This window comes from Mesorhizobium australafricanum (assembly GCF_033977265.1).
Classification (GTDB): domain Bacteria; phylum Pseudomonadota; class Alphaproteobacteria; order Rhizobiales; family Rhizobiaceae; genus Mesorhizobium; species Mesorhizobium australafricanum.
Genome location: NZ_JAVIIT010000002.1, coordinates 170992 through 285039, shown reverse-complemented (window position 1 = coordinate 285039; position 114048 = coordinate 170992). Strand labels below are relative to the sequence as shown.

At 63.1% G+C, this 114048-nt stretch carries 106 protein-coding genes, 1 tRNA gene, 1 pseudogene and 1 riboswitch (2 of these 109 cut by a window edge); of the genes and pseudogenes, 69 read left to right on the top strand and 39 right to left on the bottom strand.

Annotated elements, in window-relative coordinates; genetic code table 11:
• Positions 1-524, top strand: partial view of a phytanoyl-CoA dioxygenase family protein gene (locus RFM98_RS04825; protein ID WP_320307766.1) — the 3' portion only. 271 nt of this gene lie to the left of the window's left edge; 524 of the gene's 795 nt are visible here — the last part of the coding sequence; the start codon falls outside the window, past its left edge; the stop codon is at positions 522-524.
• Positions 525-1189: 665 nt separating this feature from the next.
• Positions 1190-2470, top strand: coding sequence for a phosphoribosylamine--glycine ligase (purD, locus tag RFM98_RS04820; protein ID WP_320307765.1), 1281 nt, complete (start codon positions 1190-1192; stop codon positions 2468-2470).
• On the opposite strand, the gene RFM98_RS04815 is transcribed toward purD, so the two are convergent.
• The 6 genes from RFM98_RS04815 to RFM98_RS04790 form a co-directional block, all read right to left on the bottom strand.
• Positions 2471-3838: an alpha-glucosidase/alpha-galactosidase gene (locus RFM98_RS04815; protein WP_320307764.1), complete on the bottom strand. Its 1368-nt coding sequence runs from the start codon at positions 3836-3838 to the stop codon at positions 2471-2473.
• A gap of 21 nt (positions 3839-3859) precedes the next feature.
• The gene (locus RFM98_RS04810; protein ID WP_320307763.1) at positions 3860-5530 is read right to left on the bottom strand and encodes an ABC transporter ATP-binding protein; all 1671 of its coding nucleotides are present in this window, start codon (positions 5528-5530) and stop codon (positions 3860-3862) included.
• Between the two features lie 10 nt (positions 5531-5540).
• Positions 5541-6695 carry an ABC transporter permease gene (locus RFM98_RS04805; protein ID WP_320307762.1) on the bottom strand — a complete coding sequence of 385 codons (1155 nt, stop codon included), beginning with the start codon at positions 6693-6695 and terminating at the stop codon, positions 5541-5543.
• Position 6696: 1 nt separating this feature from the next.
• Positions 6697-7704, bottom strand: coding sequence for an ABC transporter permease (locus RFM98_RS04800; protein WP_320307761.1), 1008 nt, complete (start codon positions 7702-7704; stop codon positions 6697-6699).
• Between the two features lie 112 nt (positions 7705-7816).
• Positions 7817-9895 carry an ABC transporter substrate-binding protein gene (locus RFM98_RS04795; RefSeq protein WP_320307760.1) on the bottom strand — a complete coding sequence of 693 codons (2079 nt, stop codon included), beginning with the start codon at positions 9893-9895 and terminating at the stop codon, positions 7817-7819.
• A 105-nt stretch (positions 9896-10000) separates the two neighbouring features.
• Complete coding sequence (locus RFM98_RS04790; protein ID WP_320307759.1) at positions 10001-11467, bottom strand: alpha-glucosidase/alpha-galactosidase; 1467 nt, start codon at positions 11465-11467, stop codon at positions 10001-10003.
• A gap of 213 nt (positions 11468-11680) precedes the next feature.
• Here RFM98_RS04790 and RFM98_RS04785 point away from each other — a divergent pair, with 213 nt between their 5' ends.
• Positions 11681-12556, top strand: a complete 876-nt coding sequence (locus RFM98_RS04785; protein ID WP_430682255.1) for an AraC family transcriptional regulator — start codon at positions 11681-11683, stop codon at positions 12554-12556.
• Between the two features lie 9 nt (positions 12557-12565).
• Here the strand turns inward: RFM98_RS04785 and RFM98_RS04780 are convergent, their stop codons facing one another.
• Positions 12566-13681, bottom strand: a complete 1116-nt coding sequence (locus tag RFM98_RS04780) for a glycoside hydrolase family 25 protein (protein ID WP_320307758.1) — start codon at positions 13679-13681, stop codon at positions 12566-12568.
• 314 nt (positions 13682-13995) lie between these two features.
• Here RFM98_RS04780 and RFM98_RS04775 point away from each other — a divergent pair, with 314 nt between their 5' ends.
• From RFM98_RS04775 to RFM98_RS04740, 8 genes are all read left to right on the top strand, one after another.
• Positions 13996-14880, top strand: a complete 885-nt coding sequence (locus RFM98_RS04775; RefSeq protein WP_320307757.1) for an AraC family transcriptional regulator — start codon at positions 13996-13998, stop codon at positions 14878-14880.
• Between the two features lie 301 nt (positions 14881-15181).
• A complete protein-coding gene (locus RFM98_RS04770) occupies positions 15182-16264 on the top strand; it encodes an ABC transporter substrate-binding protein (RefSeq protein ID WP_320307756.1) in 1083 nt (360 codons plus the stop codon).
• A gap of 74 nt (positions 16265-16338) precedes the next feature.
• Positions 16339-17175 (top strand): ATP-binding cassette domain-containing protein, encoded by an 837-nt coding sequence (locus RFM98_RS04765; protein WP_320307755.1) that lies wholly within the window; start codon positions 16339-16341, stop codon positions 17173-17175.
• Complete coding sequence (locus RFM98_RS04760) at positions 17172-18425, top strand: sugar ABC transporter permease (RefSeq protein ID WP_320307754.1); 1254 nt, start codon at positions 17172-17174, stop codon at positions 18423-18425. Before RFM98_RS04765 ends, RFM98_RS04760 begins: the two co-directional genes overlap by 4 nt.
• A gap of 24 nt (positions 18426-18449) precedes the next feature.
• Positions 18450-19178, top strand: coding sequence for an SDR family oxidoreductase (locus RFM98_RS04755; RefSeq protein ID WP_320307753.1), 729 nt, complete (start codon positions 18450-18452; stop codon positions 19176-19178).
• Positions 19179-19324: 146 nt separating this feature from the next.
• Positions 19325-20932, top strand: coding sequence for an FGGY-family carbohydrate kinase (locus RFM98_RS04750; protein ID WP_320307752.1), 1608 nt, complete (start codon positions 19325-19327; stop codon positions 20930-20932).
• 523 nt (positions 20933-21455) lie between these two features.
• Positions 21456-23225, top strand: coding sequence for an acyl-CoA dehydrogenase family protein (locus RFM98_RS04745; protein ID WP_320307751.1), 1770 nt, complete (start codon positions 21456-21458; stop codon positions 23223-23225).
• 26 nt (positions 23226-23251) lie between these two features.
• Positions 23252-24004: a crotonase/enoyl-CoA hydratase family protein gene (locus RFM98_RS04740; RefSeq protein ID WP_320307750.1), complete on the top strand. Its 753-nt coding sequence runs from the start codon at positions 23252-23254 to the stop codon at positions 24002-24004.
• A 24-nt stretch (positions 24005-24028) separates the two neighbouring features.
• On the opposite strand, the gene pdxH is transcribed toward RFM98_RS04740, so the two are convergent.
• A complete protein-coding gene (gene pdxH / locus RFM98_RS04735) occupies positions 24029-24751 on the bottom strand; it encodes a pyridoxamine 5'-phosphate oxidase (RefSeq protein WP_430682254.1) in 723 nt (240 codons plus the stop codon).
• Between pdxH and RFM98_RS04730 the strand changes: the two genes are divergently transcribed.
• From RFM98_RS04730 to RFM98_RS04715, 4 genes are all read left to right on the top strand, one after another.
• Positions 24687-25151: an RT0821/Lpp0805 family surface protein gene (locus RFM98_RS04730; RefSeq protein ID WP_320307749.1), complete on the top strand. Its 465-nt coding sequence runs from the start codon at positions 24687-24689 to the stop codon at positions 25149-25151. The genes pdxH and RFM98_RS04730 overlap by 65 nt on opposite strands.
• A gap of 116 nt (positions 25152-25267) precedes the next feature.
• Entirely contained in the window at positions 25268-26197 is a 930-nt protein-coding gene (locus RFM98_RS04725) for a DnaJ C-terminal domain-containing protein (protein ID WP_320307748.1), read from the top strand.
• 108 nt (positions 26198-26305) lie between these two features.
• Complete coding sequence (gene fabI / locus RFM98_RS04720; RefSeq protein WP_320307747.1) at positions 26306-27124, top strand: enoyl-ACP reductase FabI; 819 nt, start codon at positions 26306-26308, stop codon at positions 27122-27124.
• 155 nt (positions 27125-27279) lie between these two features.
• A complete protein-coding gene (locus RFM98_RS04715) occupies positions 27280-27867 on the top strand; it encodes a histidine phosphatase family protein (protein ID WP_320307746.1) in 588 nt (195 codons plus the stop codon).
• Between the two features lie 251 nt (positions 27868-28118).
• Here the strand turns inward: RFM98_RS04715 and RFM98_RS04710 are convergent, their stop codons facing one another.
• Positions 28119-28382, bottom strand: coding sequence for a DUF1344 domain-containing protein (locus RFM98_RS04710; RefSeq protein ID WP_320211908.1), 264 nt, complete (start codon positions 28380-28382; stop codon positions 28119-28121).
• Between the two features lie 247 nt (positions 28383-28629).
• Between RFM98_RS04710 and aroC the strand changes: the two genes are divergently transcribed.
• Positions 28630-29730 (top strand): chorismate synthase, encoded by a 1101-nt coding sequence (gene aroC, locus RFM98_RS04705; protein WP_320307745.1) that lies wholly within the window; start codon positions 28630-28632, stop codon positions 29728-29730.
• Positions 29731-29889: 159 nt separating this feature from the next.
• Positions 29890-30990: a 3,4-dihydroxy-2-butanone-4-phosphate synthase gene (ribB, locus tag RFM98_RS04700; protein WP_320307744.1), complete on the top strand. Its 1101-nt coding sequence runs from the start codon at positions 29890-29892 to the stop codon at positions 30988-30990.
• Positions 30991-31324: 334 nt separating this feature from the next.
• Here ribB and RFM98_RS04695 read toward each other — a convergent pair.
• Positions 31325-31606, bottom strand: a pseudogene (locus RFM98_RS04695) (MFS transporter); the annotation flags it as partial.
• Positions 31607-31870: 264 nt separating this feature from the next.
• Here RFM98_RS04695 and RFM98_RS04690 point away from each other — a divergent pair.
• Positions 31871-32854 (top strand): hypothetical protein, encoded by a 984-nt coding sequence (locus RFM98_RS04690; RefSeq protein ID WP_320307743.1) that lies wholly within the window; start codon positions 31871-31873, stop codon positions 32852-32854.
• A 145-nt stretch (positions 32855-32999) separates the two neighbouring features.
• Here RFM98_RS04690 and bluB read toward each other — a convergent pair whose 3' ends face one another.
• Positions 33000-33725, bottom strand: coding sequence for a 5,6-dimethylbenzimidazole synthase (gene bluB / locus RFM98_RS04685; protein WP_320307742.1), 726 nt, complete (start codon positions 33723-33725; stop codon positions 33000-33002).
• 43 nt (positions 33726-33768) lie between these two features.
• Positions 33769-33945: riboswitch (cobalamin riboswitch) on the bottom strand.
• A 116-nt stretch (positions 33946-34061) separates the two neighbouring features.
• On the opposite strand from bluB, the gene RFM98_RS04680 reads away from it, so the two are divergent.
• The 6 genes from RFM98_RS04680 (at position 34062) to RFM98_RS04655 (ending at position 38950) form a co-directional block, all read left to right on the top strand.
• Entirely contained in the window at positions 34062-34988 is a 927-nt protein-coding gene (locus RFM98_RS04680; RefSeq protein ID WP_320307741.1) for a histone deacetylase family protein, read from the top strand.
• 3 nt (positions 34989-34991) lie between these two features.
• Positions 34992-35243 (top strand): exodeoxyribonuclease VII small subunit, encoded by a 252-nt coding sequence (locus RFM98_RS04675; protein ID WP_140681802.1) that lies wholly within the window; start codon positions 34992-34994, stop codon positions 35241-35243.
• Between the two features lie 37 nt (positions 35244-35280).
• Positions 35281-35547 (top strand): DUF2277 domain-containing protein, encoded by a 267-nt coding sequence (locus tag RFM98_RS04670; RefSeq protein WP_320232170.1) that lies wholly within the window; start codon positions 35281-35283, stop codon positions 35545-35547.
• A gap of 10 nt (positions 35548-35557) precedes the next feature.
• Positions 35558-36478, top strand: coding sequence for a pirin family protein (locus tag RFM98_RS04665; protein WP_320307740.1), 921 nt, complete (start codon positions 35558-35560; stop codon positions 36476-36478).
• A gap of 126 nt (positions 36479-36604) precedes the next feature.
• Positions 36605-38512, top strand: coding sequence for a 1-deoxy-D-xylulose-5-phosphate synthase (dxs, locus tag RFM98_RS04660; RefSeq protein ID WP_320307739.1), 1908 nt, complete (start codon positions 36605-36607; stop codon positions 38510-38512).
• Between the two features lie 150 nt (positions 38513-38662).
• Positions 38663-38950, top strand: a complete 288-nt coding sequence (locus RFM98_RS04655) for a hypothetical protein (protein WP_320307738.1) — start codon at positions 38663-38665, stop codon at positions 38948-38950.
• A 98-nt stretch (positions 38951-39048) separates the two neighbouring features.
• On the opposite strand, the gene RFM98_RS04650 is transcribed toward RFM98_RS04655, so the two are convergent.
• The gene (locus tag RFM98_RS04650; RefSeq protein ID WP_320307737.1) at positions 39049-39450 is read right to left on the bottom strand and encodes a GFA family protein; all 402 of its coding nucleotides are present in this window, start codon (positions 39448-39450) and stop codon (positions 39049-39051) included.
• A 107-nt stretch (positions 39451-39557) separates the two neighbouring features.
• Between RFM98_RS04650 and RFM98_RS04645 the strand changes: the two genes are divergently transcribed.
• From RFM98_RS04645 to RFM98_RS31335, 4 genes are all read left to right on the top strand, one after another.
• Positions 39558-40331 carry a TlyA family RNA methyltransferase gene (locus RFM98_RS04645; protein ID WP_320307736.1) on the top strand — a complete coding sequence of 258 codons (774 nt, stop codon included), beginning with the start codon at positions 39558-39560 and terminating at the stop codon, positions 40329-40331.
• Complete coding sequence (locus RFM98_RS04640; protein WP_320307735.1) at positions 40328-41569, top strand: class I SAM-dependent RNA methyltransferase; 1242 nt, start codon at positions 40328-40330, stop codon at positions 41567-41569. Before RFM98_RS04645 ends, RFM98_RS04640 begins: the two co-directional genes overlap by 4 nt.
• A 185-nt stretch (positions 41570-41754) precedes the next feature.
• Positions 41755-42885, top strand: coding sequence for a caspase family protein (locus RFM98_RS31340; protein ID WP_430682253.1), 1131 nt, complete (start codon positions 41755-41757; stop codon positions 42883-42885).
• A complete protein-coding gene (locus tag RFM98_RS31335) occupies positions 42827-44410 on the top strand; it encodes a hypothetical protein (RefSeq protein WP_430682252.1) in 1584 nt (527 codons plus the stop codon). The genes RFM98_RS31340 and RFM98_RS31335 overlap by 59 nt, the downstream gene beginning before the upstream one ends.
• 233 nt (positions 44411-44643) lie before the next feature.
• Here RFM98_RS31335 and RFM98_RS04630 read toward each other — a convergent pair whose 3' ends face one another.
• The 5 genes from RFM98_RS04630 to RFM98_RS04610 form a co-directional block, all read right to left on the bottom strand.
• Positions 44644-45387 (bottom strand): transglutaminase-like cysteine peptidase, encoded by a 744-nt coding sequence (locus tag RFM98_RS04630; protein ID WP_320307734.1) that lies wholly within the window; start codon positions 45385-45387, stop codon positions 44644-44646.
• A gap of 66 nt (positions 45388-45453) precedes the next feature.
• Entirely contained in the window at positions 45454-45630 is a 177-nt protein-coding gene (locus RFM98_RS04625; protein ID WP_430682251.1) for a hypothetical protein, read from the bottom strand.
• 64 nt (positions 45631-45694) lie between these two features.
• Positions 45695-47107: a metalloprotease TldD gene (tldD, locus tag RFM98_RS04620; protein WP_320307733.1), complete on the bottom strand. Its 1413-nt coding sequence runs from the start codon at positions 47105-47107 to the stop codon at positions 45695-45697.
• Positions 47108-47212: 105 nt separating this feature from the next.
• Complete coding sequence (locus tag RFM98_RS04615) at positions 47213-47680, bottom strand: YbjN domain-containing protein (protein WP_320307732.1); 468 nt, start codon at positions 47678-47680, stop codon at positions 47213-47215.
• Between the two features lie 72 nt (positions 47681-47752).
• On the bottom strand, positions 47753-48292 hold the full coding sequence (locus RFM98_RS04610; protein WP_320307731.1) for an invasion associated locus B family protein: 540 nt from the start codon (positions 48290-48292) through the stop codon (positions 47753-47755).
• A 327-nt stretch (positions 48293-48619) separates the two neighbouring features.
• Between RFM98_RS04610 and coxB the strand changes: the two genes are divergently transcribed.
• The 13 genes from coxB (at position 48620) to RFM98_RS04545 (ending at position 58491) form a co-directional block, all read left to right on the top strand.
• On the top strand, positions 48620-49504 hold the full coding sequence (gene coxB / locus RFM98_RS04605; protein WP_320307730.1) for a cytochrome c oxidase subunit II: 885 nt from the start codon (positions 48620-48622) through the stop codon (positions 49502-49504).
• A gap of 38 nt (positions 49505-49542) precedes the next feature.
• Entirely contained in the window at positions 49543-51192 is a 1650-nt protein-coding gene (gene ctaD, locus RFM98_RS04600) for a cytochrome c oxidase subunit I (RefSeq protein WP_320307729.1), read from the top strand.
• Positions 51193-51268: 76 nt separating this feature from the next.
• Entirely contained in the window at positions 51269-52213 is a 945-nt protein-coding gene (locus tag RFM98_RS04595) for a heme o synthase (protein WP_320307728.1), read from the top strand.
• Positions 52210-52401, top strand: a complete 192-nt coding sequence (locus RFM98_RS04590) for a cytochrome c oxidase system small membrane protein (RefSeq protein ID WP_320307727.1) — start codon at positions 52210-52212, stop codon at positions 52399-52401. The genes RFM98_RS04595 and RFM98_RS04590 overlap by 4 nt, the downstream gene beginning before the upstream one ends.
• A complete protein-coding gene (locus tag RFM98_RS04585) occupies positions 52401-53051 on the top strand; it encodes a cytochrome c oxidase assembly protein (RefSeq protein ID WP_320307726.1) in 651 nt (216 codons plus the stop codon). Before RFM98_RS04590 ends, RFM98_RS04585 begins: the two co-directional genes overlap by 1 nt.
• Position 53052: 1 nt before the next feature.
• Complete coding sequence (locus RFM98_RS04580; protein ID WP_320211884.1) at positions 53053-53934, top strand: cytochrome c oxidase subunit 3; 882 nt, start codon at positions 53053-53055, stop codon at positions 53932-53934.
• 81 nt (positions 53935-54015) lie between these two features.
• Positions 54016-54402, top strand: a complete 387-nt coding sequence (locus tag RFM98_RS04575) for a DUF983 domain-containing protein (protein ID WP_320307725.1) — start codon at positions 54016-54018, stop codon at positions 54400-54402.
• Positions 54399-55154 carry an SURF1 family protein gene (locus tag RFM98_RS04570; protein ID WP_320307724.1) on the top strand — a complete coding sequence of 252 codons (756 nt, stop codon included), beginning with the start codon at positions 54399-54401 and terminating at the stop codon, positions 55152-55154. Before RFM98_RS04575 ends, RFM98_RS04570 begins: the two co-directional genes overlap by 4 nt.
• A 144-nt stretch (positions 55155-55298) precedes the next feature.
• Positions 55299-56303, top strand: coding sequence for a 4-hydroxy-3-methylbut-2-enyl diphosphate reductase (ispH, locus tag RFM98_RS04565; protein WP_320307723.1), 1005 nt, complete (start codon positions 55299-55301; stop codon positions 56301-56303).
• A 6-nt stretch (positions 56304-56309) separates the two neighbouring features.
• Entirely contained in the window at positions 56310-57272 is a 963-nt protein-coding gene (locus RFM98_RS04560) for a homoserine kinase (RefSeq protein ID WP_320307722.1), read from the top strand.
• A complete protein-coding gene (rnhA, locus tag RFM98_RS04555; RefSeq protein WP_320307721.1) occupies positions 57269-57796 on the top strand; it encodes a ribonuclease HI in 528 nt (175 codons plus the stop codon). Before RFM98_RS04560 ends, rnhA begins: the two co-directional genes overlap by 4 nt.
• Positions 57797-57908: 112 nt before the next feature.
• On the top strand, positions 57909-58190 hold the full coding sequence (locus RFM98_RS04550) for a ribbon-helix-helix domain-containing protein (protein ID WP_320307720.1): 282 nt from the start codon (positions 57909-57911) through the stop codon (positions 58188-58190).
• Positions 58180-58491, top strand: coding sequence for a type II toxin-antitoxin system RelE/ParE family toxin (locus RFM98_RS04545; RefSeq protein WP_320307719.1), 312 nt, complete (start codon positions 58180-58182; stop codon positions 58489-58491). The genes RFM98_RS04550 and RFM98_RS04545 overlap by 11 nt, the downstream gene beginning before the upstream one ends.
• A 33-nt stretch (positions 58492-58524) precedes the next feature.
• Here RFM98_RS04545 and RFM98_RS04540 read toward each other — a convergent pair whose 3' ends face one another.
• The 3 genes from RFM98_RS04540 to RFM98_RS04530 all read right to left on the bottom strand — a co-directional run bounded on the left by RFM98_RS04540 (position 58525) and on the right by RFM98_RS04530 (position 60429).
• On the bottom strand, positions 58525-59001 hold the full coding sequence (locus tag RFM98_RS04540; protein ID WP_320307718.1) for a DUF2938 domain-containing protein: 477 nt from the start codon (positions 58999-59001) through the stop codon (positions 58525-58527).
• On the bottom strand, positions 59001-59483 hold the full coding sequence (locus RFM98_RS04535) for a peroxiredoxin (RefSeq protein WP_320307717.1): 483 nt from the start codon (positions 59481-59483) through the stop codon (positions 59001-59003). Before RFM98_RS04535 ends, RFM98_RS04540 begins: the two co-directional genes overlap by 1 nt.
• 139 nt (positions 59484-59622) lie before the next feature.
• A complete protein-coding gene (locus RFM98_RS04530) occupies positions 59623-60429 on the bottom strand; it encodes a protein-disulfide reductase DsbD domain-containing protein (protein ID WP_320308132.1) in 807 nt (268 codons plus the stop codon).
• 126 nt (positions 60430-60555) lie between these two features.
• Here RFM98_RS04530 and RFM98_RS04525 point away from each other — a divergent pair, with 126 nt between their 5' ends.
• Positions 60556-61164, top strand: a complete 609-nt coding sequence (locus RFM98_RS04525) for a YqgE/AlgH family protein (RefSeq protein ID WP_320211873.1) — start codon at positions 60556-60558, stop codon at positions 61162-61164.
• A gap of 307 nt (positions 61165-61471) precedes the next feature.
• On the opposite strand, the gene RFM98_RS04520 is transcribed toward RFM98_RS04525, so the two are convergent.
• The 4 genes from RFM98_RS04520 to thrC form a co-directional block, all read right to left on the bottom strand.
• Positions 61472-64360, bottom strand: coding sequence for an EAL domain-containing protein (locus tag RFM98_RS04520; protein WP_320307716.1), 2889 nt, complete (start codon positions 64358-64360; stop codon positions 61472-61474).
• A gap of 2 nt (positions 64361-64362) precedes the next feature.
• The gene (locus RFM98_RS04515; protein WP_320307715.1) at positions 64363-64959 is read right to left on the bottom strand and encodes a GNAT family N-acetyltransferase; all 597 of its coding nucleotides are present in this window, start codon (positions 64957-64959) and stop codon (positions 64363-64365) included.
• Between the two features lie 118 nt (positions 64960-65077).
• Positions 65078-66370, bottom strand: a complete 1293-nt coding sequence (locus tag RFM98_RS04510; protein WP_320307714.1) for a M16 family metallopeptidase — start codon at positions 66368-66370, stop codon at positions 65078-65080.
• Between the two features lie 14 nt (positions 66371-66384).
• On the bottom strand, positions 66385-67782 hold the full coding sequence (thrC, locus tag RFM98_RS04505; protein WP_320308131.1) for a threonine synthase: 1398 nt from the start codon (positions 67780-67782) through the stop codon (positions 66385-66387).
• A 128-nt stretch (positions 67783-67910) separates the two neighbouring features.
• Here thrC and RFM98_RS04500 point away from each other — a divergent pair, with 128 nt between their 5' ends.
• The 3 genes from RFM98_RS04500 (at position 67911) to RFM98_RS31330 (ending at position 69408) form a co-directional block, all read left to right on the top strand.
• Positions 67911-68648 (top strand): hypothetical protein, encoded by a 738-nt coding sequence (locus RFM98_RS04500; RefSeq protein WP_320307713.1) that lies wholly within the window; start codon positions 67911-67913, stop codon positions 68646-68648.
• A 177-nt stretch (positions 68649-68825) separates the two neighbouring features.
• Positions 68826-69095, top strand: coding sequence for a BrnT family toxin (locus RFM98_RS04495; protein ID WP_320307712.1), 270 nt, complete (start codon positions 68826-68828; stop codon positions 69093-69095).
• Positions 69067-69408: a BrnA antitoxin family protein gene (locus RFM98_RS31330; protein WP_430682250.1), complete on the top strand. Its 342-nt coding sequence runs from the start codon at positions 69067-69069 to the stop codon at positions 69406-69408. Before RFM98_RS04495 ends, RFM98_RS31330 begins: the two co-directional genes overlap by 29 nt.
• Before the next feature lie 54 nt (positions 69409-69462).
• Here the strand turns inward: RFM98_RS31330 and RFM98_RS04485 are convergent, their stop codons facing one another.
• On the bottom strand, positions 69463-70152 hold the full coding sequence (locus RFM98_RS04485; RefSeq protein WP_320307711.1) for an HAD family hydrolase: 690 nt from the start codon (positions 70150-70152) through the stop codon (positions 69463-69465).
• 175 nt (positions 70153-70327) lie between these two features.
• Between RFM98_RS04485 and RFM98_RS04480 the strand changes: the two genes are divergently transcribed.
• The gene (locus RFM98_RS04480; protein ID WP_320307710.1) at positions 70328-71461 is read left to right on the top strand and encodes a site-specific DNA-methyltransferase; all 1134 of its coding nucleotides are present in this window, start codon (positions 70328-70330) and stop codon (positions 71459-71461) included.
• 125 nt (positions 71462-71586) lie between these two features.
• Here the strand turns inward: RFM98_RS04480 and RFM98_RS04475 are convergent, their stop codons facing one another.
• Positions 71587-72198: an HAD family hydrolase gene (locus RFM98_RS04475; RefSeq protein ID WP_320307709.1), complete on the bottom strand. Its 612-nt coding sequence runs from the start codon at positions 72196-72198 to the stop codon at positions 71587-71589.
• Between the two features lie 11 nt (positions 72199-72209).
• Positions 72210-73334 (bottom strand): A/G-specific adenine glycosylase, encoded by a 1125-nt coding sequence (mutY, locus tag RFM98_RS04470; RefSeq protein WP_320307708.1) that lies wholly within the window; start codon positions 73332-73334, stop codon positions 72210-72212.
• A 32-nt stretch (positions 73335-73366) separates the two neighbouring features.
• Here mutY and RFM98_RS04465 point away from each other — a divergent pair, with 32 nt between their 5' ends.
• The 3 genes from RFM98_RS04465 (at position 73367) to smc (ending at position 78299) form a co-directional block, all read left to right on the top strand.
• Positions 73367-73876: a DUF721 domain-containing protein gene (locus RFM98_RS04465; protein WP_320307707.1), complete on the top strand. Its 510-nt coding sequence runs from the start codon at positions 73367-73369 to the stop codon at positions 73874-73876.
• Between the two features lie 154 nt (positions 73877-74030).
• Positions 74031-74777 carry a DsbA family protein gene (locus tag RFM98_RS04460; RefSeq protein ID WP_320307706.1) on the top strand — a complete coding sequence of 249 codons (747 nt, stop codon included), beginning with the start codon at positions 74031-74033 and terminating at the stop codon, positions 74775-74777.
• A gap of 63 nt (positions 74778-74840) precedes the next feature.
• Positions 74841-78299 carry a chromosome segregation protein SMC gene (smc, locus tag RFM98_RS04455; RefSeq protein WP_320307705.1) on the top strand — a complete coding sequence of 1153 codons (3459 nt, stop codon included), beginning with the start codon at positions 74841-74843 and terminating at the stop codon, positions 78297-78299.
• 131 nt (positions 78300-78430) lie between these two features.
• On the opposite strand, the gene RFM98_RS04450 is transcribed toward smc, so the two are convergent.
• The 6 genes from RFM98_RS04450 to RFM98_RS04425 all read right to left on the bottom strand — a co-directional run bounded on the left by RFM98_RS04450 (position 78431) and on the right by RFM98_RS04425 (position 84952).
• Positions 78431-80143, bottom strand: a complete 1713-nt coding sequence (locus RFM98_RS04450; protein WP_320307704.1) for an HAD family hydrolase — start codon at positions 80141-80143, stop codon at positions 78431-78433.
• Positions 80144-80681: 538 nt separating this feature from the next.
• Positions 80682-80756, bottom strand: a tRNA-Gln gene (locus RFM98_RS04445).
• Positions 80757-80918: 162 nt separating this feature from the next.
• Positions 80919-81902, bottom strand: a complete 984-nt coding sequence (locus tag RFM98_RS04440) for a GDP-mannose 4,6-dehydratase (RefSeq protein ID WP_320307703.1) — start codon at positions 81900-81902, stop codon at positions 80919-80921.
• 47 nt (positions 81903-81949) lie between these two features.
• A complete protein-coding gene (gene gmd, locus RFM98_RS04435) occupies positions 81950-82927 on the bottom strand; it encodes a GDP-mannose 4,6-dehydratase (protein WP_320307702.1) in 978 nt (325 codons plus the stop codon).
• Positions 82928-83103: 176 nt separating this feature from the next.
• Positions 83104-84516 carry a phosphomannomutase gene (locus RFM98_RS04430; RefSeq protein WP_320307701.1) on the bottom strand — a complete coding sequence of 471 codons (1413 nt, stop codon included), beginning with the start codon at positions 84514-84516 and terminating at the stop codon, positions 83104-83106.
• A gap of 91 nt (positions 84517-84607) precedes the next feature.
• The gene (locus RFM98_RS04425) at positions 84608-84952 is read right to left on the bottom strand and encodes a VOC family protein (protein WP_320307700.1); all 345 of its coding nucleotides are present in this window, start codon (positions 84950-84952) and stop codon (positions 84608-84610) included.
• A 257-nt stretch (positions 84953-85209) separates the two neighbouring features.
• Between RFM98_RS04425 and ppdK the strand changes: the two genes are divergently transcribed.
• The 4 genes from ppdK to RFM98_RS04405 all read left to right on the top strand — a co-directional run bounded on the left by ppdK (position 85210) and on the right by RFM98_RS04405 (position 91288).
• Positions 85210-87894, top strand: coding sequence for a pyruvate, phosphate dikinase (ppdK, locus tag RFM98_RS04420; RefSeq protein WP_320307699.1), 2685 nt, complete (start codon positions 85210-85212; stop codon positions 87892-87894).
• Positions 87895-88027: 133 nt separating this feature from the next.
• Positions 88028-89131 carry a glycosyltransferase family 9 protein gene (locus RFM98_RS04415; protein ID WP_320307698.1) on the top strand — a complete coding sequence of 368 codons (1104 nt, stop codon included), beginning with the start codon at positions 88028-88030 and terminating at the stop codon, positions 89129-89131.
• A gap of 166 nt (positions 89132-89297) precedes the next feature.
• Positions 89298-90401 (top strand): glycosyltransferase family 9 protein, encoded by a 1104-nt coding sequence (locus RFM98_RS04410; protein ID WP_320307697.1) that lies wholly within the window; start codon positions 89298-89300, stop codon positions 90399-90401.
• A 143-nt stretch (positions 90402-90544) separates the two neighbouring features.
• Positions 90545-91288, top strand: coding sequence for a polysaccharide deacetylase family protein (locus tag RFM98_RS04405; RefSeq protein ID WP_320307696.1), 744 nt, complete (start codon positions 90545-90547; stop codon positions 91286-91288).
• Between the two features lie 189 nt (positions 91289-91477).
• Here the strand turns inward: RFM98_RS04405 and RFM98_RS04400 are convergent, their stop codons facing one another.
• Together RFM98_RS04400 and RFM98_RS04395 are read right to left on the bottom strand one after the other, a co-directional pair.
• A complete protein-coding gene (locus RFM98_RS04400) occupies positions 91478-91867 on the bottom strand; it encodes a DUF427 domain-containing protein (RefSeq protein WP_320307695.1) in 390 nt (129 codons plus the stop codon).
• 203 nt (positions 91868-92070) lie between these two features.
• Positions 92071-92427 carry a hypothetical protein gene (locus RFM98_RS04395; protein WP_320307694.1) on the bottom strand — a complete coding sequence of 119 codons (357 nt, stop codon included), beginning with the start codon at positions 92425-92427 and terminating at the stop codon, positions 92071-92073.
• 190 nt (positions 92428-92617) lie between these two features.
• On the opposite strand from RFM98_RS04395, the gene RFM98_RS04390 reads away from it, so the two are divergent.
• Both RFM98_RS04390 and RFM98_RS04385 read left to right on the top strand, forming a co-directional pair.
• Positions 92618-94246: a fatty-acid--CoA ligase gene (locus tag RFM98_RS04390; protein ID WP_320307693.1), complete on the top strand. Its 1629-nt coding sequence runs from the start codon at positions 92618-92620 to the stop codon at positions 94244-94246.
• An 81-nt stretch (positions 94247-94327) separates the two neighbouring features.
• Complete coding sequence (locus RFM98_RS04385) at positions 94328-95113, top strand: DUF1499 domain-containing protein (protein ID WP_320307692.1); 786 nt, start codon at positions 94328-94330, stop codon at positions 95111-95113.
• A gap of 2 nt (positions 95114-95115) precedes the next feature.
• On the opposite strand, the gene RFM98_RS04380 is transcribed toward RFM98_RS04385, so the two are convergent.
• Positions 95116-96024, bottom strand: coding sequence for an MBL fold metallo-hydrolase (locus RFM98_RS04380; protein ID WP_320307691.1), 909 nt, complete (start codon positions 96022-96024; stop codon positions 95116-95118).
• A gap of 187 nt (positions 96025-96211) precedes the next feature.
• Between RFM98_RS04380 and RFM98_RS04375 the strand changes: the two genes are divergently transcribed.
• The 11 genes from RFM98_RS04375 (at position 96212) to RFM98_RS04325 (ending at position 107632) form a co-directional block, all read left to right on the top strand.
• A complete protein-coding gene (locus RFM98_RS04375; RefSeq protein WP_320307690.1) occupies positions 96212-96802 on the top strand; it encodes a biotin transporter BioY in 591 nt (196 codons plus the stop codon).
• Positions 96803-97022: 220 nt separating this feature from the next.
• Positions 97023-97913, top strand: a complete 891-nt coding sequence (gene rfbA, locus RFM98_RS04370; RefSeq protein ID WP_320307689.1) for a glucose-1-phosphate thymidylyltransferase RfbA — start codon at positions 97023-97025, stop codon at positions 97911-97913.
• The gene (rfbC, locus tag RFM98_RS04365) at positions 97906-98460 is read left to right on the top strand and encodes a dTDP-4-dehydrorhamnose 3,5-epimerase (RefSeq protein ID WP_320307688.1); all 555 of its coding nucleotides are present in this window, start codon (positions 97906-97908) and stop codon (positions 98458-98460) included. Before rfbA ends, rfbC begins: the two co-directional genes overlap by 8 nt.
• 14 nt (positions 98461-98474) lie before the next feature.
• Positions 98475-99629, top strand: coding sequence for a dTDP-glucose 4,6-dehydratase (rfbB, locus tag RFM98_RS04360; protein ID WP_320307687.1), 1155 nt, complete (start codon positions 98475-98477; stop codon positions 99627-99629).
• The gene (rfbD, locus tag RFM98_RS04355; protein WP_320307686.1) at positions 99626-100543 is read left to right on the top strand and encodes a dTDP-4-dehydrorhamnose reductase; all 918 of its coding nucleotides are present in this window, start codon (positions 99626-99628) and stop codon (positions 100541-100543) included. Before rfbB ends, rfbD begins: the two co-directional genes overlap by 4 nt.
• A 17-nt stretch (positions 100544-100560) precedes the next feature.
• Positions 100561-101688, top strand: coding sequence for a DegT/DnrJ/EryC1/StrS family aminotransferase (locus tag RFM98_RS04350; RefSeq protein ID WP_320307685.1), 1128 nt, complete (start codon positions 100561-100563; stop codon positions 101686-101688).
• Positions 101685-102182 carry a GNAT family N-acetyltransferase gene (locus RFM98_RS04345; RefSeq protein WP_320307684.1) on the top strand — a complete coding sequence of 166 codons (498 nt, stop codon included), beginning with the start codon at positions 101685-101687 and terminating at the stop codon, positions 102180-102182. Before RFM98_RS04350 ends, RFM98_RS04345 begins: the two co-directional genes overlap by 4 nt.
• 32 nt (positions 102183-102214) lie before the next feature.
• On the top strand, positions 102215-102976 hold the full coding sequence (locus RFM98_RS04340; RefSeq protein WP_320307683.1) for an ABC transporter permease: 762 nt from the start codon (positions 102215-102217) through the stop codon (positions 102974-102976).
• Complete coding sequence (locus RFM98_RS04335; protein ID WP_320307682.1) at positions 102973-103725, top strand: ABC transporter ATP-binding protein; 753 nt, start codon at positions 102973-102975, stop codon at positions 103723-103725. Before RFM98_RS04340 ends, RFM98_RS04335 begins: the two co-directional genes overlap by 4 nt.
• 14 nt (positions 103726-103739) lie before the next feature.
• Positions 103740-106409: a glycosyltransferase family 2 protein gene (locus tag RFM98_RS04330; protein ID WP_320307681.1), complete on the top strand. Its 2670-nt coding sequence runs from the start codon at positions 103740-103742 to the stop codon at positions 106407-106409.
• Between the two features lie 98 nt (positions 106410-106507).
• Positions 106508-107632: a glycosyltransferase family protein gene (locus RFM98_RS04325; RefSeq protein WP_320307680.1), complete on the top strand. Its 1125-nt coding sequence runs from the start codon at positions 106508-106510 to the stop codon at positions 107630-107632.
• Between the two features lie 11 nt (positions 107633-107643).
• Here RFM98_RS04325 and RFM98_RS04320 read toward each other — a convergent pair whose 3' ends face one another.
• Positions 107644-108267, bottom strand: coding sequence for a class I SAM-dependent methyltransferase (locus tag RFM98_RS04320; RefSeq protein WP_320307679.1), 624 nt, complete (start codon positions 108265-108267; stop codon positions 107644-107646).
• Positions 108268-108637: 370 nt separating this feature from the next.
• On the opposite strand from RFM98_RS04320, the gene RFM98_RS04315 reads away from it, so the two are divergent.
• From RFM98_RS04315 to RFM98_RS04305, 3 genes are all read left to right on the top strand, one after another.
• Positions 108638-110644 carry a UDP-N-acetylglucosamine 4,6-dehydratase gene (locus RFM98_RS04315; RefSeq protein WP_320307678.1) on the top strand — a complete coding sequence of 669 codons (2007 nt, stop codon included), beginning with the start codon at positions 108638-108640 and terminating at the stop codon, positions 110642-110644.
• 65 nt (positions 110645-110709) lie between these two features.
• Entirely contained in the window at positions 110710-111642 is a 933-nt protein-coding gene (locus RFM98_RS04310; protein ID WP_320307677.1) for a glycosyltransferase family 2 protein, read from the top strand.
• Between the two features lie 3 nt (positions 111643-111645).
• Positions 111646-112182, top strand: coding sequence for a sugar transferase (locus RFM98_RS04305; RefSeq protein WP_320307676.1), 537 nt, complete (start codon positions 111646-111648; stop codon positions 112180-112182).
• Between the two features lie 72 nt (positions 112183-112254).
• On the opposite strand, the gene RFM98_RS04300 is transcribed toward RFM98_RS04305, so the two are convergent.
• Together RFM98_RS04300 and RFM98_RS04295 are read right to left on the bottom strand one after the other, a co-directional pair.
• Positions 112255-113223, bottom strand: coding sequence for an NAD-dependent epimerase/dehydratase family protein (locus RFM98_RS04300; protein ID WP_320307675.1), 969 nt, complete (start codon positions 113221-113223; stop codon positions 112255-112257).
• Positions 113220-114048, bottom strand: partial view of an O-antigen ligase family protein gene (locus tag RFM98_RS04295; protein WP_320307674.1) — the 3' portion only. The gene runs 464 nt beyond the window's last position; the window shows 829 of its 1293 coding nt (coding positions 465-1293); its start codon lies beyond the right edge, outside the window; the stop codon is at positions 113220-113222. The genes RFM98_RS04300 and RFM98_RS04295 overlap by 4 nt, the downstream gene beginning before the upstream one ends.

Below are 114048 nucleotides of genomic sequence, written 5' to 3'. Positions count from 1 at the left end.
GCAGCGCGCAGTTCTTCCATGATCACGTGCTGGTCAAGGAACCCGGCACGCAGAAGCCTACGCCCTGGCATCAGGACATTCCCTATTATTTCGTCGACGGCAGCCAGACGGTGAGCTTCTGGATCCCGATCGATCCGGTGAAGGAGGCCACGCTCAGGCTGATCGCCGGCTCGCACAAATGGGAAAAGATGGTGCTGCCGGTGCGCTGGTTGAACGACGACAAGTTCTATGCCGGCGAGGGCGACTACCGGCCGGTGCCCGATCCCGACAACGACCCGTCGATGAAGGTGCTGGAATGGGAGATGGAGCCGGGCGACGCCATCCTGTTCGACTTCCGCACCGCCCATGGCGCGCGCGGCAATCTCACCTCAGCACGCCGCCGGGCGCTGTCGCTGCGCTGGGTCGGCGACGACGCGCATTATGTCGAGCGGCCCGGCCGCACCTCGCCGCCCTATCCGGGCCACGACATGAAGCCCGGCCAGAAACTGCGCGAGGACTGGTTCCCCGTCGTTTTCCAAAGCTGAACGGCCGGCCTCGTCATCCACGGGCGAAGCAAGGAGCGTAGCGACGCAGTGCAGACCCGAGGATCCATTCCGTGACCTCGAAGCGTTGCAAGGGTGCAGAATTCGGCTCCGTAGCTGTGCCGGGGAATTGGTTACTCTGCACAGAGATTTTGACCGGTTGGCTCTGTTTGCGTTGGCAGGTGGCGTGCGTTGGAGATTGGCCGAAACGTCCATCGCGATCGTCATTCTAGGGCGGAGCAGGAGCGAAGCTCCGTCGCGAAGACCCTAGAATCCATGCCGTTACCTTCGCCAAGGAGTGCAACGGAGCAAAATTCTGCACCGTGGCGACGCTTCGAAGTCACGGCATGGATTCTATGGTCTGCGCCGCGTCGCTTCGCTCCTTGCTCCGCCATAGAATGACGACGTTGGGAGGCTTTAGCCAATTCCCAGCGTTTGCGCCGATTTCTTGGAAACGAACGGCCAACATCTTGCCCGCCGATAGACGGCAACCTTCCAAAATCCCTGTGCCGGGGAACTAGCCGAACGTAGGACTTATCCTGATCCCTCTCGATGAAGCCCATGTTCCCGTGCGCAATTGCCGCCAAAATGCCAAGACGCCTTGACCCGTCGCCCGCGGACCAATAGCGGGTTCTCTCGACGGGGACGATCGGCAACAAGAGGTGGCCATGAATGTTCTTCTTCTCGGCTCGGGTGGCCGCGAACATGCGCTCGCCTGGAAGATGTCCGCCTCGCCACTGCTGACCAGGCTCTATGCCTCGCCGGGCAATCCGGGCATTGGCCGCGTCGCCGAACTGATCAAGCTCGACGTCGCCGACCATTCCGCGGTCGCCGCCTTCTGCCAGGAGAAGAAGATCGACCTTGTCGTGGTCGGCCCGGAAGGTCCGCTGGTGGCCGGTATCGCCGACGATCTGCGCGCCTGGGGCGTCCGCGTCTTCGGCCCCTCCAAGGCGGCGGCCCGGCTCGAGGGCTCGAAGGGCTTCACCAAGGACCTGTGCGCCAAGTTTGACATCCCGACCGCCGCCTATGGCCGTTTCAGCGATCTGGCCTCGGCCAAAGCCTATGTCGAGAAGACGGGCGCGCCGATCGTCATCAAGGCCGACGGGCTTGCCGCCGGCAAGGGCGTCACCGTCGCCATGACGCACGACGAGGCGGTCGCCGCGCTCGAAGCCTGTTTCGACGGTTCCTTCGGCGCGGCCGGCGCCGAGGTCGTGGTCGAGGAATATCTGACCGGCGAGGAAGCGAGCTTCTTCTGCCTATGCGATGGCGCCACGGCGCTGCCCTTCGGCACCGCGCAGGACCACAAGCGCGTCGGCGACGGCGATACCGGGCCGAACACCGGCGGCATGGGCGCCTATTCGCCGGCGCCGGTGATGACGGCTGAAATGACCGAACGCACCATGCGCGAGATCATCGAGCCGACCATGCGCGGCATGGCCGAGCTCGGCGCGCCCTTCGCCGGCATCCTGTTCGCCGGCCTGATGATCACCGAGCAAGGGCCCAAGCTCATCGAATACAACACCCGCTTCGGCGATCCCGAATGCCAGGTGCTGATGATGCGGCTGAAGGACGACCTGCTCGTCCTGCTCAACGCCGCCGTCGACGGCCAGCTCGCGCATATGTCGGTCCGCTGGAGCGACGAGGCGGCATTGACCGTGGTGATGGCGGCGCGCGGCTATCCCGGCACTCCCGAAAAGGGCTCGGTCATCCGCGGCCTCGACAAGGCGGAAGGCGAGGGCGTCCAGGTCTTCCATGCCGGCACCGCCGTCAATGGCGGCGCGCTGGTCGCCAATGGCGGGCGCGTGCTCAACGTCACCGCGCTCGGCGCCACTGTCGGCGAGGCGCAGGCAAAGGCCTATGCGGCGGTCGACCGTATCGACTGGCCGCAGGGCTTCTGCCGACGCGACATCGGCTGGCAGGCCGTGGCGCGCGAGCAGGCCGAAAACTGATCAGGCAGCCTTGCTTCGGCCTGTCCGCGCCCATGCCGGCAGCCAGTCGCCGTGAGCGGCGAGAAGATCGTCGACCAGCGACCAGATCTGGTCGAGATCGAGCTCGGCCGCGGTGTGCGGGTCCATCATCGCCGCGTGATAGATGTGCTCGCGGTTTTCCGTCGTCAGCGCCCGCACCGTCAGCTCCTGCACGTTGATGTTGGTGCGGATCAGCGCCGTGAGCTGCGGCGGCAACTCGCCGATATAGGTCGGCTGGATGCCAGAGGCATCGACCAGGCATGGCACTTCCGCCGCGCAGTCGAAGGGTAGTGAGGTGATGCAGCCATTGTTGCGGACGTTGCCGTAGATCACCGACGGCTCGCCGGTCCAGACCGAGTTCATGATCGAGGAGGCATATTCCTTGGATTGCTCGACATCGATCCGGTCGGCCGAGCGATAGGCCTCCGCCTGGCCTTTCCAGCGTTCGATCTGCTCGATGCAGCGCTTCGGATATTCATCGAGCGGGATGCCGTATTTCTCGATCAGGTCGGGGCGGCCGTCCTTGATGAAATAGGGCGTGTATTCGGCGAAATGCTCGGAGCTTTCGGTGACGAAATAGCCGAGCCGGGTCAGCATCTCGTAGCGCACCTTGTTCGGGCAGCGCGGGTTCCAGCCGGGCTTCGGCGCGCGGCCTTCGCGATAGGCGCGCACGAGGTCGGGATAGAGGTCGCGGTAGGAGCCGTCCGGCTGGCGATGCTCGAATTTCAGGTAGAACGCCATGTGGTTGATGCCGGCCGAGCGGTAGCGGATCTCGTCATAGGGAAGGTCGAGATCGTGCGCCAATTCCATCGCCGTGCCCTGCACCGAATGACAGAGCCCGACCTGCTTGATTTGAGGGTATTTCTCGGCGATCGCCCAGGTGTTGATCGCCATCGGGTTGACATATTGCAGCATGATCGCCTCGGGGCAGACGGCGAGCATGTCCTCGCAGATCTTCCACAGATGCGGCACGGTCCGTAAGCCGCGCATGATGCCGCCGACGCCGAGCGTGTCGGCGATCGTCTGGCGCAGGCCGTATTTCTTCGGCACCTCGAAATCGGTGACGGTGCAGGGCTCGTAGCCGCCGATCTGGAAGGCGACGACGACGAAATCGGCGCCGGCAAGCGCCTTGCGCTGGTCGGAATAGGTTTCGGCCTTCGCCTTGACGCCGAGCGTCGCGATCAGCTTGTTGACGACGACGGCGCTTTCTTCCAGCCGCTGCGGATTGATGTCCATCAGCGCGATCGTCGCGCCAGACAGCGCCGGCCGCTGCAGCACGTCGCCGACGATGTTTTTCATGAACACCGTCGAGCCGGCACCGATGAACGTGATCCTGGGATTTCTTGCCACTGTAAGCCTCCGGCACTTTTTCTACGCCACGTCGAAAGCGGCCCTGACGAGCCGTTCGGTGTAGGCGGTCTTGGGATTGGAAAGGACCTCGTCGACGGGTCCCTGCTCGACGATCTTGCCATTCTGCATGACGATGACGCGGTGGCACAGCGCCCGCACCACCTTGAGGTCGTGCGAGATGAAGAGGTAGCTCAAGCCCCGCTCGTCCTGAAGCTTGCGCAGAAGGTCGATGATCTGCGCTTGCACCGAGAGGTCCAGCGCCGATGTCGGTTCGTCGAGCAGGATGAATTCCGGCTCCAGCGCGATGGCGCGTGCGATCGCTATGCGCTGCCGCTGGCCGCCGGAAAATTCATGCGGGAAGCGCGACAGGATGTTGCCGGGCATGCCGGCGCTGACCAGCGCCTCGCGCACCCGCTCGTTCCGCTCGCGCCGCGTCGCGCCCAGCCGGTTGACGACCAGTCCTTCCTCGATGATCTGGCCGATCGTCATGCGCGGATTGAGCGAGGAGAACGGGTCCTGGAAGACGACCTGCATGCGCGAGCGCAACGGCCGCATCTCGTTGCGCGACAGACCCTGGATCGGCTGGCCGTCGAAACGAATCTCGCCGCGCTTGGCGTCCAGCAGCCTGACCAGCGCCTGGCCGAAAGTGGTCTTGCCGGAACCGGACTCGCCCACCAGTCCGAGCGTTTCATGCCGGCAAAGTTTGAGGTCGAGATCGTCGACGGCGACCAGTTCGCGCCAGTCGGGTTTCAGGAACGTGCCGTGGCGCAGCGTGAAGCAGACGCGCACGCCGTCCGCCTCGAGGATGGTGCCGGACTTATCGGGCAGCGGTCTCGGCCGTCCGCGCGGCTCCGAGGCGAGCAGCCGCCGCGTGTAGGGATGCTGCGGATCGGCGAACAGCCGCTCGGTGACGTTGTGCTCGCGCATCTCGCCATGCTGCATGACATAGACGTAGTCGGAGAACTTGCGCACGACGGTGAGATCATGGGTTATCAGGATCACCGACATCCGCAATTCCTTCTGCAGATTGCGGATCAGATTGAGGATCTGCGCCTGGACGGTGACGTCGAGCGCGGTGGTCGGCTCGTCGGCGATCAGCACGTCGGGCTCGTTGGCCAACGCCATGGCGATCATCACTCGCTGGCGCTGGCCGCCGGAGAGCTGATGCGGATATTGCTTGAGCCGCGCCTCAGGTTCAGGGATTTGGACATGCTTGAGAAGCTCGAGCGCCCGTGCCCAGGCTTGCCTGCGGCTCACCTTGCGATGAACCCGGATCGCTTCCACGATCTGGCTGCCGACCGTGTAGATCGGGTTGAGCGAGCTCATCGGCTCCTGGAAGATCATCGAGATGCGGTTGCCGCGCAGCTTGCGCCGGGCGCGCTCGGCGAATTTCAGGATGTTCTGCCCGCAATAGTCCACGCTCGACCGCGGCGAAACCGTCGCCCGCCGCGATAAAAGACCCATCACGGTGCGCGCCGTCACCGACTTGCCGGAGCCGGATTCGCCGACGATCGCGATCGTCTCGCCGCGATAGAGCTGGAAGGAGACATCCTTGACCGCCTCGACGGTGCCGTGCTCGACCTTGAAGGCGACCTCGATGTTGCGGGCGTCGATGACCGGCTGGTCGTGGCGGCCGTCATGGTCAAGCCGGACGGCTGGTGCGAAGGATTCTGCAAGCGCGATCGTCGTCATCTCTGCCACCTCAATAGGGATCGACGGCATCGCGCAGGCCATCGCCCAGCGCGTTGAAGGCAAAGACGGTGATCAGCACGAAGCCGACCGGCGACAGGATCCACGGATAGGTGCCTATGACCGAATAGGTCGCCGTGTCCTGCAGCATCAGGCCCCACGAGATCAGCGGCGGTTTCACCGCGAAGCCAAGGAAGCCGAGGAACGATTCGAGCAGCACCACCGTCGGGATCGCCAGCGTCACGGCGACGATCACGTGGCTCATCACATTGGGGAAGATGTGCTGCATGATGATGCGCCGGTCGGTGGCGCCCACCGCCATGGCGGCGCGCACATAGTCGATGCGTGCCAGCGCCAGCGTCTTGCCGCGCACCTCGCGCGACATCTGCGCCCAGCCCAGCGCCGACATGACGATGATGACGAAGGCGAGGAAGACGTTGGTCGGCGCCGTGACCGGGATCAGCGTCGTCAGTGCCAGATAAAGCGGCAGTTGCGGGAAGGCGAGCACGAGCTCGACGAAGCGCTGCATCCAGACATCGAACCTGCCGCCGAAATAGCCGGAGACCATGCCGACGGTGGTGCCGACGACGGTGATGATGAAGACCACCGTCAATGCGATCATCAGGGAGACACGCGAGCCGTGGATGGCGCGCGACAGCACATCCCGGCCGAACTTGTCGGTGCCGAGGAAATGCACCGGCTGGCCGTCCATCGAGCCGAAGAAATGCCGGTTCGCCGGGATGAGGCCGAGGAGTTTGTAAGGCGCACCCTCGACGAAAAAGCCGAGCAGCCTCGGATGGTCGTAGTCGGGACCGACGATGGGCTGGAAGGTGACCGGATCGAGATCGGCGGAATCGGCCAGCGCATAGACCCGTGGTCGCGCGACGAAATTGCCGTCCCTGTCGTGGAAGACAGGCACCTGCGGCGGCGCGAAGGCGATGTCGGTGGCCTTCGGGTCCAAGGGTGCCAGGAATTCGGCGAACACCGCCATGAGAAGCAAAAGCACGACCAGGCAAAGCCCGGCCATGCCGGTCCAGGAACGCTTCAGCCGGCGCCAGACGAGCGCGATATAGCTCTCATTGCCGTGCGCCGGCTCGGCTATGGTCACGCCTTCTGCCGGCAAGGGCGTAAGGGATGGGGGCGTCGGGGAGGGATCGCGCGCCAGCATCTTAGTGCTCCCCGAACTGGCGCACGCGCGGATCGAGCAGGGCGAGCAGCATGTCGGCGATGATGTTGCCGACGATCAGCGTCGCCGACAGCACCATCATGAAGGTTGCCGTCACATAGACGTCGCCGACCGCCATCGAGCCGACGATCGCCGGGCCGACGGTGGGCAGCGCGAAAATGATCGCCGTCTCGATCTCGCCGGTCAGCATGTAGGGCAGCACCACGCCCTGATACATGACCAACGGGTGCAGCGCGTTGGGCACGGCATGGCGCATCACGACGGCGCCGCCGGTCAGCCCCTTGGCCTTGGCCGTCTCGACATATTGAGCGTTGAGCGTATCGAGCAGATTGCCGCGCATGACGCGCATGTTGTAGGCGAGCCCGCCGAAGGTCGCGATCGCCACCACCGGCCAGACGTGCTTGATGAGGTCGACGAACTTCGCCCACGACCATGGCGCGCCGCCATATTGCGGCGAGAAGAACGAGCCGATCTCCGACACGTTGAACTGGAAGACCAGCAGGTAGACGATGATAAGCGCCATCAGGAAGCGCGGCACCGTCATGCCCAGGAAGGAGATGGCCGAGAGCGTTGAGTCGATCCAGGAATATTGCCGGGTCGCCGCCCATATGCCGAACGTGATGCCGAGCACCGAGGCGAGCAGGTGGCAGACCAGCGCCAGAAGCAGCGTGCGCGGCAGCCGCTCGCCGACGACGTCGGCCACCGGCTTGTTGTAATAGAGGCTGTAGCCGAAGTCGCCGCGGGTGACGATGCCGCCGATCCAATTGAGATATTGGACGGGCAGCGGCTTATCGAGGCCATGTTCGACACGGTAGGCCTGGGCCTGCGCTTCGGCCTCGGCGTAGGAAGCGCCGCCCTGGTTGATCAACTGCGAGCGGATATAGTCGGCATAGTCGCCGGGCGGCGCCTGGATGATGGCGAAGGTGACGAGGCTCAAAATGGCGAGGACGGGAAGCGCCGACGCTATGCGCATAAGCAGGAATCGCAGCATGGACGGTCAGCTTCCTTTCTGGGCCGGTCGCTCCCTGAGGTGCGTTCGGAGTGACTGTTTGTCCGGCCGCGCCGCAGCGCGGCCGGACGTCTCTTCGTCAGGGAGGTAAACCTTACATCGGACCTTTGTCACCCGGTTTGCCGGGAAGCTCCTCCGGATACAATTCGTACTTCGCCTGCTTGCCGGCCGCGACGAAGACGCGTTCGCGGATGATTGAATCCTCGGCCCAGTTGAACATGTAGATCGGCGTGCCCTGCGGGATGTTGGAGAAGCGCTTGTTGATGATCAGCGCGCCCGGATATTCCGTCAGGCCGACATTGTAGACATGTTCGGTCGAGATCTTCTGGAAATCCCGCATCAGGCCGGCGCGTTGGTCGTTGTCCTGCGTCGAGACGAACTTGTTGACGATGTCGACGAGATCCTTCTCGAACGGCATCAGGTCTACCTCGCCGCTTTCCGGCGCGCGATGGTTCCAGCTGGTCTTGGGACCAACGGGAGCGAGTTGCTCGGTGTTCTGCACCACCGAGGTCAGCTCGGTCTCATTGCGGCGGATCAGCCAGTCGAAGCGGCCGGAATATTGGGTGGCATCGCGCTGGGTGCCGTTGACCCCGTTGAGCACGACCCTCAGCCCAAGCTTCTCCATCTGCGCGACCACGCCTTCGGCGAGGCTCTTGTCGGTCGTGTAGTCGTTGTTGACCAGCATCACGATCTCGACATTCTTGCCGCCGGCGGTGCCTGCCGGGAAGTTCACGAAGCCGTCGCCGTCGGTATCCTTGAGGCCGGCCTTGGCAAGCTTCGCCTTGGCGCCTTCGAGGTCGAAGGGATAATAGACGGTCGATTTGCGGTCGTAGAAGCTGGTGCCCGATGAGAAGCCGCCGGGATAGATGGCTGTGAACGGCCCCTTGACCAGCGACTCGCCGAGCGCTTTGCGGTTGAGCGCCATGGTGACTGCCTTGCGGAAGTCTTCGTTGCGGTTCAACTCGCGCAGCGCCTGGCCGCGCTCGTCCGGGTTGCCCCAGCCATTGGCGGAAAAGTTCAAGCGCAGATTGTAGCCGATCAGGCGCGGGCCGAAGGCAAGCCGCGCCGGCGCGTTCTTCTCGGCGGCCCGCTTCAGCGAGGCGACGAAGTTTTCCGGCTGCTCGAGGTTGGAGAAGTCGCCCGAGCCGGCGACTGCCTGGACGTCGCGGTCGGCCCAGGTCGAGAGCTTGTATTGCAGCTCGTTGAGATAGGGCAGCTGGTTGCCCTTCTCATCGACCTTCCAATAATAGGGGTTGCGGCGCATGACGATGATGTCGTCCGGCCGGTATTCGACCGGCACCCAGGCGCCCATCACCGGCATGTTCATGAATTCCGGCGGGAAGGCGTTCTTGAACTGGTCGTAGGTGTTCTTCGAATATTTCGGATGCTGCGGCTTCAATATATGCGACGGGCCGGGGCAGAAGGTGCCGTAAGCCATCGCATAGAGATACTGCCGCGGAAATGCCTCCTTGAACGTCCACTCGACGGTGTAGTCGTCGACCTTCTTCAGCGTCGTGCCGACGCCGAAGGTTTCGGGTGTCGCCCCGTTCAGCGGCGAGACGTTGGGATCGACGACCTCGTCGTCCCAGTAGAACATCACGTCGTCGGCGTTGAAGGGCGCGCCGTCGGACCATTTGGCGCCTTCGATGAGATGCATCGTCAGCTTGTGGCCGTCCGCGGACCAATCCCAGCTCTTGGCGAGGTTCGGCAGCGGCTCGGTGTCCTTGGCCTCGACCTGGAAAAGCGGCGCCGTGCGCGTCAGGCATTCGGAAAGCCCGATGTCGATGCCGCCCCAGCCTTGCGTCTGGCCCGCACCGTAGTTCCAGCCTTCCGGCCGCCCGCCGATGACGTGGCGCATCGTGTCGCCATAGACGCCGACGCCGTCCGGCATGTTGCCCGTCTTGAAGACCAGCGGCTCCTTCGGCAGCCGGTCCTTGACCGGCGGCAGCTTGCCGGCCTTGACGTATTTTTCCGTCACCCAATCCGGCTCGTGATATTCGGGCAGCGCCTTGAACTCCAGGATGGAGTCGCGGGCCACATAGTGAATCTTGCCCTCGGCCGGAAATGTCGCCGGCTCCGGCGGGATCGTCGGCTCGGATGCGAAGGCGTGTGCCGGAATGGCAACGCTCAGCGCCAATCCGGCGGCAAAGCCTGTTCTGCGTAAGGTCCTCATCGTCTCCTCCCAGTTGTTTGGACGTCTGCTGCTGCCCGCCTCTTATTCCGGGCGGCTGATTTCGGCGGACTTGCCTCCTGCAAATCCATCTGTTTGCGCGATGTCTCAGCCGGCCTGTTTCAATGCCGCCTTTTCGGCGCGCAATTCCTCGATCGAGCGCACGCTGCGCCGCGCCGCGCCCGCCCAATCGCGGGTCTTCACCTTGGATTTCGAAAGCCGCTCCTTCGCCGCTGGTACGGCGTGCGCGTATTGCGGCAGCCACGCCGCCTGGGCAACGACCATCTCGTCAACCATCTGCCAGACCTCCTCAGGCGTCGAAACGGCACCGACCAGCGGGTCATGCAGCACGGCGAGCTTCAAGAGCTCGATGTCGCCGGCGATCGCCGCATGCACCGACATCCTTTGCACGTTGATCGAGGCCATGCAGGTGGCCGCACACGCCTCGGGCAGCGTGATGCCGGCTGCCATGTTGATGCCGAAGCGATCGACGAAGCCGGGCGACTCGATGATGGCGTCCTGCGGCAGGTTGGTGATCACGCCATTGTTCTTGACGTTGAAATGGCCGCGATAGACGCGGTTGGTTTCCAGCGCTTCGAGAATGTGGCTGGCATGTTCGTTGGAGCGCCTGGCAGCGTCGATCGGCTTCGATGCCGCTTCGAGGAACTGCGGATATTCGGTCTCGAACCAGTTGCGGGTCTCGGTCGAATAGCGGAGATAGCCGCCGGTCTCGCCATGGATCCAGTCGGACATATCGATCCAGCGGGTGATCTCGTCCGGGCGCTTGCGATACCAGGGCAAATACTCGGACAGGTGTCCGTTGCTTTCGGTCGAATAGACGCCGAAGCGCTTCAGCACGTCGATGCGCAGCTTCTCTTGGCTGGAATAGACCGGATGCGCTTCGAAGGCGGCGACCAGTTCGTCCTTGCCGATCGGCCGGCCGTTCAGCCGCAATTCGATGAACCAGGTCTGGTGGTTGATGCCGGAACAGACATAGTCGAGCTCCTTGGGCGAGGTCGCGCCGAGCACCTCGGCGATCTGCTCGGCGCCATGCTGGACGCCGTGACAGAGGCCGACCGTGTCGACCTTGCCGTATTCGATCGCGGCCCAGGTGTTCATCGCCATCGGGTTGGCGTAGTTGAGGAACTTGGCGCCGGTCTCGGCAAGCTCGCGGATGTCCCGGCAGAAATCGAGGATCACCGGAATGTTGCGCTGGCCGTAGAGAATGCCGCCGGCGCAAATCGTGTCGCCGACGCACTGGTCGATGCCATATTTGAGCGGGATGCGGATGTCGTCGGCATAGGCCTCGAGGCCACCGACACGCACGCAGCTGATGATGTAGCGCGCCCCTTCCAGCGCCGCGCGGCGGTTCGTGGTCGCCGTCACTTTGGTCGGAAGTCCGTTCGCCTCGACGATCCGGTCCAGGATCGCCTTGATCATCCCGAGATTGTGCTCGCTGACGTCGGTCAGCGCGAATTCGATGTCCTTGAATTCAGGCACGCACAGAATGTCGGTGAACAGCTTCTTGGTGAATCCGACGCTGCCGGCGCCGATAATAGCGATTTTGAAGCTCATCACCTTCACCTCGATCCGATCGAATGCTAAGCAAGGAGCAACAAGGGAGGATACGGCTGCCCGACATGGCGCACGCACCGTTAAAAGCCGGAAATCCGGCTTTTCTCCTCCCGCCCGCTCCTCGACCGCGGGTCATTCCCGTTCTTGAGGAGCCGATTATGCGCTTATTCCTCGGCGCGACCAGAGAAGGATTATGCTTTCGAGGGTAATTTTGTGCTGCGGGACCTGATCGCCAACGGAAAGCTGATGCGCACGATCTCGCTGCCGCGCGGCCGGCAGCGTCTGCATGCCATGCCGACCAGCACGGGCTACGAGGTGCGCGAGGACGAGACCTATGATTGGGATGGACGTAGGCGCGGCCAGACTCCATTCACGGTGCTCCAGCATACGATCAGCGGCACCGGCCAATTGCGCTATGAGAGCCGCAACTATCGCCTGCAGGCGAACGACACGCTGCTGGTGCTGGTGCCGCACACCCATCGCTACTGGTTGGCCAAAGGCGACCGTTGGGAATATTTCTGGATCTCGATGAACGGCGAGGAGGCGCTGCGTATCCACAAATCGATCCTCAGCGTTTCAGGGCCGGTGTTCCGCCTGCAGCCGGCAACCATCGATCATCTTGCCGATTGCAGCCTGCGCCTCATCAAAGGGGCAGGGTCACCGGGCACGGCGTCGGCGGTCGCCTATGAGGCGGCGATGGCGCTCTACGACGATATCTTCGGTTCGCACGCCTTCGCCGAAAAGCAGAGCGCCATGCAGCCGGTCATCGACCACATCAACGCCAATCTCGACAAGCCGCTGCCGGTGGCGGAGCTGGTCGAGATCAGCGGCCTCAGCCGCGCCCATTTCTCGCGCTGCTTCGCCGAGAGCGAAGGGCTGCCGCCCGCCGAATTCGTCCTGCAGCAGCGGCTGCAGCGCGCGGCGAAGCTCTTGACCAAGGCGGACTTCCTGCCGGTCAAGGAGGTGGCGGTGCTGTGCGGTTTCGAGGACGCGAACTACTTCTCCAAGGTTTTCCGCCGCTGCTACGGCATCAATCCGACGCAGTTCCGCACCACCGGCATGTATGCCAGCCTGGGCAACCATCGCTGATCCTGGGCCTCAATGCCGCCTGTGGTCGAGAGCGGTCGAAGCAGTCTTCACCGGATCGGCCGCCGCGAAGGCCGCGTCGATCTGCTCGGGTGTGCGCTGCTCGGTCCGCTTCCAGGCGACATATTGCACGATGCCGAAGCTCGGGCGCTGCGGCACCGTCTTCACCACCGGCATGCGGAACCCATCGCGGAATTTCTCCCAGCGCGCGCCGAGCACCGCGACCATTTCCTCGACGGTCGGCGGCGTCGCCACATCGGCATAGGTGATGGTCACCTTGCCGGCGAGGGCTCTTTCGCGCGGTACCGGCACCGGAATCGAGGCGAGGTAGTCTGACGGCACGTCGAGCAGCCCGCCAAAGGCCCATTCCTGGCGCAACTGGTCAGCGCTCATCGGCGCGACGCTGACGTCGATGTCGTTGGGCGTGCCGGGCACGCGATAGGGGCAGCGGAAACAGCCGCAATTGGCCTGCGCCGAGAATTGCCACAGCGCGTAGCCCTGCCAGTTGCCCATCGGGAAATGCACGTCGATGTCTGGCTTGTAGCGCGCATACCAGAGCGGCAATCGTGACAAGAGGCGGTACTGGTAACGATTGTCGGCGATGTACTGCGCGGTCTTGCCGTTGGCGTAGAGCACCGGGAAGCGGCCGAGGCGGCGATGCACCTGGCGCACGAATTCCTCGGCGTCTTCCAGCGACATCCATTGCGTGGCATCGATGCCTTCTATGTCGAGGGCAAGCAGCTCATCCGGCGCCGGTTCCGCGAAATCGATAAAGTTGTTGGCCTGCTCGACTGGGTTGCCGGGTCGCGCGAGGTGATAGGCGCCCCATTTCAGGCCGAGCGCCTTGGCCACGACCTTACGCGTCTGGAACAGCTCGCGCGTCACCGCATAGCGCTTCCACTGCGCCTTGCAGAGTTTGACGTCGGTCTCGGCGCCGAAGCAGAAGTAAGGCGGCGGCAATCCGTCCGACGCCTTGTTGATGAAGCCTGCGATGCGCTTGTCGGTGACGAGCTGCTGCCAGTCGATCGAATTGTATTCGTAGGCGTCGATCACCAACGGGCGGTCGGCATTCTTCCACGGCTCGGAGAAATCCGAAGCCTTTGCCGCCGAGCCCAGCGCAACCGCCATCGCGAGAAGCGCCAGGCGGCGAAGAGGGCGCGCCGGCTTTTTCAATCAGGGTGTCCCCACTGACCAGGGAACGATCCTGAACCGCTATGGTTAAGGAATTGCTTTCGGGGCTAAACGATCGCTTGTGTCCATAGGCTGTTTTCGGTCAGCGCCGAAACGTCAAAAAAGTATCGGCCGGGTGGACAAGCCGTGGTGGTAAGCGCTTCAATTGCCGCCTAAGCTTTCAATCACGGCGGCCAGTGGCAATACACGGCCTGCCTGACGAAGCGCAGCAACCGGTCACAAGACCGGACCCGCGCGGGAGGAAAATGAAGATGAATCCGGACCTGGAAGTCGTCCAGATCAGACAGGGAGAGTCGTTCAAGGCCTGGGCCCACGGCTATCCTTTCCGCACCGTGCGCTGGCACTTCCACCCCGAATACGAGCTGCATCTGGTCGTCGCCACCACCGGCCGTTATTTCGTCGGCGACTTCATCGGCGAGTTCGAGCCGGGCAATCTGGTGCTCACCGGGCCAAATCTGCCGCACAACTGGGTCAGCGATGTGCCGCCGGGCGAGACCGTGCCGCTGCGCGGCCGCGTCGTCCAGTTCTCTGAAAAATTCATCGCCGACGCTTCCGCCGCCCTGCCCGAACTTGCCGCCTGCGCCGGGGTCCTCGAAACCAGCCGTCGCGGCGCGCTGTTCTCGGTGGCGACGGCCGAGCTCGCAGCGCCCTTGCTGGCGGAACTGGTCGAGGCGCAAGGCGTGCGCCGCCTGTCGCTGTTCATGGCCGTGCTCGATACATTGAACCGCGCCAGCGATGTCCGCACGCTCGCCAGCGCCGGCTATCTGCCCGACCCATCCGGTTTCATGTCGGCCGGCATCAACCAGGCGCTCGCCTACATCAACTGCCACCTGACCGAGCCCTTCAGCGAAGGGACGCTCGCCGAGATCGCCGGGCGCAGCCCGAGCGCTTTCTCGCGCAGCTTCCGCCGGCACACCGGAATGGCGCTGGTGCAGTATGTCAACCGGCTGCGCATCAACCTTGCCTGCCAGTTGCTGATGAGCGAGGCGCAGATGTCGATCACCGAAATCTGCTACGCCGCCGGCTACAACAACATCTCGAATTTCAACCGCCAGTTCCTGGCGCAGAAGGCCATGTCGCCTTCGCGCTTCAGGGCCTTGCTGGCTGAGAACATCAACGCGGAGATTGCCGCCTAACAGGGAGGAAGCGGGAGGAGCCTAAAGCAATTCCAGTCTGAAGAGATTTTCCGTCTGGCATTGCATCAAACAAAGAAACATTCAGGGAAGGAAAGACGCGGGGTGCAGGGCACCCGGTGCTAGGGTTCGTTTGCCCGAAATCCAGCACGCTCAGGAGGATGTCTGCGTGGTTTATCGGGATCGATAGATCCTGGGCCGCTGCGGCTCATACCCCTTGCAACAGTTCGACATGCAGTCAAGGCCTGACGCGTCGTCCCGCGCAGGTCTTCGTGAAACCATTTCTCGAAACGGAGACATTCGAATGATCAGAAATGCTTGGAAATCGCCGTTTGCCTTGAAATCGACCATCGCGGCCGTTTTCGCGGCCTCGCTGCTCGGCAGCACGGCGGCGTTCGCCGGCACCGTCACCGACGCTACGGTTGCCTTCCTGATGCCCGACCAGGCGTCGACCCGCTACGAGCAGCACGACTATCCCGGCTTCGTCGCCGAGATGAAGAAGCTCTGCCCTGGATGCAAGGTGATCTACCAGAACGCCGATGCCGATGCGGCGCGCCAGCAGCAGCAGTTCAATTCGGTGATCTCGCAGGGCGCCAAGGCCATCGTGCTCGACCCGGTCGATTCGACCGCCGCCGCCTCGCTTGTCAAGCTGGCCCAGAGCCAGGGCGTCAAGGTGATCGCCTATGACCGGCCCATCCCGACGGCGCCCGCCGATTTCTACGTGTCCTTCAACAATGAAGGCATCGGCAAGGCGATCGCCGATTCGCTGGTCGAGCACCTCAAGGCGCTGAAGGTGGACCCGGCCGGCGGCGGCCTGCTGCAGATCAACGGCTCTCCGACCGATGCGGCCGCGGGCCTGATCAAGAAGGGCATCCATGAGGGCCTCGACAACAGCGGCTACCCGATCCTGGCCGAGTTCGACACGCCGGAATGGGCGCCGCCGAAGGCCCAGCAATGGGCGAGCGGTCAAATCACCCGCTTCGGAACCAAGATCCTCGGCGTCGTCGCCGCCAATGACGGTACCGGTGGTGGCGCGATCGCCGCCTTCAAGGCGGCTGGCGTGGATCCGGTCCCGCCGGTGACCGGCAACGACGCGACGATCGCGGCCCTGCAGCTGATCATCGCCGGCGACCAGTACAACACCATCTCCAAGCCGAGCGAGATCGTCGCGGCCGCTGCGGCCAACGTCGCCGTCAAGCTCTTGTCGGGCGAGACGCCGAAGGCCGAGATGACGCTCTACGACACACCCTCGCAGCTCTTCACCCCGGCGGTGGTGACGCAGGAGAACCTCAAGGCCGAGATCATCGACAAGAAGATCAACACGGCGGCCGAGCTCTGCGTCGACCGCTATGTCGAAGGCTGCAAGAAACTCGGCATCACCAACTGATCATGTTCCATGCCATCCGGCCGCCTGTCGGCGGCCGGATGTCCAAGGACATGATCGTCACGAAAGGTCAGCGTATGAGTGAGAGTCCCGAAAGGACGGCTTCCGTCGGCGAGCTGGTGCTCAGCCTGCGCGGGATATCGAAGCATTTCGGCGCCGTTTCGGCGCTGACCGATATCGATTTCGATGTCCATGCCGGCGAGGTCGTCGCGCTGGTCGGCGACAACGGCGCCGGAAAGTCGACGCTGGTCAAGATCCTAGCCGGAGTACATCAGCCGAGCTCGGGAACGATCGATTTCCGCGGCAGGCCGGTCACGCTGCCCGATCCGCGAGCGGCGCTGACGCTCGGCATCGCCACGGTCTTCCAGGACCTCGCGCTCTGCGAAAACCTCGATGTGGTCGCCAACATTTTTCTGGGCAACGAGCTCAGCCCGCTTCGGCTGGACGAGGTGGCGATGGAGATGCGGGCCTGGACATTGCTCAACGAATTGTCGGCGCGCATCCCGAGCGTGCGCGAGGCGGTCGCCTCGCTGTCCGGCGGCCAGCGCCAGACGGTCGCGATCGCGCGCTCGCTGCTGCTCGAGCCGAAGCTTATCCTCCTCGATGAGCCGACCGCGGCGCTTGGCGTCGCCCAGACCGCGGAGGTGCTCAACCTCATCGACCGCGTCCGCGCGCGCGGCCTCGGCGTCGTGATGATCAGCCACAACATGGAGGATGTCCGCGCCGTCGCCGACCGCATCGTGGTGCTGCGGCTGGGGCGCAACAACGGCGTCTTCGAGCCCGACGCCTCGAACCAGGATCTGGTGAGCGCCATCACCGGCGCGTCCAACAACGCGGTATCGCGTCGCGCCGAGCGCCTGCGCATGGAGCGCGATGGCTCCGACGACCGACAGGCGAGGGAGCAGCGCCAATGACGCCAGAAAAAGGCATCTCCGCCCCACTGGCGCTCGACCGCGCCGACACGCGGGTGAAGCACCGGGCAGGCATCGGCGGCGCGCTCCGCTCATTTCTCGACCGTGTGCGCAGCGGCGATCTCGGCTCGCTGCCGGTCGTCGTCGGCCTGGTGGTCATCTGGACCGTGTTCACCAGCCTCAATCCGGTGTTCGTTTCCAGCAGCAATCTGGTCAATCTCCTGTTCGACTGCTCGACCGTCGGCGTCATCGCGCTCGGCATCGTCTGCGTGCTGATGGTCGGCGAGATCGACCTCTCCGTCGGCTCGATCAGCGGCTTCGCGTCGGCGATGGTCGGCACGCTGTGGGTCAACCAGGGATGGCCGGTCGCGCTCGCCATCGTCGCCGCGCTGGCCTTCGGTGCCCTGATCGGCTCGCTCTATGCCCTGCTGTTCAACCGGCTCGGCATGCCGAGCTTCGTGTCGACGCTCGCCGGCCTGCTCGCGGTGCTGGGCATGCAGCTCTACATTCTCGGCTCCACCGGCTCGATCAATCTGCCCTATGGCTCGGCCCTGGTGGATTTCGGCCAGCTGATGGTGATGCCGAAATGGGTCTCGCACACGCTGGCGGCGATCCCGGGCCTGGCGATGCTGGTCAGCGGGCTTCGCACCTTCGCGCGCCGCCGCGCAGCGAATTTGTCGACCCCATCCGTGGCCGGACTTGTCTTGCGGGTCGCCGCCATAACCATCGGCCTCGAGCTGATCGTCGCCTATCTCAACCAGTCGCGCGGCATCCCATGGATGTTCGGCCTCTTCGTCGGCCTCGTCGTGGCGATGAACTACGCGCTCACCCGGACCAAGTGGGGGCGTTCGATGACCGCAGTCGGCGGCAATCGGGAGGCGGCGCGGCGCGCCGGCATCAAGGTGCGCGCCATCTACCTCAGCGCCTTCGCGCTGTGCTCGCTCTTCGCCGCGCTCGGCGGCGTGCTCGCGGCGGCGCGGCTCGCTTCCGCCAGTCAGCAGGCCGGCACGGGCGACGTGAACCTGAACGCGATCGCGGCCGCGGTCATCGGCGGCACCAGCCTGTTCGGCGGCCGCGGCAGTGCCTACTCCGCGTTGCTCGGCATCATCGTCATTCAGTCGATTGCCAGCGGCCTGACGCTGCTCGATCTGTCCTCGTCGCTTCGTTACATGATCACCGGTGCCGTGCTGGCCATCGCCGTGATCGTCGACTCCCTGGCGCGCAGGTCCCGTGCTTCGCACGGCCGCGCCTGAACAGTTCAATCGAGAAGGGTACACATGGCTCAGAATCTTTCGGGAAAAGTCGCCGCGGTCACAGGCGCGGCATCGGGTATCGGCCTCGAATGCGCCAGGGCGATGCTGGCCGCCGGAGCCCGCGTCGTCCTGGTCGACCGCGCGGAGGACAGGCTGAAGGAGGTCCACGCGGAGCTCGGCGAAAGCGCGATCCCGCTGGTGGTCGACCTCACCAGCCCCGCCAGCGTGGCGACAATGATGCCTGGAATCCTCGAAAAGGCCGGCCAGCTCGACATCTTCCACGCCAATGCCGGCGCCTATGTAGGTGGCGAGATACTCAACGGCGATCCCGACGCATGGGACCGCATGCTGAACCTCAACATCAACTCGGTGTTCCGCTCGGTGCACGCGGTGCTGCCGCACATGGTCGAGCGCAAGACCGGCGATATCGTCGTCACCAGTTCGATTGCCGGTCTCGTGCCTGTCGTCTGGGAGCCGGTCTACACGGCCTCGAAACATGCCATACAGGCCTTCGTCCATACGCTGCGCCGGCAGGTGGCCAAGCACGGCCTGCGCGTCGGCGCCGTGGCACCCGGCCCGGTGGTGACTGCGCTGATCAGCGATTGGCCCAAGCAGAAGCTCGAGGACGAGCTGGCGGCCGGTGGGCTGATGCAGCCCACCGAGGTCGCGGACGCCGTCCTGTTCATGCTCACGCGTCCAAGAAACATCACCATTCGGGATTTGGTTATTCTGCCGCAGAGCAACGATCTGTAGGCAGAAGGAATTAGGCAGTAGGGAATAGGCAAAGAGGCTCTTGCAGCCAGCCATTCAAAACTGACCATCTCCTACTGCCTACTGCCTACTGCCTACTGCCTACTGCCTACTGCCTACTGCCTACTGCCCTACCGTTGAGGTCTCTCATGCCTTCCCATTTCCTCGGCATTGACGTCGGCACCGGCAGCGCGCGCGTCGGCGTCTTCGACGAGCACGGACAGTTCCTGGCTTCCGCCAAGCGCGACATCGCTCTCTTCACGGAGCCCGGCGAGATCGCCGAGCAGTCCAGCCGGGACATCTGGCAGGCGGTATGCGCCAGCATGCGCGAGGCGGTCGGGAAGTCGGGCGTCGACCCGCGGGAGATCGGCGGCATCGGCTTCGACGCGACCTGTTCCCTGGTGGTGGTCGGCGACGGTGGCGAGCCTTTGCCGGTGGGCCGTTCGGGCGACCGCGACAGAAACATCATCGTCTGGATGGACCATCGCGCCCTCGACCAGACCAGGCGCATCAATGCCGGCCGGCATCCGGTCCTCGACTATGTCGGGGGCGTCATCTCGCCGGAGATGGAGACGCCGAAGCTTTTGTGGCTGAAGGAGAACCTGCCCGAGACCTTCGCCGGGGCGAGGCATTTCTTCGATCTCGCCGATTACCTCACCTGGCGCGCCACCGGCAGCCTTGCCCGTTCGGTCTGCACGCTTTCCTGCAAATGGACCTATCTCAGCCACGAGCGGCGCTGGGACGACAGCTATTTCCATGCCGTGGGGCTTGGCGAGCTCGCCGACGAGGGTTTTGTCCGTATCGGCACGGACGTGGTCAATCCAGGGACGGCTGTCGGCGCCGGCCTCACGGAAGCGGCTGCGGCCGAGCTGGGATTGGTCGCTGGAACGATCGTCGCTGCCGGGCTGATCGATGCCCATGCCGGCGGCGTCGGCACGGTGGGTGCCGCGGGCGATGCCGGCACCATCTCGTCGCGCATGGCCTATGTGCTCGGCACGTCGGCCTGCACCATGGCAAGCAGCGAAGGTCCGGCCTTTGTGCCGGGAGTGTGGGGACCCTACTATTCCGCCATGGTGCCGGGGTTCTGGCTGAGCGAGGGCGGCCAGTCGGCGGCCGGGGCGGCCATCGATCTCCTGGTGCACTTCCACCCGGCGGAAGCCGAGGCTTCCGCGCGCGCTGCGGCTGAAGGTAAATCGCTGGTCGATTGGCTGGCCGCGGCCGCCACGGCGGGTTCGCAGGACCTCTCGGCCGCCGCCACGCTCGCGGGAAGCATCCATGTCGTGCCAGATTTTCTCGGCAATCGTTCGCCGCTGGCGGATCCGGATGCGCGGGGCCTGATCGCGGGGCTCGGCACCGACCGTTCTGTCGAAAGTCTCATTGGCCTCTACGTGGCCGGGCTTTGCGGCCTCGGCTACGGCGTGCGCCAGATCGTGGCGGCGATGGCGTCGTCCGGTGACGCCGTCGACACCATCGTTATCAGCGGCGGCGCCGGGCAGTCGCTGCTGGTGCGCCAGCTGCTTTCCGACGCCTCCGGCCTGCCGGTCGCCGCCTCGCAGTCGCCGGAACCGGTGCTGCTCGGCGCCGCGATGCTCGGAGCGGTCGCGGCCGGCCGTTACCCCGACCTCTCGATCGCCATGCCCGCGATGTCCCGGCTTGGCGAGGTCTTCAGCCCGGCTACCGGCACCATGCGGACGTGGCACGACCGGCGCTACGAAGCTTTCCTGGCGCTGCAGGCGGTGGGCCGCAGCATACGCTGAGGGATCGCTTTGTTTTTGCGCAATTCCGGACGGAACACCGCGACACACTTTTCCTGGAATTGCTGTAAGGCAATGATCCTTAGGTCTGCGCGTCCGCTTAGCTCCCGCTCCGCCCGTGGATGACGATATTCGGGGCGCTGCGACTAGTCTCCGAAGTTTGTGATTTGCTCGTTGGAGGCAAAGCGTCTCCCGATCTTCGTGATTAGCCGAAACGCCCCGTCAGGTCGTCATTCTATGGCGGAGCAAGGAGCGAAGCGACGCGCGCAGACCATAGAATCCATTCTGTGACGTTGAGGCGCTTTCCGCAGTCCAGAATTCTGCTCCGCTGCATCCTGTGCGCGAGGTCACGGAATGGATCCTCGGGTCTACGTGTCCGCTGCGCTCCCGCTCCGCCAGTGGATGACGAAGTTGCAAAATCCGCGTGACAAAAGTTGACGTTTACGTAAAAAGAAGATGCGAAATCGACGGATGGTTTCGCTTCAGCCATGTGACTACGATTGGCTGGAAAGCAGGAGGAGCAGACATGTATCGCGCACCGGTCGAGGACATTGCCTTCACGCTGAAGCAGGTGGCGGGGCTGAAGCCGGCGCTGGATGCCGGCACCTTCGGCGATCTCGGCGAGGACCTTGTCGACGCGATCCTGGCCGAAGCGGGACGTTTCGCCAGCGAGGAGATCGCACCCCTCTACAAGATCGGCGACGAGCAAGGGGCTGTGCTCAAGGATGCTTTCGTCACCACGCCGCCCGGCTGGAAGGAGCTTTACCGGCGCTGGATCGAAGGCGGCTGGAACGCGCTGTCCGGGCCGGAAGAGTTCGGCGGCCAGGGCCTGCCGACCATGCTCGGTGTCGCCGCGCTCGAAATGTGGAACTCCGCCGCCATGGCCTTCGGCATTGGCCCGACGCTCACCATGGGCGCCGTCGAGGCGCTCGACAAGCACGCTTCCGAGGCGCTGAAGCAAAAATATCTGGCCAAGCTCGTCTCGGGCGAGTGGATGGGCACGATGAACCTGACCGAGCCGCAGGCGGGCTCGGACCTTGCGGCCTTGCGCAGCCGCGCCGAGCCCGTCGGCGACGGCACCTACCGTATCTTCGGCCAGAAGATTTTCATCACCTATGGCGAGCACGATTTCACCGACAACATCGTGCATCTGGTGCTGGCGCGGCTGCCCAACGCGCCGGGCGGCACGCGCGGCATCTCGCTGTTCCTGGTGCCGAAGTTTTTCGTCAATGACGACGGTTCGCTTGGCGCCCGCAACGATGTCTTCTGTTCCGGCCTCGAGCATAAGCTCGGCATCCATGCGTCGCCGACCTGCACCATGATCTATGGCGACGGCTTTCAAGGGGCTGCGCCCGGCGCCATCGGCTGGCTGATCGACGAGGAGAACAAGGGGCTGGCCTGTATGTTCACCATGATGAACAACGCCCGGCTCGCCGTCGGCATGCAGGGCGTGGCCGTGGCCGAGACCGCCACCCAGAAGGCGATCGCCTATGCCAATGAGCGCCGCCAGGGCAAGGCCTCGGACTATTCAGGCGCCGGCATGGCGCCGATCGTCCATCACCCGGACGTGCAGCGCAATCTTCTGACCATGCAGGCGCTGACCCAGATCGCCCGCGCCATCAGCTATTCCTGTGCGCATGCCATCGACCGCGCCCGCGTCGGCGAGGGTGAGGCAGCGGCGAACTGGCGCGACCGCGCCAACCTGCTGACGCCTTTGGCAAAGGCCTTCTCAACCGATATCGGCGTCGAGGTCGCATCGCTTGGCGTCCAGGTGCATGGCGGCATGGGCTTCATCGAGGAAACGGGTGCTGCCGCGCTCTATCGCGACGCCCGCATCGCGCCGATCTATGAAGGCACCAACGGCATCCAGGCTATCGACCTCGTCTTTCGCAAACTGCCGCTTGGCGGCGTTGAGCATGTGCACCGCTACATCGGCGAATTGAAAGCGGTGGCCGATGGAGTGCGCACCTCGAACATCGAAGGCTTCGGTCGCACCGCAGACAATCTCGATCGGGCGCTTGCCGATCTCGACGAAGCGACGCGCTTCCTGCAGAAGCTGCTTGCCGACGGCAAGGCCGACACCGCGATGGCCGGCGCGACACCCTATTTGCGCCTGATCTCGCTCGCCGCCGGCGGCGCCTATCTGGCGCAGGGCGGCCTAGCCGACCGCGGCCGCATCCCGCTCTGCCGCTTCTTTGCCGAAAACCTGCTCGGCGAGACGCGCGCCTTGAAAGAGCGTGTCATCGACGGCGCAGAAAGCCTCGCCGCCGCCGGCAAGGCGCTGATCACCGCCTAAGCATCCCGACGTTCAAAGGACCAACCGTGACCGACCATATCCTCATCGAGCGCCACGGCGCCGTGCAGATCATCCGCATGAACCGCCCCGACAAGAAGAACGCGCTGACACGCGCCATGTACGCCAAAATGTCGGCGGCGCTTGTAGAGGGAGATGCCGATCCGGCGGTGCGGGTACATGTCTTCCTCGGCGTTCCAGGCGCCTTTTCTTCCGGCAACGACCTCGCCGATTTCCTGGTCATCGCCACCGGCGGCGAGGGCGGCAACGAGGTCTGGGATTTGCTGATGGCGCTGGCCCGGTCGGAAAAGCCGATGGTGTCGGGCGTCGACGGCATCGCCGTCGGCATCGGCACCACGCTCAATTTGCATTGCGACCTGACCTTCGCCACGCCGCGCACGCTTTTCCGCACGCCCTTCGTCGATCTCGGCCTTGTGCCGGAAGCCGGCTCCAGCCTGATCGCGCCGCAAATCCTCGGCCGGCAGGGCGCCTTCGCGCTGCTCGGCCTCGGCGAGGGCTTTTCGGCCGAGCGCGCCAAGGCTGTCGGCATGATCTACGACGTCGTCGCGCAAGACGCGCTGGAAGCCGCCGTGCTGGCCGCCGCCAACGATATCGCCGCCAAGCCGCCGCAGGCGCTGAAGATCGCGCGCGACCTCATGCGCGAGCCGCGCGAAGCGCTCATTGCCCGCATCAAGGTGGAAAGCGAGCATTTCCGCCGGCGCCTGACATCCGACGAGGCGCGCGCCGCGCTCACCGCTTTCATGACGCGCAAGAGGGGCTGAACTCTCCGCCCTGCGCGCACCCCGTCAGGGGTAAAGCCGTGTCTTGTCCCAGCCGCCGGTGGCGTTGCGCGAAAAGACGACGCGGTCATGCAAGCGGAACGGCCGGTCGTGCCAGAACTCGATCGTCCGCGGCAGGATGCGGAAGCCCGACCAGTGCTTCGGCCGCGGGATCTCGCTGATCGCGTAGCGCGCCGTATATTCGGCCACCGCCTTTTCCAGCGCGAAGCGGCTCTCAAGCGGCCGCGACTGTTTCGAGGCCCAGGCGCCGATGCGGCTGCCGCGCGGCCGTGTCGCATAGTAGGCGTCAGCCTCGGCGTCGCTGACGATCTCGACCGGCCCGCGTATGCGCACCTGGCGGCGCAGCGATTTCCAGTGGAAGCACATCGCCGCCTTCATGCTGCCAAGAATCTCGCGGCCCTTGGCGCTCTCCAAATTCGTGTAGAAGACAAACCCTTTTTCATCGAACCCCTTGAGCAGCACCATCCGCACATCCGGCATGCCGTCCGCGTCGACGGTCGCCAGAGCGACGCCGTTGGCGTCATTGATCTCGCTTTTGGTGGCGTCCTCCAGCCATGCGGCAAAGAGCCTGAACGGCTCCGCGGCCTCGGTGAAGTCACTGCTTGTTAACTCAGTTTCGTTCATAGTTTTCCGAATTTTTACCGTTGCGGGAGGAGTTGGCCGATTGTTGCGTATCGCGCAAGCTTTTGACAGCAGGCAATGGAGCGTTATCGCTTCGGCCAGCGTCAAGGCTGTGGTCGTGACGTTGGCGCTACCGCTTGCCGCCTGCGGCGCCGGCGGCTTCAGCCTGGAAAAGGCCGAGGTCGACCGCTCGATCGTCACCTCCAGTGCGGCGTCCTCGCCCGCCGCTCCGGCCGCCGCCGACAAGGACTCCGACCAGACCACCATCGGCAACGCCGTTTCTTCCGCCGACATCAAGGAGCTTGGCGGCCAGGCGGTGCCATGGGCCAACGCAGGCACCGGCTCGCGCGGCGCGATCACCGAACTGGTGGAGCTCAAGGATGGCGGCCTGACCTGCCGCCGTTTCAGCACCACGCGCGAGAGCTTCGACGGCGTTGCGCTCTACAAGGGTGAACTGTGCCTGGCCGAAGCCGGCGGCTGGCGCATGCAGGAATTCAAGCCGTTCTGATTTTCGGGGCGCTCTGACTTTCGGGTGTTAATCCCCCCCGCGGCACTGGAATTTCTTCCTATGCGAGCGCATATAGGAAGCAACCGTGGACTCAATCTCTCTTGCAGGCAGGAAGCATGCGCGACCCCTATGAGGTGCTGGGCGTTGCCAAGAACGCATCGGCCAAGGACATAAAATCGGCCTACCGCAAGCTCGCCAAGAAACATCATCCGGACCAGAATCCGAATGATCCCAAGGCGAAGGACCGTTTTGCCGCCGCCAACCAGGCCTACGAGATCGTCGGCGACGAGAAGACGCGCGGCGCTTACGATCGCGGCGAGATCGACGCCGAGGGCAAGCCCAAATTCCAGGGCTTTGAGGGTGCTGCCGGCGGCGATCCGTTCGCCGGGTTCCGCCGTCAGCAGGGGCCGGGCGGCGCGCATTTCGAATTTCGCAGCGGACGCCCCGGCGGCGACCCGTTCGACGGCAACAGCGACATCTTCAGCCAGATTTTCGGCGACGCCTTTTCCGGCGCCCGCGGCGGCGGCCGGGGTGGCGATCGTCGCCAGCCGGCCCAGGCTGCCGACTTGAACGTCACGCTGGATATCAGCGTCGAGGAAGCCGCCACCGCCGAGAAGGTGACGGCGATGTTCCCCGACGGCCGCAAGGTGGCGGTCAAGCTGCCGACCTATGTCGAGGACGGCCAGACGATCCGTCTCAAGGGCCAGGGCGAGCAGGGTCCGGGCCAGCCGGGCGATGCGCTGGTCAAGATCCACATCCGCCGCCATTCGCGCTACCGCATCGAGGGGCGCGACCTGCATGTCGATCTGCCTGTCGACCTGGCCGACGCCGTGCTCGGCGCCAAGGTGGCGGTAGAGACACCGACCGGCAAGCTCGCGGTCAACGTGCCCGCATGGTCGAGCTCGGACAAGGTGCTGCGCCTCAAGGGCAGGGGCCTGCCGGAAAAAGCCGGCGGCCATGGCGATCTCTATGCCCATGTGCGGCTGATGGTGCCGGAAGGCGGCGACGCCGAGCTTGAGGCCCTGATGCGCCGCCAAAAAGGCTGATCGGCGGAATTTTGTTCCTGTTGCAGTGTCTTTTGAGCGCTTGAAGGGGCTCTGTGCCTGTGCGATAGGGCTCTCCACAAAGCAGATATTCTTGCGGAGAGCTTGCACATGGCAGGTGGACAGGGCCTGATGGCCGGTAAGCGGGGCCTGATCCTCGGCGTCGCGAACAATCGGTCGATCGCTTACGGGATCGCCAAGGCTTGCGCCGATCACGGCGCCGAGATCGCGCTGACCTATCAGGGCGAGGCCTTCAAGAAGCGCGTCGAGCCGCTGGCGGCCGAACTCAACGCGCATGTCGCGGGCCATTGCGACGTGACCGACTCCGAAAGCCTCGACGCCGTCTTTGCCGATATCGCCAAGCACTGGGGCAAGCTCGACTTCCTGGTCCATGCCATCGCCTTCTCCGACAAGGACGAGCTCACCGGCCGTTACGTCGAGACGACGCGCGACAATTTCCTGCGCACCATGGATATCTCGGTGTTCTCTTTCACCACCATCGCCAAGCGCGCCGAGCCGCTCATGACCGATGGCGGCTCGCTTTTGACGCTGACCTATTACGGCGCCGAAAAGGTGATGCCGCACTACAATGTCATGGGCGTCGCCAAGGCGGCGCTGGAAGCCAGCGTGCGCTATCTCGCCGTCGACCTCGGCGCCAAGAAGATCCGCGTCAACGCGATTTCGGCTGGCCCGATCAAGACGCTTGCCGCCTCCGGCATCGGCGACTTCCGCTATATCCTGAAGTGGAACGAGTACAATTCGCCGCTGAAGCAGACGGTCACCCAGGAGGAGGTCGGCGATTCCGGCGTCTACTTCCTGTCGGACCTGTCGCGCGGCGTGACCGGCGAGGTCCATCATGTCGATTCCGGTTACCATGTCGTCGGCATGAAGGCAGTCGACGCGCCGGATATCTCGACCGTCAAGGACTGATCCTCTCCTTCGCCTATCCTTCGTCCTGAGCAATTCCAGGAAAAGTGTGAAACGGTTTTCCGTCCGGAATTGCGAAAAAACAAAAAACTGGAGCAGTTCGGCGTTTCTGCCAAACGCTGAATTGCTCTAGCCCTGGCCCGACCTCGGAAGACCTGATGTATCCGCTCGTCTACATCGCGCGCCACGGCCAGACGGAGTGGAATGCCGAGCGCCGCCTGCAAGGCCAGGCCGACACCGATATCAACGAACTTGGCCGCGACCAGGCGCGGCGCAACGGCCAGCGGCTGGCGGAGCTCATCGGAAATCCTGCGGATTTCGATTTTGTCGCCAGCCCTATGCGGCGCACGCGCGAGACGATGGAATTGATGCGCGCCGCGATGGGGCTCGATCCTTCCGCCTACCGCACCGATCCGCGTCTGGTGGAGCTAAGCTTCGGCGACTGGCAGGGTTTCACCTTTGCCGAACTCGAAAAGCGTGTCCCGGGTTCGACCAAAAATCGCCGCGCCGCCAAGTGGGATTTCCAGCCGCCGGGCGAGGGCGCGGAAAGCTACGAGATGCTGCTGGAACGAGTGAAGCCGTGGTTCGATGCACTCGACCGGCCGACCGTCTGCGTCACCCATGGCGGCGTCATCCGCTGCTTCTTCCGCTTCGTCGCCGGCATTTCCAAGCAGGAAGCCGCCGGCCTGGAAATCCCGCAAGACCGCCTGCTGCGGCTGGAAGGCCGCGGCCTGGAGTGGTTGTGAGGCAGCCTCAAAGCCCGCAAGAGGGCGGACGAAGCCCGTGAAGTCGTCATCCTTGGGCGTAGCGAAGCGAAGACCCGAGGATCCATGCCGTGACCTCAGCCGAATAGTAAAAACGGGGCAGAACAGAGGTCGTTTTGGACCGCAGCGGCGCTTCGACGTAACGGCATGGATCCTAGGGTCTGCGCGCGTCGCTACGCTCCTGCTTCGCCCTAGAATGACGAAACGCGGACGCTCAGCCCCTGACTCGAAAGCTAATTCTGGTCGCTGTCGGGCAACTGCATATCCGTCACGACATTCTCGCCATTGGTCACGTCGAAGGCGATGACGATGTCCATGCCCGGCTTCAGCGAGTCGAGATCGGTCTCGGCGTTGAGCTTGTAGGCCTTTCCGTCGTCAAGCGTCAGTGTCAGCGTGTCCTTGTCGACCTTCTTGATCAGACCTTCGGTCTGGCCGGCAAACGCAGCGGCGGTGGAAATCAGCAGCATGGCGCAGGCGGCACCAATCAGGGTACGCATCGTCGTCCTCTTTTAGGTCATTGCGCCGGCTGGTAGCGGCGGATCCTCAACGGCGGATGGAAGAGAGCAGAAATCAACCGAATGTGTCAAAACTAAATCCGCCAGATCACAGTTTGATGCACCCGTTTGACCACTGTTGAAAACGCCAATAGAAGGCTGCGTGCGGCAGCGCGCGTCCTTTTGGACGCGCAAAGGACGCTGCACCACTTTGGATTGCCGGCGCCTCCGCCGGGCAGGACACACCTTCATGTCTCACAACACATTCGGCCATTTGTTTCGCGTCACCACTTGGGGTGAAAGCCATGGCGCCGCGCTCGGCTGCGTTGTCGACGGCTGCCCGCCCGGTATCCGCTTCAAGCGCGAGGACATCCAGGCCGAGCTCGATCGCCGCCGCCCCGGACAGTCGCGTTTCGTCACCCAGCGCCGCGAGCCGGACGAGGTCAAGATCCTGTCGGGCTTCATCCTCGACGAGGACGGCGAGACGATGATCACCACCGGCACGCCGGTGTCGATGCTGATCGAGAATGTCGACCAGCGCTCCAAGGACTATGGCGAGATCGCCCGCCAGTACCGTCCCGGCCATGCCGACTACACCTACGACGTCAAATACGGCCTGCGCGACCACCGCGGTGGAGGCCGCTCCTCGGCGCGCGAAACGGCAGCCAGAGTGGCGGCCGGCGCGCTGGCACGCAGGATAGTGCCCGGCATGGTGGTGCGCGGCGCGCTGGTTTCGATGGGCGAGAAGTCGATCGATCGCGCCAACTGGAACTGGAATTTCGTCGGTGATGCCGAAAACCCCTTCTTCACGCCCGATCCGGCCTCGGTCCCGGTGTTCACGCAATATCTCGACGGCATCCGCAAGGCGGGCTCCTCGGTCGGCGCGGTGATCGAGATTGTCGCCGACGGCGTGCCGGCGGGCCTCGGTGCGCCGATCTACGCCAAGCTCGACCAGGACATCGCTTCCGGCCTGATGTCGATCAACGCCGTCAAGGGCGTCGAGATCGGCAACGGCTTCGAGGCCGCCCGCATCACCGGCGAACAGAACGCCGACGAGATGCGCATGGGCAATGACGGCAAGCCGGTGTTTTTGTCCAACAATGCCGGCGGCATCCTGGGTGGCATCTCGACCGGGCAGGCGATCGTCGCGCGCTTCGCCGTCAAGCCGACCTCGTCGATCCTGACCCCGCGCCGGTCGATCGACAAGGACGGCCACGACGTCGAGGTAATGACCAAGGGCCGCCACGATCCTTGCGTCGGCATCCGCGCCGTGCCGATCGGCGAAGCCATGGTTGCCTGCGCGATAGCCGATCATTATCTGCGGCACAGAGGACAGACAGGGAGGGAGTAGGGGAGTAAGGGAGTAAGGGAGTAGGGGAGTAGGGGAGTAGGGGAGTAGGGGAGTAGGGGAGTAGGTTACGCCCTTCAGCTGGTCAGGCAAATTTTTTCCTTTCCCCTACTCCCTTACTGCCCTATTCCCCTACTCCCCTGCGAGCGAAGCGAGCACTTCATGCCTTACGACCAGAAGAAGATCGTCGAAGCGATCCGCGCCTTCGAGCGCGGCGAGATCGTCGTCGTCATGGACGATGACGGGCGCGAAAATGAGGGCGACCTGATCGTCGCCGCCGTCCACTGCACGCCGGAGAAGATGGCCTTCATCGTGCGCAACACCTCCGGCATCGTCTGCACCCCGATGCTGCGCGAAGACGCCAGGCGGCTGAACCTCGCGCCGATGGTGGCGGACAACGACTCCGCCCACACCACCGCTTTCACGGTCAGCGTCGATTTCAAGCACGGCACGACGACCGGCATTTCCGCCGACGACCGCACGCTCACCGTGCGCAACCTTGCCAACGGCAATGTCGGCCCCTCCGATTTCGTGCGCCCCGGTCACATCTTCCCGCTGATCGCGCGCGAAGGCGGCGTGCTGATGCGCTCAGGCCATACCGAAGCCGCCGTCGATCTCTGCAAGCTTGCCGGCCTGCCGCCGGTCGGCGTCATTTCCGAGCTGGTCAATGACGACGGCACGGTCAAGCGCGGCCCGGAAGTGCAGGCCTTCGCCGAAGAACATGGCCTGAAGCAGGTCTCGGTCGCCGATCTCATTGCCTACCGCCAGCGCAAGGAAACGCTGGTCGAGCGCGTCGCCTGCTCCGACATCGAGACGCTTGGTGGAAAGGCGCAGGTCTTCACCTACACGCTGCCCTGGGATTCCATGCATCATGTCGCGGTCGTCTTCGGCGACATCCGCGACGGCGAGGACGTGCCGGTCCGCCTGCATTCGGAAGATGTCGTCACCGATGTCTTCGGTACCAGCCATCGTCTCGACGGCATCATGAAGGCGATGGGCGAGCGCAGGCGCGGCGTCATCGTCTATCTGCGCGAGGGCTCGGTCGGCGTCGCCCATCAGGAGCGCCAGCGGCCGCAGAGCGGCGAGCGCGAGGACCATGAGGAAGCCCGCCGGCGCGAGAATGAGTGGCGCGAGATCGGGCTCGGCGCGCAGATTTTGAAGGATCTCGGCATTTCCTCGATCAACCTGATCGCCTCGCGCGAGCGCCATTATGTCGGCCTCGAGGGCTTTGGCATTCATATCGCCAAGACGGAGATTCTGTAGAGGATTTGACGGGTAGGAAGGCGTGGTGGCGGCCCGCCGGCGTTGCTGATTGACCGAAGCCTCTGCGACGCTGGCGATTGGCCGAGGCCTACGCTACGTCGTCATCCACGGGCGGAGCGACGCGAAGCGGCGCGCAGACCCGAGGATCCATTCCGTGACCTTGATCGTAGAATGCTACGGAGCAGAAATCTGCACCGTCGCGGTGCGTCGAAGTCACGGAATGGATCCTCGGGTCTACGCGCGTCGCTTCGCTCCTTGCTTCGCCCGTGGATGACGAAGTCGTTGAGGCTCCGGCCAACTGCCAACGTTTGCGCTGATGGTAGCCGAATAACCGTCACTCAGCCGGAACCACCGCCTCGCCCCTGTCCACATCGCAATCGTCCGTCGCCAGCCGGCATTGGCCAGCGATCACGGTGGCCAGCGCGATTGCGCCAGATGCCACCGACACCCAGAACCCGCTCTGCGGACCGAAATTGTCGACCATCCACCCGGCGGCAAAGGACCCCAGCGCCATGCCGATGCCGATCCCGGGCGTCACCCAGGTGACGCCTTCGGTCAGCATTGTCGGCGGCACGTGGAAGCGATGTCGAAGAAGGCGATCACGGCGTTCAAGCAACTGCTCGAGGGCTTGCGCAAGAAGCCTTGACGGCACGCCGGGGTAACCAAGCCACCCGGGTTGTGCACCGGTTTCGAGCCGGCGCAACCCTGCCGTGATTGACAATTGTAGGGGCGAGCGCATCCTCCTGCGCCATTCTCTTGCAGCGCCGCGCGTTCTTTGGACGCGCAAAGGACGCTGTAAAACTATGATTCAGCGCATGACCCTTTTCCGAAAATCGATTCCGATTTTCGGGGTCATGCGCGAGGGTGGAGAGTCGGGGCTATGTGGGACTTCAGCATCGGCCGGTCGGTGTCAATCATGATGCGGACATGGCCGTTCATCGTCTTTCGCATGATCGTCTATTTCGGCATCACGGTCGCCTACATCATGGCGACCGGCACCGGCGCCAGCGTCGGCTATGGCGTCGGCCATATCTCGACCGATCCTGACGGGCCGATGTCCTTTGCCTTGTGGGGCGGCGTGGTCGGCTTCGGTGTCGTCTCGATCGCCGTTTACTGGATCCGCGAATACATCCTCTATGTGCTCAAGGCCGGCCATATCGCCGTCATGGTGCATCTGATCGACGGCCATGACGTGCCCGACGGCCAGGGCCAGATCGCCTATGCTAAGGAGGTGGTCACCCAGCGCTTTGCCGAGGCCAACATCCTTTTCGTCGTCGACCAGCTGGTCAAGGGCGCCATCCGCGCCATCACCGGCCTGATCGGCGGCATCGCCGCCTTCCTGCCTATTCCGGGCCTGAGCGGCATCGTCAGCTTCATCAACACCGTCATCCGCCTGTCGCTGACCTATGTCGACGAGATCATCCTCGGCTACAACATCCGCACTAATTCGAGCTCGCCCTTCGAGACGGCGCGGCAAGGCGTCGTGCTTTACGCCCAGAACGGCAAGCACATGGTCAAGAACGCCGTCTGGCTGGCGGTAATCATGTGGGGCGTGTCCTTCGTCATCTTCCTTCTGATGCTCGCCCCGGCGGCCGCCATTCTCTGGGTCATGCCGGGCCAGCTTGCCGGCTGGGCATTCGTGCTGGCCATCGTCTTTGCCTGGGCCTTCAAGGCCGCCTTCATCGAGCCCTTTGCCATCGCTTCGTTGATGCAGGTCTATTTCGATGCGATCGAGGGCCAGGTCCCCAATCCCGAATGGGACCACCGGCTGGCCGAGGCGTCCTCGAAATTCAGGGAACTGCGCGACAAGGCGCTGGGCTCGTTTGGCGGCGGCTCGCGCTGGGATACGCCCCGGGCCGCCTGATCGGCGGCAGCCTCGGTGCGAAGAGCCGCCTGATCACGGCTTCTAGAGCAAATTCCAGGAAAAGTGTGAAACGGTTTTCCGTTCGGAATTGCGTCAAAACAAGGAGACAGAGCGGTTCGCCGTTTCCGTGAAACGGTGAAACGCTCTAAGAACCGCCGCCAAGCCTTGCGATCGCCGATTTGAGCGGCGCTTCGCCGGCGCCGTTGAATGTCTCGCTCATCACCAGTTCGGGCAGCGGCAGGCGCTTGCCCCAGCCATGCGCCTCGAGGTCCGGCTTCGGCGCGAAGGATGAGACGCGTCCAACGCAGAGATAGGCGACCGGCGTGACATGCTCCGGGATCGACAAGAGCTGCTTCAGCGCTTCCTTCTCGATGATGCTGACCCAGCCGACGCCGACACCTTCGGCCCGTGCCGCCAGCCAGAAATTCTGCACCGCGCAGACGGTGCTGTAGAGGTCCATCTCCGGGTTGTGCCAGCGCCCGAGCGGCGAGTCCTTTGAGCGATGCCGGTCGCAGGTGATGCACAGATTAAGCGCGCTTTCGCAGATGCCTTCGAGCTTCAGCTTCCTGTAGAGCGCCTGCCGTTCCTCCTCGATCGCCGGCAGTTCCTGCTCGCGCGCGGCAAGGAACAGGTCGCGCACCTGTCGCCGTCGCTCCCCATCGCGGATGACGATGAAATTCCAGGGCTGCATGTAGCCGACCGACGGCGCATGGTGGGCGGCGGTGATGAGCCGCGCCAGCACGGCATCCTCGAGGTCGTCGGCCGTGAAATGGCTGCGCACGTCACGCCTGGTGAATATCGCCCGGTAGACCGCATCGCGCGCCAATTGGTCGAAGTCATCGCCGCTCGCGGCGATTGCTGTTGCCGTCATCGCTTTTCCCCTTGCGACAAGCAGTCATCCGCCTGACCAAGCGGAGGACCATGTCTGCCAGGCCGGTCTTCTGGCTCGGGATCGACCCGTTCCGGCGCCTTCCCGTCATCGACAGTGGCTTTTGCCGGCGCGGTCCCCCTCACAGCGTTGGGCACGCCACGGAGTTCAACCGTGTTCCCGATTCTCCCGCGTCGCGGGCACCAGGCAGCGAGGAGACCTTACCGCGAAGCTTGGGCCGCGCCAATGGCGCCAGCGACACGGGCTGACGCAATTTTCCCCAGCCATTCGGCTTCTCAAACATGGTCATCCGCGCCGCGGGTGCCTAGATTAGGCGCCATGGCCACCCGTCTCTACACGCATCCGATCTTCCTGGAACACATCACGCCGCCCGGCCACCCCGAGCGGCCCGACCGTCTGCGGGCTATCGAGCGCGTGCTGGATGACGAGGCTTTTTCGGCGCTCGATCGCGTCATCGCGCCGGAAGGCGACGAGGCGACGATCCTTTATGCGCATCCCGGAAATTTCGTCGAGCGTGTCCGCGCGGCTATCCCTCAGAGCGGCATCGTCTCGATCGATGCCGATACCAGCGCCAGCCCGAAAAGCTGGCAGGCCGTGGTCAGGGCGATCGGCGCGGCCAATGCCGCTGTCGATGATGTCTTCGAGGGCCGTGCCGCAAATGCCTTCGTCGCTGCCCGCCCGCCCGGCCACCATGCCGAAAAGACCACGGCAATGGGTTTCTGCTTTTTCAACACCGCGGCGATCGCCGCCCGCCACGCGCAAAAGAAGCATCAGGCCGAACGCGTCGCCATCGTCGACTGGGACGTCCATCACGGCAACGGCACGCAGGATATTTTCTGGGACGATCCCTCGGTGCTCTATTGCTCGACGCACCAGATGCCGCTTTATCCCGGCACCGGCGCGAAAAGCGAAACCGGCGCCGGCAACATCGTCAACGCGCCGCTCGCGCCGCAGACCGGCGGAGATCTGTTCCGCGACGCCTTCCTGTCGCGCGTGCTGCCGTCCATCGATGCGTTCGCGCCGGACCTGATCATCATTTCCGCCGGCTTCGACGCGCATCACCGCGATCCGCTGGCCGAGATCAACCTGACCGAGGACGATTTCGACTGGGCGACCGGCCAGCTGATGGAGTGCGCCGGGCGCCACAGCGGCAACAAGCTCGTCAGCCTGCTTGAAGGCGGCTACGATCTGCAGGGACTGGCATTTTCAGTCGCCGCCCATGTCGGGCGGCTGATGAAGGGATAGGGTATGGCAGTGGAAGGCAATGAGGACGTCAAGGCGATGAGCTTCGAACAGGCGCTCGACGCGCTGGAGAAGATCGTCGATGATCTGGAGCGCGGCGACGTCCCGCTCGACCAGTCGATCAAGATCTATGAGCGCGGCGAGGCGCTGAAGGCCCATTGCGACCGGTTGCTGAAGGCGGCCGAGGACAAGGTCGAGAAGATCAGGCTGTCGCGCGACGGCAAGCCGGTTGGAACGGAGCCGCTCGACGCCGACTAGCTGGTGGGCAGAGCAAGCAAGGTAAGGAGTTCAAGCCATGTGCCGCAACATCAAGACCCTGGCCAATTTCGAGCCGCCGGCGACCAATGACGAAGTACATGACGCCGCGCTTCAATTCGTGCGCAAGCTGAGCGGCTCGACCAAGCCTTCCAAGCGCAACGAGCATGCCTTCCACCACGCGGTCGAGGCGATCGCCGCGATCGCGCGCGAGCTCATCGATTCGCTCGAGACCGCGCAGGAACCGCGCAACCGCGAGGAAGAAGCCGCCAAGGCGAAGGCCAGGTCGGCGCTCCGCTTCGCCTGAGGAAACCGACATGAGCTTCTTTCCGGGAAATGATCCTGAACCTGGCGATGCCTTCGCCTGCGATCAGATCGAGCTGATGGTCGTTCCCAACGCCAAGGATATCGGCGGCTTCGAGGTACGTCGCGCCTTGCCGACGGCAAAGCGCCGGCTGGTCGGCCCGTTCATCTTCTTCGACCGCATGGGGCCCGCCATCCTGCGCGCCGGCCATGCGCTCGACGTTCGTCCGCATCCGCATATCGGGCTGTCCACCGTCACCTATCTCTTCGACGGCAAGATCAGGCACCGCGACTCGCTCGGCACTGAAATGGTGATCGCGCCCGGCGACGTGAACCTGATGACCGCGGGGCGCGGCATCGTTCATTCCGAGCGCACGCCGGAGGAATTGCGCGGCGCGCCGATGTCGGTCTCCGGCTTGCAGACCTGGCTGGCGCTGCCCGACGGCAAGGAGGAGATTGCCCCGGTTTTCGCGAACACGTCGGTGATCCGCCTGCCCGAAATCGATGCCGAGGGCGTCAGCGGCCGCGTCGTCATCGGCGAGTTCTCAGGATGGCGCTCGCCCGTGGCGACCGCTTCGGACACGCTTTATGCCGATCTCAGACTGGCAGCAGGTGCCAGCGTGAAAATACCGGCCGATGCCGAGGAGCGTGCCATCTACACATTGGAAGGCGACGTCTCGATCGCCGGCGACATCTTCCCGGCCGAGCGGCTTCTGGTGTTCAAGCCAGGCGAGGAGATCGTCGTTTCCTCCGAGCGCGGCGCGCATTTCATGCTGTTCGGCGGCGCCTCGCTCGGCTCCCAGCGCTATATCTGGTGGAATTTCGTCTCGTCCTCGAAGGAACGCATCGAGCAGGCCAAGCAGGAATGGAAGACAGGCCGCTTCGATATCGTTCCTGGCGATGAGGAAGAGTTCATCCCGCTGCCGGAAGGCTAAGGCGGCACGGCTGCGCGTCACTGACGCGCATTTACATTCGCCTGCCGGCGGCCTATTTCCACGCATGATTATGGCGCAATTTGCTGGTAGCGCCGTGTTCGATCAATTGAAGCAGGACGCGCCCGAGTGAAGCCAGACACGCCGCTGCTCGACAAGGTTCGCATCCCGGCGGACCTGCGGACGCTTGATGAGGGCGCGCTGCCGCAACTCGCCGCGGAACTGCGCGCCGAGCTCATCGACGCCGTGTCGCAGACGGGCGGCCATCTTGGCGCCGGCCTCGGCGTCGTCGAGCTGACGGTCGCGCTGCATTATGTCTTCAACACGCCGGCGGACCGGCTGATCTGGGATGTCGGCCACCAGGCCTATCCGCACAAGATCCTGACCGGCCGCCGCGACCGCATCCGCACGCTGCGCCAGGAGGGCGGCCTCTCCGGCTTTACCCGGCGGGCCGAGAGCGAATACGACCCGTTTGGCGCAGCACACTCCTCGACCTCGATTTCGGCCGGCCTCGGCATGGCCATGGGCCGCGACCTGTCAGGCGGCCGCAACAATGTCATTGCCGTCATCGGCGATGGCTCGATGTCGGCCGGCATGGCCTTCGAGGCGCTGAACAATGCCGGCGCGCTCGATGCCCGGCTCATCGTCATCCTCAACGACAACGACATGTCGATCGCGCCGCCGACCGGCGCCATGAGCGCCTATCTGGCCAGGCTCGCCTCCGGCAAGGCCTATCTCGGCCTGCGCGATTTCGGCAAGAAGCTGACATCCTATCTCGGCAAGCGCGCCGACCGCGCCATCACCCGTGCGGTCGAGCATGCGCGCGGCTACGTCACCGGCGGCACCTTGTTCGAGGAGCTCGGCTTCTACCACATCGGCCCAATCGACGGGCACAATCTCGAACATCTGATCCCGGTGCTGAAGAATGTGCGCGACAACGGCAAAGGCCCGGTGCTGATCCATGTCGTGACCCAGAAGGGCAAGGGCTACGCGCCGGCGGAGGCCGCGGCCGACAAATATCACGGCGTCAACAAATTCGATGTCATCACCGGCGCGCAGGCCAAGGCGCCGGCCAACGCGCCCGCCTACACCAAGGTCTTCGCCGAGAGCCTGATCCAGGAAGCGCGCGAGGACGACCGCATCGTCGCCATCACCGCCGCCATGCCGAGCGGCACCGGCCTCGACCTCTTCGGCGAGGTGTTTCCGCAGCGGACCTTCGACGTCGGCATTGCCGAGCAGCACGCGGTGACCTTCGCCGCGGGGCTCGCCACAGAAGGCTACAAGCCCTTCGCCGCGATCTATTCCACCTTCCTGCAGCGCGCCTACGACCAGGTCGTCCACGACGTGGCGATCCAGAAACTGCCGGTGCGTTTTCCCATCGACCGGGCCGGTTTCGTCGGCGCCGACGGCGCCACCCATTGCGGCGCATTCGACACCACCTTCCTGTCCACACTGCCGGGCTTCGTCGTCATGGCCGCGGCCGATGAGGCGGAGCTTCGCCATATGGTGCGAACCGCGGCGGCCTATGATGACGGCCCGATCGCCTTCCGCTATCCGCGCGGCAATGGCGTTGGCGTCGACATGCCGGAGCGCGGTGCGGTGCTTGAAATCGGCAAGGGCCGCATCCTGAAGGAGGGCACCAAGGTGGCGTTGCTCTCCTTCGGCACTCGGCTGCAGGATTGCCTTCTGGCCGCCGAGGAACTCGGCGCGGCGGGCCTCTCCACCACCGTCGCCGACGCCCGCTTCGCCAAGCCGCTGGACGAAGATCTCATCCGGCGGCTCGCCCGTTCGCACGAGGTGCTGGTGACCGTGGAGGAGGGCGCCATCGGCGGCTTCGCCAGCCAGGTGCTGCATTTCCTCGCCCATGAAGGCTTGCTTGAAAGTGGCCTCAAGGTACGCCCGCTGGTGCTGCCGGACGTGTTCAGCGATCATGCCAAGCCGGAGAAAATGTATGCCGATGCAGGGCTGGATTCGGCAGGCATCGTGCACACGGTCTTCGCCGCGCTCGGCCATGGCGTGCAGGCGCAGCGCGCCTGAATCAGGACTTCAACACGCTGAATCGGTTTGCCGGCTTTTTGCTGTAACTATTTGTTAACGCTTCCGTTTGGCGGTTCGCTTACCCTGTCTCTTGGCCGATTTTCAACGGCGCCCTGCTAGAAGTTCGAGCCAGGCAGGGAGATAACAAAAATGAAAACGCTTCTGTGCGTCATGGCCCTTTTGGTGGCCATGGCGGCGCCGGTGGCAGCCGAAACGCGCTACGACCGCAATCTCGAAAAGGCGGTGCTGGACATCGTTGCCGGCAAGATGGGCAACATCCGCGGCGGCTTCTCCTACAAGCAAAGGCCGCAACTCGTCGTGCTGCCGGATGCCACGTCCGTCGCGCCCGCTCCGGTTGAACCGCCGCGCAAGGAAGCCTCCGGCAATGATGGCCTGACGCCGGCGGTCGAGCGCCAGGTCTCGCGCACCGTTTTCTAGAGCGGTTCACCGATTCACGGAAACGCCAAACCGCTCTATCTCTTTGTCTTGACGCAATTCCGGGCGGAAAACCGTTTCACACTTTTCCTGGAATTGCTTTAGAACCACATATCGCGCACGCAGCGGCCGTCGCTTGGCAGGTCGTCAAAACTGTCGAGCCCATCGAAATGGTCGATCGGCAGGTCCGCAACTTCCTCTGGCGGCGCCAGCCTGACATTGACCGCGACGCGCGTGCGGCCGCTCTTGCCGGCTCGCAGGCCGCGCCAGGCGACCACGCAGGCGCAGGTCGGACAGAACAGGATTTCCAGCGCGGGTTCGGTCACCTCGGCACGCGTGTAGGACTTTACCGGCCCAGCGACGCGAATGCGCTCGTCGAGATAATCATAAGCCCAGAGCGTGCCGTAGCGGCGGCAAAGCGTGCAATTGCAGGCGGTGATTCCACCAGGATCGCCTTCCAGCGTCCAGTGGGTCGCGCCGCAATGACAGGTACCCTTCAGCATTGCCACCTCCGCAGGCTGATCAACGGCCCGTTGTGCCGGCATTCTGCAGCCTCTCGCCCCGTATTCAACCCATTGCGTTCGCGCCCGGCTTTCGCCAATGAAGGCCGATGAGTTCCGCTTTGCCAGCCAGCCAGCGCCAGCGGCTCGACGAATTGCTCGTCGGGCGCGGTCTGTTCGCCAGCCGCTCACGCGCCCGCGATGCGATCGAGCGCGGCACGGTGACGGTTGACGGCGTCGTTGCCCGCAAGCCGGGCCAGCCCGTCGCGCCGGACTGCCTGATTGCAGTCGACGATCCGGCGCGGGCCTATGTATCGCGCGCCGCGCTGAAGCTGATCGCCGGTCTCGACCATTTCGGCCTGGACCCTTCCGGCAGTGAGGCGCTCGATATCGGTGCCTCGACCGGCGGCTTCACCCAGGTGCTGCTTGAACGCCGCTCAGCACACGTCACCGCGATCGATGTCGGCCACCGCCAGATGCATCCCGACATAGCCGGTGATCCGCGCGTCACCGTGATCGAAGGGCTCAACGCGCGCGATTTGACGGCAGCCGATCTCGGCGGTCGTATCCCCGGTTTCCTGGTTTGCGACGTCAGCTTCATCTCGCTGAAGCTGGCGCTGCCGCCGGCGCTGGAATTGGCGGGCGAGGGCGCCAGGGCGATTCTTCTGGTCAAGCCGCAATTCGAGGCTGGGCGCGAGGCCATCGGCAAGGGCGGCCTGCTCAAGGATCCAGGCGATGTGGAGCGCATCGCCGGGAACTTGCGCGATTGGCTCGCCGCTGTTCCCGGCTGGCGGGTCCTGGGACTGCACCCGTCGCCGATCGAGGGCGGCGACGGCAACCGCGAGTTCCTGCTCGCAGCCATAAAGGACGCGGGGTCGCGATGAGCACACGCTTCACCATCGCCAGGCTGGGCTCGCAGGGCGACGGCATCGCCAACGCCGAGGGCGGGGAGGTCTTCATCCCGTTCACGCTGCCGGGCGAAACGGTCACCGCCGCACGCCAGAAGGAGCGTGCCACGCTGATGTCGGTGCTGGAAGCCTCGCCGCTCAGGATCGATCCGGCCTGCCGCCATTTCACCGAATGCGGCGGCTGCGCGCTGCAGCACTACGAGGCTGAAGCCTACCAGCAATGGAAGCGCGAGAAGGTCGTGCAGGCGCTGAAGGCCAAGGGCATCGCCGGCGAGGTCGCCGCGCTGGTGCCTTGCGCGCCGCACACCCGCCGCCGCGTCACCTTCAGCGCTAGGCGCACCGAGGCCGGCATGCTGCTCGGCTTCGTGCGCGCGCTCTCCTCCGAGATCATCCCGATCGAGGAGTGCCCGATCTCGCTGCCGGCGATCGTCTCGGCGCTCGATCGATTGCGAGCCTTGGCTGACCTCGTCTGCGCGACGCCGAAGGCGTTTCATATGACGGTGACCGTCACGGCGTCCGGCCTCGACATTGCCGTGCAGGATGCCGGCAAGCTTGGCGACAACCAGCGCCGAATTGCGTCGAATTTCGTCATGGCCGAGGGCCTGGCGAGGCTTTCCGTCGACGGCGAGATCATCGTCGAGCCGAAGAAGCCCGTGGTGCAGTTCGGACCGGTCGCCGTAGCCCTGCCGCCCGGCGCCTTCCTGCAGGCGACGGAAGCCGCCGAGCAGACGATGGCGGGCCTCGTCGGACAGCATCTGTCGCGTGCGAAGAAACTCGCGGACCTGTTTGCCGGCTGTGGCAGCTTCGCGCTGCGGCTGGCAGTGAAATCGGAGGTCCACGCCGTCGAGGGCGATGCTCCCGCGCTCGCCGCGCTCGACCGTGCCTTCCGCTTCGCCGGCGGCCTGAAGCGGGTGACCAGCGAACGCCGCGACCTGTTCCGCCGGCCGCTGACCTTCAAGGAGTTGAACGCCTTCGACGGCCTGGTCTTCGATCCGCCGCGCGCCGGCGCCGAGGACCAGTCGAAGCAGATCGCCCGTTCCGACGTGCCGCTGATCGCCGCCGTCTCCTGCAATCCGGTGACGTTCGCGCGGGATTTGCGCATCCTCATCGACGGCGGCTATCAGCTGAAGAGCGTGACGCCGATCGACCAGTTCCTGTGGTCGCCGCATGTCGAGGCCGTGGCATTGCTGGAGAAGCCGAGACGGCGCCGATAGTCCGGCGGTGCGCAAGGAATTTTGTGAAGCCTCTGTTCCTTCGAACGAAATTGCGCCCTAAAGCCGCCTTTTTGCGGGTCTTAATTTCGCGCTGTAGGGAAACATTCCTGCCTCTCCGGCGTTACTGCTCTGAACGGACGGCGGACAACTCTGAACGGACGGCGGACAACGGATAGCGGATTGCAATGCAAACGCTTCAGAAATTCATCGGCCTCATCGTCGTTCTCATCGTCGCTGTCGCGTCTGCTACGGGCGCGCTCGCGCAGGAGCAAAAACGCCTCGCTTTCGTCATTGGAAATGCCGCCTATTCGTCAGGCGAACTGGCGACCCCGGCGAACGACGCTGGGCTGATCGGACAGACCTTGCAGGCGGCCGGCTTCGATGTGGTCGGCGCGCGCGACGTCGACCAGGAATCGCTGCGCGGCGCCTTCCGCGATTTCCTTGCCAAGGTTTCGGCCGCCGGCCCTGATGCGGTCGTTTTCGTCTACCTCGCCGGTCATGGCGCGCAGTTCGAGGGTGAAAACTACTTCCTGCCGGTTGACGCCAACATCGCCAATCCCGCCGATGTGCCGCTCCAGGCCATTCGGGTCTCCGACCTCACCCGACCGCTTGCCGCCCTGCCGACGAAGGTCAACATCATTGTGCTTGACGCGGCGCGGCCGAATGCGTTCCCGCAGACGAAAGAGCCGCTGGCCGGCGGTCTCGCGCTGGTCGATCCCGACCCGAATATGCTGATCGCCTTCAACGCCGCTCCGGGAACCGCGGCACCCGAGGGCAAGGGACCGTATGGCCCCTATGCCCAGGCGCTCGCCGAGATGATGCGCGAGGGCGGCCTGCCGCTCGAAGACGTGTTCGACCGTACGCGCCTGCGCGTCAACGAGGTGACGCAAGGGGCCGAAGTGCCGTGGGACGCCTCGAAGATCAGCGCGCCTTTCGTCTTCTTCGACCGTGCGCCGGATGCGCCAGCGCCAAGGTTTCCGAGGCCGAAGACCAAGCCAACCGGACCCGGGAAATCCGCGATTTCGATGCCCGCGATGCCTATGTGGCGGCCCTCGACCGCGACACGATGCGCGGCTACCAGGATTTCCTCGCCGCCTATCCGCACGATCCGATGGCCAAGCGGGTGCGCGCCATTGTCGCCGCGCGGCGCGAGGCGATCACCTGGCGCCAGACCTGGATGCGGGATACGCCGGAAGCCTACTGGTCCTACCTGGACCGCTATCCGCACGGGCCGCATGCCTGGACGCGCGCCGCCGGTTGGAGCATTTCGACGCCGAGCTCGAGCCGCCGTCGAGTTTCACCGTCATCGTCTATGACGTGCCGCCGCCGCCGCCGGAGGAAATCATCTATGTCGACCGGCCGGTGCTCTATTTCGACGACCCAGATTTCGATTTCGAACCACCGCCGCCGGTCGCAATCATCTTCCTGCCGCCACCGCCGCCGGACTTCATCGTGCTGCCGCCGCCGCGGCCGCCGGAAGAGATTTTCGTTCTGCCGGTGCCGGTCTTCGTGCCCGTGCCGGTGTGGGTCAACCCGCCGCGCAACATCGTGCCGCCGCGGGACAACATCATCTTCAACAACATCCACAACACGACCGTCATCAACACCATCAACAACACGACGATCCGCAACGAGACCGCCAATCAGGCCGGACAGCCAAACGGCAGTGCTGAGGGCGGCCTCACCGCCGGCCAGAAGATGACCGGAGCTGCCGTCGGTACCGGCGCAGCGCTGGCGGCCAAGGTCGCGCTGCCGCCGCTGTTGAAGAAGAGGGCGGGCATATCCGGTCAGGCCCAGTCGTCCGGTCAGGCCCAGTTCAATCAGAATCAGGGCGGCTTGCCGCTGAAGCCCGGCCAGGGTCTAACGCAGGGCCAGCAGCCTGATGCTACGACTCCGCTGTCGAAGAACCTGTCCGCCCGCAAGCTCGGAACCGACCACGCCTTGCCGGGAGCCGATGGCAAAGCGCTGCCGCTCGTCAACGGCAAGCCGGTGCTCAACGGCCGGAACCCGCCCAACGACAGGTCCAGGAAGCTGCTTGGCAAACAGGATACCTTGGGCAGCGATCAGCAAGCGACAGGAAATGCCGGTGGCGCCGTCAACGGAGAGCAGGACACGGGTCAGCGGAAGGGCAAGAAATTCCGCAAGCTGCCGACCGTCAACGGCTTGCCGGCCGATAGCGGACTGAGCGCACAGGAAAAATTCAGGAAGAACAATCCGAATGCGTTGTCCGACCAAGGCAACGGCAAACCGAAAAGGCTGATGCGCAAGGATCTGTCAGCCGGCCAGTCCATAGTCGAACCGGGCGATCAGGGCTCGGCCAACAGAAACGACAAAGGCAAGAAATTCGGCAAGCTGCCGACCGTCAACGGTGAGCCGGCTGACAACCGGCCGAGCGTGCAGAAGCACCTGAGGAAGAACAATCCGGACGTGTTCTCCGACCAGTCCCAGGGCTCGGTCGACGGGAGCGTCAAGAACAAGTTCCGCAGACTGCCGACCGTCAATGGTGAGCCGACCGACAATGGGCCGAGCATGCAGAAGCGGCTCAGGAGGAACAATCCGGATGTCTTCTCCGGCGAGAATCAGGGCTCGGCCAGCGGGAACGACGGGGGCAGGAAGTTCCGCAGGCTGCAGAGCGAAGAAGGTTCCGCCGGCCCCGAAGTCAACGTCCAGCGCAACTTCAAGGTCAACAGGCCGAACGAGAATGCGCAGCGCCAGTTCAAGCTGCAGGAAAACCCCAACGCTCAGGAGCGACGTCTGCCGCAGCAGCCCAAGGAGCAGCCGCCGCAAGGAAACAAGAAGCCGGTCTGCGGCAATCCGGGCGAGCCGCCCTGCAAGCAGTAGACGTCGAGGTTCGGCAATAATAGGTCGCCGTTGCGCGGGTCGGACTTTCCGGCCCGCGAATTTGCGAGGCAGGGGCACCTGCCTTACCGCGTGCACAGATCCGTCAAGGTTGATCCGCTCAGGCCACTTAAAGCGCGCCGCGCTGAACCGGATTCAGGCGACGCGCTTGTCTTTATTTTGATGCATGTCGTTGTCCCAGAACCGCTGCACACTTCTGCGTGACTTGCATTTGTCTACGAGTTTGGCGACATGCGCGAGGCTTTCCCGCCGCGCTGGTTGAGCGAAACCCAGATGTTGGGGTTCTGTTGCGATTGGCGTTTCAGGAAATAATAGCCGGTAGCGTTCCAGGGGCGGATTTCGTCGACCATATTGTCCAGCACGAGATCGCCCTTGTCGGTCTTTACCGTCAGGACGGTGTGGCCCTCATTGTTCAGGTCGCGCACCACCGTCATCAGCAGCGCCTGACGGGGAAATCCCGCCTCCTGGAGAAGCTTGCGCTTGTAGAGGGCGTAGATCTTGCAATCGCCCTTGCCGTCCACCGGATAGTCCCAGTGATCCATCATCGTGCCCCAGTGATCGTAGTTGCTGACGGGCTTGATGGAGCGGTTCGCCTTTTGGTTTATCCGCCTGAGGATGCTCAGCTTCTGCGCGGTCAGCTTGACGCTCGTGGCAGGCAGGGCTGGCACCTTGCACTCTTTGGGCCGGCGATGGCAGAAATCGAGCCAGCCATAGGGAACGCTGGTGCTTCCGCCAACCGTGGCGGAACCGGAAGCTGGTTGCGTCGACGTTCGCTTGAACCACGTCGACTGCGCCGCCGCCGGAGCGGTTGATAGCGATGTCGCGCCAACCAACGAAACGAGGCCAAGCAGCAAAGAAGAGGTCAGGACGCCAGGGGAACGCAGCACGGCCAACTCCACCGCAACGAGAAAGACTGGCGACAGGCTAGTGCGCAAACGCCGGCGCAGCCAATTAAACAATTAATAATATCCTAACACGATTGTGTTTCGCGTAAGGCAGAGGCCGTCCCGCTGCACGGGTTGGCATCAATCGCGAGCGTCGCGCTGCTGCGCTTCGGCGAGTACGCCCGCATCCATATCCTCAAGTGTTTTCGGCCCGCCAGAATGCTGTAGGATTCCAAACACGTCCTGCGGCCGCGTCGGCGCAAAGGCCGGCATCGGTTTCAAATCAACGCCCTCTGGCGAGTTCTCGGGTTTGGACATGATGGCTACACGCTCGAGTGAAATGTCGTCTCGCAGACGATTCTACCGGAACGATGCCAACGCCTCAAACCCTGGTGCCGCCCACCGTCATCTGGTTCATCCTCAGATGCGGCTGGCCGACGCCGACGGGCACGCCTTGTCCGGCCTTGCCGCACATGCCGATGCCGGTGTCGAGCTTCATGTCGTTGCCGATCATGCTCACCCGGTGCATGGCATCCGGTCCGTTGCCGATCAGCATCGCGCCCTTGATCGGCTGCGTCACCTTGCCGTTCTCGATCATGTAGGCCTCGGTGCAGCCGAACACGAATTTGCCGGAGGTGATGTCGACCTGGCCGCCGCCGAAGGAAACGGCGTAGATGCCGTTCTTGACCGAGGCGATGATCTCGTCCGGGTCCATGTCGCCGGAGGTCATGTAGGTGTTGGTCATGCGCGGCATCGGCTGGTGCGCATAGCCTTCGCGCCGGCCGTTGCCGGTCGCTTTCATGCCCATCAGCCGGGCGTTCTGGCGGTCCTGCATATAGCCGACCAGTATGCCGTCCTCGATCAGCACGTTGCGCGCCGAAGGCGTTCCTTCGTCGTCGACGGTGAGCGAGCCGCGCCGCTCGGGGATCGTGCCGTCGTCGACCACGGTGACGCCCTTCGCCGCTACCTGGCTGCCCATCAAGCCGGCGAAGGCCGACGTCTTCTTGCGATTGAAATCGCCTTCCAGCCCATGGCCGACCGCTTCGTGCAGCATCACGCCTGGCCAGCCGCTGGAGAGCACTATGTCGAACGTGCCGGCCGGCGCGGGGACGGCCTCGAGGTTGACCAGCGCCTGCCGCAGCGCCTCGCCTGCCGCGTGCTTCCAGCTTTCCTCGCTGACGAACTCGCCAAAGCTCTTGCGGCCGCCCATGCCGTAGGAGCCGCTCTCCTGCCGGTCGCCGCTGCCGACCACGACCGAAACGTTGATCCGGACCAGCGGGCGGATGTCGCGCACGATCTGGCCGTCGCCGCGCACGATCTCGACATGCTGCCAAGAGGCGGCGAGCGAGGCCGTCACCTGCCGCACGCGCGGATCCTTTGCGCGCAGCCAGCCGTCGATCTCTTGCAGGAGCTTGGCCTTGGTCTCGAAGGAAGGCGAGGGGATCGGGTTCTCATCGCCATAAAGATGGGTATTGGTGCGGGCAGGGGCCGCGGCCAGTAGGCCGGAATAGCCGCCCTTGACCGCCGAGACGGCATCGGCCGCTCGCAGCAGCGAGGCTTCGGAGAGATCGCTGGAATGCGCATAGCCGCTGGCCTCGCCGGCCACGGCGCGCAAGCCAAACCCCTGGTCGGTGTTGAAATTGGCCGTCTTCAGCCGGCCATTGTCGAACATCAGCGCTTCGCTCTCGCTGTATTCAAGGAACAGCTCGCCGTCGTCGGCGCCCTTGATGGTCTCGGCGACGATCTCTTTGACGCGATCGTCGGAAATGTCGAATTGGCCGATCAGGCTGTTCATGGCAAATCCATTCATGGAAACAAATCGTTGCACGGATGTAGGCGCGAAGCCACCGTCAGACAATCGCCAACACGATCATGCCGGCGATTGCGTCGCTGCCAGCCGTCACTTCTCGTTGACGAAGTCCTTGATGTTGCTGGACATCGAGCCCCAGTTGGAGAACTGCTCCTCGAGATTGGCCCTTGTGATGCCGCCGGCGAAGCTGACATCCATCTTGAAATTCGAGCCGTCACCCGAATAGGCCTTCACCCAACGGTACTTCGTGTTCCACGCGTTGGCCTGTTCGGCGGAGAGCGGCTCGGTGTAACCCGTCGAGAATTGCAGCGACTTGCAGTTGACGTGGTCTTCGCAGCCATAGAAATAGATCACGTATTTGACGCCCTCGATCCGCCCCGAAATCATCGGATCGCCGTTGTCGTCCTTGCCCATCCTGGCCGAGCCGAAACCTTTGGCGATTTCTAGGACCGCCGTGGGGTCGGGCTGATGGAGGATTTCGGCATCCTCGGCCCGGGCGACCGAAATCGCGCCAGCCAACGCCAAGCCTGTAATGAAAATGGATAACGTCGCGCGCATCGAGCCTCCTTGCCGCCGAACGCGCATTCGCCACCGGACCTCAGCGTCAGGAGCGGCGCATGGGCAAGAAGATCAAGGTAGGGCGGCGAAGCCGTCCGCAAAGCCCTTGAGGTCGACAGGGATGCCGATGCCTTCTTCCGGCGTCTGGAAGACGATGAAAGTGGCCGACGTGCCGCTCTTCAGCGTGTCGAGCAGCGGCTTTTCGAGGATCACCTCGGCATAGCAGCCGTCCTGGAAGCAGCGCACGAAATAGGCGCGGCCTATATCCTTGCCGTCGACATTGAGGCCGAGGCCGTTGGGCAAGAGCACGCCGAGCGGCGCCAGCACGCGCAGGATCTCGGCCTTGTTGTCGGCGGTGCGCAGCACCACGACCGAAAGGCCCATTTCGGGGCGATCCTCGGCGACGACGTTCTGCATCATCACGCATTGTTCGGAGGTAGCACCCGCCGGCGTATCGCAGATGATCGACCACGCGCCATGCGTCGACTTGACCGTGCCGCTGGGGGGCGTGGCATTATTCGGCGAGGCAGTGGCGCCCACGGCTACGCCGACGCCGAGCAAGGCGAGGGTAAGGACGACCTTCGCCAGGGTTCTCGAAAGCCAGGAAGTCATGACGGCTCCATTGCGAATCACGGCACTTTAAGCCGCGCCGGGGCCAAGTAAAGGACGAGACCGTCGCCGGTCCGCCCCGATACCGGTAATTGCGTGCTTTTCCAAAGCAAATTCGCCCGAATTGCGACCGTTGCGCAAATAGCATGGCGATGGCCGAACACGGCCTTCGGCTTGCGCGCAAAAATGCCGCACGGTTTCCTCCGCTCCTTTCTTGCGGAGGGAAATAGAGTATGGTTTGAACCAGCCTAGGACAGACCGGGATTCCCAATCCCGGCATTCTCCGTTATTGGTGCGACCAGGTCGCGGGAAGTGGGAGACGAGAGGGCGATGAGGAAATTCCTGGCAAGCGCTGAATTCTTGGCAGGTACGGCAGCTTCGGCCGTGCTCTTCTCCAGTGCGGCGGCCCGTGCCGACCAGCCGCGGGAATGGGAGATGACCTTCCAGGCTCCGGCGACCGACATGATGCGGCAGATCGAGAGGTTCGGGAACTACACCATGTGGTTCATCGTTCCGATCACCATCCTGGTGCTGGTGCTTCTGCTGGTCTGCATCATGCGCTTCCGCGCCAGCGTCAATCCGGTGCCGTCCAAGACCAGCCACAACACGCTGATCGAAGTTATCTGGACGGTCGGGCCGGTGATCGTGCTGTTGCTCATCGCCATTCCCTCCTTCCAGCTGCTCACCGCGCAGTACACGCCGAAGGAAGAAGCCAAGCTCACCGTCAAGGCGACCGGCAACCAGTGGAACTGGGACTACGAGTACCAGGTCGACAAGACCTTCTCCTTCAACTCGGCGGTTCTCCAGGATGCCGACCGCGCCAAGGCCGGCAAGGAAGACCGCGGCCTCTATCCGCGCCTGCTCGCCGTCGACAACGAGCTGGTCGTGCCGGTCGACACCATGACCCGCGTGCTGATCACCGCCACCGACGTCATCCACTCCTTCGCCGTGCCGTCCTTCGGCATCAAGATGGATGCCGTTCCGGGCCGCACCAACGAGACCTGGTTCAAGGCGGAGAAGGAAGGCCTCTACTACGGCCAGTGCTCGCAGCTCTGCGGCAAGGACCATGCCTTCATGCCGATCGCGGTGCGCGTCGTGTCCGATGCGCAGTTCAAGACCTGGCTGGATACGGCCAAGACCGATGTGCCCGGCGCCAACAAGGCGCTGATGGCCGAGATCGATGGTACCAACAAGGTAGCGGCCGCCGGCAACTGATGCCGCGGGTTAGCAGGATTTAGGGAACGGAGCGGAACATGGCAGAGGCTGCAGCTCACGATCACGACGACCACAGGCCGCAAGGTTGGGTCCGCTGGGTCTACTCGACCAACCACAAGGACATCGGCACGCTCTACCTGATCTTCGCGATCATGGCCGGCATCGTCGGCGGCGCGCTCTCGGTCGCCATCCGCATGGAGCTGCAGGAGCCGGGTATCCAGATCTTCAGCGGCCTGGCCCAGATGGTCTACGGCATGCAGGGTGACGCCGCCATCGACGGCGGCAAGAGCATGTACAACGCCTTCGGCGCCGCGCACGGCCTGATCATGATCTTCTTCATGGTCATGCCGGCCCTGATCGGCGGCTTCGCCAATTGGATGGTGCCGATCATGATCGGCGCGCCGGACATGGCCTTCCCGCGCATGAACAACATTTCCTTCTGGCTGTTGCCGCCGGCCTTCATCCTGCTGCTCTCCTCGATGTTCGTGCCGAGCGCGCCGGGCGCTTTCGGCGTCGGCGGTGGCTGGACGATCTATCCGCCGCTCTCGACGTCCGGCCAGCCAGGCCCCGCGATGGATCTGGCGATCCTGTCGATCCACATCGCCGGCGCGTCGTCGATCCTCGGCGCCATCAACTTCATCACCACCATCTTCAACATGCGCGCTCCCGGCATGACGCTGCACAAGATGCCGCTGTTTGCCTGGGCGGTGCTGATCACCGCCTTCCTGCTGCTCTTGTCGCTGCCGGTCCTGGCGGGCGCCATCACCATGCTGCTCACCGACCGCAATTTCGGCACCTCCTTCTTCGTGGCGGAGAATGGCGGTGACCCGATCCTCTTCCAGCACCTGTTCTGGTTCTTCGGCCATCCCGAGGTGTACATCCTGATCCTGCCGGGCTTCGGCATCGTCAGCCACATCGTCTCGACCTTCTCGAAGAAGCCCGTCTTCGGTTATCTCGGCATGGCCTACGCCATGGTTGCGATCGGCGCCGTCGGCTTCATCGTCTGGGCGCACCACATGTATACGACCGGCCTGTCGCTCGACACGCAGCGCTACTTCGTGTTCGCCACCATGGTCATCGCGGTGCCGACCGGCGTGAAGATCTTCTCCTGGATCGCCACCATGTGGGGCGGCTCGATCTCCTTCAAGCCGCCGATGCTGTGGGCGCTGGGCTTCATCTTCCTGTTCACCATCGGTGGCGTCACCGGCGTTCAGCTGGCCAATGCAGGCCTCGACCGCTCGCTGCACGACACCTATTTCGTGATCGCCCACTTCCACTACGTGCTATCGCTGGGCGCCGTGTTCGCGATCTTCGCCGGCTGGTACTACTGGTTCCCGAAGATGACCGGCTACATGTACTCGCCGGTGATCGCCAACACCCACTTCTGGGTCACCTTCGTCGGCGTCAACCTGATCTTCTTCCCGCAGCACTTCCTCGGTCTCGCCGGCATGCCGCGCCGTACCGTCGACTATCCGGACGCATTCGCCGGCTGGAACATGGTGTCGTCCTACGGCTCCTACATCGCGGCCGTCGGTGTTGCGATCTTCCTCTACGGCGTGTTCGAAGCCTTCCAGAAGAAGCGCGTCGCGGGCGCCAACCCGTGGGGCGAGGGTGCCACCACGCTCGAATGGCAGCTGCCTTCGCCGCCGCCGTTCCACCAGTGGGAACAGCTGCCGAGGATCAAGTAAGCAGCATCCCGACGCATACGAGGCCGCCGGCTTGTCCGGCGGTCTTGGCCAACGGAATGATGGACTTTAAGTACGCATGGCCCTTGCCGGAAACAGATTGACGGAGGAAGCGGGCTTTCGCATGTCGGAAGCGACCGCGGGCGATTTCTTCGCCCTGTTGAAGCCGCGCGTCATGTCGCTGGTCGTCTTCACGGCCTTTGTCGGCCTGGTCGCGGCGCCCGTCACCATCAACCCGCTGCTGGCGATGATCGCCATCCTGGCGATTGCCATCGGCGCCGGCGCTTCCGGAGCGCTTAACATGTGGTACGACGCCGACATCGACGCGGTGATGACCAGGACGTCCAGCCGCCCGGTGCCGGCCGGTCGTGTCACGCCAGGCGAGGCGTTGAGCTTCGGCCTGGTGCTGTCGGTGCTGTCGGTGATGACGCTCGGCGTGCTGGTCAACTGGCTGTCGGCATCGCTTCTCGCCTTCACCATCTTCTTCTACGCCGTCATCTACACGATGTGGCTGAAGCGCTGGACGCCGCAGAACATCGTCATCGGCGGCGCCGCCGGCGCCATTCCGCCGGTGATCGGCTGGGCCGCCGTGACCGGCTCGGTCAGCCTCGAAAGCGTGATCCTGTTCCTGATCATCTTCCTGTGGACGCCGCCGCATTTCTGGGCGCTGGCGCTGTTCAAGTCCGACGACTACGCGCGCGCGGGCATCCCGATGATGCCGAATGTCGCCGGCCAGGCCTCGACCCGTCGGCAGATCTTTGCCTATGCGCTGATCTTGGCGCCGGTCGGTGTGCTGCCCTGGGCGCTCGGCTACACCACGGCCGGCTATGGTGTCGTCTCGGCAGTCCTTGGCGCGGGCTTCGTCTGGTATGCCTGGAAAGTGCTCGCCATGGCCGACGACGATCGCGCGATGAAGCCGGCCAAGGCCCTGTTCGGCTACTCGCTGCTCTATCTCTTCGCTATCTTTGCCGCCTATCTCGTCGACTGCGTGGTCGGGCGCGCCCTCATGATGGGGGGAGTATGATCGTGGCCGACAAGAAGCTCGAAATGGTTACTTTGACCGACCGCCAGCAGAAGGCGCGCCGCAACCGCTCCATCGCCATCGGCGTCGCGCTGGCGGCATTGGTCATCATCTTCTATGCCGCCACCATCGTGCGCTTCGGTCACCATGGCGCCAGCCTGACCGGCTCGGGCCTGTTGGGAGGCGGCTGATGAGCGGCGACTTGGGCAAGCCCCGTAAGGTGAACAACGGCCCCCGCAAGCTGAACAACGGCATCGTCGCCGCGGTCTGCCTCGCCTTCTTCACCGGCATGGTCGGCATGGCCTATGCGGCGGTGCCGCTCTACAAGATGTTCTGCCAGGTCACCGGCTATGGCGGCACCACGCAGCGCGCCGAGAAGCAATATGCCGGCCGCGTGCTCGACCGCGACATCACCATCCGCTTCGATGCCAACACCAACGGCATTCCGTGGCAGTTCGAGCCTGTCGCCCGCTCGGTGACGATCAAGATCGGCGCGACGGCGCAGGCGCATTACAGCGCCACCAACAAATTCGACCGCCCCATCACCGGCCGCGCCTCGTTCAACGTGCAGCCGGAAATGGCCGGCGCCTATTTCAACAAGGTGGAGTGCTTCTGCTTCACCGACACGACGCTGAAGCCCGGCGAGACGCTGGACATGCCGGTCGTGTTCTATGTCGATCCAGACATCGTCAACGTGCCGGAACTCAAGGACTTGAAGACCATCACCCTGTCCTACACGATGTTCCCGGTCGAAAAGAAACAGCCGGTCGCCTCGTCGGCGCCGGCCGCTGGTAGCAGCACCAACAAATTTTCCGATACCGAAGCAAGCCTCGGGGGTTGATATGGCAGACGCGCACGCAAAACCACAACACGACTACCATCTCGTCAACCCCAGCCCGTGGCCTTTCCTGGGCTCGGTAGGCGCGCTGGTCACGGCCGTCGGCGGCGTCTGCCTGATGCAGTATCTGAAGGCCGGCAACTTCCCGGTGTTCGGCCACAACATCGCCAATCCGTGGCTGTTCTTCATCGGCCTGATCATCGTGCTCTACACGATGTTCGCCTGGTGGTCCGACACCATCAAGGAAGCGCATGAGGGCCACCACACGCGCGTCGTGTCGCTTCACCTGCGCTACGGCATGATCATGTTCATCGCCTCCGAGGTGATGTTCTTCGTCGCCTGGTTCTGGGCCTTCTTCGACGCCAGCCTGTTCCCGGGCGAAGCATCGCAATATGCCCGCACCGCCTTCACCGGCGGCGTCTGGCCGCCCAAGGGTCTGGAGGTTCTCGATCCCTTCCACCTGCCGCTCTACAACACCATCATCCTGCTGTTGTCGGGCACGACGGTGACCTGGGCGCACCACGCATTGCTGCATGGCGACCGCAAGGGCCTCATCAACGGCCTGGTGCTGACCGTCGGCCTCGGCATGCTGTTCACCATGGTGCAGGCCTACGAGTACATGCACGCGCCCTTTGCATTCAAGGATTCGATCTACGGCGCCACCTTCTTCATGGCGACCGGCTTCCACGGCTTCCATGTCATCATCGGCACCATCTTCCTGCTGGTCTGCCTGGTGCGCGCGATACGCGGCGACTTCACGCCGAAGCAGCATTTCGGCTTCGAGGCGGCTGCCTGGTATTGGCACTTCGTCGACGTGGTCTGGCTGTTCCTGTTCAGCGCGATCTATGTCTGGGCCTCGAACGGCGCGATGATCGAAGGCCACTGACCCCAACGGGATGAATTCATGGGGCGGCTGCGGCGACGTGGCCGCCTTATCTTTTTGGGCGAAAGGGTCTACGGTGCGGACATGAGCGAAGACAAGGCGATCTGGCCGCCCATCGATCCCGTTTCGGCCGGCCTGCATGGCCGCTGCCCGCGCTGCGGCGAAGGCAAGCTGTTCTCGGGCTTCCTCACCGTCGGCAAGCGCTGCTACAATTGCGGGCTCGACTATTCCTTCGCCGATGCGGGCGACGGACCGGCGGTGTTCGTCATCCTGATCATCGGCTTCGTCGTCGTCGGCCTCGCATTGTGGATGGAGGTGACGTTCAGTCCGCCGCTCTGGCTGCACTTCATGTTGTGGATACCGCTGGCGCTGGTGCTGTGCCTGACGGCGCTGCGCCTGATCAAGGGCGTGCTGATCACCTTGCAATATTCGAGGAAGGCCTCCGAGGGCAGGCTGGATTCCATCGAATGAGCGAGACGGCCGATTTGGTTGCCGGCCGTTCGCGGCCGCGCTTGGCGTTGCTGCTTGGCCTCGGCCTTGTCCTGTTCGTCATCCTGACCGGGCTCGGCACCTGGCAGGTCCAGCGCCTGCACTGGAAGGAAGACCTGCTCGCGACCATCGACAAGCGCACCCATACCGCACCGCTGCCTCTAGCCGACGTCGAGAAGGAATTCGCCGCCTCCCATGATGTCGATTACACGCCGGTGACGATGACAGGCACCTTCCTGCACCAGGGCGAGCGGCATTTCTTTTCCACCTGGCAAGGCGATAGTGGCTTCAATGTCTATACGCCCCTGCAGCTCGAGGACGGCCGCGTCGTGCTGGTCAACCGCGGCTTCGTGCCCTACGACCTCAAGGATCCGGCCAAGCGCCCACAGGGCGAGGTTGCCGGCAAGGTGACGGTGACCGGGCTCGCCCGCAATCCGCTGCCCGCAAAGCCATCGACGATGCTTCCCGACAACGATGTCGCCAAGAACATCTTCTATTGGAAGGACCGCGACGTCATGGCCGCGAGCGCCGGGCTGCCGGCCGGTGTGGTGCTGGTGCCGTTCTTCATCGATGCCGACAAGACGCCGAACCCTGGCGGCCTGCCGGTCGGTGGGGTCACCATCATCGATTTGCCGAACAACCACCTGCAATACGCCGTCACCTGGTACGGGCTGGCCGCGGCGCTCGCCGCCGTGCTGATCCTCAGACTGCGCCGCCCGGCGAAGGAAGCGTGAAACCGGTCGCTCTTGACAGGGCAGGGGTACGCACCTCATTTCGCCTGCATCAAAGAGAGAGAGCATGATGTCGTCCGAAACCGCTTCACACTTTTCGGCATCATGCTCTTGAATCCTGAATCCGACTGAACTGGCCTTGCGTTGATGATTGAGAAAAAGCCACCGCTCACGATCAGGCTCTGCCAGCCGCGCGGCTTCTGCGCCGGCGTCGACCGTGCCATCCAGATCGTTGTGCTGGCGCTGAAGAAATACGGCGCGCCGGTCTATGTCCGCCACGAGATCGTGCACAACCGTTATGTCGTCGAAGGGCTGCAGAGCCTGGGCGCCGTCTTCATCGAGGAACTGTCCGAGATTCCGCCGGAGCATCGTCAGTCGCCCGTGGTCTTTTCCGCGCATGGCGTGCCGAAATCGGTGCCGGCGGATGCTCAGGCGCGCAATCTCTTCTACCTCGACGCCACGTGCCCGCTCGTCTCCAAGGTGCACAAACAGGCGATGCGCCACCAGCGGCTCGGCCGCCATGTGCTCCTGATCGGTCATGCCGGGCATCCGGAAGTGATCGGCACGATGGGCCAATTGCCGGAAGGCGCCGTGACGTTGATCGAGACCGAGGCCGATGCGGCGCGCTTCGTGCCCGTCGACGCTTCGGCCCTCGGCTTCGTCACCCAGACGACCTTGTCGGTCGAGGACACCGCCGGCATCATCCGGGCGCTGGAGGAGCGGTTTCCCGAGCTGCACGCGGCCGCGGCCGAATCGATCTGCTATGCCACCACCAATCGCCAGGAAGCGGTGAAGGAGACGGCGGCCGGCGCCGATCTCTTCCTCGTCGTCGGCGCTCCGAATTCGTCCAATTCGCGTCGCCTTGTCGAAGTGGCGGAGCGCGCCGGTGCCACGATGTCGCTTCTCGTGCAGCGCGCCGCCGAAATTCCGTGGGATGAGATCGCCGGGATTAAGACGCTCGGTCTGTCGGCAGGCGCTTCGGCGCCGGAGATCATCGTCGATGAGATCATCGATGCGTTCCGGCAGCGCTTCGACGTCACCATCGATCTGGCCATCACGGCCACGGAAACGGAGGATTTTCCGGTGATGCGGGTGTTGCGCGATGTCGAACTGACGGCGGCCGACATGGCCTTCGTCAATGGAGCCGCGTGAAACCCGATGGCCGTCTACACCGACGTCAACGAAGGCGAGCTGACCGCGTTCCTCGAAGCCTATCCGGTGGGCGAGCTGCTGTCCTACAAGGGCATCGCCGAAGGCACCGAGAATTCCAATTTCCTGGTCCACGCCTCGACCGGCTCCTACATCCTGACACTCTATGAAAAGCGCGTCGACAAGGCCGACCTGCCGTTCTTTCTCGGCTTGATGGGCCATCTCGCCAGGAAAGGCATTTCCTGCCCGCTGCCGGTCACCGCGCATGACGGCACCGTCATCGGCACGCTCGCCGGCCGGCCGGCCGTCATCATCACCTTCCTCGAAGGCCTGTCGCTGAGGCGGCCGACGGCCGCGCATTGCGCGGAAGTCGGCAAGGCGCTCGCCAGCCTCCATCTTGCCGGCCAGGATTTTCAGATGAGAAGGCTGAACGCGCTGGCCATCGACGGCTGGCGCAAGCTCTGGGCGGCCTCCCGCGACCGTGCCGACGAGGTCGAGCCGGGGCTTGCAGCCGAGGTCGACGCCGACTTCGGCGATTTCGAGCGCAACTGGCCGGCTGGCCTGCCGCAGGGCATCATCCATGCCGATCTGTTCCCGGACAATGTCTTCTTCCTCGGCGAGAAGCTGTCCGGGCTGATCGACTTCTATTTCGCCTGCGACGACCTCTACGCCTATGATGTCGCCACTTGCCTCAACGCCTGGTGCTTCGAAAAGGATTTTTCCTTCAACCTCACCAAGGGCACCGCACTCCTTGCCGGCTACCAGTCGGTGCGGCCGCTCGAGGGCGAGGAAAAGGCGGCGCTGCCGATGCTGGCGCGCGGCTCGGCGCTGCGCTTCATGCTGACCCGGCTCTATGACTGGCTTACCATTCCGGATGGCGGGCTGGTGATGAAGCGCGATCCGACCGAATACATCCGCCGCATGCGCTTCCATCGCGCGATCAGATCGCCATCCGAATACGGGCTGACATGACCAAGCAAGTTGAAATTTTCACTGACGGCGCCTGCTCGGGCAATCCCGGGCCGGGCGGCTGGGGTGCCATCCTGCGTTTCAACGGCAAGACCAAGGAACTGTCGGGCGGCGAGGCCGAGACGACCAACAACCGCATGGAGCTTCTGGCGGCCATCTCGGCGCTGAACGCGTTGAAAGAGCCTTGCGCGGTCGAATTGCACACCGACAGCAAATACGTCATGGACGGCATTTCCAAGTGGATCCATGGCTGGAAGAAGAACGGCTGGAAGACCGCCGACAAGAAGCCGGTGAAGAATGGCGAATTGTGGCAGGCGCTGGATGAAGCCAACCGGCGCCACAAGGTGACCTGGAACTGGGTCAAGGGCCATGCCGGCCATCTGGAGAACGAGCGCGCCGATGAACTTGCGCGCGAAGGGATGGCGCCGTTCAAGAAGGGCCCGGTGAAGCCTGTCGTGGCGCAACCCACTGCGCAGCCGCAGCGGCCGGTGGCCGCAAAGGCGCGGCGCTCGACGCAAAGCTATTAGGCCTAAGGCGGTCCATGACAGTCCGTTGAATTCAACGGATCAGCCGCGCCATTGATTGCAGCCCGGCAAAGGGAGTATTATTTGCTACCATAGAGTAAGGACATAGTGACCCATGGCAAATGTGGAAAAAATCAGCGTGGCTGTCACGACGCAGCAGGCGGCCGTCATGCGCGAGGCCGTAGAAACTGGCGAGTATGCCACCACGAGTGAAATCGTGCGCGAAGCGGTGCGGGATTGGTTGGCCAAGCGCGAATTGCGTCAGGAGGACTTGCGCCGGCTGCAGCGGCTCTGGGATGAGGGCAAGGCAAGCGGAAAACCGGAGCCGTTGGACTTTGATGCGCTCCGAAAGGAAGCTCGGCAGAAGCTGAGGGATGCCGCGCCGAATGGTCGTTAAGGTAGTCTGGTCACCAGCGGCCAAAGCCGACCTCATCGACATCTATGTGACCATCGGCAGTGAAAGTGTGAGGGCCGCCGATCGCTGTTACGATTGGATAGAGGACCGGGCGCTGCAGTTGACGGATCAACCACGCATGGGCGTAAGGCGGCCTGACATTCGGGCGGCGACACGCATGCTGGTGGCGGCACCGTTTGTATTGCTCTATGAAACGATGCCGGACACGGACGACGGCCCGGTAGAGTTGGTTGAGATCGTTCGCGTCGTGGACGGCCGCAGGGATTTGAACCGTCTATTCTGATCTCAGCTCGTCATCGCTGTTGTTGAGAAAATATCAGCGGATCAGCAGCGCCGTCGAGAACATGCCGAGCGCGAACACCGTGTGCGCCACGAGGTTGAGCGCGCGCGCCTTCATCGGATTGGGAAGCCTGGATGCCGCCCAGCCGGCGCCCATGCCAGGCGCCAGCAGGAACCAGCCGGCCCCGACCGTGACGATGCCGAGGATGAAGGCCGGCAGGAATGTCGGCGCCGCCAGCCAGCCCGCGCCGGCGAGCACCACGAGGATCACGCCGTAGAGGATGCCGACCAGATAGTGGAAGGCCCAGCCCAGCGCCTTTTCATGCGCATAGGGCGCGGCCTTGCCGATATCGTCGTGGAAGACCCTTTCGGGCAGATGCCGGACCCAGCGCCCGACCATGCCCCACTTGGGCAGCGGCAGGCCGAACGCCTTGTTGAGGATGATCGCCCAGATATCCATGAACACCGTGGCGCCGATGCCGATCGCCACCGCGCGCCAGACGGTGTCGAGCATCAGAGCTGCTCGAGGATTTTTGCCGCGCCACTTTCGTCGACGCCCGGCTTGGTTTCGACGTTGAGCGCGGTGACCTTGCCGTCATCGACGATCATCGAGAACCGCTTTGAGCGCAGCCCCATGCCGGCTGCGGAGAGATCGTTGTCGAGCTCGACCGATTTGGCGAAGTCGCCGCTGCCGTCGGCGAGATAGAGGATCTTGCCCTCACCGCCGGTGAACCGCGCCCAGGCGCCCATGACATGCACGTCGTTGACCGAAACGACGGCAATCGTGTCGACGCCGCGCGAAAGAATGGCGTCATGGTTCTCGAGGTAGCCCGGCAGGTGGTTGTTGGAGCAGGTCGGCGTGAAAGCGCCGGGGACGCCGAACAGCACGACCTTCTTGCCAGCGAAAATCTCTTCGCCGGTGACCTGTTTTGCACCGTCGGCGGTCATCATCTTGAAGCTCGAGGCGGGCAGTTTTTCGCCAACCGAAATGGTCATGGGTTCCTCGCTTGCGAGATGGGGAAGATCGATGCCTTCGATACCGGACCGGACGGTTTCCCGCAACCTTTCAGAGCAATTCCAGGAAAAGTGTGCGGCGGTTTTCCGTCCGGAATTGCGGCTCAAGGAGACCCCTGGATCAAGGGAAAGGCAGCAGCCCGTCGACCGAACCCTCGGCGCTAGTCAGCGTATAATAGAGCCCGCCATCGGTCGGCGTCGCCGACGGCCGGTCGAGGATCGGCACGGTGAAGAACAGCTTGCCGTCCTTCTCGCTGCGCACCGGCGCGCCGAACATGTAGTCGCGGTCGCCGGCGATGAAGAAGTCGACGGACTCCGGATCGCCGGGCGACTGCGCCTGGACGACAAGGGTTTCGTGGTCGCCAGGCAACACGCTGATGCCGAAATCGGACTGGGCCGGGGAAGGCAGCGTCGCGATCGCGGTTTTCACCAATGTGGCGTCGGTCGCGTTATCGGGATCGGAGCCGGGATCGACGCTGAGCCGGGTCTGCACCGGGATGCAGATCGTCTCGCAGATGCCGAGGAAGATGTTGGCATCGATGGTCGCCGGCTGGTCGGGCGAAGACAGCGTGAAGGTCACAGGCAGCGACACCGGGCGATCATAGCCGGCCCATTTGCCATAGCCGTCGTCATGCCGTTGCGGCGGCGGGAACGACAATTGGGCGTCGGCGATATTGGTGCTGCCCGATATGTCGAGTTGGGGCGGCACGCCGGCATCGCCCGGATCGCGCCAATAGGTCTTCCAGCCGGGCTTCAACGCAATGTCGAGCACGCCGTGGATCTTGCCGGCCTCGTCGGGCTTGCCGGTAGTCACCAGCCGCACCTTGCCGCCTTCTGAATTGTACCAGGTCGAGGAGGAGGCCTCGGCCGGGAGGCCTGTAGCCCACCCGAAAACGACGCCGAGAACCAATATTTTCATGTATCGCATGGCGGTGATTTGACCGTCCATTCTTGGCCGCGCAATGACTTCGTCGCTCTCCCGGTATCATATTTGCGTTACATCGGGGACCGGCACCACCTTTTCGGCGCTGCCGAAACGCGTTACGCTCACCCTATGGACTTGCTGCGCCACAAGAAGTCGGCCGCCGGACGCGGTTTCCTCGACGACCAGTTCCTGATTGCCATGCCTGGCATGAAGGACGACCGCTTCGCGCGCTCCGTCATCTACATCTGCGCCCACAGCGACGAGGGCGCGATGGGCCTGATCATAAACCAGACGCAGCAGATGCTGTTTCCGGACCTGCTTGTGCAACTCGGCATCATGAACGAGCAGGAAGCGATCCGCCTGCCGGCGCATACGCGCGATTTCGTCGTGCGCAATGGCGGGCCGGTCGACCGCAGCCGCGGCTTCGTGCTGCATTCCGGCGACTATCGCGTGGAATCCTCGCTCAACGTTTCCGACGACATCTGCCTGACCGCAACGGTCGACATCCTGCGCGCCATCTCGACCGGCCGCGGCCCGCGCCATGCGCTGATGGCGCTCGGCTATTCCGGCTGGGGCGCCGGCCAGCTCGAAACCGAGATTGCCGAGAACGGCTGGCTCACCTGTCCGGCGACGCCCGAGCTGCTCTTCGACACCGATATCGAGCGCAAATACGACCGTATCCTGGCTTCGATCGGCATCGACCTCGCCCATTTGAGCGCCGCCGCCGGCCACGCTTAGCCGCAGGCCTCATAGCTGCGGTTCCGTGGGATCATCGCAAATGCTGGAGATTGGCCGAGCCGCGGCACCGTCGTCATCCACGGGCGGAGCAAGGAGCGAAGCGGCGCGCGCAGACCCGAGGATCCATGCCGTAACTTTGATCGAAGGACGCAGCGGAGCAGAATTCTGCGTCGCTTTCAGCGCCTTAAAGTCACGGAATGGATACTCGGGTCAAAGCCCGAGCTTGACGACGCGATGGATGGTCGCGGCCAATCGCTGAGGGCTCTGCTTCTCCACCAGAACGACGCCCCTCATCAGGCGTGCCTGATCACGCCTGCGTCAGCGGATACTGCTCCTTCAGCGTCTTCAGCACCTGGTCGCCGGGCATCGGCGCGCCGAACATGAAGCTCTGGACATATTCGCAGCCCATCTGGCGCAGCTCTAGCGCGTCGCTTTCGTCGGAGATGCCTTCGGCCACGACCGAAAGCCCCAGCTCATGCGCCATGTTGACCATGGATTTGAGCAGCACGGCCCGCTTCGGCGTGGAGTCGTCGACGAAGCTCTTGTCGATCTTGATCGTGTCGAAAGGGAAGCGCGTCAGATAGGAGAGCGAGGAATAGCCCGTGCCGAAATCGTCGAGCGACAGGCCGATGCCGAGTTGCTTGAGCTTGGCCAGCACATGCGCGGTCTGCTCGGGATTATCCATCACCAGGGATTCGGTGAGTTCGAGCCGGAAGCAGCGCGGCTTCAGATTGGCGCGCGCAATGACGGAGCGGACGTCGCTGACCAGATCGCGGCGTATGAGCTGGCGGCTGGACAGGTTGACCGAGACCGAGAGCGGCGCGTCGCCGATCTGCTTCTGCCAGGCCGCGAGGTCCTCGGCCGCCTGCTGCATGGCGAACAGGCCAAGCTGCACGATCAGTCCGCAATTCTCGGCCACCGGGATGAAGTCCCCCGGCGGGATCATGCCCCGGCGCGGATGGTCCCACCGAAGCAGCGCCTCGAAGCCGGCGACGCTGCCGTCCTCCAGCCGCACGATCGGCTGGTAGGCAAGCGTGAACTCGCGCCGCTCGATGGCGCGGCGAAGGTCGGATTCGAATTGCAGCCGGTCGGTGCCGACGGTGCGGAAGGCGGGCCGGAACGGCTCGATCCTGTCGCCGCCGAAGCGCTTGGCCTGGTGCATGGCAAGCTCGGCGTCCTTGACCATGTCCTCGGCCGAGGTCTGCGCCGTCGTCCAGGTGATCAGGCCGATCGAGGCGGTCAGCACGATCTCGCGCTTGGCGAAGGTGATCGGATTGTTGATCGCGTGCTTGATGGCATCGGCCATGGCCGCGATCCGGGCAGGGTCCTGTTCCGAAAGCAGCATCAGCGCGAACTGGTCGCCGGCAAAGCGCGACAGCGAATCCTTCGGCTTGAGCAGGCGGTGCAGCCGTCGCGCGACCGTGAGGAGAATGGTGTCGCCGGCGGAAATGCCAAGGCCGTCATTGACCTGCTTGAAGCGGTCGATGTCGATGATGAAGACCGTCGGGCGCACCTTGTCCTCGGTGCGGGCGATCGAGATGATCGCCTCCAGCCGGTTCATGAACAGCTCTCGGTTCGGCAGGCCGGTCAAATTGTCGTGCACGGCGTCGTGCAGCAGCCTTTCCTCGGATTTCTTCTGCTCGGTGACGTCGACCATGGTGCCGACGCAGCGGATCACCTCGCCGTCGGAGCCGATCACCGGGCGGGCGCGCAGCGAGAACCAGTGGTAGTGGCCGTCGGCGCCGCGCAGGCGGAAGTTCTGCGCCACCTTGCCGCGGCGGTGCTCCAGCACCACGTCGAGCGTGGTGCGAAACGTGTCGCGGTCGTCGGCATGCAGCACCGGCAGCCAGTTGCGGGCAGCGCCCCCAAGGCTGTTGGGCGCAAGGCCGAGCTGCAGGCTGATGTCCGGCTTGGTCACCACGCGGTCGCGCAGCACATCCCAGTCCCAGACGATGTCGCCCGAGCCGGCAACGGCGAGCGCCTGGCGCTCGAGATCGGAGAACAGGCCCTGGTGCAGCGCTCCGCCGGCAAAGGCATGCTGCATGACGGTGAAGCCGATGAGCAGGATGATCAGGATCAGCCCGCCGCCCAGCGCCGGCTGCGCGATGTCGTTGTCCAGCATGCCGGTGATCGCCATCCACGACCCGCATAGCCATAAGAGCACCATCACCCAGCTTGGCACCAGCATGATCGCACGGTCATAGCCGCGAATGCCGAGGAAGATGATGAGGCCGAGGCCGGTGAGCGCGGTGGCGGCAAAGGAGATGCGGGCAATGCCGGCGGCGACCGCCGGATCGACGATGGCGACGCCCGCAATCAAAAGCAGCCCGAGGATCCAGACCAGCGCGCCATAGCTGAAATGGCCGTGCCATCGGTTGAGATTGAGATAGGCGAACAGGAACACGACGAAGGTTCCGGCAAGCGCCACCTCCGTGCTCGCCCGCCATATCTGCTCGTTGCCGGGCGACATCTCTATGATCTTGTTAAGGAAGCCGAAGTCGACGCAGATATAGGCCAGCACCGCCCAGGCGAGCGCCGCCGTCGCCGGAAACATCGAGGTTCCCTTGACCACGAACAGGATCGTCAGGAACAGCGCCAGAAGGCCTGAGATGCCGATGACGATACCGCGGAACAGTGTGTAGGAATTGACCGAGTCCTTGTAGGAATCCGGCTCCCAGAGATAGACCTGCGGCAGCTTCGGCGAGGCGAGCTCGGCGATGAACGTCACCACCGTGCCGGGGTTCAACGTCACGCGGAACACGTCGGCGTCGGGGCTTGTCTGGCGGTCGAGCGCGAAGCCCTCGCTCGGCGTGATCGCGGCGATGCGCGTCGAGCCGAGGTCGGGCCAGAAGATACCGGAGTTCACCAGGCGGAAATGCGGCGCGACGATCAGCCGGTCGAGCTGCTGGTCGGTGGTGTTGGCGAGCGCGAAGACGGCCCAGTCGCCGCTCGAGCGCGCGTCATTGGCTTCCACCTCGATGCGCCGCACGATGCCGTCGGGCCCTGGCGCGGTAGAGACCTGGAAATTCTCGCCCTGGTTCCGGTAGATTTCCACCGCACCGGAGAGGTCCAGCGCCTTGTCGTCGCGCGCGATCTTGATCGGCTCGACGGCGAAAGCCGGCACGGCCACGAAAAGCGTGACGAGGACCGTCGTGATGAGGGCGAACAGCGACGCCACTCGCGGAAAATTCGTCACACTCAGCCCTTCGTTCCTTCGCCCGGCGGATCGTCCGCGATCCGGGCGTAGAGGTAGTGATCCTGCCAGATGCCGTTGATCCTGAGATAGGATCGCAGAAGTCCTTCGCGCCGGAATCCGGCTTTTTCAAGCACGCGGATCGATCGGGCGTTTTCGGGAATACAGGCAGCCTCGATCCGGTGCAACCGCAGCGTATCGAAGGCAAAGCGCGACACCAGCTTGACCGCCTCGGTCATCAGTCCGCGGCCGCTGAAGCGTTCGCCGATCCAGTAGCCGATATGGCCGCTCTGCGCGACGCCGTGGCGGATGTTGCCAAGGGTGATGCCGCCGGCAAGCTTGCCGCTCGATTTTTCGAAGATGAAGAAGGCGATGGCCGTGCCCTGCGCATAATCCTCGCGATAGCGGCTGATGCGCAGCCGCCAGGCGGTACGGTCGAGCTCGTCCGGCTGCCAGCGCGGCTCCCAGGGTTCCAGGAAGGCGCGGCTTTCTCCGCGCACCGCCGACCATTCGCGATAATCGCTGGTCAAAGGCACGCGCAGCGTGACCTTTTCGCCTCCCGGTGCCGGCAGGTCTCGGCGAAAGAAAGGGAGTGCGAACACGGCGTTTGTTCTAGGCGGATATTCGTGGGGTGCCCCACGAATATCTGCCTAGATTCCCTGGTTTCTCGCAGGTTTTGATCGCAAAACCGTGGGACACTTTTGCGGAACCCGCTTATTGTCAGACGGCGAGCCGGCGGGCCGTCGTCTGCGGCCCCGCAAGCGATTCGAGAATCGCCTCGTAGGGTGCAAGCGTGCCCACGGGGCCGACCGCTGTAAGCGTCGGCTTGGTCGAGAACAGCCGCGAGGAGAGGTCGGTCAGCCGCTCGATGGTCAGCGCCGAAAGCCGCTCCATCAATTCCTCCTTGGCGATCGGCCGTCCGAACAAGAGCAGCTGCCGGGCAATCTGCGAGGCGCGGCTGGCCGGGCTTTCGGCCGACATGATGAGCCCGGCGCGATATTGCGCGCGCGCCCGTTCGAGCTCTTCCTGCAGGATGCTTTCGCCGGCCTTCTGCAATTCGTCGATGATCACCGGCACCAGCTTGGCGATGTCGCTCTGCCCGGTCGCGGCATGAACGCCGAAAATACCGGTGTCGGAAAAACCCCAGTGGAAGGCATAGACCGAGTAGCAGAGGCCGCGCTTCTCGCGCACTTCCTGGAACAGCCTCGACGACATGCCGCCGCCCAGGATCATAGACAGCACCTGCGAGGCGTAGAAATCGCGCACATGGTAGGCGCGGCCCTCGAAGCCGAGCACGATCTGCGCATCCATCAGGTCGCGGTCCTCGCGGAAGTCGCCGCCGACATATTGCGCATATTGCGGGATATTGCCGGCTGCCTTGGCGCGGAAGCCGCCGAGCTGCTTCTCGACCTCGCGCACGAAATTGTCGTGCTTGACGTCACCGGCGGCCACGATGACCATCCGCTCGGCGTCGTATTGCCGTTCGATGAAGTCGTGCAGCTGCTTGGAAGTGAAGGATTTGACCGTTTCCGGCGTGCCCAGGATCGAGCGGCCGATGGTCTGATGGCGGAAGGCTGTTTCGGTGAAACGGTCGAAGACGATGTCGTCGGGCGTGTCGTGCGCGGCGCCGATCTCCTGCAGGATCACATGCTGCTCGCGCTCCAGCTCCTCCGGGTCGAATTCGGATTCCTGCAGGATATCGGCCAGGATGTCGACCGCCAGCGGCACGTCGCCGGAAAGCACCCTGGCATAGTAGGAGGTCGTCTCGACGCTGGTGGCGGCGTTGATCTCGCCGCCGACATTCTCGATTTCCGAGGCGATCTCGAAGGCGCTGCGGCGCTTCGTGCCCTTGAACGCCATGTGCTCGAGCAGATGGGCCATGCCATGCTCTTCGTCGCGCTCATTGCGGGCGCCCGACTTCACCCAGGCACCAAGGGCAACCGATTCGATGCTTGGAAGGGTTTCGGTGGCGACTGTCAGGCCGTTCGACAGACGGCTTACCTCAACACCCATATGGTAATTACTCCCTAACGCGCCGCCCGCGAGTGGCGGCTTACGCAATCTTCCACCATTTTCAAGTCGGATGGAAGTGTCGTGTATTTTTCGTCGGCTGTCATCAAGCCGCCGAGCCAAGCGGGAAGCGCAGGCGTGACCCCGCTCGCGGCCTCGACCGCCGCCGGGAATTTCGCCGGATGCGCGGTGCCGAGCACCACCATGGGGACCGGACCGGAGGCATGGGCGGCGGCGACATGAACGGCGGCGGCGGTGTGCGGGTCGAGCAGATAGTTGCTCGCTTCGAGCGTCGCGCGGATGGTGGTGGCGACCTCGTCGACGGTAGCACGGCCGGCGTCGAATTCGGCGCGGATGCGCTTGAGCTCGCCTTCCTCGATGGTGAAGGCGCCGGACTGCTTCAGCCCGTTCATATAGCGCCTGACCGTCTCGGCATCGCGGCCGGCCGCCTCGAACAGCAGGCGCTCGAAATTCGACGACACCTGGATGTCCATCGACGGCGAGGTCGTGGCGAACACGCCCTTGGTGCGGTATTCGCCGCTCGATAATGTGCGCGCCAGGATGTCGTTGTCATTGGTGGCGATGATCAGCCGCTCGATGGGCAGGCCCATGCGCTTGGCGGCGTAACCGGCAAAAATATCGCCGAAATTGCCGGTCGGCACGGTGAAGGATATTGGCCGGTCCGGCGCGCCGAGCGACAGCGCCGACGAGAAATAATAGACGATTTGGGCCATAATGCGGGCCCAGTTGATCGAATTGACGCCCGACAGCGACACCCTGTCGCGAAAGGCGTGGTCGTTGAACATGTCCTTCACAAGGCCCTGGCAGTCGTCGAAATTGCCTTCGACTGACAGCGCATGGACGTTGGCGGCGCTTGACGTCGTCATCTGGCGCTGCTGCACCGGCGAGACCTTGCCGTGCGGGAAAAGGATGAAGATGTCGGTGCGGTCGCGCCCGGCAAAGGCGTCGATTGCGGCGCCACCGGTGTCGCCCGAGGTGGCGCCGACGATGGTGGCGCGTTGGCCGCGTTCGGTGAGCACATGGTCCATCAGGCGGGCGAGCAACTGCATCGCCACGTCCTTGAAGGCCAGTGTCGGGCCGTGGAACAGCTCGAGGATGAAGGTGTTTTTCCCGGTCTGCACCAGCGGGCAGACGGCCTCATGCCGGAATGTGGCGTAGGCCTCGCGCACCAGCCGCTCGAAGACGGGCGCCGCGATCTCGCCGCCCAGGAACGGCGTCAGCACGCGGATGGCAAGGTCCGGATAGGCAAGGCCGCGCATGGCGCGGATGTCGGCGGCGGAAAACTGCGGCCATTCGCGAGGCACGTAAAGCCCGCCGTCGCGCGCCAGGCCGGCCAGCACCGCGTCTGAAAATCCAAGCGCGGGCGCATCGCCGCGGGTACTCACATATTGCATCGTCAAAGGCCCATTGCTGCCGGTCGCGTCATCCACGGCAATTGGTTAATTTTCCCAGCCGGCTCAGTCGCATTTTTGCCGCGCGGTTGCTATAGGTCACCGGCTTTGTGAGAGGGAAGTGCAGTTTCATGGCGTTTTATTCGGTCAACCGTCGTCTTGTCGCGGGTCTGGCGCTCACCGGCTTTATGCTCGCCGCCGCCGGCTGCCAATCGAGCGACAATGGCATCCTGGACTTCGGCTTCGGCAAGAAGGATCCCACCGCGCCGCCGCCGCCGCAGGATCCCAAGATACTCGCCAGCCAGTTGCGAGCCTATTGCCCGAAAGTGACGCTGCGCGAAGGCACCGCCTATTTCAACACCTATGCCAAGGGCGCCACGGCGAAGCCCAGGAAAAAGAAGGGTGATGCCGCGGCGGAGGCCGAGGCAGCCGCCGCGGCCGCCCAGACCGGACCCAACGGCCAGCCCATCGACCCCAATCGCGATCCATCGAAGATCATCTACCAGGCCTCGGTCACCGACGTGACGCGCGATTGCACCCATGCCAATGGTCAAATGTCGATGAAGATCGCCGTCGCCGGCAAGGTCGTGCCGGGGCCGTTGTTCGCGCCCGGCACCGTCACCATGCCGATCCGCATCGCGGTTCAGCGTGGCGGCGAGGTGCTTTATTCTCAATTGCATCCGTACCAGGTGCAGGTGACCGACCCGTCGGCCGCTACCCAGTTCGTCTTCGTCGACAGCAATGTCGTGGTGCCTGAGCCGACCGCGCGCGACTATCAGGCCTATGCCGGCTATGACGAGAACACGCCGGCCGCCTCGGCGGACAAGTCGAAAGGCAAGAGGAAGAAGCGCGCTCCGGCGACGAACTGAGGCGGCAGCTGGCGATCTTTTTGGCGAGGCGCTGATCGAAAGGCGGAACAGGTCCGCCTGATTTCCGGATCGGCGGCGGCTCAGTTATTTATGTATATACAAAAATTTCTTGTGCCGGTCCCTTAATTTATGTATATACAGTAATTCGGGTGGCATGGAGCCCGTCGTGAATTTCGAGTGGGACGAGGGCAAGCGAAACGAAACAAGCTCAAGCATGGCGTATCGTTCGATCTCGCACGGGAATTCGATTTTGACGGTGCAATGGTCTTCGAGGATGCAACCGAGGATTATGGCGAGGAGCGATTTGTCGGCATCGGTTTCATCGGCAACAAGGTCCATGTCATCGTTTACACGATGCGCGACGGCAACGTCCGGGTGATTTCCCTGAGGCGCGCTACCAACGCGGAGATCAGGAACTATGTCACATACATCGAAAGAGGCTACTAAGCGGCGGCACGTCGACGCGGAAGGCCGAAATCCGGATCGTTCCGCCAAAGAAGACCGGACGGCTGTTCTGCTGGATAGGATTAAGGCAGCTTTCAACAGTGGTGAGGAAGACGCTGCTATAACTGCAGCGGCGCGGACCGATCCGGATGCCCAGCCGAATCTGATCAGGCGAGGTCGCCCCCGACTGTCAAACGCCAAACTGGCGGTCCTCCTTCGACTCGACCCTGACGTGGTCGAGCGTTTCAAGGCAGGCGGCACCGGATGGCAAACGCGCATGAACGATGCTCTTCGGAGAGCGGCAGGCCTGGATTGAGAGACAGCGTCCGGTTTGCGTCTGCCTGCGCAGTCATAAAGAACCGGTAGTGTCTCAGGCGTCCTCGGACCACTCCGACAGCGCAGCGATCGTGCTGTTGAGTTCCGCCCAGCGGCGGATGACCGTCTCGGCGCCGGCCTCGGTCAGCGCATCGGCATGGCCTGGATAGCTGTGCCCGGCGCCGGTGAAGCCGATGACGCGCATGCCGGCCGCCCGGGCGCCGGCGATGCCATGCACGGAATCCTCGATGACGAAAGTGTTCTTCGGGTTGGCGCCGAGCTTATCGGCGGCGTAGAGGAACACGTCCGGCGCCGGCTTGGTCTTCTTGCTGGGAATATCGAGGCCCGAAAAGATGCGGCCGGCGAAGAACGGCAGCAGCCGCACCTTCTCCAGCATGAACTCGACCCGCTCGGTGCGCGAGTTGGAGCAGACGGCGCGAGGCGCGGTGACGGCCGCGACCGCCTCGCGCGCGCCGTCGATGATGCGCACGTCTGCGCGCAGCTTGCGGTCGACCAGTTCCTCGGCACGGTCGATCAGCGAGGCCTGGAACGGAATCTGCGACTTTTCCTCGACCCGCAGCATGATGTCCTTGAAGGTCAGGCCGGCATAGGTCTCGGCAAGCTCCTCGGCCGAGATTTCGAATCCGGCCGACGTCAGGAGGTCGGCCTCGACGCGCGCGGCGATGATTTCGGAATCGACGAGCACGCCGTCGCAATCGAAAATGACAAGATCTGGCTGGGGCATGGCAATCCGGAAACGTTGGAAGAAAATGGCCTGGCTGGCCCAAGCGGCGCGGCATACACCAATGGGCCGGCCTTCGCAAACCTCGGGAGCCCGGCTTCGGGCCTTCACCGAATGTTTACGCTGATCGGTAACCATAACAGCCAGTAAACCGTAACGCGTATTTTTGGGTGTTTTGATGTCTGCTGTGCGTCTCCTCGACGAGCTTTCCCATGCTCCCCAGCAGTCCGAATGGCTGGACACCATCCTGAAAGGCGATTGCGTCGCCGCGCTCGACCGGCTGCCGGAAAAGTCGATCGACATCATTTTCGCCGACCCGCCCTACAATTTGCAGCTCGACGGCGACCTGCACCGGCCCGACCAGTCCAAGGTCGACGCCGTCGACGACGACTGGGACCAGTTCGAGAGTTTTGAGGCCTATGACGCTTTCACCCGGGCCTGGCTGCTCGCGGCGCGCCGCGTGCTGAAGCCGAGCGGCACCATCTGGGTCATCGGCTCCTACCACAACATTTTCCGCGTTGGCGCCCGCATGCAGGATCTCGGCTTCTGGATCCTCAACGACATCGTCTGGCGCAAGACCAATCCGATGCCGAATTTCCGCGGCCGCCGCTTCCAGAACGCGCATGAGACGATGATCTGGGCCTCGCGCGACCAGAAGGCCAAGGGTTACACCTTCAACTATGAGGCCCTGAAGGCCTCGAACGACGATTTGCAGATGCGCTCCGACTGGCTGTTCCCGATCTGCACCGGCGGCGAACGCCTGAAGGACGAGAACGGCAACAAGCTGCATCCGACGCAGAAGCCGGAAGCTCTGCTTGCCCGCATCATGATGGCTTCGACCAGGCCGGGCGACGTCGTGCTCGATCCCTTCTTCGGCTCCGGCACCACTGGCGCGGTCGCCAAGCGCCTCGGCCGCCACTTTGTCGGCATCGAGCGCGAGCAGGCCTATATCGACGCCGCCAATGAGCGCATCGCCGCTGTGCGCCCGCTGGAAAACGCCGATCTCACCGTGCTTTCCGGCAAGCGCGCCGAACCGCGTGTCGCCTTCATCAGCCTGATAGACAACGGCCTGGTCGTGCCGGGCGCCACGCTCTACGACGCCAAGAAGCGCTGGGCGGCAAAGGTGCGCGCCGACGGCACGCTGGCGATCGGCGACAGCGCCGGCTCGATCCACAAGATCGGCGCCGAAGTGCAGGGGCTGGATGCATGCAACGGCTGGACCTTCTGGCACTATGAACGCAGCGGCGGATTGACCCCGATCGACGAACTGCGCCGCATCGCCCGCCTCGGCATGGAGCGGGCAGGGGCCTGAACCAGAGCAATTCCAGGAAAAGTGCGCAGCGGTCAGGCTCGGCGGCTTCGCCGTAGCTTCCGTCCGGAATTGCGTTAAATCGCTCTTGAATCAAGACTTCAACGGATCGCTGCAAGCGATTCAGTTCAGGCGGTAATCCCAAACCGCTCAAGGTCCGCTTTAAGCGTCCTTGCGTCGGTGAACAGCACCGCCTGCCAGCCGGCGGCCTTGGCGCCGTCGACATTCTTCTGGCTGTCGTCGATGAACAGCGTGGCTGATGGCTCAAGGCCGAACGCGTTCACGTGATGGTCGTAGATGCCGCGGTCGGGCTTGATCTTCCGGATGTCGGCCGACACGGTCACGCCGCGTGGCCGGTTGAGAAAGTCGAAACGCTGCCGCGCTTCGGCAAGCGTGTCGGCGGCGAAGTTGGTCAGCATGGTCACGTCATGGCCGCTCTCGATCAGGCCAAGCATGATGGCGACGCTGTCCTCATAGGCGTGCGGCACCATCTCGTGCCAGTAGCGACGGAAGTTGCGGATGTTCTCGGCGTGATCGGGATGCTCGGCGATCAGCAATGACTCTGCTTCTTCCCAGCCACGGCCGCGGTCCTGCTCGAGATTCCAGGCGCTGGTGCAGACATTGTCGAAGAACCACTTTCGCTCTTCGGCATCCGGGATCAGGCGGCTGAACGGGATGTCCGGATCGTAATGGACCAGCACCTTGCCGATGTCGAACACGATATGGCGGATTTCGGTCATTGTGGGCCTCTTTACACTGCGTGGCGACGGTTTTTCGTCGCTCCCGGTATCGCCGCCTCGATTACCTTTTTCATGACGGTGGGCAGCGCTTCCCCGGAAATTTCATGGGCCAGCGACCAGAAATGCCCGGCCGGCGCATCGCCTTTGACATGGGAATGAAAGATTTCGAGTTCGAGCGCGAAGTGGGTGAAGACATGCCCGATCTGCCCAGCGCGCCGCCAATCTGCTGGAAAAGGCGCGGCGTCGATCGTCGTGGCTCCGTCAACCCGCGCCGTCCAGCCGGTCGTCGGCACCTCGGTCATGCCTCCGAGCAAGCCCTTCTCCGGCCGCTTGCGCAGCAGGATGGCGCCGTCACAGCGCTCGGCGACGAAGGCAGCACCCTTGCGCAGCGGCTTGTCGTCTTTCGGCAGGCGGACCGGGAAACGTTCCGGATCGCCGGTGAGAATGGCGCTGCAATCCTGGCGGACCGGGCAGAGCATGCAGCGCGGCCGCTTCGGCGTGCAGATCGTCGCGCCGAGGTCCATCATGGCCTGGGCGAAGTCGCCGGGCCGCGTCTGCGGCACCAGCTTCTCCACCAGCGCGCGGATTTCCGGCTTGGCTTCGCTGAGCGGCGTTTCGATCGAATGGAGCCGGGTCATGACCCGCTCGACATTGCCGTCGACGACCGCCGCCGGCCGGTCGAAAGCGATCGCCGCGATCGCCGCCGCGGTATAGGCGCCGATTCCCGGCAATTCGCGCAGGCCGGCCTCGGTGTCGGGAAAGCGGCCGCCCCGTAGCGCCACGAGGTCGGCGCAGGCCTTCAGGTTGCGCGCCCTGGAATAATAGCCGAGCCCGGCCCAGGCCTTCATCACGTCCTCGGCGGGCGCCGCCGCCAGCGCCTCGACCGTCGGCCATTTCTCGACGAAGTGGCGGAAATAGGCTTTTACCGCCTCGACCGTGGTCTGTTGTAGCATCACCTCGGACAGCCAGACGCGATAGGGGTCGGCTCTTGCGCCACGCGCAAACGCGACCGGCGTCACGCGCCAGGGCAGGTCGCGGTGATGCGCGTCGTACCAGGCAAGCAGGCGGGACCCGATGTCCGTATCGCCGGACGCGGGCTTATGTGATGCCTTGCGGGTCTGATCGAGCGGTGCCATTGATCGGATGAGTTGGGGACTGGAGAACGCACATGGCAGGGAAAAGGCCCTTCGGCAATCCCGTTCCGGTGAGCGATCTCGCGACCGCGATCCTCGATCCGGTGCTGAAGAAGCGCGCCGGCATCTCGATCGGGCTGGTGCAGTCTTGGGAAGAGATCGCCGGGCCGCGCCTTGCCAGCCACTCGCGGCCGGAAAAGATCCAGTGGCCGCGCCGCCTGCATGAGGACGACCCGTTCGAGCCGGCGACACTGATCATAGCCTGCGAGGGCATGGCGGCGCTCCATCTGCAGCACGAGGCCGGCGAGGTCATCAACCGCGTCAACGCCTTCCTGGGCTTCAACGCGATCGGCCGCATCAAGATTCTGCAAAAGCCGGTTCTGTCGCAAAAAGCCCGGCCGAAGCCGGCGCCACGACCTTTGAGCGAGGCGGAGAAATCGAAGCTTTCGCGCATCGTCGGCAAGATCGAGGATGACGGCCTGCGTGCTTCGCTGGAGCGGCTCGGCGCCACAATTATGGGTGAAAGGAAGCCCAAAGGGTCGTAAGAAGCGTCATGAATGCGTCACCAATCTCGCGCATTCGTGATGCCGACGATCGAGTTTCGCGATTGGATTGGGGATCGCGATGCCTTAATTCGCGCCAACTCTCGCCTTTTCTAGCCCTTGCATTGCAAAATCCAACCGATATCAGGTGATTCGCATGAACCGTGCCCCGTCTGGCAAAAGCTTGTCCCGCAGAAACCTTCTGACCACGCTGGCCGCTGTTCCTGCAGTGGCGCTGCTTGCCGCATGCAGCGACTCCGGCGAGCAGGCGAAGGCCGCCGATGTGAAGCCCGCCAACCCGTCGACGCCTGCCAAGCCGGCCGCCACGCCGGCGGCGGCCCAGGTGCCGGAGGCGCAAGGCACCGTCGACATGGCGCAACTGCTGAAGCCCGGCGCGCTGCCCGAAAAGCAGCTCGGCAAGGACGATGCCAAGGTCACCATCGTCGAATACGCGTCGATGACCTGCCCGCATTGCGCGCATTTCGCGATGACCGCCTTCCCTGAGTTGAAGACCAAGTACATCGACACCGGCAAGGCCCGTTACATCCTGCGCGAATTCCCGTTCGATCCGAGCGCCGAGGCCGGCTTCATGCTGGCGCGCTGCTCCAAGGACAACTACTTCGCCATGGTCGACGTGCTGTTCAAGCAGCAGCCGAGCTGGGTTGGCGTCAACAACACCAAGGAAGCGCTGCTGCAGATCTCCAAGCTCGCCGGTTTTACACAGGAGTCCTTTGAGTCCTGCTTGACGGACCAGAAACTTCTGGACGATGTGAGAGCAGTCCAGAAACGCGGAGCGGACGAGTTCAAGGTCGACTCGACGCCGACCTTCTTCATCAACGGAAAGACCTACAAAGGGGCGATGTCGATTGAGGAAATGTCGGCCATCATCGACCCTCTGCTCTGACATCCAGGCCGCGCCGAAGCGGTCCGGCTTCGGCGCCTTGGCCTGCAGTGTTGGGCGGCGCGAATGAAATTTTCGCGCCTTCGCCTCCTCGGTTTCAAATCCTTCGTCGAGCCCGGCGAGTTCGTCATCGAACGCGGGCTGACCGGCATTGTCGGGCCGAACGGCTGCGGCAAGTCGAACCTCGTCGAAGCGCTCCGCTGGGTGATGGGCGAAAGCTCCTACAAGAACATGCGCGCGTCCGGCATGGACGACGTGATCTTCTCAGGCTCCGGTGCGCGTCCGGCGCGCAACACCGCCGAGGTCACGCTTTTCCTCGACAACACCGACCGCACCGCGCCCGCCGCCTTCAACGACGCCGATGAATTGCAGGTGTCGCGCCGCATCGAGCGTGAGGCCGGCTCGCTCTACCGCATCAACGGCAAGGAAGCCCGCGCCAAGGACGTGCAGCTTCTGTTCGCCGACCAGTCGACCGGCGCGCGCTCGCCCTCAATGGTCGGGCAGGGCCGCATCGGCGAGTTGATCCAGGCGAAACCCCAGGCTCGCCGCGCGCTGCTCGAAGAAGCCGCCGGCATTTCCGGCCTGCACACGCGCCGCCATGAGGCGGAACTTCGGCTGAAGGCGGCCGAACAGAACCTCGAGCGGCTGGACGACGTCGTCGGCGAGCTGGAGGGCCAGATCGAGAGCCTGAAGCGCCAGGCGCGCCAGGCCTCGCGCTTCAAGAACCTCTCGGCCGATATCCGCAAGGCCGAAGCGACACTGCTGCATCTGCGCTGGACGCTGGCAAAAACCCAGGAAGGCGAGGCGCGTTCCGCGCTTGCCGTCGCCACCACGCTGGTCGGCGACCGCGCTGCCGCCCAGATGGCGGCCGCCAGGGAACAGGGCATCGCCGCGCACCGGCTGCCGGACCTGCGCGACGCGGAGGCCGCCGCTGCCGCCGCCTTCCAGCGCCTGTCGATCGCCAAGACGCAGATCGAGGAAGAGGCCGGCCGCATTCGCGCTCGCCAGGCCGAACTCGAACGCCGCTTGCAGCAACTCGATGGCGACATCGCCCGCGAGGAGCGGATGGTGCGCGACAATGCCGACATCCTCGAGCGCCTGCGCACCGAGGAAGCCGAGCTCAATTCGGAAAACGCCGGTGCCGCCGAGCGCGAGGCGACCACGCGCGCTGCTTTCGAACGGGCCGGCGCAACGCTGTCGCAAAGCGAGGCAAGGCTTGCCGCGCTGACCGCCGAACGCGCCGAGGCGGCTGCCTCGCGCAATCAGATCGAGCGCACTTTGCGCGAGACCGCCGAGCGCCGCGACCGCTTCGCCCGCCAGCTCGCCGAGGTCGACCGCGAGCTCTCCGATATCGTCGCGCGGATTTCCGGCCTGCCCGATCCCGCCGAGAAGCGGCTGCTGGTCGAGGATGCGGCTGCCCGGCTGGAGGAGAGCGAGGCCGGCACTATTGCCGCCGAGCAGGCGGTCGCCGAGGCCCGCGCCGCCGAAAGCGCGGCAAGGCCTCCGCTGCAGGATGCAAGGGCGGAACTCGCGCGCATCGAGACCGAAGCGCGCACGCTGGCGAAGATCCTCAGCGCTGCGAGCGGCGATCTCTTTCCGTCGGTGCTGGAGCAGATCAGCGTCGAGCGCGGCTACGAAACGGCGCTCGGTGCAGCCCTTGGCGAAGATCTCGACGTCCCGCTTGACCGCAGCGCGCCAGTGCATTGGGGCGAGAGCGCGGTCCAGCCCGGCGACGCGGCGCTGCCCGAAGGCGTGAAGAGCCTGGCAAGCGTTGTGCGTGCGCCGACGCAGCTTGCCCGCCGCCTGGCGCAGATCGGTATCGTCGACGCCGCCGACGGGCGCCGCCTGCAGGCGCTTCTGGCTCCCGGCCAGCGGCTGGTCAGCCGCGACGGCGCGCTGTGGCGCTGGGACGGTCTGACGGCAAGCGCCGATGCCCCGACCGCCGCCGCGCAGCGGCTGGCGCAGAAGAACCGTCTGGCCGAGCTCGATGCCGAAGCCGTGCAGGCCACGCGCGTCGTGCGCGAGGCCGAGGAAGCGCTGGCGCGCGCCGAGCAGGCGATGCGCCAGGCAAGCGAGGCCGAGCGCAATGCGCGCCAGGCCGGCCGCGACGCCCAGCATGCGCTGGATGCCGCCCGCAACGCGCTGGCCGAGGCCGAGAAGGCCGGCGGCGAGTTGGTGAGCCGGCGCGCTGCCTTGGATGACGCCCGCGCACGCATCGTCGACAGCCATGAGGAAACACAAGCCGCTTTCCTCGAAGCCGAGGACATGCTGAAGGACGCGCCCGATCTCTGCGATCTCCAATTGCAGCTCGAACAGGCTTCCGCCAATGTCTCGCGCGACCGCGCCACGCTTGCCGATGCGCGCGCCGTGCATGAAGGCTTGAGGCGCGAGGCCGAGGCGCGCATTCGCCGGCTGGACGCCATCGGTGCCGAGCGCAAGAACTGGCTGGAGCGCGCCGAAAACGCCTCGACGCAGATCGCCGCCCTTGGCGAACGCAAGGCCGAGGCCGAAGCCGAGCGCGAGAGGCTTGCCGATGCACCGGACGAGATCGACGCCAAGCGCCGCGCCCTGCTGACGCAGCTTTCCGAGGCCGAGGCGCTGCGCCAGGCGGCCGGCGACCGCCTGCAGGAGGCGGAAAACAAGCAGGCCGAGCTCGACAAGGCAGCCACCGCCGCCATCCAGTCGCTCGCCGAGTCGCGCGAAACCCGCGTCCGCGCCGAGGAGCGGCTCACCGCGGCGGATGAACGCCGCGCCGAGGTCGAGGCCCGCATCCAGGAAGCGCTGAACACGCCGCCGCATCTGGTCATCAAGCATACCGGGCTCGAAGCCGACGATCCGATGCCCGACATGGCCGATATCGAGCGCCAGCTCGACCGGCTGAAGATAGAGCGCGAGCGGCTCGGCGCCGTCAATTTGCGCGCCGAGGAGGAGCAGAAGGAGTTGTCGGAGCGTCTGGAGACCATCGTTTCCGAGCGCGAGGACATCATCGAGGCGATCCGCAAGCTGCGCCAGGCGATCCAGAGCCTCAATCGCGAGGGCCGCGAGCGGCTGCTGTCGGCCTTCGAGGTGGTCAACGGCCATTTCCAGCGGCTGTTCTCGCATCTGTTCGGCGGCGGCACGGCCGAGCTGCAGCTGATCGAGTCGGAAGATCCGCTGGAAGCGGGGCTCGAAATCCTCGCCCGTCCGCCCGGCAAGAAGCCGCAGACCATGACGCTGCTTTCCGGCGGCGAGCAGGCGCTGACCGCGATGTCGCTGATCTTCGCCGTGTTCCTCACCAATCCGGCGCCGATCTGCGTGCTCGACGAGGTCGACGCGCCGCTCGACGACCACAATGTCGAGCGCTTCTGCAATCTGATGGACGAGATGTCGAAGACGACCGAAACGCGCTTCGTCATCATCACCCACAATCCGATCACCATGGCGCGCATGGACCGGCTGTTCGGCGTCACCATGGCCGAGCAGGGCGTCAGCCAACTGGTCTCGGTCGACCTACAGGCCGCCGAGGCGATGCGCGAGGCGAGCTGAGAACTTAAAGCGTGTCGCGCCGAAACGGATTCAGGCGACGCGCTTTAAGTCCTTGTTATTATGCATGTCGCCCAGAACCGCGGATACTTCTGGGCGACATGCATTAGACCGGGTGGGAACCGATCTACGATCTACTTCTCCGGAGCCGTGGCAGGCGCCGTATAGCGGCGGCGCACGGCCTCGATCACCAGCTTGCGGCTCTCGTCGGCCGACAATGTCTTGTCCTTCTCCGCCTCGGCCGTTTCGCGGGCGAGGTCCTTGTCCCTGATCTGATGGCGGAACCATTTGGAATAGTCGCCGGCGCGCAGGTGATGTTCCCAGGTCTTGTCGTCGATGCCTTCCGCCATCTGGGCGAAGATGATGAGATTGTGGGCTCTGAGGTTCATCGCCTTCTTCGGCCCGGTGAAATAGAAGCTGCCTGCCTCGTCGAGCTCGCCTTCGGCATATTTGCGGCTGTGCCGCTTTAGCGACTGGCTGGGCTCGATCGCCTTGACCGTGAACGGTTTTCTGTCGTCGTGCGGCCGCCAGAACAGCACGCGGTCACCCTTCGGCGAGGGAAGGTTCTTTGGCGCCGGCAGTCCGATTTCCTTGCAGAAGGTCCTGATGACGTTTTTCGCCTGTGGGCCGAGCGCGATCACCGCCGTCACCAGGCGCAGCGCATCGGTGGAGATTGCCTCCGGATGGACGGTGATCAGCACCGTGCCGGGCAGCTCGATCGAAAGCACGGATCGCGTATCACCGCGACGTTTGGGCATCAAGTGATGCGCCTCGTCGATGATCAGCCAGTGCGGCCTTGCCGTGCGATAGCGGACATTGCCGAGGCCAGGCAGCAATTCGGCAAAGAAACCGGGACGCTCATCGACCTTCAGCGCCAGCCCGTTGACCACGACATTGGTCTCAGGCTTTTCGATCAGCTCCAGCAACTGCTCTTTGTTCGGCGCGGTCGAGCCATTACCGACCGGCACGGCGCCCTTCAGCCCGTCATAGTCGCCTTCTGGATCGAAAATGCAGAACTGCAAACCTTTCTCGGTGAGCCGCTCGGTGAGCGCCGTGGCTAAGGTCGATTTGCCGATGCCCGAGCTTCCGGCGATCAGGACCGTCTCCGTCGGCGACAGATGGATCTCCTTGCCGCGGGAGGTTCCAAGCAGAACGCCGCGCTGGCGCTTCTTGGCAATCAGGTGATCGCGCTTGTCCAGTTTGCGGATCAGTTCCTCGACGCCCCTGCCGCGCATCTCCCTGGTTACGAGGTCGGCGGTTTCCTTGACGGCGGGGAGCGCGTTGGCGACCGCGACGCCACAGCCCGAGGCCCTGAGGAAGGCGTGGTCGTTCTCGGCATCGCCCACCGCAACGACGTTGTGCGGCGACAGCTTCAGGTCCTCGAGCGCCGCCGCCAGTCCGGTCGCCTTGTTGATGCCGGAAGGCAGGATCATCACGGCGCCCTTGTTGAAGATGATCTCCAGCTCCAGCCCGAGTTTCCTGATGACGTCGAGCACCGTCGCCTGGTGCGGCTCCCAGGTGGCGACGATCGAGCGGCCGACGGTAAGCGGCTTCACGCCGCGCTTCTTCAGCCTGTCGATGAGATCGGTTGAAGGCGAGGGGGCGATCGTACGCTCTTCCTCGCTGGCCGGCGTGTAGATCAGCGCGCCGTTTTCGGCGACCACCTTGTCGAACAGGGAAAGTTCGGGAAACACCTCCTTGAGATCGGGCAGCTCGCGGCCGGTGACCAAGATGAGTTTTCGGCCGGATTTCTTCAGCGTCTCCAGCGCCGAGACCGTGCTTGCGCTGACCAGCCCGTCATGCGCCAGCGTGCCGTCATAGTCGGTGGCCAATGCCATGAAATACATCGGTTGAACCTCTCCGCCGTCGGTCGCTCGGTCCGCCTGGAACGAACAACGCCTGTCGGCGGAAAAGGTTTAAGCCGATGTTTTGCGCGTTCGCGGCATCCCGCCCGACTCGCGGCGCTCAGCCCGCCCCGCTTGCGGTCTGTTTCATCGCCGCCTGCAGGAGGCGGAGTTGACCTCGCCGGCGAAACGCTTCCTCGCAACCGAGGGCAACGCGGGAGGTCCGCTTCCGCTTACGCAGGATGGACGGCGCTTCGTAATCGCTGCGAGCTCTCAGATATTGTCCGCGCGGCGTTGTCGATGCTGAGCCTAAAGCGCGTCGCGCTGAACCGGATTCAGGCGACGCGCTTTAGGTCTTTGTTTTTGATGCATGTCGTTGTCCCAGAACCGCTGCACACTTCTGGGCGACATGCATTAATCCTGTCGACCGCTGCAATCGCCATCGACGGCGCCTGATGTCCGGCGGGGCTCCCGTCACCCGTGCGAGGCTTCAGGAGGGCGTGGGCGGTCACTCGGTCGAGGTTGGCATTTTCTTGGAGATTGGCTGGGGCGCCAGGATTCGAACCTGGGAATGTCGGTACCAAAAACCGATGCCTTACCACTTGGCGACGCCCCAGCAGGCGCCCGCTGCGCGCGGCCTTATAGGACGAGGCGGAGCAAAGCTCAATGGCAGCTATGCACGAAACGCGACGGCAATCTGCCGCTACCGTCTAAGCGCCATGATTGCCCAGCCGGGCGTAGAACTGGGCATAGGGCTCGGCCATTGGAAAGATCGAAATCATTGGCGCGCCTGCTGGACACCGGTACGAGGCGGCACGCTGCCGTCAGCCGCCGCTGCTATCTGCCGCCAGTATTCTAAGATATCGGCCACTGATTGCTCGAAAGGCACGCGGGGCGCCCAGTTGAGCTCCCGGCGAGCCTTTGACGCGTCACCGACAGCGACAGGAATCTGGTTCGCACGAAGTTTTTGCGGCTCTATGCGTACTTCGATGTCGACGCCCGACTGCGAGACAATGGCGTTTAGGATATCTCTAATCGCGCGAGGCTGTCCGGATGCGATGTTGTAGACACAGTCAGGTCCGGCATCATGGTCTTCTGTCGCAGCAATCGCATAGGCGCGTACTACGTCTCGGACATCGAGAAAGTCACGCTCGACTTCAATATTTCCGACATGGATGACCGGGTCGCTCTTGCCGGACAAGATTCCAGCCACCTGATGCGCAAAGTCGGGTACAACGTAAGTGTCTGACTGACCCGGGCCGATGTGGTTGAATGGGCGGAAGCGAATAGCGCGCAGGCCGTCATAGCACATCTGCCCGATCATGAGATCGGCGGCTGCTTTGGTGGCGCCATAGATATTCACCGGTCGAAGCGGCGCCTGTTCGGTTACAGGCATGCTGCTGAGGGATGCTCCATAGGCTTCCGAACTGCCGACATGGACGAACCGGGCCTGGGGAACGTGACGCATCAGGGATTCCGCCAGGTTCATCGTTCCCGTCACGTTGACGTCCCAGGCATGTCGCGGCGCGCTTCTTGCCTCGGAAGGCGCGGCTACCGCCGCCAAATGGATGAGAGCCGTGGGCTGAATTTCGCGGACGGCGCGGTCGACCCCCTCCTGGTCGCGTATGTCGATCGGGTCACGTCGCCCCTCGCCTTGCCCGAGCGGGAAAACCTCGCAGCCTACATACTCACTCTCCAGCAACTGCAAGAGAGCCTTGCCAACAAAACCGCTGGCGCCGGTGACAAGGATGCGATGCGTCATCAACAATTCGACCATGCCGGCAAAAAGAGGTTGCGGTCACTCACTGCTCATTGGCTGCGATGACGCTCAAGATCGGCGTCCACCATCTCACGGATCATCTCTTCGAGCGAAATTGTCGCCTCCCATCCCATTTCCGCCTTTGCCTTGGCTGGGTTTCCGAGCAGGATATCGACTTCCGCTGGCCTGAAGAGACCAGGATCGACCACCAGATAGTCATCCATCTTCAGCCCCACATGCTCAAAGGCGATGCGGCACATGTCGCGCACTGTTGTTGTCCTGCCCGTGGCTATGACAAAGTCGTCCGGTTCATCCTGCTGCAACATCAGCCACATTGCACGGACATAGTCCTTCGAGTGACCCCAGTCGCGTTTCGCGTCGATGTTACCGAGTCGCAATTCGTCGATCATGCCTCTTTTTATGCGCGCCACCGCGTCGGTGACCTTGCGCGTCACGAACTCGATGCCCCGAAGCGGCGATTCGTGATTGAACAATATCCCGCTGGAAGCATGCAGGCCGAAGCTCTCACGGTAGTTGATGGTGATCCAGTGTCCGTAAAGCTTTGCCACTGCGTAAGGAGAACGCGGATGGAAAGGCGTGGCCTCCGATTGGATCGGTTCTCGGACAAGTCCGAACATTTCCGACGACGAAGCCTGGTAGAAGCGGGCCTGGGGCGCTTCAAGCCGAAGCGCCTCAAGAACATTGGTTACACCTATGCCGGTGACATTGCCCGTCAGTATCGGTTGTTGCCACGACGCCTTGACGAAGGACTGAGCTGCGAGATTGTAGACCTCGTCCGGCTTTACCTCGCGCATGGTTCGAGCCAGGCCCGACAAGTCGGTCAGGTTTCCATCCACGATCCGCACGTCTTTTTCGATGCCCAACCATTTCAGGCGCGAGACATTGAGGTCGGATGTGCTCGATCTCCGCGCGAGTCCGTGTACCTCATAGCCTTTTGAGAGCAGGAACTCCGTCAGATAAGCACCGTCCTGTCCGGTAATACCGGTTATCAATGCTGTCCTTGCCATGAATACTCCAGCTCCGGTAATTTGTCCTGTACGCCTATGTTCTCAACGGCTCAATACAGACCTGACGGTCGTACAATCGCCGTTACCTGTATGTGGAAAGCGTGCCGAATGGACTGTTGTGACGCCGCTCGGAGTCGTGATCTTGTTTCGTTGCCGACGACGAAGGGATTATCCCGCTATTGTACGGCCTCTGTGCTGTCCCGCGCCCGTTCGAGGGCTATTGCCACAATTTCAGTCGCCCTGTCGTGGCTGGCGGCCTCGGCATAGCAACGAAATTCAGGAGCGTTGCCGGAAGGCCGCAGGTGGATGATCTCGCCGCTGGCCATTCGCGCCCTGAGACCGTCGGTCTCGTCGACATCCGCGACGGTGCCGAAGGGGGCAAGGAATTGCTGCAGCGCGTCGTGGCCGGTGAGCCTTCGCATCAAGCCGCGCGATTTCTCGATAGGGAAATTCTCGAGCCGCTCGCTGGCGCAGACCGGAAGATTCCAGGTTTCGCGCAGGCTGGACAGCGATTTTCCAGTCGATGCCATCGTGCCCAGCACCGCCAGGATCGGCAAAAATGAATCCCGTGTCGGCAGCGCGGACAAAACCCTGCCGTTCACCGGGCAGTCCGATCCCAGAAGAACCCCGCCATTGGCTTCGAAGCCGACAACGATGCCGCCTGCCTGCCGTGCCGCGTTCATTCCCTCGATGACAAAAGGGGATCCGACCTTCGTTCTCTTGACGTTGAATCCGAAAGCCTCGGAGATGCCTGAGTTGGAGGTGACCGGCGTCACCACGATGTCGGCCCGCAGGAAGAGCGCCGTGGCGAGCCCGATCAGGTCGCCGCGGAACAGTTCGCCTTCTTCGTCAATGATGAGAGGGCGATCGGCGTCGGCATCGGCCGAGAGCACGGCGTCGAATTTGAATTCGCGCACCCAGTCTTTCACCTTCGCCATCGTTGCCTGGCCGACGGCCTCCGTATCGACGGGCACGAAAACCTCTGTTTTCCCGACGGGGATCACTTCCGCGCCGTAGGATCGCAGGATCTCGACCAGCAGCTCCGCCGCAACCGTGCTGTGCTGGTAGACGCCGAGCCTCATTCCGGAAAGAGCGCGAGGGGCAAGAATACCATCGACACGGTCTCGAAAAGCCGCGAGCGCCTGTTCGTGGCCGGTTTGCCAGTCCGCATGGGGTGGCGGCCACGGATATTGGTCCGACAGGTCAGCGACATGGCTGGTGATTGCGGCCTCATCCGCCTTGTCGATTTCGCCCTTCGGCCCGTAGAACTTGATGCCGTTGCGGTCGGCGGGAATATGCGAGCCGGTCACCATAAGCGCCGCGGCGTCGTGCCGGCGGGCATAAAAGGCAAGCGCGGGTGTGGGGATCGGACCGCAATCGACCGGCTGGAACCCGGTTGCGGCCAGCGCGGCCATACAGTCTTCGGCAATCGCTTGACTGCTGTCGCGCAAGTCGCGCCCGACGAAGACCTTGCCTTGCTGAAATCCGGTCGACCGCAAGCGCCGGGCAAAACCCTCGGTATAAAGTCCGCTTGGCCTTCCAACCAATTCGGAAGCCAAACCCCGAACGCCGCTTGACCCGAATTTCATCAGTCTGCTTTTGCTGTTGGAAGATCGCCGCTACTTATTGGAGTGAGCCCGGCTGTCAACAGCAAAAAATACCTCGAAACCTGCGTCTTTTCTAATATCCCCAGACGGCCAGTAGGTTGCCGGCCGGATCGGTGAAATGAAACCGCCTGCCGCCGGGAAAGGCGAAAATCGGCTTGACGATGGTCCCGCCGGCGTTCTCGACCGCGTCCAGCGTTTCCTCGAGATTTTCGGAGTAGAGCACCGGCAGCGGTCTGGCCGGCGCCTCGCCGGCATCGGCCTGGAAGCCGCCGTCGAGGCCCTCGGCAAAGGCCGAATAGGTCGGGCCGTAATCGGTGAACGACCATGAGAAGGCGGCGCTGTAGAAGGATTTGACACCGTCCAGCGTGCCGCCTGTCGCCGGCAGTTCCAGATAGTCGAGTTTTCCGTTGAGTTTCATCGCGCTACTCCAACATGTTCTTGTTATGTTCTATATCGCGGCGCGCCCTCCGGCAAGTCTTTTTGACGCAGCTTTTGCTTGATCGCCCGCAAGTCTTTTTGACGCAGCTTTTGCTTAATCGATTGTAGCGGCCGCGCTTGCTTTGCCGGTGCCTTGCCTTTCGCACTGCAGCATCCTATCGCTCGGATCGGGGAAGGCGGGGGAACCGGGCCGTGGTCCGGATGTTTTTTGTATCTTCCACGAACTGGAGGGCAAGCATGACCAAGTGGGTTTACACTTTCGGCGACGGCGCCGCTGAAGGCCGCGCCGGCGACCGCAACCTTCTCGGCGGCAAGGGTGCCAATCTGGCCGAGATGTGCAGCCTCGGGCTGCCGGTGCCGCCCGGTTTCACCATCACCACCGAAGTCTGCAACGCCTATTATGCCAACGGCCGCACCTATCCTGGCGCGCTCGAGGCGGATGTGGTCTCCGCGCTCGACCATATCGGCCGGATCACCGGCCGCCGCTTCGGCGATCCGTCGAAGCTGCTTCTGGTCTCCGTGCGCTCCGGCGCCCGCGCCTCCATGCCCGGCATGATGGATACGGTGCTCAATCTCGGTCTCAATGACGAGACGGTCGAGGCCTTGGCCGCCGATTCCGGCGATGCGCGCTTCGCCTATGACAGCTACCGCCGTTTCATCCAGATGTATTCCGACGTCGTCATGGGCCTCGATCACGAAGTGTTCGAGGAAATCCTCGAGGACGAGAAGGCAAGTCTCGGTCACGAGCTCGACACCGAGCTGACGGCGCAGGAATGGCAGGGCGTGATCGCGCTCTACAAGGCCAAGGTCGAGGAAGAGCTTGGCAAGCCGTTCCCGCAGGATCCCCACGAGCAGCTCTGGGGCGCGATCGGCGCCGTGTTCTCGAGCTGGATGAACAGCCGCGCCATCACCTATCGGCGCCTGCACGACATTCCCGAAAGCTGGGGCACGGCGGTCAATGTCCAGGCCATGGTGTTCGGCAATATGGGCGACACCTCCGCAACCGGCGTCGCTTTCACGCGCAATCCCTCGACCGGCGACAGGCAGCTCTACGGCGAGTTCCTGGTCAATGCCCAGGGCGAGGACGTGGTGGCCGGCATCCGCACGCCGCAGAACATCACCGAGGCGGCGCGCATCGCTGCCGGCTCCGACAAGCCGTCGCTGCAAAAGCTGATGCCCGACGCCTTCCGGGCCTTCGTCGACATCTCCGACCGGCTGGAGAAGCACTATCGCGACATGCAGGACCTCGAATTCACCATCGAGCGCGGCAAATTGTGGATGCTGCAGACCCGCTCCGGCAAGCGCACCGCAAAGGCCGCGCTGAAGATCGCCGTCGAGATGGCGAAGGACGGGCTGATCACCAAGGAGGAGGCGGTCGCCCGCATCGATGCGGCCTCGCTCGACCAGCTCCTGCATCCGACCATCGATCCGAAGGCCGCGCGTGACGTCATAGGCATGGGCCTGCCGGCCTCGCCCGGTGCTGCCACCGGCGAGATCGTCTTTTCCTCCGGCGATGCCGAGGACGCCAAGGCGCAAGGCCGCAAGGCCATCCTGGTGCGCATCGAGACCAGCCCGGAAGACATCCACGGCATGCATGCCGCCGAAGGCATCCTCACCACGCGCGGCGGCATGACCAGCCATGCCGCGGTGGTGGCACGCGGCATGGGCAAGCCCTGCGTGTCGGGCGCCGGCTCGCTGCGTGTCGACTACAAGGCCGGCACGCTGCTCTCGATGGGCCAGACCTTCCGCAAGGGCGACATCATCACCATCGACGGCGGCAACGGCCAGGTGCTCAAAGGCGCGGTCGCCATGCTGCAGCCGGAGCTGTCGGGCGATTTCGCCGCCATCATGGAATGGGCCGATGCCGCGCGCCGCATGAGGGTGCGCACCAACGCCGAAACGCCGCTCGACGCGCGCATGGCGCGTTCCTTCGGCGCCGAGGGCATCGGCCTTTGCCGCACCGAGCACATGTTCTTCGACGGCGACCGCATCGTCGCCATGCGCGAGATGATCCTGGCCGACACCGAGAAGGACCGGCGCGCCGCGCTGGACAAGCTCCTGCCGATGCAGCGCTCGGATTTCCTCGAGCTGTTCGAGATCATGGCAGGCCTGCCGGTGACGATCCGCCTGCTCGATCCGCCGCTGCATGAATTCCTGCCCAAGACCGAGGCCGAACTCGCCGAGGTGGCGGCAGCCATGAATGTTTCGGCCGACAAGCTCCGGCAGCGCACCGAGGCACTGCATGAGTTCAATCCGATGCTGGGCCATCGCGGCTGCCGGCTCGCCGTCTCCTATCCGGAGATCGCCGAGATGCAGGCGCGCGCCATCTTCGAGGCGGCGGTCGAGGCGGGCCGCAAGGCGGGCGCGCTGGTGGTGCCGGAAATCATGGTGCCGCTGGTCGGCCTGGTGAAGGAGCTGGAATACGTCAAGGCGCGCATCGACGCGGTGGCGCAAAGCGTCATGCAGGAGACCGGCACCAAGATCGACTACCTCACCGGCACGATGATCGAGTTGCCGCGCGCGGCGATCCGTGCCCATGTCATTGCCGAAGCGGCCGAATTCTTTTCCTTCGGCACCAACGACTTGACCCAGACCACATTCGGCATCTCGCGCGACGATGCGGCGTCCTTCCTCGAAACCTACCGCCAGAAGGACATCATCGAGCAGGATCCGTTCGTGTCGCTCGATGTCGACGGCGTCGGCGAACTGGTGCGGATCGCGGCCGAAAAAGGCAAGGCAACGCGGCCGCAGATCAAGCTTGGCATTTGCGGCGAGCATGGCGGCGATCCGGCGTCGATCCGCTTCTGCGAGGAGGTCGGGCTCGATTATGTGTCGTGCTCGCCCTACCGTGTGCCGATCGCCCGGCTGGCGGCCGCGCAGGCGGCCGTGGCGGCGGCGAAGAGCGCCGCGAAACGCGACTGAGCGCATTCAGGGGGCGGCATCGGTACCTTACGGTTTTGTATGGAATGTCACGCGAACGTGCGCGTGACGGTCCTGAATCTCGACATCGTTTAGACGGAGTTTCCGATACCGAATTTTTTGGTGTCGGAAACCCATGCTGCAGATTTCCCCAACCGCTTTCCGATCGATCCTGATCCTGCAGACCAAGTTCATCGGCGACATCGTGCTTGCCTCGGCGCTGGCGAAGAACCTGCAGCTCCAATATCCGGGCGTCAGGATCGTGTTTCTTTGCGAAGCGCATTTCGCCGGCTTCCTGACAGCCCACGGTATTGCCGCCGAAGCCGTCCCCTTCAGCCGCGCCAGGATGCGCGGCTCGCCGCTCGAGCGGGGACGCGAGCTCTTCCGCATGGTGCGCACATTGCGGCAGCATCGCTTCGACATGACCATCGATATTACCGATTCGAAAACCTCGCGGATCATTTCCGGACTGGTCAATGCTCCGGTCAGGGTCGGCTATTTTCCGACGGAGCGGCCTCTGCGCTGGCATGAACGCCAGCCCGCCAATGTCAGGATGAAGCCCTTCGGATTTGGCAAAAAACACTTTCTCTACCGCTATTTGTCCCCCTTGGAGGCGCTTGGCGTCGACCTGCGCGTCAGGGTGCCGGCCATTCGACCGCTGCCCTTCGAGACGACGCGCGCCCTGGCCTTGCTGGCCAGGCACAATATCCGCCCAAACGCATTTGTCGCGGTTCATGCCGGAGCAAGCTTCGTCGGGCGTCGCTGGCAGCCGGAGCGCTTTGCCGAAGCGATCGACAGGATCGCCGGTGAAACCGGCCTGCGTGTGGTTCTGGTTGGCGGCCCCGACGAACACGAAGCGACCGACAGGATCCTGGCAGCGACGAGGACGCCTGTCGTCAACCTGGCGGGCACGTTGCGGCTGGAAACATTGCTGGCGCTCGTCAAGGAGGCGCGACTGTTCCTCGGCAACGAAAGCGGCCCGATGCATATGGCGGCCGCCGCCGGCACGCCGGTCGTCGGCCTGTTCGGCCTGACCAACCCTGTCCGCTGGGCGCCGGTCGGCGTGCCCAGCGTTTCGTTGCGGCCATCCATGCCTTGCGGCTGCGTCGGCGGCGACCTGTGCCGCCGGACCGACCCGAGCAAGGCATGCTGCGTCTGGCGCCTGGAGGTCGATCCGGTGGTGGACGCGGTGTTGGAACTCTTGGCGCGCACCGAGATGGTCCTGGAAGCCGCGGTCTGACATTTGCGGGAAATTCAGCGCCGCCCAAAGGCCGCGCCAGTCACTCTGGCCCACGACCGTGTCGTCTTGTATACGAGACGCACGTGAAACATGCGCGTGACGGCTCCAGATGTCGATGTCTCAACCCAGCCTCGTGGACTCCGATCCATCCGGTGCCCGGACACGGATGTCGCAGGTTCGCGCCGGCACCGTCCGCTCGATCCTGATCCTGCAAACGAAGTACATCGGCGATCTCGTTCTTGCCTCCGCGCTGGCGAAAAATCTGCAGCTCGAATACCCCGGTGTCCGCATCGTCTTCCTCTGCGACGCCCGCTTCGCCGGTCTCCTCACGGCCAACGACATCGCCTCGCAGGTCGTGACCTTTCGCCGCTCCCACATGCGCGGCACACCCCTGCGGCGCGCGCAGGAGCTCATTCTCACGCTCCTTGAATTGCGCCGCAACCATTTCGACATGGCCATCGACATCACCGATACGAGGACTTCGCGGTTCATCTTGGGGCTGGTTGGCGCACGGATTAGCGTGGGATATCACCCGCCCGAAAGGCGCCTGCGTTGGCTCGAGCGCCAACCTGCCAACGTCAAGGCAAAGCCGTTCGGCTATGGCGAGCAGCACTTTCTCTATCGATATCTTTCGCCGCTGGAGGCGCTTGGCATAGACCTGCATGTGCGGGTTCCCGATATCCAACCGCTGCCGTTTGAGATGGCGAAAGCCTTGGCGTTGCTGGACAAGTTCCACCTTCGGCCGAACGCCTTCGTGGCGGTGCATGCCGGGGCGAGCTTCCCCGGGCGCCGCTGGCAGCCCGAGCGCTTTGCCGCCGCAATCGACCGGATATCGGCCGAAACCGGTCTAGGTGTTGTTCTGGTCGGCAGTCCGGATGAGAGCGAGGCAGCCGAAAAGATATTGGCGACCGCGAAGACGCCGATCGTCAATCTGGTCGGCGCCCTCCCGCTCCAAACGTTGCCTGCGCTGCTCAAGCAGGCGCGGCTGTTTCTCGGCAACGACAGCGGCCCCATGCACATGGCGGCTGCGGCCGGCATTCCCGTCGTCGGCCTGTTCGGCCTGCAGAACCCGATCCGTTGGGGCCCGGTCGGCGTGCCGAGCATCGCGGTGCGCCCGTCCATGCCTTGCGACTGCGTCGGCGGTGACCTGTGCGAACGGCCCGATCCCAACAAGGCGTGTTGCGTCTGGCGCCTGGAGATCGACCAGGTCGTCGAAGCTGTGCTCGAACTCCTGGCGCGGACGGAGACTGCCCCGGAAGCCACGGTATAAGCCGAATTTTCGCGATTGCTGCTTTTGCGCTGTTGGCTGTCCGCATTTTCGCCTAGATGCCAGTCTCTTGAGACAAGTCCTGTAGGGGCAAGTTTTCCCAGCGCGATGCGGCGAACGGCCGGGCGTACGGCTTGGAATGGATGATGGGTCTGCTTCGAAACTCTCTTTGCGCGATGGCGCTGTCGCTGTTTGTGGCGCCGGCAGGCAATGCCGCGACGCTGGTCGAGCCGACGCTGCATCTGAAGCCGCGGGGCGTTGAAGGCGGCGGCCGCGTCGCCCTGACGCTCGATGCCTGCGGCGGAAAGACCGACACAAGAATTCTTTCGGCACTTGTCGACAACAGGATACCGGCTACGATTTTCGTTACCGGCATCTGGCTGAGGCGCAATGCCGAAGCCGTCGAGATCATGCGGGCGCATCCCGATCTGTTCGAATTGGAAAACCATGGTGGCCGCCACATTCCGGCGGTCGATACACCACGGAAGATCTATGGCATCCGCAGCGCCGGCAGTCCGGACGCCGTTCAGGTCGAAGTTGAATCCGGCGCCGCCGCCTTGGCCAGCGCAGGCGGTCCGGCGCCGAAATGGTTTCGCGGCGCCACCGCCGAATACAGCCCCTCGGCGATCGCCATGATCCGCAAGCTGGGCTTCAAGATCGCCGGCTTCTCGGTCAATGGCGACGGCGGCTCGCTGCTTGGCGCGAAGGAAACGGCACGCCGCATCGGCGCCGCCAAGGACGGCGACGTCATCATCGCCCACATCAACCAGCCGACCCATGCGGCCGGCGAGGGCGTGGTCCAGGGGCTGCTCGCCTTGAAGCAGAAGGGCATGACCTTCGTGCGCCTGGACGATGCCGACGGCGTAGGCAACGACGGCACGACGGATTGAGAGCGCGGTCTGAGGGTGTCGACGGCTGAATTTTGGCAGCCACATCCTTCCGAGATTGACGTGAACGCACATCCCTTCGTCATCCACAGGCGAAGCAAGGAGCGTAGCTCCGTCGCGGAGACCATGGGATCACGACGTTCCGGCTTCGCCTGTATCGGCCGGTAGCAATGGCCGTGCCGGATCTGGAGCTCAGCCCGGCGTGGCTTCGACCGTCACCTTGTTCGCATAGAACGCGCCGTGATTGCGGATCTCGGTCATTTCGTCGAACGGCTGTTCATAAGCCCACATCGCATTTTTGCCGGCTTCGCCGGCCGCCTGGATACTCCAGTAGCTGGCATCGCCCTTGTACGGGCAATGCGTGGAGTGCTCGGTGCCGACGAGCTTGCTGAAATCGATGTCGTCGAACGGGATGTAGAAGGCTGCCGGATATGGCGGTTCCGACAGCACCTTGGCCCGCGCCGATCTGGCGATGACGGTATCGCCTGCGCGCACGGTGACGTTGCCGCGATAGGGTTCGACGGTGATCACCTTGTCCGGATTGCGCTGGTATCCGGGGGCGGGGTTGGCGAGCTTGTCCATGAATGGTCTCCTGGAGCAATTCCAGGAAAAGTGCGAAGCGGTTTTCCGTCCGGAATTGCGTCAAAACAAAGAGAGCGTTTCCTCGTTTCCGGGAAACGAGTGAAACGTTCTCGGGGAGATTTACATGGGTCGGGCAAGTGCGTCGCGCAAGCTCGCGCGCCGCGCGGCGTCATCACCATTCATTGAACGTCTGTAACCGAGCGTCAGGCGGCCGTCTTGAAAGCATCCATGAGGCCGGCATAAGCGGCGGCAATGCCTGCGACGGGATTGGTGCTTCTTGCCGCGGTCTCGACCTTCAGCGCGCCGCCGGAGGCCGGCAGCGTGAGCAGCAGGATCTGACGGTTGCCGCCGTCGCCGATGCAGGCGGCGGCGACATGCTCGCCCTCGGCGCCGTTTTCAACGCGCATCTTGAACAGCAACGTCCCGCCAACGGCCTCCAGCGCGCCGCCGACAACTTCGGCAAATTCATCTTCGGAAACGGCCTTGGTATCCGGCGTCAGATCGTCCAGACTTTCGGCAAGCGTGCTTTCGAGGGCTTTTTCGTCGAGCTGCGCGTCCATGCGAACCACTCCATTCGCCAATCTCACCCAGCCCGTTAATGAAGCTTAACGGCGACGATGGCCGGATTATGGCGGTTTTCCCTGGTCCTTCGATCCATCCACCGGCTTCGACTTATGACGGCTGGACAATCCGCCGGTTCGTTCCACAATGCGTGAAACAAACGACGCGAATGCGCAAGGGGAGGAACCGATGCTCGGACTGATGCAGCAATGGCCGCTGCTTTGCCACAAGCTGATCGACCACGCCGAACGCCAGCATGGCAGCCGGGAGGTCGTTTCGCGTTCGATCGAAGGCCCGATCGTGCGCACCACCTATGCCGAAATCCATCACCGGGCGCTGAAGGTGGCGCAGCGCCTGGAGCGTGACGGCTTCGGGCTCGGCGACCGCATCGCCACGCTTGCCTGGAACACAGCCCGCCATATCGAGGCCTGGTATGGCATCATGGGCATCGGCGCGATCTATCACACGCTCAATCCGAGGCTTTTCCCCGAGCAGATCGCCTGGATCATGAACAATGCCGAGGACAAGGCGATCTTCGTCGACCTGACCTTCGTGCCGCTCTTGGAGAAGATCGCCGGCGCGGTCCGCTCGCTGAAGCAGGTGATTGTGCTTACCGACGGCGCACATATGCCGCAAACGTCACTGCCGAATGCCGTCGCCTATGAGGAATGGTTGGCCGAAGCCGACGGCGCCTTTGCCTGGAAGGACTTCGACGAGAACACCGCTGCCGGCATGTGCTATACCTCCGGCACGACCGGCGACCCGAAAGGCGTCCTCTATAGTCACCGTTCGAACGTTCTCCACGCCATGATGGCCGCCATGCCCGATGCCATGGGCATGTCCACGCGCGACGTCATTTTGCCTGTCGTGCCGATGTTCCACGCCAATGCCTGGGGCCTTGGTCAGAGCGGCCCGATGATCGGCTCCAAGTTGGTGATGCCCGGCTGCAAGATGGATGGCGCCTCGATCTACGAACTGCTCGACACCGAGAAGGTGACGTTCAGCGCCGCCGTGCCGACGGTCTGGATGATGCTCCTGCAGTATCTGGAGGAGACCGGCAAGAAACTGCCCTATCTGAAGAAGGTGGTCATCGGCGGCGCGTCTTGCCCGCGCGCCATCACCGCCAAGTTCCAGGACAATTATGACGTCCAGGTGGTGCATGCCTGGGGCATGACCGAGATGTCGCCGCTCGGCACCCTCTGCACCATGAAGCCGGCCTTCGAGGACCTGACGGGCGAGGCCCGGCTCGATGTCCAGGGCAAGCAGGGTTTTGCGCCCTTCGGCGTCGAGATGAAAGTGACCGACGATGACGACAACGCGCTGCCCTGGGACGGCAAGACCTTCGGCCATCTCAAGGTGCGCGGCCTGGCAATCGCCCGCGCCTATTATGGCGGCGCGGGCGCCGAGCAGTTCGACGCGGACGGCTGGTTCGACACCGGCGATGTCGCCCATATCGACGCCAGAGGCTACATGCAGATCACCGACCGCGCCAAGGACGTCATCAAATCCGGCGGCGAATGGATATCGACCATCGATCTTGAGAATCTCGCGGTCGGCCACCCGGACGTGGCGGAGGCGGCAGCGATCGGCATCCCGCATTCCAGATGGGGCGAGCGGCCCTTGCTCGTCGTCGTGCGCAAGCCCGGCAGAGAGCCGAGCAAGGGCGACATCCTCACCTTCATGAGCGGCAAGGTGGCGAAATGGTGGATGCCCGACGACGTCGCCTTCGTCGGCGAAATTCCGCACACCGCCACCGGTAAGATCCAGAAGACCAGTTTGCGCGACCAGTTCAAGGATTATCGCCTGCCGACGGATTGACGAAAAATGTTCGATCTTTCGGCTTCAAGCCGGCGCCAAAAACCGCTAACTCTCGGCCGGGTTGGGACAACACGGCAAAGAATGGCACCTATTCCTGAACGGCAGACGTCGAGGGCGGCCGGCTGGTCGCGGCGGATCGGAGCATTTTCTCTCGTCCTTTTGCTCACCGCCGTTGCCGCTTACAGGCTCGGTCTCGTCGAGACGCCGCCTTTTCTGTGGGTGCTCGCGGTCGTGGCGTTGCTGGCGGCGCTCGCCTTGTTGCTGGCGGGCCTCGGCCTGTCGCGGGTCTGGAGTTTTGGCGATCGCGGCGGCCGCGATCTCAGCATCGGCGCGCTGCTGGCGCTTCTGGTGCTGGCACCCTACGGCGTCGCGGTCTACTGGGCGACGGTCTACCCGCCGCTGCGCGACATTTCGACCGATCTCGACGATCCGCCGGCACTGGACACCAGCGACCGCACCGGCGACATGAACGAGCTGCCGCCGCCGACGCCTGGCGAACAGGCCCTCCAGGCCGATGCCTATCCGCTGGTCAGTGGGCGCAGCTACAACCTGCCTTTCGAAACCGTCGTCGACGCTGTCGAAACCGTGCTCGATCGCCGCGACTGGCAGTTGACGGCGCCTTATCCCGATATCAACGGGCAGAGCGAGGCGACGATCAATGCGCTGGCCAAGGGCTTCGTGCTCGGACTGCCGGCCGACGTCGCCATTCGCGTCACCGACGATGGTGAGCAGGTCATCGTCGACATGCGCTCGGCCTCGCGCTATGGCCGCTACGACCTCGGCGACAACGCCGCCCGCATCACCAATTTCCTTGGCGAGCTCGACCAGGAGGTCGCCGGGCAGGTCGGCGCGGCGCCGGCCGAGTAGGCCTAACCTGCAGGCACGAAAATGCCGTCGATTGAGGGCTCGCCGTCGGTTGCGACCAGGCCGCGCGCGACGAGATCCTCGAGATGGGCAAGCACCGACAGGCCGGCGGCACCGTGCAGCCGCGGGTCGGTGTCGCGATAGATCGCCGCGACCATTGCCCTGATCGTCCGGTCTCCGGCGCGGATGCGCTCCAGGATCGCTCTTTCGCGCATCTTGCGATGCGTCTTCAGGCCGCGCATGAACCTGCCGGGGGCGGACACAGGTCCGCCATGACCCGGCAACAGCAAACGATCGTCGCGTGCAAGCAGCTTGTCGAGGGAGCTCATATAGTCCGCCATGGCGCCATCCGGCGGCGCGACGATCGAGGTCGACCACGCCATGACATGGTCGGCTGAAAACAGCGTGCCGGTTCCCTCGAGGGCAAACACGGCATGATTGGCGGTGTGGCCGGGCGTCAGCACGGTGCGGATTGCCCAGCCGTCGCCCTCGGTCAGTGCATTGTCGGCCAGCGCGATGTCGGGAACGAAACCCAGGTCGGCGCTGGCGTCGAGCGGATTGACCTCGCCGACACTCAAGGCGCGAGCCGGCCGATGCGGGCCTTCGGCAAGCGTTGGCGCGCCGGTATGCTCTTTCAGCCGCTCCGCCAAGGGCGAATGGTCGCGATGGGTGTGGCTGACGAAGATGTGGCTGACCGGCCTGCCGCCGATCGCCATAAGCAGCGTCTCGAGATGGGCGTCGTCTTCCGGCCCCGGATCGATCACAACCAGCGTATCGCGGCCGATGAGATAGCTGTTTGTGCCGTGGAAGGTGAACGGGCTCGGATTTCTGGCGGTGATGCGCTGAACATCCGGCGCGACCGTAACCGCCCGGCCATAGGCCGGGTCGAAGCTGGTGTCGAATTCAAGGGCCATGCCGGCGGGCTCCGTTGCAATGCGGCAAAATGATTGCCGCCCGATACGGAAGCCAATATAGGAAAACAAATGCATGTCGCCCAAAACTGCGCAGCGGTTTTGGGAGAACGACATGCATCAAGACAAAGTTTGAAGCGCATCGCCTGAAATCGTTTCTCCGCGATGCGCAGCCACAACGGGGAAGACCATGGCAATTGCAACCACGATGCGTCCGCTCGTTTCTCTCACCCTGCCGGATCGGGGCGCTGCCCGGCTCGCGACCCAGCTCTTCCTGGCGCTCGCCGGAACCCTGCTGCTCACGCTTTCGGCCAAGACGAAGGTGGTGCTTGGCCCGGTCGACATTTCGCTGCAGACGCTCGCCGTGCTGTTGATCGCCTCGACCTTCGGCCTGCGGCTGGCGGTCGCGACGCTGCTTCTCTACCTCGCCGAGGGCGCCATGGGCTGGCCCGTCTTCCAGGGCACGCCGGAAAAGGGCATCGGCATTGCCTATATGCTGGGCTCGACGGGCGGCTATCTCGCCGGCTTCGTGGTCATGGCGGCGATCGCCGGCTGGGCCGCCGACCGCGGCTGGGATCGCAATCCCTTCAAGCTGTTCGGCGCCATGCTGACTGGCGAGGTCGTCATGATGGCCATGGGCTTTGCCTGGCTGGCCATGTTGATCGGACCGGAAAAGTCCTGGCAGTTCGGCGTCCTGCCCTTCATCGTCGGCGACCTGATCAAGGTGGCTTTGGCCGCCAGCCTTGTGCCGGCCGTGTGGGCGCTGCTCAAGCGCGGCTGATCGCGACCGAAACGAGAAGGGCCGGTGGGCGACAAGCGCCCGCCGGCCCTTTTTTATGGCGCGGTCGGATTTCGCTCGAAACCATCGCATGCCCGATGATAGAAAGCGGGAAGGGTGTCGGGGAAGAAATCAAAGCCGACATTGACAAGCCAGTGCCCGAAACCTAAGCACGGCCAACTTGGCGTCGAGGCGGGGGCCGCGGTGGTTCAAGGAGAGCTTGTTGAAAGGAATTATCCTTGCGGGCGGCAGCGGAACACGTCTTTATCCGCTTACATTAGCTGTATCTAAGCAAATACTGCCGATCTACGACAAGCCGATGATCTATTACCCGCTGAGCGTTCTGATGCTCGCGGGGATACGCCAGATCCTGGTCATTTCAACTCCGCGCGACTTGCCGGTCTTCCAGGCTTTGCTGGGCGACGGTTCCGAATTCGGGCTGGAGCTCTCCTATGCCGGGCAGCCGCAACCCAACGGCCTCGCCGAGGCTTTCATCATCGGCCGCGACTTCATCGGCAAGGACAGCGTGTCGATGATACTGGGCGACAACATCTATTTCGGTGAGGGCCTGTCGCATCTGTGCCGTGCCGCGGCCGGCCGTGAAAGTGGCGCCTCGGTATTCGCCTATCATGTCGACGATCCGGAGCGTTACGGCGTGGTTTCGTTCGACAAGGCGACCGGCAGGGCTTTGACGATCGAGGAAAAACCGCAGAAGCCGAAGTCCAACTGGGCCGTCACGGGTCTCTATTTCTACGACAACGATGTCGTCGATATCGCCTCGACGATCCGCCCTTCGGTGCGCGGCGAGCTCGAGATCACGGCGGTCAATAACGTCTATCTCGAGCGCGGGCAACTGCACGTGCATCAACTCGGCCGCGGCTATGCCTGGCTTGACACCGGCACGCACGACAGCCTGCACGAGGCATCGTCATTCGTGCGCACGATCGAGCATCGCCAGGGCATAAAGGTCGCTTGCCCGGAGGAAATCGCCTTCGAGCAGGGCTGGCTCGGCGCCGAAAAGGTTCTGGAGCGCGCCGCCCGCCTGGGCAAGAATGAATATGCCGCCTATCTGCGCAAGCGCGTTGCCGATCTGACGGAGGAACGCGGTGCTTGAGATCAGGCAGCTCGGCCTCGACGGCGTGCTGGAGATCGTGCCGAAGCGGCATGGCGACGCGCGCGGTTTTTTCAGCGAGACCTGGAATGCCGGGCGTTTCGCCGAGGCAGGCATCAATCTCGATTTCGTGCAGGACAACCATTCCTATTCCGCCGCGGCCGGCGTGCTGCGCGGGCTGCACTACCAGCTGCCGCCGCGCGCCCAGGACAAGCTGCTGCGCGTCGTCAGGGGCAGCGTGCTCGATGTCGCGGTCGACATCCGCCGCACCTCGCCGACTTTCGGCAAATGGGTGGCGCTGGAGGTGTCGGCGCAGATAGGCAACCAGATTCTGGTGCCGAAGGGTTTCGCGCACGGCTTCGTCACGCTCGTGCCGGATACGGAGGTGCTCTACAAGGTGACCGACACCTATTCGCCCGAGCATGACCGGTCGATCCGCTTCGACGATCCCGACATCGGCATCGAATGGCCGGCAATTGCCGGCGGATTCCAGCTTTCGGACAAGGACCGCAAGGCGCCGTTGCTCGCCATGGCGGAGCTGTTTGCGTGAGGAGAGAGGGCGGCATGAATTTCCTGGTCACTGGCGGCGCCGGCTTCATCGGCTCCGCCGTCTGCCGGCATCTGTGCGCCAACCCGGCCTATCGCGTCACCAATCTCGACAAGCTCACCTATGCCGGAAACCTCGCCTCGCTGCGGCCGATCGAGAACGCGCACAATTACCGTTTCGAGCAGGCCGACATCCGCGACGAGCGCGCGGTGCTGGAGATACTGCGCCGTGACGATATCGACATCGTCATGAACCTCGCCGCCGAAAGCCATGTCGACCGCTCGATCGACGGCCCCGGCGCCTTCATCGAGACCAACATCGTCGGCACCTACCGCATCCTGAATGCGGCGCTGGAATACTGGCGCGGGCTGCCGGAGGCCCGCCAGGGCCGCTTCCGCTTCCACCATGTCTCGACCGACGAGGTGTTCGGCGATCTTCCCTTCGACGGCGGCATGTTCGTCGAGGAGACGCCCTATGCGCCGTCCTCGCCCTATTCGGCGTCGAAGGCGGCATCCGACCATCTGGTGCGGGCCTGGCACGAGACCTACGGCCTGCCGGTGGTGCTGTCCAACTGCTCGAACAATTACGGCCCCTACCATTTCCCCGAAAAGCTGATCCCGCTGGTCATCCTCAACGCGCTCGACGAGAAGCCGTTGCCGGTGTATGGCGCCGGCTGCAATGTGCGCGACTGGCTGTTCGTCGAGGATCACGCGCGGGCCCTTGAACTGGTGGCCACCAAGGGGCGGCCGGGCGAGAGCTACAATGTCGGCGGCAATTCCGAGCGCACCAATCTCGACGTCGTCGAGGCGATCTGCGATCTTCTCGACCTGAGGCGCCCGCGCGCCGCCGGCGGGAGCTACCGCGATCTGATCGCCTTCGTCACCGACCGCCCCGGCCATGACCGCCGCTATGCGATCGACGCCTCCAAGATCGCGCGCGATCTCGGCTGGGCGCCGCGGGAGAATTTCGACAGCGGCCTGGCAAGGACCGTCGACTGGTATCTCGACAACAAATGGTGGTGGGGGCCGATCCGCGAGCAGCGCTACGCCGGCGAGCGGCTGGGCCAGGGTTCGATCGAAAACAGCCCGACCCAAAACAGCCCGATCGAACATAAAACGTTCGAAAGCAGCCCGGCCGGGAACGGGGCCGAAAGCAGGAAGGTGGCCACGTGAGGCTTGCCGTCACCGGACGCGAAGGCCAGGTTGCCGCAAGCCTGGTCGAGGCGGCGCAGGGCCGCGACGATGTCGAAGTCATCGCCGTCGGCCGCCCGGTGCTCGACCTGTCGCGACCCGACACGGTGTTCGCAGCACTGGAAGCGGCAAGGCCCGACATCGTCGTCTCCGCCGCCGCCTACACCGCCGTCGACCAGGCCGAGGACGAGAAGGACCTGGCCTTCGCCGTGAACGCCGCCGGCGCCGGCAAGGTGGCGGAGGCCGCGGCGCGGCTCGGCGTTCCCGTCATCCATCTGTCGACCGACTATGTCTTCGACGGCACCAAGGCCAGTGCCTATGTCGAGACCGACGCGACCGCCCCGCTCGGCGTCTATGGCGCCTCCAAGCTCGCCGGCGAACAGGCAGTGGCCGCCGCCAACCCGCGCCACCTCATCCTTCGCACCGCCTGGGCCTACAGCCCGTTCGGGAAAAATTTCGTCAAGACGATGCTGAGGCTCAGCACGGACCGCGACGAGATTTCGGTCGTCGCCGACCAGTGGGGAAATCCGACCTCGGCGCTCGACATCGCCGACGCGATCCTGCATGCGGCGGCGAGGCTGCGAGACCACGAGGATTTCACTGCCTTCGGCATCTTCCATCTGGTGGGAAGCGGCGAGACCAACTGGAGCGGCTTTGCCCGTAAAATCCTGGACACAAGCCGAGAGCTTGGTGGTCCGTATGCGCGGGTACGCGATATTGCTACGGTGGATTATCCAGCCAAAGCCCGGCGTCCCGCTAACTCGCGGCTCTCAACGGTGAAATTCGCCTCGGTGTTTGGATGGACCGCACCGCATTGGCGCCGATCGACCGAAGAAATCGTGTCACGTCTTGTGCTCGGAGCGACAAGACAGGCAAGCATACAACTGAACCAGTAGGCAGCGCTGGAGGAACTATGACTGTTCAGCTATTTGTACCAAGTTTCCGCATTGAAGAGTGTCTGTCGGAGATCCGCGAGTGCCTCGAAAAAGGCTGGACGGGACTAGGCTTCAAGACAGCGGAGTTTGAAACGGCGTGGAAGGATTATACCAGGATTCCACACGCTCACTTTCTGAACTCCAATACGGTCGGACTTCATCTTGCCTTTCAGCTTTTCAAATCGAAATATGGATGGACGAGCGAAGACGAAGTCATAACAACGCCGCTGACATTTGTTTCGACAAACCACGCCATTCTCTACGCGGGCCTCAAGCCGGTGTTCGCGGACGTCGATGAATACCTCTGCCTTGACCCAGAGAGCGTCGCCAAACTGATTACCGACAAAACGAAAGCCCTGATTTTTGTCGGCATGGGAGGTAATGTGGGCAGGTATCAGAAGATACTGGAGCTCTGTCGCCAGCACGACATAAAGCTCGTGCTCGATGCGGCTCACATGGCGGGCACTCGTGTCGATGGCAAGCATGTGGGTAGTGACGCCGATGCATCGGTGTTCAGCTTTCAGGCGGTCAAGAATCTCCCCACGGCCGATTCCGGAATGATTTGCTTCAAGGAAGCGGAAGACGACGAGCGGGTCCGCAAGCTCACTTGGCTGGGCATCAACAAGGACACCTATGCCCGCACTGCCGCCCAGGGGGCCTACAAGTGGATGTATGACGTCGAGGAGGTCGGCTATAAATTCCATGGCAACTCGATCATGGCAGCGATGGCCATTGTCCAGTTGAAGTATCTCGATATCGACAATTCCTTCCGGCGCCAGCTGGCCGTCTGGTATCGGCAGCACTTTGACGGGCATAACAGGGTAAGCGTCGTGCCGACCGCCAAGGGGTGTGAATCTGCACAGCACCTCTTGCAGATACGCGTGAAGAATCGCGACATGCTGATGCTAGCGTTGAACGAACACGGCGTTTATCCCGGCGTCCATTATCGCGATAACACCGATTATCAGATGTACGCTTTTGCCGCAGGCACATGCCCGAATGCGGCAGCGGCAAGCCAGGAAATCATCTCGCTCCCCCTGCACCTTCGGATGCGCAAGGCGGATGTGGATTTGGTCTCCGAATTGGTACTCAAATACGCACAATGAAGCAGCACGTCGCTCCCTTTGGAGACGGAACTGTCGTCTTGAGGCTCATGGAGGAAAGAGATCTCGAGACCATTCTCGCTTGGCGCAATCGCGACGAGGCGAGGGTTTGGTTCAAAAACTCCGGCAAGATTGCCTTCGATGCGCACCTTGCCTGGTACAGAAACTACCTTCAAAAGGAAGACGATTTTTTCTTCCTAGTGGAAGCGAATGGGCAGCCGGTCGGCCAATGCGGCATTTACGATATCGATAACGGAAGCGCCGAAATAGGCCGGTTTCTTGTTGCGCCGGAAATGGCGGGGAAAGGCTACATCGGCCGATCGTGTGCGGAGATCATCCGTTTCAGCACGGGGTTTCTGAATCTATCTTATCTGTTCCTGGAAGTTATGGAGAAAAATGCCAGAGCCATCCGCCTTTATGAACGTCACGGCTTTATCGAAGAACGTCGCTCTGGTGGCCTGATCCGCATGGGCCTTGATCGAGGCAGCGTCGTATGACTCCGCGAACGCAACTTTACGCTGATTCGCTGATGGCTTTGAAGCTTTGGCGAGTGTGGACCTTCTTGGGCCTGCAGGATATCAAGGCACGTTTTCGCCGGTCCTTCATCGGCCCCCTGTGGATATTGCTCAATCTGGGGTTTTTCGTTGGTGGTGCCGGTTTCGTCTACGGTGTGATGTTCGGTCAGCCGATGGCCGAATTTTTGCCGTTTTTGATTACAGGTTTCGTGATTTGGGGGTTTCTGCTTTCATCACTCGTGGAGGCAGGAACGGCATTCGTAATATCAGAGGGATATATTAAGCAATTTTCTTATCCGAAACAGATATATCTTTTACGTGCTCTCGTATCGTATTCAATAAACATGGCGATAGGGTTTGTCGCGGTGGTTATTTTGCAAATTGTTTTTCGTAATATTGGTTTTTCTGGCTGGCTGATGGCCTTGCCTGGAATGGCTGTACTGATAGTTGCAGCTCTGGGGCACATTGTTATCTCCGCATATGTGGGAACAAAATTCAGAGATCTGCCTTTTGCGCTTGGAGGAGTCCTTCAAGTTGTATTTTTTGTAACGCCGATTATGTTTCCGATTGACGTATTGAGGGCAAAAGGAATCGATTTCGTCTACAAATACAATCCACTTTACTATTTAATCGATATTGTAAGGCGACCTATTTTGGAAGGGAGTCTCCCTCCATTCGAGAACTATGCCATGGCGGCATTGTACGTGCTATTGGTATGGGTCGTCGCAGCAGCGATTGCCCGCCGCCTCGATAATCGCGTGGTTTTTCTGCTATGAGCGAATTCGCGATCAAGCTGGACGACGTAGGAATTCGTTTTCAAGGCGAGCGCAACAGTGGAGGCCTGAAGGATTGGTTGATTGGTCGCCTGCCGGGGCGACGGCCAGCACCATCCACATATTGTGTAGATGCGCTCCGCCACGTGAATCTCCGGATCAAAAGCGGCGAGCGTGTAGGGCTGATTGGTCTTAACGGCGCCGGCAAGAGCACGCTGCTAAAGGTCATGGCAAAGATCTACCCGCCCACATCCGGAACGGTAGCAGTGCGTGGGCACATTTGCCCGATGTTCGAGTTCGCTACCGGCTTCGAGATGAATCAGTCCGGCCGGGACAATATTCGCATCCGTGGCCTCCTTCTCGGCATGTCCCCGCCCGAGATCGAGGAGAAGTTGCCTGAGATCGCGGAATTCACCGAACTGGGAGAATTTTTAGACTACCCTGTTCGCACCTATTCGGCAGGAATGTTTGTCCGCCTTGCCTTTGCGGTATCGACCAGCATCAACCCCGAGATACTGCTGATCGACGAGGTGATGGGCGCTGGTGACATCAAGTTTGCCGATAAGGCTAAGCGCCGAATGTACGAATTTATGGAGCAGGGCAAAATCCTGGTCTTCGCGAGCCATGCGCAAACCCTTTTGGAATCTTTTTGCAAGCGCACGATTTGGCTCGATGCTGGCGGCATTCGCATGGACGGAGAAACGTCGGAGGTTCTTGAATGCTACTCGCGCACAAACTTGCCGATTACGTGATTGGCTAATATACCATGAAAGTTAAAGACCTTGTGGCAGATACCCTCTGGTCGCCCGGCTCCGGATATTCCGATGACCACAAGCCGGCCGTTTCCATCTTGCTTCCGACCTTCCGGCGCGGTGCCAGCGGTCTATTTCGCCGGGCGGTCGAGTCCGTTCTCAATCAGACTCTAAATGATATTGAGCTAATAATAGTTGATGATGCGAGCGTCGACGGGACTGCTGATCAGATAGCCGAGTTCATGCGTGTTGATGGGCGCGTCAGTTGCTTAAGGCATCCGCGCAACATTGGCCTTCCGGCAGTGTCAGAATATGAGGCGTTCTCCAAGGCTCGGGCTAATTTCATCGGGTTCGCCTTCGACGACGATTTCTTCTATCCAGACGCTTTGGACCAACTGCTTGACCAAAGTCTTAAGTATCCACACCAAGTTTGGTATGGCAATGCAGTATGGAGAATTCGAGAGGTCGGAAGACCCGATGGGCTAGTCACTCGGCTGGGGCGATCGCTCTCTTCATTTAATTTGAAAAGCACTAATCCGATTGCAAACTGCACGGTCCTCTTGCCAAGGTATGTGATAGATCGGGTTGGGTTATACGATCCAAACGTCCTTATGGCGAGATTATGTGATTGGGACCTTTGGCGCCGGATCAGTGAATTCTACTTGCTCCAGCATATCGACGTCGACGTTGCCGAGGTGACCGGTCCTGAGCAAAGCGATTCTCTTGGTAGAACCTATCCTTTGGTTTCTGGTGCTTGCGAAGAGTGGATGCGAGTTGCCACCAGAGACCTCAGGCCAGAGAGCTTCAGCGACATCGACGTTTTTGAGATCCCTCCAGGCCTCTCACCACGCACCAGTGTCGCCATTGCCGATTTGACCGAGAGTCACTGCGCCAAACGCGCCTGGATGTCGTCGCTTAAGCCAAGCGTACCGGATCGCTTGGGCAAAAATGTATTTGTTTTATCAGCTGACTATAATGCGTCGACAACTCTGTGTTTCGATTATCTACCACGCTCGGTCAGAGGGAGCGTAAGGATAATTTCGCTGGATAGCGGTGCAAGTGTATCAGAGTTGGTTGAGGCGTCATGCTTGATAATCGTAAGATATTTTGATCGATATAGAGAGTGGATAGATTTGGCTTTCGATTTGTCTATTCCAGTTTATTATTTTATCGACGATAATTTTACAGAGCTATCGATAAAAGAAAAGCTGGAGATGCCGGAAGATTTCTCTCTTGCGGCGCTTAGGAGTAAGCTGTCACGATTTGCTGGCGTTTTGGTAACGGCGCCGGCTTTAGAAGGGTATTATCTGGCAAACTTAATCCACAAAAATGTATTTATGTTTCCTGTCAGCTATGCGAAAGCTCCAATTGCGCTGAGGCCGGAAAGGAGCCTTCCTGCAGACAAAGATGAGTGGCGCGCTGATTTGACAATAGCTTCAATCGGAGGGCCGCACCGGCAGCTTGGCTTGCAGGAGAAGGTTATACCAGCGATTCAACGCCTTGCAGCTGAAGGCCACCGCATCCACTTCGTAATAAGTGGCTCCGGCGAAGATTCTAGACTGCCGCGGATTCTTCAGGAGAGCAAAAACATTAAGTTCACTTTTAAAAGCACTCAGGTTGACTGGAACCGTGCAATTTTGCAGCTGGTGGAATATCGCCCAGATATACTGATTCATGCCCCGAGCGAAACAGTTAACAACTTATACAAGACCCTAAATGTTGCGTTATGCGCTTATCTTTTAGACGCCTTGCTCGTTGTCCCGGATGCGGAGCCATATAGTGTACCGGGGTTCGACGGGGCAGCGGCTAAAGTTGCGCCTGCGAAGGAGCCTAGAGCGTGGCTTGAGGTTCTAACAAAGCTGATCGCAAATCGGGAGGGGTGGGGCGACTATAAGAAGTTTAACGTCTCATTCTGCCGAAAGCAGTTCTCTGGTGAACAAAATGTTGCTGTATTGAATCAAATTTTGGAGACCTTACCTGGGATAAGTTCGACGCTTGTCGAAACTCGGCTCAGAAAACTCTATCTTTCTAAGCAATGGGTTGGGGGCGGCGCGCCTCCCGATGCCGAGCCGCTTAGGGCGAGCCTGCACGAACTTTCTGCGCTAAGATCAAGGATCCGACGGTACCGCCGCTTCAGGCCTCGACTATCTCGCGAGGACCTCTGGCCCCAGGTGTCGCCGGTTTTCGACGACATTCGCCGATATCTACAAGACAATAATATTCGAACTCCGGATAGTTATCTTGAGTTATCAGACGCGATTCAGGGTAAGGACTTTGTCGAATACCTTATCCCTATTAAACGTGGAACGCTTGACAATATTTCATGCGCTTTCTCCTCGGAAGGGATTCATGAGGGGACCGTCGGGATAGAACTCGTAAGCCCGGATGGAAGAATCGAACGCCAGGTGGCCATTGCTCTTGACGCCGGAGCGAGCCTCCAACTCCCGGTCATTTTTGATTTGAAGGGACTTGCGATTCCACATGATGGCATGTGGCGTCTTCGCCTATTTGCTCGCTCCAGATGGCCAATCTATGCATTGGAGCTGGCAAGATATTCTCATCTTGGCTTGGCTCGGCGCGCTGCAGCCCCATTTGCCAAGGTCGCATATGTCGACCAAACGCCAGATACCGGAACGGCTGCTGAACGGAGAGGTGTCGGGGATGTCTCACCGCCGCTGGCATAACAACGATTATAGATTGCGAGCTCTGATCGAATGACTGAATTATGTTAGCTGCTCCCCAAATACTGATTATAATTGAAGCGGAGATCGCCACTACACATTTGATCGAGCAGATACTGAGCGCCTGCGCCTCGCATGGTGTTCAATATCGAACGCAGCTTCTCGATCGACTGCACGTCTCTGACATCACGCTGGAGACAATCCCATTGTTCGTCCGCTGTGCTGACCCGCTTGTCCTGTCTTGGTCACAAGCCCTCGTCCATGCAAACCGACCGTATGCTTACTACATTGACGATAATTTCTGGCGTATTGAAGGGCACACCCCTCTCGCCGCTTATTATCGGCACCCGCTGGTCAGAGCCACGCTGAAGTTCGCGGTTTCGCACGCGCAATCAGTGGTCACCAATTCCGTTGAATTGGCGAAGTTTTTGTCGCGCTTCAATGATCGTGTAGCGGTCCTGCCAACATTTTTTGACTTCTCTCTCATTGAGGATGTGCGGCCGGTCGCTACAGATGAGGTTCGGATTGGCTTTGCAGGAAGCCCCTCGCGCATCGACGATCTTGAATTGGTAACGGGGCTTATAGACCCTATTTTGGAGAAATTTCCAAAGGCAGCGTTCGAGTTTGCTGGTGTTCTTCCTAGAGGCGTTGAAATTCGAGAGCGTGTACGCTTTTTTCCCCACACAAACGATTACAAATCCTACATAAAGTTCCAGGCCGAAAGAAACTGGGCAATCGGATTGGCACCATTACTCGATCACGAGGCCAATCGCGGCAAAACTGACAATAAGTACCGGGAATATGGCGCCTGCCACATCGCCGGTATCTATTCCGACATACCGCCATATAGCAGTGTGGTGCAGCATTCGGTGACCGGAATTCTAGTCAAGAATGACAGTTCATCCTGGTTTGAAGTGCTTGTGAGCCTCGTTGGTCAGCGGGATAAACAGAAGGCCATAGCAGACGCCGCCTTCAAACACGTAAAAGCTCGCTATGACGTGACTCATGTTTCCTATGAGTGGGCGGAGTTTTTTAAGCGGCTGGCGAGTGATGAAGCGCAGAATGCCAAGCCACTTGAGCAAAGCGGTTTGGACGCGAAAAGGTTTTGGCGACGCATTGAGCGAATAAGACTTCTGGTTGCTGTCACTTATGAGGAGGGCGGATTTTCGTTGGTGATCCGGCGCATCTTACGAAGAATTATGGGCATCCGCAGAGGCACGGTCTGAGGCTGTTGCACTCAGGGGTGTAGCGTAACAACATAAGCCTGCCCTCCAGAATTGAGGGGGATCAGTTCGATATCGTCCAATTTCTGCCGCCCTGCGATGTATATGAGCTTTTGTATGTAAGATTCTGAATATCTGCGATACAAAAACCGAGTGCCGTCGATCGTTTCGTAATCTTCTACAACATCGCTGCTGTCGCTCGGCCATGTCGTGAATATACATGTCTTCTTCGCGACACGAAGCATTTCGCTCAAAAACGGCTTGATTCTGGGAATGTGCCCGAGCACCTCGAAGGAAAGAACGGCATCGAACTCCTGGTCCCGAAAAACAAGTTCGTAGCCGTCCCCGTAAAGAAATTGCCCCCTAGGGAAGTTTCGCCTGGCTATTTCAAGCATTTTAAGCGATGAATCGATACCAATGTAATTGGTAATGAGTTTGTGTTTGGCGGCGAGTTTTTCGTAGACAAGGCCGGTTCCGCAGCCGACTTCCAAAATGGATGGATCAGACGCTGGAATACGGCCACAGACGAGATCGGCAAGTTGCTCGCGATGAGCATTTTCCTCGTCAGAGGACAGCCAGATCGTCTGAATCTCACTGGCAATTCCGCTGACGTCCCAATTCTCCCAATCTCGGCTCATTACATACACTCCTGTGCCTAGATTTTCCGATTAGCGAACTCTGAAACCCCTAGCGGGCGATTGGGGCCGATGTTTGCAAGACCGCACTTAAAGCCATGTACTTGGCGGCTGCAACGCGCCCCGGCCATTGATGACCGCCCGTTTTGTGAGGGTGTTCTTATCAGAGGCGGTTATCTTCCCCAAAAAACCGCTAGCTCTCCTCCCAACTCCACGCTAATGCGGTAAGCGGGTAACGGGTAGGGGATTTGCAATCCAGAGTGGCGGCGGACGGTGTTTTGTCCTGCGCCATTCTGATAGCATCTCGACGCCTGGAGTTCAGTACCGCCCAATGACCGCCTATGTAGAAGCCGTATCGGAACTCCGACCAAGGATGCGGCGCGCCATTATCATGGTCCAGGACCTCGTCATGGTCCTGGTCGCGGTGGCTCTTAGTCTCATCCTTTCGCAGTCGCGGCTTTCTTTCGACGCGTTCTCCCCCGGCGGGCTGGCCTGCTGGGCGCTCATCGTGCTCGTCGCCCATCTCTTGTTTCGCTACAGCGGCCTTTACAACACCGTCTGGCGCTTTGCCTCCACGCCCGACTTCTTCAACATCCTCAAGGGCTGCGGCAGCCTGACGGTGGTCCTCTATCTGGCCTCGCTTGCCTTCCGCTTCTTCCTCCAGCCGGTGTCCGGCCTCAACGAACGACAGTTCATCGTCTTTTTCCTGGTCTCCTTCACCATCATTTCGGCACCCAGGCTTTACTATCGCTTCCTGCGCGACGGCGCGTCCTGGCGCATTCTGCGCCGCGCTCCCGGCGACGCGCCGGTCAAGCAGGCGCTGTTCATCGGCCGGCTGGGCGAGGCCGACCTGATCGTCCGCTTCACCCGCGCGGCCCAGCCTGCCGAATACGCCATCGCCGGCATCATGGCGACCGAGGCCGATGCGCCGCTCGGCACCCGGATCCAGGGCGTTCCGGTCGTGGCGCTGCGGCCGCGCCTGGTCGAGGTGCTGGAGGACTACGTCAACGGCACGGAAAACCTCGACCTTTTGATCTTCGGCAACGGCGTCGAGCGCGAGATCGAGGACTATGCCGAGCTGGTGCGCATCGCCCGCCACAGCGGCATCGCCGTCGTCCAGTTCTCCGGCCTGTCGGAACTCGGGCAGGGCGGCAAGCTGGTTCTCGATGCCGTCGAGATGGAAACCATCATGCGCCGCTCGGCGGTTGCCACCGACACGACGCGCATCGGCGCCTTCGTCGGCGGCAAGCGCGTGCTGGTCACCGGCGGCGCCGGTTCCATCGGCCGTGTCCTGGTCAAGCGCGCGCTGGAACTCGGCGCCGAGGCGGTGCTGGTGGCCGACAATTCCGAGTTCGGCATTTTCCAGCTCGACCAGCTGATCGACGACAAGGATCGCGACCGGCTGACCAGCCGCATCGTCGACGTCACCGACCGGCCTCACATGATGCGCCTCGTCAGCGAGTTCAAACCCGCGATCCTGTTTCATGCCGCGGCGCTGAAGCACGTGCCGCTGCTGGAAGAGAACTGGGAAGCGGCGATCGAGACGAATGTCTTCGGCACGCTCGCCTGCGCCAAGGTCGCCGCCGAGTGCGGGGTGCCGCAATTCCTGCTGATTTCCAGCGACAAGGCCGTCGACCCGACTTCGGTGCTCGGCGTCACCAAGCGGGCGGCCGAGCAGATCGTCTCCTCGCTGCATGAAACCCAAGCGGCGCCGTCGCCGTTGCAGGCCGGCGCGGCGAACGGCCGGCAGGCCGGCGCCCATCACGCCCATCACTTGGGCGCGCATCGTCCCGGCACCAAGTTCATCGCCGTGCGCTTCGGCAATGTCTTCGGCTCCAATGGCTCGGTCGCGACCATCTTCCAGGCGCAGATCGAGGCCGGCGGGCCGGTCACCATCACCGACCGGCGCATGACCCGCTATTTCATGACGGTGGCCGAGGCGGTCGATCTCGTCATCATGTCGGCCGCCGATGCCGAGCAGCGCCAGGGTCGGGACGACTACGCCATCTACATGCTCGACATGGGCAAGCCCGTGCCGATCCTCGAAGTCGCCGAAACCATGATCCGCATGGCCGGCAAAAGCCCCTATACCGACATTCCGATCCGCTTCACCGGCATCAGGCCCGGCGAGAAGCTGCACGAGACGCTGCATTGCGAGAACGAAGAGGCCGTCAAGCTCGACATCGCCAAGATCTTCGGCCTCAGGGGCGACGTCGTGCAATGGCCAAGGATCGAGGCCGTGCTGCCGGCGCTGGTGGCCGCGATGCACAATCGCGACAAGGCCGCGGCACTTGCCATCCTGGCCGGGCTCAACCTGGCGCCGGAAGACATCGGCGCGCGCGGGCAGGCGGCGCCGAAGACGGCCGGACAGATCGGTTAGACCCGTGCCGCCCGCCCGCAATCGGCTGTTGAAGCCTGTTCGAATGCCCTGCGGGTTCTGAGACCGTGACCGCAAAAGATCAGCGCGTCGCCGTTCTCATGGGCACGAAGGATGGCGCGGCATTCATCGGCGAGCAATTGCAATCCCTGCTCGCGCAGTCCTGGCCTCGCGTCGACCTCTGGGTTTCCGACGACGGCTCGACCGACGCCACGGTCGCAACCGTCGAGGCTTGGCGATCCCGCTGGAACAAGGGTTCCCTTACGCTGGTGGAAGGCCCGCGAAAAGGTTTCGCCGCCAATTTCCGCTCGATGATCATCGATCCTCGCATCGATGCCGATTACTATGCCTTTTGCGACCAGGACGATGTCTGGGAGCCGGATCGGCTGGAGAGCGCCATCCGCTGGATGGAGGGAGAGGATATGGAAACGCCGCTCCTGTTCTGCTCGCGCACCGCGACCATTTCGGAGGCCGGCGCCCCGGCCGGCTATTCGCCGCTGTTCCGCCGCCCGCCGTCTTTCCGCAACGCGCTGGTGCAAAGTATCGCCGGCGGCAACACCATGCTGTTCAACCGCAGGGCGCGCGAGCTTCTGGCGAAAGCATCGGCACGAACCGACTTCGTCAGCCATGACTGGTGGGCCTATCTCATCGTCACCGCCGCCGGCGGCAAGGTCCGCTACGAGCCGCGGCCGCTGGTCAGGTACCGGCAGCATGCGGCAAACCTCGTCGGCGCCAATGTCTCGTGGAAGGCGAGGCTTTCAAGGCTCGGACGCCTGTTCAAGGGCCAGTTCGCCACCTGGACGGACAGCAATCTCAGGGGCCTTGCCGTCAACCGAGACCTCATCGCACGCGATGCGGCACTGTGCCTGCGCCTGTTCATCAGGGCGCGCAAGGGCGGTATCTTCAGGCGCTTCAGCCTGCTCGGCAAAAGCGGCGTCTACCGGCAGACCCTCATGGGCACGCTCGGGCTCTACCTCGCTTTCCTTTCGCGCCGGATCTGAACCGTGACGGCAAAGCGGGCTTTCGACCTGATTATCGCGGCCGTGATGCTGGCGGCGACGTCGCCGATTATGCTGGTCGCCATGCTGGCGATCCGGGCGACGTCGCCCGGCCCCGCCATCTTCTCGCAAATCCGCGTCGGCCGGCAGGGAACCCTCTTTGCCTGCCGCAAACTGCGCACGATGCATCGGGACACGCCGTCCTTGCCCACCCACGAGGCGCCGGCCAGTTCGGTCACCGCGGTCGGCAAGGTGCTGCGCGCAACCAAGATCGACGAGTTGCCGCAGCTCTGGAACGTGCTCAAGGGCGAGATGAGCCTTGTCGGCCCGCGCCCATGCCTGCCGAGCCAGACGGAACTGATCGAACGGCGCAGGGAGCTGGGCGTGCTCGCCGCGCTGCCGGGCATCACCGGGCTTGCGCAGATCAAGGGGATCGATATGTCGGACCCAAAACTCTGTGCGGAAACCGATGCGGCCTACATCAAGGCCGCCTCGACCAGCCTGGACCTCAAGATATTGCTGGGTACGCTCTACCGCGCTTAGAGCGTTTTCACCGTTTCACGCAAATGGCGAACCGCTCTATCCGCTTGTTTTGACGCGTTCCGGACTGAAGGGCTACGGCGAAGGCGCCGAGCCTGACCGCCTGCGCTTTTCCTGGAATTGCTGCCGCGCCAGCTCCTCGAGCCGGCCGAGCGTGTCGGCTCCCGGCGTCCAGCCTTCCGAGGCCAGCAGCGTCGGGTCGCAGATCTGCGTCGCCACCAAAGCTTGCCACGACGCCTGCCGGCCAAGTAGCGTGGCCACCAGCCGGAACGGCCAGGCCGGCATGGGAAGAAGCCTGGCCGGACGGCCGTATCCGCGCCGGAATGCGGCGACGATTTCAGACATCGCAACCGGCGAAGCATCGCCCAAAATGTAGGCCGGACGCGGCGGCATCGGACGGGTCAGCAGATGCGTCACAGCGCCGGCCACCGCGTCATTGGAGATGAGCGAGCGAACCGCCGTCAGCGCGGCCGAAGGCAGCGGCAAGCCGGTGGCTGCGAGCCGCATCAGCCCGCGCAGATTTCCCTTCATGCCTTGGCCATAGACCGGCGGCAGCCGCAGCGCCGTCGCACCGGTCCGTCCGGCGGCCGCAAAAGCCTCCAGCATTGCGATCTCGCCCTCGCGCTTGGAGCGCCCATAGGCGCATTGCGGGGCAGGGGGTGTGGCCTCGTCGATGGTGCCGCTGAAATCGGGCCTTACGACGGCGCGGATCGAGGAGAGATAGATGAAGCGCCCGTCGGTGCGCGTGGCCGCTGCCTGGGCGAGCCGTCCGGTCAGTGTCGCATTGGCGGCTTGGAAATCGGCCTCGCCGGCGCTGCGATCATTGTTGAGCGCCGCGCAGTGGACGACATGCGCCACATCTCCCATCAGCGCCAGAAAGGCTTCCTCCGGCGCCTCGGCGCCAGGCAGCGCGACGACATCGTCCGCCCCCGTCGGCCGTTGCGGCAGGCGGGAGGCGATCCGTATGCCAAATCCGGCCTCGCGCAACCGGCTCACGATCCGGCGTCCAATGAGGCCTGTCGCGCCGGTGACCAGGACCTTCATGGTCGCGGGCTGGCGCCCTGCGCCAAGGCAGGCGCGCTTTTCCCGGTCGGCGCAACCGTGCGCCCGGACGCAAGGTAGGTTCCCGTGATCAGGAACACCATCAGCGTCGCGTCGAGGATATCGTGGCCGATAAGGATGCCGGTCATTCCGCCGGTGAGATAGGTAATGACCGTGACAAGGATCATCGTCGCGCCGAACCGCTCGATCGGATTGGCACTGACGCGCAGCGTCCTTGCCGCGTTCCAGGCGGCAACGACGAAGATCGACGCCAGCGCCAGCGCCCCCAGCAGGCCGGCCTCGACCAGCGCCGTCAGGAAGCCGTTGTGGAAATGGCTGAAACCCTGGTTCAGGCCGAACTGGTCCTGAAAGCCCTGCTTCATCAGCGCCCGGCTGGCCGAAATGCCGTGGCCGAAAATCGGCATCTCGCGAAACGCGCTGAAGCCCATTTCCCACATCGCCACGCGCAGGCCGAGCGCCGTCGAATGGTCGCCATTGGCGTTCAGCGCATCCCAGTCGCTGACCAGGAAGTCGGTTCGATCGAGGATGACGCGAGAGCCGATGGCGGCGATCACCAGGGCGACCAGGACGCCGATCGCCGCGAAACGCGCCACGCTGGCGCTGGTGAACCGGCGGCGATTGATGAGAAGGACGACGATGCCGGCAATCGGCACGGCCACCCAGATCATGCGCGACGCCGAATAGACGATCGCTAGGGCTCCGGCCATCGCCGCCAGGACGAGCAGCTTCCAGCGCTTCTCGATGCCTGATAGCGCGCCGGCAAGGCATAGCATGACGGCAAGGCAGGTGACGGTCGCGAAGACGATC

Coding starts and splice junctions, on each gene's coding strand:
- RFM98_RS04500 (WP_320307713.1), top strand. CDS start 67,911: ATGGCGTTTTATTCGGTCAACCGTCGTCTTGTCGCGGGTCTGGCGCTC.
- RFM98_RS04550 (WP_320307720.1), top strand. CDS start 57,909: ATGGCAAATGTGGAAAAAATCAGCGTGGCTGTCACGACGCAGCAGGCG.
- RFM98_RS04590 (WP_320307727.1), top strand. CDS start 52,210: ATGATCGTGGCCGACAAGAAGCTCGAAATGGTTACTTTGACCGACCGC.
- RFM98_RS04375 (WP_320307690.1), top strand. CDS start 96,212: ATGGCAATTGCAACCACGATGCGTCCGCTCGTTTCTCTCACCCTGCCG.
- RFM98_RS04415 (WP_320307698.1), top strand. CDS start 88,028: ATGCTGCAGATTTCCCCAACCGCTTTCCGATCGATCCTGATCCTGCAG.
- RFM98_RS04465 (WP_320307707.1), top strand. CDS start 73,367: ATGGCAGGGAAAAGGCCCTTCGGCAATCCCGTTCCGGTGAGCGATCTC.
- rfbB (WP_320307687.1), top strand. CDS start 98,475: ATGAATTTCCTGGTCACTGGCGGCGCCGGCTTCATCGGCTCCGCCGTC.
- aroC (WP_320307745.1), top strand. CDS start 28,630: ATGTCTCACAACACATTCGGCCATTTGTTTCGCGTCACCACTTGGGGT.
- RFM98_RS04805 (WP_320307762.1), bottom strand. CDS start 6,695: ATGCTGGCGCGCGATCCCTCCCCGACGCCCCCATCCCTTACGCCCTTG.
- RFM98_RS04425 (WP_320307700.1), bottom strand. CDS start 84,952: ATGAAACTCAACGGAAAACTCGACTATCTGGAACTGCCGGCGACAGGC.
- RFM98_RS04385 (WP_320307692.1), top strand. CDS start 94,328: ATGGCACCTATTCCTGAACGGCAGACGTCGAGGGCGGCCGGCTGGTCG.
- RFM98_RS04405 (WP_320307696.1), top strand. CDS start 90,545: ATGGGTCTGCTTCGAAACTCTCTTTGCGCGATGGCGCTGTCGCTGTTT.
- RFM98_RS04535 (WP_320307717.1), bottom strand. CDS start 59,483: ATGACCATTTCGGTTGGCGAAAAACTGCCCGCCTCGAGCTTCAAGATG.
- tldD (WP_320307733.1), bottom strand. CDS start 47,107: ATGAACAGCCTGATCGGCCAATTCGACATTTCCGACGATCGCGTCAAA.
- RFM98_RS04765 (WP_320307755.1), top strand. CDS start 16,339: ATGAGTGAGAGTCCCGAAAGGACGGCTTCCGTCGGCGAGCTGGTGCTC.
- RFM98_RS04780 (WP_320307758.1), bottom strand. CDS start 13,681: ATGGCGGTTGCGCTGGGCTCGGCGGCAAAGGCTTCGGATTTCTCCGAG.
- RFM98_RS04725 (WP_320307748.1), top strand. CDS start 25,268: ATGCGCGACCCCTATGAGGTGCTGGGCGTTGCCAAGAACGCATCGGCC.
- ispH (WP_320307723.1), top strand. CDS start 55,299: ATGATTGAGAAAAAGCCACCGCTCACGATCAGGCTCTGCCAGCCGCGC.
- RFM98_RS04775 (WP_320307757.1), top strand. CDS start 13,996: ATGAATCCGGACCTGGAAGTCGTCCAGATCAGACAGGGAGAGTCGTTC.
- ribB (WP_320307744.1), top strand. CDS start 29,890: ATGCCTTACGACCAGAAGAAGATCGTCGAAGCGATCCGCGCCTTCGAG.
- RFM98_RS31340 (WP_430682253.1), top strand. CDS start 41,755: ATGCAAACGCTTCAGAAATTCATCGGCCTCATCGTCGTTCTCATCGTC.
- gmd (WP_320307702.1), bottom strand. CDS start 82,927: ATGGCAAGGACAGCATTGATAACCGGTATTACCGGACAGGACGGTGCT.
- RFM98_RS04680 (WP_320307741.1), top strand. CDS start 34,062: ATGGCCACCCGTCTCTACACGCATCCGATCTTCCTGGAACACATCACG.
- RFM98_RS04485 (WP_320307711.1), bottom strand. CDS start 70,152: ATGCCCCAGCCAGATCTTGTCATTTTCGATTGCGACGGCGTGCTCGTC.
- RFM98_RS04525 (WP_320211873.1), top strand. CDS start 60,556: ATGGACTTGCTGCGCCACAAGAAGTCGGCCGCCGGACGCGGTTTCCTC.
- RFM98_RS04710 (WP_320211908.1), bottom strand. CDS start 28,382: ATGCGTACCCTGATTGGTGCCGCCTGCGCCATGCTGCTGATTTCCACC.
- RFM98_RS04755 (WP_320307753.1), top strand. CDS start 18,450: ATGGCTCAGAATCTTTCGGGAAAAGTCGCCGCGGTCACAGGCGCGGCA.
- purD (WP_320307765.1), top strand. CDS start 1,190: ATGAATGTTCTTCTTCTCGGCTCGGGTGGCCGCGAACATGCGCTCGCC.
- RFM98_RS04410 (WP_320307697.1), top strand. CDS start 89,298: ATGTCGCAGGTTCGCGCCGGCACCGTCCGCTCGATCCTGATCCTGCAA.
- RFM98_RS04330 (WP_320307681.1), top strand. CDS start 103,740: ATGAAAGTTAAAGACCTTGTGGCAGATACCCTCTGGTCGCCCGGCTCC.
- RFM98_RS04615 (WP_320307732.1), bottom strand. CDS start 47,680: ATGCGCGCGACGTTATCCATTTTCATTACAGGCTTGGCGTTGGCTGGC.
- RFM98_RS04770 (WP_320307756.1), top strand. CDS start 15,182: ATGATCAGAAATGCTTGGAAATCGCCGTTTGCCTTGAAATCGACCATC.
- RFM98_RS04745 (WP_320307751.1), top strand. CDS start 21,456: ATGTATCGCGCACCGGTCGAGGACATTGCCTTCACGCTGAAGCAGGTG.
- RFM98_RS04300 (WP_320307675.1), bottom strand. CDS start 113,223: ATGAAGGTCCTGGTCACCGGCGCGACAGGCCTCATTGGACGCCGGATC.
- RFM98_RS04400 (WP_320307695.1), bottom strand. CDS start 91,867: ATGGACAAGCTCGCCAACCCCGCCCCCGGATACCAGCGCAATCCGGAC.
- RFM98_RS04440 (WP_320307703.1), bottom strand. CDS start 81,902: ATGACGCATCGCATCCTTGTCACCGGCGCCAGCGGTTTTGTTGGCAAG.
- mutY (WP_320307708.1), bottom strand. CDS start 73,334: ATGGCACCGCTCGATCAGACCCGCAAGGCATCACATAAGCCCGCGTCC.
- RFM98_RS04715 (WP_320307746.1), top strand. CDS start 27,280: ATGTATCCGCTCGTCTACATCGCGCGCCACGGCCAGACGGAGTGGAAT.
- RFM98_RS04320 (WP_320307679.1), bottom strand. CDS start 108,267: ATGAGCCGAGATTGGGAGAATTGGGACGTCAGCGGAATTGCCAGTGAG.
- RFM98_RS04345 (WP_320307684.1), top strand. CDS start 101,685: ATGAAGCAGCACGTCGCTCCCTTTGGAGACGGAACTGTCGTCTTGAGG.
- RFM98_RS04595 (WP_320307728.1), top strand. CDS start 51,269: ATGGCCCTTGCCGGAAACAGATTGACGGAGGAAGCGGGCTTTCGCATG.
- RFM98_RS04790 (WP_320307759.1), bottom strand. CDS start 11,467: ATGAGCTTCAAAATCGCTATTATCGGCGCCGGCAGCGTCGGATTCACC.
- RFM98_RS04315 (WP_320307678.1), top strand. CDS start 108,638: ATGCGGCGCGCCATTATCATGGTCCAGGACCTCGTCATGGTCCTGGTC.
- RFM98_RS04675 (WP_140681802.1), top strand. CDS start 34,992: ATGGCAGTGGAAGGCAATGAGGACGTCAAGGCGATGAGCTTCGAACAG.
- coxB (WP_320307730.1), top strand. CDS start 48,620: ATGAGGAAATTCCTGGCAAGCGCTGAATTCTTGGCAGGTACGGCAGCT.
- bluB (WP_320307742.1), bottom strand. CDS start 33,725: ATGACGGCAACAGCAATCGCCGCGAGCGGCGATGACTTCGACCAATTG.
- RFM98_RS04795 (WP_320307760.1), bottom strand. CDS start 9,895: ATGAGGACCTTACGCAGAACAGGCTTTGCCGCCGGATTGGCGCTGAGC.
- RFM98_RS04585 (WP_320307726.1), top strand. CDS start 52,401: ATGAGCGGCGACTTGGGCAAGCCCCGTAAGGTGAACAACGGCCCCCGC.
- RFM98_RS04655 (WP_320307738.1), top strand. CDS start 38,663: ATGAAAACGCTTCTGTGCGTCATGGCCCTTTTGGTGGCCATGGCGGCG.
- RFM98_RS04540 (WP_320307718.1), bottom strand. CDS start 59,001: ATGCTCGACACCGTCTGGCGCGCGGTGGCGATCGGCATCGGCGCCACG.
- thrC (WP_320308131.1), bottom strand. CDS start 67,782: ATGCAATATGTGAGTACCCGCGGCGATGCGCCCGCGCTTGGATTTTCA.
- RFM98_RS04395 (WP_320307694.1), bottom strand. CDS start 92,427: ATGGACGCGCAGCTCGACGAAAAAGCCCTCGAAAGCACGCTTGCCGAA.
- RFM98_RS04580 (WP_320211884.1), top strand. CDS start 53,053: ATGGCAGACGCGCACGCAAAACCACAACACGACTACCATCTCGTCAAC.
- RFM98_RS04390 (WP_320307693.1), top strand. CDS start 92,618: ATGCTCGGACTGATGCAGCAATGGCCGCTGCTTTGCCACAAGCTGATC.
- RFM98_RS04760 (WP_320307754.1), top strand. CDS start 17,172: ATGACGCCAGAAAAAGGCATCTCCGCCCCACTGGCGCTCGACCGCGCC.
- RFM98_RS04645 (WP_320307736.1), top strand. CDS start 39,558: ATGAGTTCCGCTTTGCCAGCCAGCCAGCGCCAGCGGCTCGACGAATTG.
- RFM98_RS04380 (WP_320307691.1), bottom strand. CDS start 96,024: ATGGCCCTTGAATTCGACACCAGCTTCGACCCGGCCTATGGCCGGGCG.
- RFM98_RS04460 (WP_320307706.1), top strand. CDS start 74,031: ATGAACCGTGCCCCGTCTGGCAAAAGCTTGTCCCGCAGAAACCTTCTG.
- RFM98_RS04670 (WP_320232170.1), top strand. CDS start 35,281: ATGTGCCGCAACATCAAGACCCTGGCCAATTTCGAGCCGCCGGCGACC.
- RFM98_RS04510 (WP_320307714.1), bottom strand. CDS start 66,370: ATGGGTGTTGAGGTAAGCCGTCTGTCGAACGGCCTGACAGTCGCCACC.
- ppdK (WP_320307699.1), top strand. CDS start 85,210: ATGACCAAGTGGGTTTACACTTTCGGCGACGGCGCCGCTGAAGGCCGC.
- RFM98_RS04575 (WP_320307725.1), top strand. CDS start 54,016: ATGAGCGAAGACAAGGCGATCTGGCCGCCCATCGATCCCGTTTCGGCC.
- RFM98_RS04690 (WP_320307743.1), top strand. CDS start 31,871: ATGTGGGACTTCAGCATCGGCCGGTCGGTGTCAATCATGATGCGGACA.
- RFM98_RS04640 (WP_320307735.1), top strand. CDS start 40,328: ATGAGCACACGCTTCACCATCGCCAGGCTGGGCTCGCAGGGCGACGGC.
- RFM98_RS04610 (WP_320307731.1), bottom strand. CDS start 48,292: ATGACTTCCTGGCTTTCGAGAACCCTGGCGAAGGTCGTCCTTACCCTC.
- fabI (WP_320307747.1), top strand. CDS start 26,306: ATGGCAGGTGGACAGGGCCTGATGGCCGGTAAGCGGGGCCTGATCCTC.
- RFM98_RS04450 (WP_320307704.1), bottom strand. CDS start 80,143: ATGTATTTCATGGCATTGGCCACCGACTATGACGGCACGCTGGCGCAT.
- RFM98_RS04810 (WP_320307763.1), bottom strand. CDS start 5,530: ATGACGACGATCGCGCTTGCAGAATCCTTCGCACCAGCCGTCCGGCTT.
- RFM98_RS04625 (WP_430682251.1), bottom strand. CDS start 45,630: ATGTCCAAACCCGAGAACTCGCCAGAGGGCGTTGATTTGAAACCGATG.
- RFM98_RS04545 (WP_320307719.1), top strand. CDS start 58,180: ATGGTCGTTAAGGTAGTCTGGTCACCAGCGGCCAAAGCCGACCTCATC.
- RFM98_RS04650 (WP_320307737.1), bottom strand. CDS start 39,450: ATGCTGAAGGGTACCTGTCATTGCGGCGCGACCCACTGGACGCTGGAA.
- RFM98_RS04340 (WP_320307683.1), top strand. CDS start 102,215: ATGGCTTTGAAGCTTTGGCGAGTGTGGACCTTCTTGGGCCTGCAGGAT.
- RFM98_RS04570 (WP_320307724.1), top strand. CDS start 54,399: ATGAGCGAGACGGCCGATTTGGTTGCCGGCCGTTCGCGGCCGCGCTTG.
- smc (WP_320307705.1), top strand. CDS start 74,841: ATGAAATTTTCGCGCCTTCGCCTCCTCGGTTTCAAATCCTTCGTCGAG.
- RFM98_RS04750 (WP_320307752.1), top strand. CDS start 19,325: ATGCCTTCCCATTTCCTCGGCATTGACGTCGGCACCGGCAGCGCGCGC.
- rnhA (WP_320307721.1), top strand. CDS start 57,269: ATGACCAAGCAAGTTGAAATTTTCACTGACGGCGCCTGCTCGGGCAAT.
- RFM98_RS04800 (WP_320307761.1), bottom strand. CDS start 7,704: ATGCTGCGATTCCTGCTTATGCGCATAGCGTCGGCGCTTCCCGTCCTC.
- ctaD (WP_320307729.1), top strand. CDS start 49,543: ATGGCAGAGGCTGCAGCTCACGATCACGACGACCACAGGCCGCAAGGT.
- RFM98_RS04665 (WP_320307740.1), top strand. CDS start 35,558: ATGAGCTTCTTTCCGGGAAATGATCCTGAACCTGGCGATGCCTTCGCC.
- RFM98_RS04560 (WP_320307722.1), top strand. CDS start 56,310: ATGGCCGTCTACACCGACGTCAACGAAGGCGAGCTGACCGCGTTCCTC.
- RFM98_RS31330 (WP_430682250.1), top strand. CDS start 69,067: ATGTCACATACATCGAAAGAGGCTACTAAGCGGCGGCACGTCGACGCG.
- RFM98_RS04530 (WP_320308132.1), bottom strand. CDS start 60,429: ATGCGATACATGAAAATATTGGTTCTCGGCGTCGTTTTCGGGTGGGCT.
- RFM98_RS04335 (WP_320307682.1), top strand. CDS start 102,973: ATGAGCGAATTCGCGATCAAGCTGGACGACGTAGGAATTCGTTTTCAA.
- RFM98_RS04350 (WP_320307685.1), top strand. CDS start 100,561: ATGACTGTTCAGCTATTTGTACCAAGTTTCCGCATTGAAGAGTGTCTG.
- RFM98_RS04430 (WP_320307701.1), bottom strand. CDS start 84,516: ATGAAATTCGGGTCAAGCGGCGTTCGGGGTTTGGCTTCCGAATTGGTT.
- RFM98_RS04475 (WP_320307709.1), bottom strand. CDS start 72,198: ATGACCGAAATCCGCCATATCGTGTTCGACATCGGCAAGGTGCTGGTC.
- RFM98_RS04480 (WP_320307710.1), top strand. CDS start 70,328: ATGTCTGCTGTGCGTCTCCTCGACGAGCTTTCCCATGCTCCCCAGCAG.